We start from the raw sequence: 115,343 nt of genomic DNA, 5'->3' as shown, positions 1-115,343 counted from the left end.
TTTACCACTTGCCCGGACAGTTCGGGGAAATAAATAACGTTATACGGTTTTGTGGAAGTTGGCTTGCTGAAGTCAACAACCCCAACGCGTTGGTTACTGATGAACCAGATGTTCCCGGACTTATCTTCTGTTAAATACTGAACAGGCGCATCCCCGAAGATTGGATTAAAATATGCCGAGCGCACGAATTTATTTTTAGCACCGCTATATTCATAAACACCCTTTTCGGTACCTGCGATAATTTTATTCCTTAAAAAATATACCTGGTTATTCAGTACCGATGGCAGTCCATTTTTATCGGTGTATTGCGTATAGATCACTATTCTCTTCCTGTCGGGAGAGAGCTGAATCCTGTAAATTCCCCGGTACGGATGCGATGCCCATATGGTATTGGTGTTATCACGTGCCAGAACCGGCAGCGATTCATAAATACCAGGAATTTTTCCTGCGTCAGTAAGCTTGCCGCCCGTGTTTTGCAAAAGCTGTAAGCCTGTGTACGTACTGATAACAATATCAGGCGTGCCGGGGATCGGTTTGAAGATCCATGCACCGTGTCCCGTGGCTATTGGCTCTGCGCGATTGCCCCGAAGTATCATGGCGCCTTCCTGTTGTGCTATGGCCAGGTTGCCGTGTATGTCGCTTAAATTATAGACTAATCCTCTTGTGTTATCAACCTCTGTAAAAACGCCTTTGCCTTTGCTGATGTCTGTTTGCTGCCCGTTTAGTGGAATGCTGTATAAGCCATTTGTTGTGCCTACGAACAGCTTTTTGTCGAAAACGATGGCCGCGTTGCTTTTTACCTGGTTTTCCTTATCGATATAAATATGTTTAACGGAAGTATTGTAATTTATAAACCCCAGCCCGTTTTCGAGGCCGAGCCACAGGTTTTTGTCATGATCGGTGAGGATGGCGTGCAAGTGATTATTTTGCAGGCCCTCGTTAATGGAGAAGCGTTCAACCTGGTTCCCGTTTCCATCTATAATAAAAACGCCGTTTGCCGCAGTGCCTATTGCGTACCTGTCATCGGCGATTTTTTTTGTGCAGGTAACCAGGTCTTTGCTTAAAATATTATCGATGGATACACTCTTATGGGTGAGGGAGGATGCGGTGAGTAAAAACAAGCCTTTTTTTAGGGTGGTAAGCAGCAGCGTATCCTTTTTATAATCAGTGATGCCCGTAACCTGCAGGCCGGTGGTTGATAATGTGCCACAACAATGCTGCCATTGGTTGTTCTTAAAAAACATCAACCCGGAATCCCTGTCTTCAGCATACAGTTGTGAGCCCGCCTTCGCCAATAAACGCCAGCCGCCCGGTGCATCAAAAGTTTTTAGTTCGTTATCCTTTAATTCAAAAATACACTCGATGGTGCGGAAGAAAACTTCATTATTTACAACAGCAACATCCCAGATATCCGCAAATTGCCTGGCCTTCTGTGGAAGCAGGTTTTTTAACGAATGGAATTTTAAGATGCCGTTATTATCAGGAAAGAAGTACCCCACCTCATCCTGTCCGCCGCAATAGATCCTGCCCGCTGCGTCAATAGCAACCGACTTAATGGCCGCCTTATTTGGCATCTGGTAAATTTTCCAGTAACTGCCATCGAATGATAAGAGACCCTCGTCATTAGCAAAATAAAGCATGCCGTTTCTACCCTGGTTAATACCCCAGATTTCTGTGCCTGCATTGTAATCGGTATGGGTGTAATTTTTAATGGCAGGAATGCCGATGGTGGGCTGAGCAATAGCCGGGCAGCTTAATGCAATAAGCAGGAGCAGCAATAAAATATTTTTCCTGATCAACATCCCGGTTAATAATTAGAACCGAAAGTTAATGAAGATTTTACATTGTAGTGTTGTTCAATATTGGTAAAATATCGATTCTAGCTTTATTTGTGCCTTTTTAGGCGCATTTCGAAAATTGTTGTAGTGGTGATGTAGAGGGAGGGGAAGTCCATAGTCCATGGTCGATAGTCCATGGCTTAGGAAAAGGTTCATATTTCAATCTTGATTTTTCAATCTCAATTCTCATATCTCACGTCTCAAATCTTATTTCGCTGCCCAAAATATACTATTGCGTATCAGCGTAGTGAAGTTGATGTCATCAAACAGCTCGGGGAAGTGGCCCATGGCTATATAGATGTTTTTTGCCTTAACATGCTCGTTGGTCCATATTACGGGGTGATCGCCCATTTTAACGTCTTTTGCCGGATTGTACGTCGTCTCGTCAATACTGGCGATTACGCGTACATTTGGTCTGGGACTCTTATTATATATATACCATTCATCCTTTGTAATAAATGTTGGCGCAATCCCTTTCATTGCGGGATGTGTTCTGTCTTCAACGGTAAGCTTTGCATCAGTGCCGCCCGGAATGTGCAGCTTAAATTCAATACCGCCCATAAAACCCGAATACCATTGCCACATAGGATAGCCATCAAATACTCCCAGCAATGTGGGGTGGTGAAAACCTACCCAACCGCCCCGGCCGTTTTCAATATAATCTTCAAAGGCATCCTGGGCGTCCTTCTCCCATGGATAGGGTGGATAATCCAACTGGATAAACAATTGATATTGTTTCAAAAAATCCTTGTTGATCTGTTTAGTGTCGCTTATATAATCTATGGTGAAATTACTATCGGCAGCGAGCTTAGTTAGCCACACTTTTGCGGCCACATCAAACTTGGCATGGCCACCTCCGATTTCTGCAATAGCAATGGCTTTAAACCGGGGCCTTTGCGCTGTTTGCGCTACCAGGTTTTTACTACCTGCAATAAATAAATAGAAGGCAATTAGTACGGCAAGTTTTTTCATTTAAGGTTTACTTTATATATGACGCAGGGGCTTTGCCACCTGTGACAATTATATATTAAACTTTCGGTTTTAACAGCCTTTATCGCTAAAAGTAGAGGCAAAGTAGTGCAGGTGTTTTAATAGGTAATAGGCTGTTCAAAAACCATTCAAAAGTTGAACAAATTGAAACATAAAAACCTGCATATCAACTGAATTGTCTGCGCCCCTACATTACCACTACCAGCTCTGAAAAGCTATGTAATCACAAATATTTCATTGTAAGTTCGGTCAAACTAACATCCTATTTCTCACTTTAAAAAAAACTTTTTTATGAAAAAACTCTACACGTTAGTTGCGTTTTTGCTTGGCTGCTTTATGTATGCATCGGCACAAAATGTAACTGTAAAGGGTACTGTGACAGATGATCACAACCAGCCCCTGCCGGGGGTAAACGTTAAGGTAGCCGGAACAACCAACGGTACCTCAACCAGTGTCGACGGAGCATTCTCCATCAGCGCGCCTGCAAATTCCTCGCTTGTGTTTTCCTACATAGGCTATGTAAGCCAAACCGTAAAGGTTGGCGGAAAAACGGTAATTAACATTACCCTAAAGGACGACCAACACGTTCTGGAAACCGTAACGGTAACAGCGCTTGGTATTGAGCAAAAAACCAAGACACTTACCTACGCCACGCAAAATGTATCGGGCGATGAGTTAAACAAGGTAAAGGACGACAACTTTATCAACTCATTGGCAGGTAAGGCGGCAGGTGTGGTAGTTACCAAGGGAACCGGTGGCCCGGGCAGCCCTACAAGGGTCGAGATCCGTGGTCAAAAATCAATTGGCGGTAACAGCGCGCCGTTGTATGTAATTGACGGGATCCCTATTGGCCAAGCATCAGGCGGGTCAATGACCGGCTTTGGCGGCGGTGATAGTCCTGACCCGCTTTCTCAAATCAACCCAGATGATATAGCAAGCACCGAAATATTAAAAGGTGCGGCTGCGGCTGCACTTTACGGTAGCTCTGCGGCAAACGGTGCAATTTTAATTACTACTAAAAAAGGAAAGGCCGGCCAAACGAGGATTGATTTCAATTCTTCAACTTCATTTGAGAATCCCATCTCTTTGCCAACAACACAAACCCAATATGGGCGTACCGTGGCAACACAAAATGATATGTGGGGAGCTAAGGTGTCAAACGGCAGCGATGCCTTCATTAAGGATTTCTTCAATACGGGGAAAAGCTATATCAATGGTGTGACAGTAAGCGGCGGTAGCGATATTGCCACGTTTTACGCTTCGTATGCCAATACCAGGGCAACAGGTATTGTGCCCAACAACTCGCTAACCAAACACAATTTTACAGTAAAGGGGTTGGCTAAATTCTTTAAGGGTAAATTAACAGTCGACGGATCTGTGAATTATATCAACCAGAAGCAGGAAAACCCGCCGCGTGCCGGTTTTTATATGAGCCCGATATTCAGCTTATATTTATTCCCCACTGATGATAATTTCAACAATTACGGAAAGGTTGGTAATAAGTATGAAACGTTTAACTCGGTGCGTGGATTGTATGATCAGAACTGGCCATATGAGCGGAATGAGGCAAGTACCAACCAAAACCCTTACTGGATCCAATATAAGGACCTGGACGAAAATTTCACTGCCCGCAGTATTTCATCATTCAGAGCAAAATATGATTTTACCAGTTGGTTAAATATCCAGGTTCGTACCACCTTAGATCAGTATAACTATAAAAATACCGTTAAAAATGCCGCAGGAACCGACAATATTGACGTTGGGGATGGTGGTAATTTCACTGGCACCTACGGCGTATATACCGGCTTCGGTACGCATTTATATTCAGACGTTTTGTTGAGTGCAAGCGGCAAGGTTAGCAAAGATTTTTCCCTGTCGGGTACTTTGGGTTTGAGTGATGACCGTACCTATGATTACAGCGAAGGCTTTTCAAGCAGTAATAGCTTCGGGATGCTTTTTCCTAACTTTTTCAGTATTAACAATTTCGATTCTGCCCACCCTTTTAACTATGGTGAAAGTGAGAGTAAAGGCATCAGCCAGGCAGCATTTGGTACGGCAACTGTTGGATTTAAGGAAACCGTATACCTTGACGTTACTGCGCGTAACGAATGGGCATACACCTCTCCGCAGGCATTCTTCTATCCTTCGGTTGGTTTGTCATATATCCTAACAAACACTATCGGAACTTCGAATGTATTAACCTTCGCCAAGATCAGGGCATCATATGCAGAGGTAGGTGCGCCGCTGGGTCAAGGTATCAACAATACCGACCCACCATACAGCATTAACCATACAACAGGTTCAACAGACCCAAGAAATACCCTGCCATATTTCAGTGGCAGCACACAGGCCATCATCAAGCCGGAACGTACCAAATCAACAGAAGTTGGTGCAACGGTAACGTTGTTCAATAAATTGAATATCGACCTGACCTATTATGATGCACGCTCAAACGACCAGATCATAACCATCCAGGCCCCTACCGCTTCAGGAGCTCAAAACTTTGTGCTGAATGGTGGCGAGATCCGCAACTTCGGCTTTGAGGGAACCATCGGCTATCATGCAGATTTTGGAAACTTGAAATGGAATCCGTCAATAAATTTTTCTCATAACAAAAACCAGGTTCGCCAATTGAGCCCGCTTTATACTGCAGACAGGTATGTTGTATCTTCATCTGACAACTCACGCCTTGTTGCCTCTTTCCTTACCAAGCCTGTTAATGGCAAGTATGGTTCATTTGGCGATTTGTATGGCCGTGTGATTGAAAAGAATGCTGATGGTTCTGTGAAGGTGGATGACCAGGGCCTACCTGTTTTGTCTGACGTTGACCAAACTTACGTAGGCAATCCAAACCCTAAATTCCTTTTAGGTTTTAATAACAACTTCAATTATAAGGCATTTAATTTATCATTCCTGATCGACAGCCGTTTTGGCGGCGATGCTTACTCGCTAACCCAGGCCTGGTTTGATTATAAGGGTATGTCGCAAAGAACTGCTGATGCCAGAAATGCAGGCGGTGTTGACGTGAACGGTAAAAAGGTTGACGCACAAGCCTACTACGGCCGCATCTCTGGTGGTGGTAACTATCCTGCAGTTGAGGAATACCGCTATAGTGCAACAAACATCCGTTTAAGAGAACTTGCATTCGGTTACACGTTCCCGTTAGTTGGCGGCGTATTTAAAAACCTGAACGTTTCGGTAATTGGCCGTAACCTGTTCTTCTTCCATAAGGATGCACCATTTGATCCTGAACAGGCAATTTCAACAGGTACCAACGTACAGGGCATCGATTCATTCGGTTTACCTGCTACAAGGTCGTTTGGGTTTAGTTTAAAGACAACACTTTAATTGTTTATAATAATTAATAAAAACATGAAAAAATTTAGAAATAAAACAAGCGGAAAGCTTGCGATGGCGTTAATGATGGTGCTTACGTTTGCATCATCATGCAGGAAGGATATGGCGGGGCTCAACCAGGATCAGAAATTAATACCGCGTGCGTCACTGGCGATTGACGGTAACGAGGCAAGCGTGTTATTACCTGGTATGATAACTAATATTATATCCCCTACAGATTATTTGTACCAGCTTCAGCAAAACCTGGGACAGGACATTTATGGGGGATATTTAATGACGCCTACACCGTTTATCGGGAACGTGAATAACGTTACCTATTCATTGGTTGACGGTTGGGTTAATACCATCTGGGACATCCCGCAGGGAAACGTGCTAAATACCTGGCTGCAATGGAAGCTGTTAAAATATGATACCAAATATCCGGATCTGTACGGAATCGCGCTGATCTGTAAGGCCTGGGCCGCTTCAAGAGCTGCCGATGCCTTCGGTCCTATCCCATACAGCAAATTCGGTGAATCAACTGATGTTCCGTTTGATTCGGTTAAAGATGCCTATTATGCATTTTTTAATGACCTTGATTTGGCAATAGCTGCACTTTCAAAAGTTGAGGACGTAACCCCTGATGCCGACCAGATACGTTTTAAAAAGGTTGACAAAAGCGGTTTTGGCGGCGACTATGCCAATTGGATCAAGGCTGCAAATACCTTAAAATTACGTTTGGCAATCCGTATCAGCCTTATTGATGCTGCCAAGGCAAAAACCGAGGCTGAATCGGCTGTGTCAAATAAATATGGCTTGCTGGATGCTACTACTCCTCAATTCAGCGTAGTGCCGCCTGATGCAAATCCATTATACACTATTACAAATGCATGGGGTGATATCCGTTTAGGAGCGCCTATAAGCTCAATACTTGGTGGTTATAACGATCCGCGTTTACCTAAGTATGCTGCCCCTGCTGCAGATCCTGCTGCCGGTGGAAAGATCATCGGGATTCGCCAGGGTATTGCAATTGCCGACAAAGGTACTTATGAAGATTTCTCGTTAATGATTAACCAGGTTACTACACCAATAGTGATCATGAACAAGTCTGAAAGTTACTTTTTACGCGCCGAAGGCCTGTTAAGAGGCTGGAATATGGGTGCCGGTACTGTTCAAAGCTTTTATGAGAAGGGAATTCAGACTTCATTTGACGAAACATCAGCAGGCAGCGCATCTGCTTATATTGCCGATGCTACATCAACTCCTGCTGCATACGTTGATCCAAAGAACGCGGCTAATAACGCGCCGCCATTATCAAGCATTACCATTAAATGGAATGACGCAGATAGCCCGGATAAAAAACTGGAGCGTATCATTACTCAAAAATGGATCGCTGGTTTCCCTGAAGGCTGCGAGGCATGGGCCGAGTTTAGAAGAACAGGCTACCCTAAACTTTACCCGGTTAAGGTTAATAACAGCGGTGGTTTGATCCCTGCTGGTGGCTTCATCAGGCGTTTCACCTATACAACATCATTCACCAATGCTTCAAAGGCACAGGTTGATGCTGCCGTAGCTAAGGAGTTCGGCGGTGTTGACAGCCCATATAAAGCATTGTGGTGGCAGGTAAATTAAGGTACTTAATGTTGATTGGTTAATTTAAGTAAAGTTGGAAACCCCTCTTGCCGGAACGGTAAGGGGGTGTTTTTTTTGTGAGCTGGCAATAAATCGCGCGACATGATCGATACAAAAATGATTAACCGATATATTGAAACAATTTGAGCAATAAAGTGTTGTGCCTAACGTAGGCTATGCATTTAATCATATAACTCGTCTTCTACTTTAAATGTATACCTTTAGCTTGTTCAGATAGCTAATCTTATCCCATCTGCTCCCTTATATTTGTAAATCTTCCAATATGTCGTTACACGGTTCCACCCTTCCCGACAATGTCAATTCAGAAAAGCAATTTCCTGTGGTTGGGATCGGTGCCTCGGCAGGGGGCATAGAGGCATTTAAGCTTTTTTTGAAGTCGATACCTGAAAAAACAGGCATGGCTTATGTATTTGTTCAGCACCTGCACCCGGAATATGATAGTTACCTGCCTGAAATTTTTCAAAAATCCACCAAAATCCCGGTTAGCCTGATAGCCGATAATATACATTTAGAACCCGATCACGTATACGTTATCCCGCCCGGTAATATTCTTACCGCTACAGACGGGGTGTTAAAACTTGACCCCATAAAGAACAAAAAGGTTAAAACCATTGATGTTTTTTTTTCGTCGCTTGCCATTGTTCATCAAAGCTTTGCCGTTGGTGTGGTATTATCGGGCGCTTTAAATGATGGTACGCTTGGTTTACAGGTAATTAAATCGTACGGGGGCTTAACGTTTGCCCAAAGCGAAGATACTGCCATTTTTGATAGTATGCCTAAAAGCGCTATCAGATCGGGAGCTGTTGATTTTATTTTGCCTGCAGACCAGATCATTGAAAAGCTTATTTCTATTAATCAGCCTTTTCGTGCAGACTACACTAAATCGCAGATCAAACAAAATGAGCCTGAGCAGGATGAAGAGATCTTCAGGCAATTGCTTACCGTATTGCGCATAAGGCGTGGAGTTGATTTTACCAACTATAAGCAAAGCACTATTAAGCGGCGTATGGTTAGGCGCATGGCCCTTAATAAATTTGAGAAGCCCAAAGACTATTTAACTTTTTTGCGGGAAAATAAAAGTGAACAGGATGCCCTGTATAATGATATGCTGATATCGGTAACTGATTTTTTCAGGGATCCACAAAGCTTTGAATTGTTATGCAACTCAATATTCCCCGGGCTTTTATTGCACAAAAACCCATCTGAACCGCTCCGGATCTGGGTGGCAGGCTGTGCTACCGGCGAAGAAGCCTACTCAATGGCTATTTGCCTACAGGAGTTTTTAGGGGATAAGATGTCGACCCGGAAGATCCAGATTTTTGCTACGGACGTATCTGAAATGGCTATTTCAAAGGCAAGGACGGGTATTTACCGCCAAAATGAGTTGGATGGTCTGTCCTCGTTCCAGGTGCAGCAATTTCTTAACAAGGTGGATGGTGGCTACCAGGTAAATAAATCAATAAGGGATATGTGCGTTTTCGCACATCATAATTTATTAAAGGATCCTCCTTTTTCGAGAATAGATTTGGTGAGCTGCCGGAATGTAATGATCTACCTGGAGCCGGTACTTCAAAAAAGAGCATTAAATACCTTCCATTATGCACTGAACGAAAGAGGGTACTTAATGATGGGTAAATCAGAAACAATTGGGTCAAGCACCGATCTGTTTTTGCCCGTTGATAAAATTCAAAAGATCTACCAGTCAAAGGGGCCCCATGGAAAATTCAGGAATGTAACATCTGAACGGAGTGAGCAAACATTAAAGGATATAGACCAGGTAAACCTTGACAATGGGGGAGAAAGGGACATCAATAAAATTGCCGATGCCTTATTACTTTCAAAATATACCCCTGCGGGTGTTATGGTTAACCAGGCGTTTGATATTATCCAGTTTCGGGGTAAAACAGATGCCTGGCTCGCAGTATCGCCAGGCAAACCAAGCTTCCATGTGCTGAAAATGGCCCGTGAAGGCCTTTCGTTCGAGATCCGGAACCTGCTGCACATGGCTAAAACCAAAAAGACCGTAGTACGGAAGGAGGGAATCTCTTTTAGGGTAGATCAGGGACAACAGTATGTTAATATAGAGGTAGTTCCGCTCTCAGACAATGAGGAGGATTACTATTTGATACTTTTTCAAAACAGCATTCTTTCGGGAACCTCATTTTTAGCTGAAAACGGATCATCGTCCCCGCATCCGGAGGAAAATATTAATGCCTGGGTACAACGGATTGAGCAACTGGAAAAAGAGCTGAACCAAACCCGCGAGGATATGCGGTCGATAACTGAAATGCAGGAGGCTGCCAATGAGGAATTGCAAAGCGCCAATGAAGAACTGCTATCCGGAAGCGAGGAACTGCGCAGCCTGAACGAGGAGCTGGAAACATCAACAGAAGAACTGCAAAGTACTAACGAGGAAATAACGATTGTAAATAACGAACTGCTTGACAGGAATGATCAGTTAAACAATTCCCGGAAATACACCGAGGAGATCTTCAACACCATTCATGATCCCCTGGTTATTTTGGATAGGGACCTTACCGTACTTCGGGCAACCGACGGGTTTTATAACATGTTCAGGGTGAATGAAGAGGATACAGAAGGTAATTTTGTATATGACCTGGGCAATAAGCAATGGGACATCCCCGCACTGCGTCACCAGTTAGAAGTTATATTGCCGGAACAGGGCTTTTTTAAAGCTTTTGAAGTAGACCATGTTTTTAAAACCATCGGCCGCAGAATAATGCAGCTTACTGCCCGGCAATTTAATACGTACACCAATGAAAAATTGACCCTGCTGGCTATTCATGATATGACGGATAAGCGGAGGGTTGAAGAGGGCCTTGCCGAAGCAGAGCGCCTGCTGGCTGAAAGTAAGGAACGCCTGCATTTTGCAATTGAATCGGCAGGAATAGGTGCCTGGGATTTTAATCCCCTAACCCGGGAGCTTATCTGGGATAATAGAAACAGGGAGCTATTTGGGCTTGGCCCCAAAGATATAGTTGACTTTGCTGTTTTTTTAGAGCATATTCATCCTGAAGACCGCCCGTCTGTTGAGGATGCCATAGACAAGGCGCTAAAGGGGAAGAACAACGGCGAGTTTAATGTAGAGTACCGTACCGTAGGGAAAAATGATAGCAAACTACGCTGGATAAAATCAAAGGGTAAAGCTTATTTCGACAATGACAAAAAGGCTACCCGATTTATCGGAACCGTTTTGGATGTTTCAATTGAAAAAGAGTTAGAGCAAAGTACATTAGAACTATTAAGAAAGAAGGATGAATTCATAAGCATAGCCAGCCATGAGCTGAAAACACCAGTTACAAGCTTGAAGGCATCACTGCAATTGCTGGATAGGATGAAAAATAATCCATCGCCAATGATGCCCCGGTTTTTGGACCAGGCTAACAGGAGCATGGTGAAAATTACTCATTTAATTGATGAGCTGCTGAACGTTAACAGCATGAAGGAGGGCCAGTTAAGATTAAATAAACACTTATTTCCCATTGCGGATATGCTAAAGGACTGTTGCAGCCATGTAAGGGCCATAGGTAAATATGAGCTGATTATACAGGGTGATGAAACGCTGGAGGTAAATGCTGACGAAGACCGGGTTGAGCAGGTAGTGGTTAACCTGGTGAACAATGCTGTTAAATATGCACCGGATGAAAAAAACATCTATTTAATTATTGAGAAGAAGGGTAATGCAGTTATGGTCTCGGTTAAGGATACCGGCCCGGGCATCCCAAAGGATAAGATCCCGCACCTGTTCGATCGCTATTACCGGGCCGATTATGGTGGTGGTCAATATTCCGGTATGGGTCTTGGGCTTTATATTTGTAAAGAGATCATTAAACGACACGGCGGCTCAATTGGAGTTAACAGTGAATTAGGTGTGGGATCAACGTTTTGGTTTACGCTGCCGTTGTAATCCCCCGGCAAACAACGTTGCCGCGGGTTTAGCGAAGCGTAACCCGTGGTAATGCATTCCGGAAGCTTTCAGCTTCCATGCAAAATATCTTGAATTTAATTGAAATTTAGGTGATAAGCTGAAAGCTTATCACATGCGTTGCCACGAGTTACGTCCTTCGGACTAAACTCGCGGCAGCGATGGTTTTTATTGTTACTTATGATTTTTACTTCTCATTCGACATCGAGTAGGGCACATCAGCCTTATCAATCCCCCTTTGCTTATTTGGGGTGGCCGACATATCAAAATTTAAATTTGCACCGCTCAACAAAGCCTTATGGCTTAACCAGTTGAAGTTATAAGGCTTTCCATTAACGCTCAGGCTGTTTACATATTTATTTTCGGCGCTGTTGTTGGCTGCGTTTATGGTAATGGTTTTGCCGTTTTCCAGGTTGATGGTTAACTTTTTAAATAACGGGGCTCCCAGCACATATTGGTCGCTGGCCGGGGTTACCGGGTAAAAGCCCATCGCCGAAAATACATACCAGGCTGATGTTTGGCCGTTGTCCTCATCGCCGCAATAGCCATCAGGTGTCGCCTTGTAAAGCTTGTTCATGGTTTCGCGTGCCCAGTATTGGGTTTTCCATGGTTCGCCCGCAAAATTATACAGGTAAATCATGTGCTGAATAGGTTGGTTACCATGCGCATATTGCCCCATATTGGCGATCTGCATTTCGCGGATCTCATGGATAACAGTTCCGTAATAGCTGTCGTCGAAAGTTGGCGGCAGGGTAAATACAGAATCGAGCTTGGCTATGAATTGTTGCTTGCCGCCCATCAGGTTTATTAATCCCTGGATGTCGTGAAATACGCCCCAGGTATAATGCCAGCTGTTGCCCTCGGTAAATGCATCGCCCCATTTAAACGGGTTGAATGGCGTTTCGAACGAACCATCCTTATTTTTGCCACGCATCAGGCCGGTTTGTTTATCAAACAGGTTGTGGTAGTTCTGGCTGCGTTTTTTATAGATGTCGATTTCTGACGCCGGTTTGTTAAGGGCTTTCCCTAATTGGTATATGGCAAAATCATCGTAAGCATATTCCAGCGTGCGGGCTGCGTTTTCATTAATCTTTACATCATAAGGCACATAGCCTAATGTGTTGTAATATTCAACGCCACGGCGACCTGCTGCATTCGGCCCCTCGTTATTAGCGCCATGTTTCAAGGCCTCATAAAGCGTGTTGATATCATACCCGCGCATCCCTTTTAAATAAGCCTCGGCAACTACCGATGCTGAGTTATTCCCAATCATACAATCGGCGTAACCCGGGCTCGACCATTCCGGCAGCCAGCCGCCTTCCTTATAATCATTAATGAGGCCCTGTTGCATCTCCTTGTTGATGGACGGGTACACTAAATTCAGGAAGGGATAAAGCGCCCTGAATGTATCCCAGAAACCGGTGCCTGCAAACAGGTAACCCGGCATTGTTTTGCCATTGTATGGACTATAGTGTACGTTTTGACCGTTGGCGTCAACCTCGTACATCTTATTGGGGAAGAACAACATACGGTAAAGGCACGAGTAAAAAGTGCGGCTCTGGTCGATAGTGCCGCCCTCGATATTTATATGGTTCAGCGTTTTGTTCCAGGTTGCTTTAGCCTTTTGTTCAGTAACCGCAAAGCTGTCGTTAGCCAGTTCACGCTTTAAGTTGAGTTCAGCTTGCTCAATACTGATGAAGGATGATGCTACCCGTAAATGTACCTCCTCACCCTTTTTTGTTTTAAAGCTGATAACTGCACCTGTGTGGTCTCCGGTGTATTCCAGCTGTCCTTTATCAACCTGTTTGTCGTGCCAGGCTGCTGCGAACTCAAAGGGCTTATCTACATAAATAACAAAATAGTCTTTAAAATTATCGGTTACGGCGCCGCTGTTTTTAGTGCTGTAGCCAATTATCTTTTGTTCGCCGGGAATGATCTTCACATAGGATCCCTTGTCAAAGGCGTCTATCAAAATATGTGAGCTATCGCTTTTGGGGAACGTAAACCTAAAACTGGCCGCACGCTCGGTTGGGGTGATCTCGGTTGTAACATCATAGTCGGCCAGGTAAACGCTGTAATAGTATGGCTTCGCTATTTCGGCCTTGTGCGAGAACCAGCTGGCGCGTTTATTTTCGTCAACTACTATCTTACCTATTTCGGGGAAGATAGAAAACATACCATAATCATTCATCCACGGTGATGGCTGGTGTGTTTGTTTAAAGCCACGGATCTTGTCAGCATCGTAAGTGTACTGCCAGCCGTCGCCCATTCTGCCGGTTTGCGGCGTCCAGAAGTTCATGCCCCAGGGCAGCGCAAGTGCCGGGTAAGTGTTACCATTTGACAGCGCGGGTTTCGACATGGTTCCCATCAGCGGGTTGATCAGTTCAACGGGATCTGAGACAACAGCCGCCTTTTGGGCCAATAATGTAAAAGGTAGAAATAGGGTTGCAAGTAGGGTGACTTTTTTCATAGCGTTATGAGAAGGCCTTGATTTTATATTTAGTGAATTCAATTATTTGTAATACTGTTTAATAACTTATATAAGGCAAAAAAACTTCCGCGCACAATTGCTCGTGCACGGAAGTAACCAACCTTTCCTCAAAAAAGCTCTTTTATCACCATTTCAAATCAACCTTAATACCGTCGGGGCTATTGGCAAAACCGAGGTAAAGGGTATTTGATGATGGATCCCACGATGATTTAACATCGGTAATAACTTGTCCTTTGCTGTCAGTAACCGTTGTGCTTTTCGGCTGCGCAGGTAGCAGCACACGGGCGCTGTTTACTGTTTTAGCCGGGCTTTTAGCTACAAATGTGTAGCTGCCGGCCTGTACCTGTTCGTTATAAATTCTTGATGCAGATGTAAGCACCTGCGGCTTTGTTTTATCCGCAACACGGTTCACCACATATAACAATGATTGTTCGCCGGGGTTAATAGTTTTTTCGGCGAGCACCGGCAATTGCGGGTCGAACAGATCGATCACCGGACCCTTCACTACGTAAGGCTTGCCATCGGCATTTTCATCCATTACGGCTACTATATCGTAAGGGCCGCGCTCTAAATAAAGGCTGTTTTTAAAAGTAAGCTCGCCAGCTTTTCCATCTTTTTCATAAGCACGCTTTACGGCATCTATGTAGCCGCCGTCGTTATTGGCCTGCACTACATATTCTTTAGGATTTTGCCTTAGTACATACACCGCACCTTTACCAACTTTAAAATGCTCGTTATCTTTTGTGGGGTTGATGCCCAGCAATTTGAACAAGTGTTGTGATGGCGCGGTGAATTTATTGCCCTTGGTATCCCACCATTCCATAACAGATTGGTACGGATCATCATCCTTACCGCAATAGATCAGCACACCGCCTTTTTTAACCCAGGCAGCTAACTGGTTATGTACGTCAACCGACACAGGCTTCATGTTCGAGTAGCTCATCACTAAAACCTTGATGTGTTTTAATGATGCCGCATAACCCAAATTTTCCATGTGAACAGTTTGTACCGGCACACCGCGTTTTACCAATGGTAAGGTTTGACCATAGAAGTTAGAAAATTGCGGATCTTCAAACCCATTATGCGTAGGGAAGCGCTGGAACATTAATGAATTGCTCATCAACACACCGATGCCGTTTACACCGGATACCTTGTTATCAGATTTTGGCATGCTGTTTAGTGCATTAACCATTACCTGCATTTGGGTGGAGTAAAAATTCGGGATCAGGATCTTCTCGTTACTGTTCGGTACCGGGTAAGGGTGCGTATAGATCCTTTCGGGCCATGGCATTACCTCGTAATCCGAGATCATTGGGTACAGCAACTTAGCAGTAAATGTAGCCTGGTAATTACGTTTGTAATCGCTCCAGTCATGCACCCGGTCCTCGATCGGGTCGGTAAGGAAAAACAGCTTGCGTTTGGTTGGCGCCGTCATGGATTCGGTTGAACCGTATTCAAGGAAGGCATTTTCAAATACACGCTCCTTCTTCACCCCGTTAAAAAATGTAGGTTCGCGGGCGGTACCTGTCCATACCTGGGCTATGTAACCGTCGATACCGGGCAGCGAAGCTAAGCTTGCCTCCGGACTAACAATTTGCCATGATGAGTAGTTAACAAGCGAGTGGGTTGCGATGAAAACCTTCACAGCAACGCCTTTGCTTTTGCCATATTCTTTGGCGTATGATGACACCTGTTTGATGGCATCGTAATATAAATGGTATTTTAATTTGCTCGATAGATAGGTGTTTTCGGCAGAGGCGTCCTGTGGTTTCCAGGGGAAGCCGTAATATTTTTGCCATTCTTCTTTAAATGGCGCGCTATAACCGGCGCGGGCCCAAAACTCGGGCTCCTCTAAAAATATGGTGGTGATTCCGGCATCAATTACCCTTTTAACAACAGCCGTTTTCATATAGTCAATAAACGACTGCACGGGAACTACATAAGGCATGTTTTTGCCATGCATAATGGTATCGCCCTTAATGGTTACCTGGCCTACGCCAAGATGGTTCTTACCATCCCATTTACCGAGGAAGTAATCATAATACTGTCCCCAGGCAATGCCGGTCATAAAATTTACCTGGTAGCCATGGTCGCGCCACGATTGTACACGTTGCTCAAAGGTCATCCCGGGGCGATCATTAGTGCCGTAAACAATGGCAATGTCTGACCGTACATCAATCTCGGGCATCCAGGGGCTGCTGGTTTGGAAGGCGGTTTTTTGCGGAAGCTTTTCTGTAGACTGTGCAGACACAGCGAGCGAGCTAAGCAGTAAACTGTAAAATAGGATAGATCTTTTCATTAATTATATTTTATAAATAGGGTAGATGCAGGGCGAAAAAGAGAAGGGCCGAAGCCCTCCTCAAATTAATTTGATCATGGATATGGCACTGACACAGGCGTGCTGTAATTGTATTCATCAAGGCCGGCATTTATCCTGGCGCCAACCCTGAAGTAAACATCCTGCGCAGGTAACGCTCCACCAATAGTTTTTATGGTGATGGTTTGGCCCAAAAGGCTGGTACCGTCCGATCCATTATAAGTGGTAAGTGTTGAATACCTCGGATCGTAGTTGTTATTACCATCGTATTGGGTGTTGCTTACATACAGGTTAATGTTAGTTACATCAAGCTGGTAAGCCGGATTAGCGGTGCCACGGGTAATTTTAACCTGTGCGGTAACCGATTTATCGGCGTTAAATACCGGTTTGCCAACCCATTCTATCCTCAAAAACGGCTCAACTTTAAAGTTAACGGTTGCCGAACCCTTTAAAGTTATGGTTTGGCTTGCGTCTGATATTACCGTACCTGTATTATCTGTTTGCACGATAGGCACAAACGGCCCTTCCACCGAAATTTTGTAAGTAGCATCAAACAACTTGGTATTGTTAAAAGTGCCATCCTGTTTCGATTGGAAATAATAGGGCGTAGGGTTTGCGCTATAGCTTATTTCAAGCAGTTTAACGCGTGTGCCTCCTCCTCCAATTTCCGTTTGCACGGTTTGCCCGGTGCCTGCATCAATAGTGCTGCCGGATAGTGTGGACGACGGAGCTGCGTAGTTATCCACCTTGCTGCATGAACTGGCCGCAACCACTACCAGGCACATTGCTGTATAAAATAGCTTTTTCATTTTTTATGTATTAATAACCTGGGTTCTGAATTAAGTTAGTACTCTTTGTTATAGCTCCCTGCGGAATTTGCTCATAATACCACCTTGGGTCGTAGGTGTAAGTGTCATTCCTCTCGTCGGTGCGCGCGTCAAAGAAGTATTTGCCGGCTTGTGACGAATAGAAGGGCATTAATATTTTGTAGATGGTTCCGTTTTGCTCTTTATCAAATATTCTCCACCGCCTTAAATCCCAATAGGTTTTATTTTCAAAGGCAAGCTCCTTTCTTCTCTCCATACGTAGCGTATCGATGGTAAGGGCGCCCACACCCGACAGTTGAGTTGCTCCGGCCCTTGAACGGATCTGGTTAATAACGGTAAAGGCATCAGCCGCATTAGCGCCATTGGTACCGGCGCTGCCTAGTTCCAGGGCTGCTTCAGCGCGGTTTAATAATACTTCGGCATAACGCATCTCAATCCAGGTTTGGGCCTCATTGTTTTCCTTTACCTGCGAAGTAGCAAGGTTTGGATCAAGCCATTTCCTTACCGAGAAGCCTGAAATAGCACAGGTTTGGTCGCCGGTGAAAATTCCGCTCAACCCGGCTGGGTTCATCAATGTTCCATCAGGCAGCTTATAAGCTGTTTGTGTAGATGTTGAAGAAACCTGGAGATTAGTAAGTGGGTATTGCGACCTTGATCCCGCAGGTAATAGCGGGCTAATGCCGCCGGTTGCAGCTCCTGTGTAAATGCCCCGACGGATCTCGATATTTTGACCTTTAAATACATCACCCGGGAATATTACGGTTGCCCTTAAGCGCGGCTCGGCGTTAGCAAACAGGTCCATAGTGTTGGTATACAAGTTATAATGTCCGCTTGCGTCCAATGTTTTAAGTGTGCCATCGGCATTTTTAGGTAAGCCGCCAAACATTTCCACAAAATTAAGCGTAGGGTTAACTTCGGCTGAGTAGCCGTTTGGCCCTATCAATTGGCGTGGAACGTTATAAGCATCGTAACCATGTACTGAGTTTGGATAGCTGTATTCGCGTACAAAAATGTTCTCCTTGCTTCCGGCATCAAAAAACATATTTACAAAATTTTGGTATTGTGCAGCTTTATCAGTTGGTGACCACGCCGATAAATACAGGCTGTAAATGCCATCAAGCGTTTTAGCGGCATCATAGGCTTTTTGGAAATATGATGCTGCGGCGCTTGCGGGAATTCCGCAAAGCTGGTTTTTGTTGGCATCAAACAGCGTAATAGTATTGTATTTAGCAATTGTGCCTGCATAAAGCATAGCCCTTGATTTAAATGCAGCGGCAACGTATTTATTTGCGCGGCTACCATCGCCGTAATCGGTGTTTACCGCAGGCAGGTTAGCTATTGCAAAATCAAAATCACTTGCTACCTGGTCCCAAACCGCCTGTTCTGATGAACGTGGCACTTTAAGATCGGTAACATCAGATCCCGGGGTGTAGTTTAGCACTGTATTTACAATCGGTACACCGCCTAAACGTTTTACGAGTGCAAAGTAAGTCATGCCGCGTACAAAGTAAGCCTCGCCAAGCCATGCATTTACCTGTGCAGTGCTGAATGTACTTGCATATTTAGGCAAGGTTTGAATAAAGTAATCGCAATCATGGATTACAGTATATGAACCTGACCAAAGGTCCCAGTTCCATCCGCCAAGATTTTCCTGCATCGAGCCGGTTTGGTCGCGGCTCAATGCCTCGCCTGTTGTAGCAGGCGTAGGGCTGATGATCCAAAAGAAGTTTAACCCTCTTTGGGGTGAATACCTGAAATCTTCAATAGGCAGTTCGCTGTAGAGGCGTGCCATATAGGCCTGGATACCACCGTTTGACGAAAAAACGTCTGCATCCTGGATGATATTTTTAGGTGGGATATTAAGCTTTCTGCAAGCCGAGACTCCCGCCAGTAAGAATACCAGTAATATTAAATATTTATATTTTTTCATGATCTGTTGCTGATTAGAATTTGACATCTAAGCCAATGTTAAACAATTTGTCAAGCGGGTATAAGTAGCCATAGGTACCCGACGGGTGTTCCGGATCGACGTATTTTACATTTGTAATAGTAAACAGGTTATAGCCGTTTGCAAATATCCTTACGCCCTTAACGCCAATTACCTTTAGCGCCCTGTTTGGCAGGGTGTAGCCAATTTCAGCGCTCTTTAGCCTCAAATAAGCTGCATTAACAAAGTTGAAAGTCGAGTTGGTATTGGCCGTAGTGCCAGTGTAGGCAAATTTTCCGGGTACCCACACGGTGTTCGGATTGTAAGGATCTGCATTAGGATCAGCCGGGTGAAAGTCGTTATTAAACTGAGTTAAGGCACTGCCTCCACCCCATAACGGAATATTCAACTGCTCGATGTACGAGACGCTGTACATCCCGGTTCCCTGGAATAACAGGTTAAAATCAAGATTGGCGTACGAACCACCAATGGTTAGGCCATAAGTAATTTTAGGGATTGCAGGTCCGCCGTTGGGATTGCCGCCATAAGCAATGGGGTGTACGTCATTGCCATCAATCTGGCCGTCACCGTTCCAATCCTGGTAAATGTAATCTCCTACTACTACCGCCCTGTTAACGTAAACCGGGCTGTTTAAAATTTGCTGATAGTTTTGGTATTGTCCTGAACCGCCGTAACCCATCTGTATGCCCTGGTTCCTGTTACTGTTCAGGCCTTGCCAGTCGAGATATGAGTTGCCTTTTTTCGATTCAGCAAATGAAGTATTCATGGTATTGGTGTACAGGAATGTTCCCTTTACATTGTACCTGAACTTGCCGATGCTGCCCCTGTGGCCGATCTCAAAGTCAAATCCTTTAGTCCTGTCACCGTTAAGATTGTCCTGTGGCAACGGGGCTCCAAGTACGTCAGGTACCTGCAAAACTGCCGAGGCAAGTAATCCCTTACGATCGCGGATAAAATAATCAAATGTAATGTTGAATAAACCATGAAAGGCATCCAGGTCAACACCTGCGTCAAATGTATGCGAGGTTGACCAAGTGATCGTAGGGTTAGGAATTCCCTTGCTTTGAACAGAGTTTATATACGTGCCGCCAAATACTGCACCGCCGGGCAACTGGTTATTTGAACCGCCGGCAGGGTAGTTATATCCATTTAAAAATTGGTAATATAACGAGCCATCATCACCCAGCACGCCATAAGAGGCACGGAACTTTAAGTTTTCGATGTGTGATAAAACTGATGAGTTTTTCCAGAAGTTCTCGTCTGATACCCGCCATCCTAATGATGCTGACGGGAAAAATCCCCATCCCTGGTCAGGTGAAAATCGCGACGATTTATCATCCCTGAAACTGAATTCAGCCAGGTACTTGCCTTTGTAGTCGTAAGTTAACCGTCCTACAATCGAATTGGTTGCATATTGATATAAAGCATTGTTACCTTGATCTTGTGTAGCGTTTTGATTGGTCGAGTTACCGGCTCCTATCTGATCAACAGGGATAGCAAGCTGCCTGTAGGCTGCAAAGTTATCACCACTTTGCTCATTGCCTTCATAAAGCAATAAGGCACTTATGTTGTGGCTTCCGAAGCTATGCGCGTAGTTAATAGAGAACTGGTCAGTGTTTTTTGGATAATCATAATATTGACGTTGTACAAACGACGGCGAATTATTCACTGAAGGAATATACGCTTTGGTAGCATCGTCGTAGCTGTAAAGGTTGTACGTTTGCTGGAACAGCTTGTTATCCTGGATCTGCTCATCGTAGCTATACACACCCTTTATGGAAAGCCCGGGTACGAACGGAACCTTATATTCAAGGCTTAACGAGCCGTCAAAGAATTTATTGGTTTGCGTACTGTAACCGTTGATGTCCGAACTTCCGTAGGCAATTGGATTACCGCCGTCAACCGTACCATTAAACAGGTACATAGGGTTGTTGTTGGCATAAAACGGTTGGGTAGGTAATTCGCGCCAGGCTTCCCTGGTAGTGTACCAGAACGATTGCGCCGGCGAATTCTTTTTATCGTAAATGGCGCTCATGTTTAAATTAACCGTTAGGTTTTTGCCAACCTTACTGGTAATGTTAGAGCGTACATTATAACGTTTGTAGTTAAGGTCATTACTCTGCAGGATCCCGTCCTGGTCAGTAAAGCCGCCGCTTATAAGATATTGCGTACTTTCGTTACCACCGGTTGCGGTAAGATTATGTTGTTGCTGCATTGCTGATTTTTTGAACGTAGCATCATACCAATCGGTGCTTTGCTTGGTGCCGTTGGTGTATGCTGCAAAATCTGCCGGGGTATAAACAAGGTTTCCTCCGTTGGCCTGGTGCAAAGCCTGCTGATTAACCAGTGTCATGTAATCTGTAGCATTTACCGGTTTTGGTAATCCCGAAGGTACCTGCCAGCCGTAAGTGCCGGTATAGGTAAGCTGAAGCGTGCCGGCCTTGCCTTTTTTGGTAGTAATGAGAATTACACCGTTAGCTGCCTTAACACCGTAAACTGCGGCCGAAGCATCCTTCAAAACTGAAATACTTTCAACATCGTTAGGGTCGATCCTCGAAAAAATGTTGCTGGACCCAACGCTGTTGTCGCCGTTGCCACCGGTAACAGAAAAATCCGGCTGTTCGATACCATCAATTACAATTAAGGGATTGCCCATGCCTCTTATCGAAATGTTGTTCGAAAAATCGCCTGGCTCAGCTGTGTTTTGCACAACCTGTAAACCAGCAATCTTACCGGTAAGCATGTTTTCAACGTTCTCATTCTTTGTAGTTACAATCTCGTGGCTGGTTACTGAAGCAACGGCGCCGGTTAAGGATGCCTTCTTTTGCGTACCATAACCTACAACCACAACCTCATTAAGCGTTGAAGAAGCTGGCTCCAGCGAAACGCTGTAAGTTTTTTGATCGGTAACCGGAACGCTCTTCTCCTGGTAACCCAGGAAGGTGAAAATCAGGGTTGCACCCTTGTCAGTTGCAATGGAGAATTTTCCGTTAACATCTGTTACCGTACCGCCGGCCGCGCCCTTAACCTTTACGGTTACACCGGGAAGCGATTGTCCTTTTTCGTCGTTAACAGTACCTTGTACCGTGCTTTGCGCGAAGGTGGAGAAGGAGAGAAGTAAAAGCATGAGCAGTGTTCCGAATCTGAACAGCACTTTCATGAACTTACCCCGATGATGGACGTTATGACACCCACCATAATTGGTAAAAGTTTGTTTCATAAATAAAGTAATTGGTTAATTGGTTTATAATAATTGCAGCCCGCATCAGAATTACAGGTGGTCAGCCAGGTTGGTTAAACCTGTATGTTCTTCAATTGGCTGAACAATATTAGAGCGTGGAGTATTAAAGAAAGGGTTAAAATTGGGGTTAATACCCTATAAATTTTATTAACCGGGGCGAATTAACCCATTTGTTAATAGTTAAGGAATGGTTGATTGGGTTGATTAGGTTAGATTGGGTTGAATAAGTTAGGAAACTATGGTAGGGAATTGTTGACATGCGATGCCTGGTTTAAGAAGGAAAGTTTATTTTAATTACAGCTTCCAACTAATAAACCCAATCTAACTCAATAAACTTAATCAACTCAACCCTCACTTCGCCGGGCAAATCTTTTCAAAGGGCACTGCATAAACCTCGCCTAATGATTTTTCATATTCAGCAACGAAATCATTATAGATCTTGTGTGCGAATTCAACGCCTTTTGTGCGTCTGAGGGCTTTGAGCTTGTACTTTATTGCCTCGTCATTAAATGGATCGATGTTCAAAACCACGCGGGTTACTTCAAGGGTTTTGCGGAAGTCGCCTGCTTCGTAAATTTTTCTTACTTCGGGTAGGATCAGCGGCATCAGGGCCTCTTCATAGTTCAATTTAATGCCATCCAGCCAGGTTTCAGGAATATATTGCAGCAGGCCGCCACGGGCTATCAGGTCGAAATGGGTTAAAATAGTGTCGTCGCTTTGATTGTTTACATTGTCTGTATTTTCAATAGCGTCAGTTACGATGAAATAATCGCAAAACAGGTCGTCGCTTAGCTTAAAGCTATATGTGTCGTTTGAGAAGTTAAGCTCAATGCCATCGATATCAGCAAGGATATTGCGCAGGTGGTTAATGGTAACTCCTTTTATATTCTTTGTTTTGGCAACGTCCTTATCAGGCCACAAGGTTGTCGAGATCTTTTTTGAAACTACGCCGCCTTCGCCCTTGCTGTTTAATAATACCAGGATAAACAATTGCTTTATTTTGGGGCTGAACATATAGGTGATGTCCCTGCTTTGTTTGTCGTATACGGTAAACTCACCTAATAAATAAATGGCATTAGGGCGTTTTTCGTCTTCCTTTTTAGGTAATGCAGCGGCGGCTGCCAAATCTCTGTCAGTACCCTCAGGCTCTAAATCTGCTTTTTTTCTTTTCCGCCTTGAATAAGCAAGCGCCACTGCTATGGCAAGCGCCACTGCTATGGCAAGCGCCACTGCTATAATATATGAGTATCTCAAATGTGTAGTGGCTTCCGGTTGTTGTGATGCCAAGTAATCTTTTTCTCTTACCGGCGGCGATGCCAGCGAATAAACCCTCACTGTTGAATAGTCTGGTGTGGTAAATTCCTGTATGGCGCAGTAAAAAACATCCTGCGTATGGTTATAGAAGAGATTAATATCGGTTTCAATTCGCTCACCCTTTGCCGGGATGTTGCCGCTAACAGCTTCGTACGAGCCGTTTTGGATAGAGAATTTATAAAGCCTTAAACTGGTTTTCGGTTTATCGTGTGCATAGCAAATGGCATAAAAGCTTTTTTTGTCGGCAGATATAATGAGGTTATTGGCAGCCACAAAGTCTTCGCTGGGTGGGGTAATCTCCCAGCATTTTTTTATGGTGTGGCTTGTTAAGTTAATCCTATACAGATCATAAAAATGCTGGCCACCAACAACCTGGTTGCCCGATTGGTTGCCATATCCGCCAAAAATATAAACATCGTTATTTTCATCAGCCTGGCTAAAGCCCGAAAAAAAGCGCGGCATAATTTTATCGCCGGTAAACTGGATCTTATCCCAACTATCTGTGGCTTTATTGTACTCAAAAAAATCCTTGTAATAGGAATATGAGCCGTATCCGCCAAACAGGTAAAAATTCTCCTGCTTGTTATCATAAAATATATTGTGGTGATGCCGTTGCTCCCTGATGTTAGCTTTGCCAACCACGTCCCATTTTAAAGTTGCCAGGTCGAGCGAGGCGACGCTAGGCAAAGGTGTTGGTGACTGTTTGGTGGACTTTAAAGTTTCGTAGGCATACAGCTTATTTTCTTTGGTATTTATAATGCTTTTGCCCAAATGCAGCGGCAGGGGGCATGGGTTTTGAAAAGCCTGCGCCGCCTGGTAATTGCGCTGCACATCGTAAAATATGAGCGAGTCGCTTTTAAACATCAGGAGCCTTTGGGTAGCTTCATCGAAATTAACCCCGGCCACCTCTTTAAAGTCGCGGGTGAATCTTGGCGTCCAGAAGTACGATTCATTGATGAGCCAAACCGGGTTATCCACCGATCCCAAATCATCCCCATCACTGCTGAATACATTTTTTCCGCTCCACTCGTTAAGCGGGAAGGAGTAGTTTTTTACCCCATCGCCAATAGTCAAATTACGGATGGCCATTTTCGGAACATCAGAGTAATGTTCGTTTTTTCCGAAATATATTTTGGGTGTGATGGCGTTGTCGAATCCAAAATCGCCGGCCTTGTACCATTTGCCGTTTATTAAGATCCCAACAGTATTAGCCTTAAGATCAATGTCGATCTTTACCGGCATCCAGTTTCGTTTCTTTAATTGCTTAGGCGCTAGCGGAATAGTTATCTTATTGCTTTTGCTATCGATGTTGAAGTTCAGAAACGGGGAGCCATTGTAAATGGAGCTTAAGCTATAGGAGTTGTTTTTGCCGTCGGTAATATTAAGGATATACCCCAAATGCTCATTATCCCAAAGGGAAAGGTCAAAATTTATATAAAGATGGCTCTTAAAAGTAGGCGGATCAGTTTTAAAAACAAGGTAAGATGTACGCTTGCTGAGCAGGCTGTCGTTCGAGTTAAATTGCAACCCTTGTGCCCCGCCCTTAAGAGCGATTAACAGTATAATAAAAACAAATACAATTCTATATACGCCGAATACAGGTATTAAAATTTTACTTTTTCTTACCATTTAATGCCTTAAAATAAAAGAGGGATAGTATTTTTAATTTAAAAGCTAAATTATAATTTTTTTGGCATGTTGGATGGTAACATTTTTAGCGCAATTAATCCAAAAATTAACCCTGTTTCTGTCAGGTAATAATAGTGCGGAAGGTGAGGTTTATCCGGGGCTTTGTAATGCGCTTTGCTTTTGGTAAACTATGCAGCCAGTTGGTTTGTGTGGTGCCTTTCATCACCAGCAGACTGCCGTTTTCAAGTATAGTTGAAACGGTTTGTTTGGATGATCTGTGTTTCAAGCTGAACTTCCGTTCGGCGCCGAAACTGAGAGATGCGATGGTGGTATTTTTTCCAAGAGATGATTCGTCGTCGCTGTGCCATGCCATTCCCTCATCGCCGTTATGATATAAATTTAACAGGCAGGAATTGAAGGTCGTGTTGGTAATTTTTTCCACCAGCTGTTTCAGCGCCAATAATTCCGGTGTCCATGCTAACGCTTTTTTTGTAGTATTGGAATAGGTATATAGGTAGCCATCGTCGCCGTACCAGGCAGCCTTACGCTTGGTGATGATATGCTTGCCAAAAATAACAGCCTCATCGTTTTTCCAGGCGATGGTATCCATCAGCACATTGGCATAATTTAATGCGGCTTCCGCACTCATAACGCGACCATGATAATTTACAATACCGTCATACGGGAGCAGGTTTATAATTTCGTCGTTACTAAACAAATCCATTTTTCCATTCTTTATATGCTGCAATCATGCAATGTCCGCAGGGCCGGTAGCCTTCATCAATGGCTTCGTTTCCTGATGTGAAAAATACCCGGTTCTCTCTTTTCATCCGCCTGCCCGACTTGCAATTTAGCGTGCCATAAATTTTAAGTTTTCGATTGCCACCAAGCAGAATTTGTTTATGCCTGATTAGTTTTCGCAGTTCCGCATCAGTAATGTGACTGTGTTTGATCATTAACTCAATGCATCATGAAAAATGATGCCCAGTGTATAACGTTCACCGCTGTGTAGTGCGCTTACACCATGCTTCATATTAGCCCGGTAATAACCTTTTGTCCCTTTAACCGGCCTAAAGTTGGTGGTAAATACCAGCACATCTCCCTTTCGCGGTTTTAAAACTATTGCCTTTGACTGAGCTCTCGGGACCTGCTCCGTAAGCACAAACTCGCCGCCGGTATAATCTTCGCCCGGCTCATTTAAAAACATCACCAGTTGCATAGGGAAATAAACGTCGCCATATAAGTCCTGGTGTAAAGTGTTGAAACCACCGGGGCCATATTTCAGGATCAATGCGGTAGGCTTTTCCTGTTTGTTGGCGTGGCAAAGCTGCTGCAATTCTGCGAATGTATCGGGGAATGTCTTATCGATGTTTAACACTCGCATCCAATTATTGGCGATAGGGGCAAGGTTGGGATAAACCCGTTCCCTTACCTGTTGTACTAATGATGGTAAGGGGTAGTTGAAATATTTGTACTCCCCCAAGCCATAACGGTATCTTTCCATTACAACGGTTTTGCGGTATGCTGATGAGTTGCCATAATTTTGAATCAGTTCATTACAATCTTCCGCAGAAACCAGACCTGGAATAATTGCATAGCCCGCGGTGTTCATGGATTCGGTTACCGATTGCCAGTTTATGGAGGCTATATTTGGTGTTATATCCTGCATTGCTATTCACTTTTGTTAACGTAGAGACGCAAAATATTGAGACTCTTACTTTGCATTTCTTACCTGTAAATTTAAAATCCGGACGCGGGAGACGCAAAATATTGCGTCTCTACATAAGAATTAATTCACCGCCTCTATCTGCGCCGCTTCCCATCCTATCATAGCCGTTTTGCGATTACTGCCCCAATGGTATTGCCCAAATTGACCGCTGGATTGGATCACCCTGTGGCAGGGGATCAAAAACGCCACCGGGTTATCGCCCACAGCACTGCCTACTGCTCTTGATGCGGTTGGCTGGTTAAGCTGAGCGGCTATATTTCCATAGGTTGATAATTTTCCAACAGGGATCTTCAATAGCGTCTCCCAAACTTTAAGCTGGAAGTCTGTGCCTTTTAGGTGAAGTTTGATCTCGTCGAGCTTGCTCCAGTCGTGCTTGAAAATGTACAGCGCATTCTGCTGGATCATATCAACCACTTGTTTGTAAGCTGCATTCGGAAATGCCTTTTGGAGTTCAACTAGCCCATCTCCTTCACTGTTGGCAAATGCTATATGGCAGATGCCTTTTTCGGTTGATGCTACCATAATGTTTCCAAAGGGACTTTCGGCGTAGCTGTAATTGATCTGCAGGTTTTCGCCGCCGTTTTTGTATTCACCGGGCGTCATTCCCTCTATATTTATAAACAGATCATGCAAACGGCTGGTACCCGATAAGCCGGTATCAAAAGCAGTGTCGAACAATGTTGCCTGGCTGGCCAGCATCTTCTTGGCATGATCAAGGCTGATATATTGCAGAAATTTCTTCGGGCTTACACCTGCCCAATCCGTAAAAATGCGCTGAAAATGGAATGGGCTCAAATGCACCTTTTCGGCAATTTCTTCAAGGGTGGGCTGGTTTTTAAAGTTGTTGCGGATATAGCCTATTGCATCTTCAATACGGCTGTAATTTGTTATTTCCTGGTCCTTCATTTTTGTTTTCCTTTATTGTACATAACAAAAGTACAGCGCCCCCAAACGGAAACCGACCCGAAAGTTGCGGAGTTTCAACAGGTAAATATAAGGCAATAATCAGAAATGAATGTTGGAGTTATCACAACAAAAAAGTCCCCCAGTAATTAAACTGAGAGACTTCGTTTGAGATTATCGTGTTAGATATTTATATGATTAAAACATTGAAAACTCAACACGACGATTGATCTGACGACCTTTTTCTGTTTTGTTTGTGGCGATAGGGTTTGCTTTACCATAACCTTCAGCCTGAATTTTCGACGCATCTGCACCTTGTTGTGCAAGGTAAGTTTTAACAGCTTCAGCACGTTCCCTTGATAATTTTAAGTTAGCAGCTTCAGAACCAACATTGTCGGTATAGCCTGCTAATTTTAAATTGAAACCTTTGCTAACCAGTAACTGGGCAAGCTTATTCAGGCTTTCAAAAGAATGCTCACGGATAGTAGATTTACCAAAATCAAATTCCAGATTTTTAACGGCTTCATTAACTACCTTTTTATCTTCCTGGGTTACGTAAACCTTAACATCAGGTTTCTTTACCGGAAGCGGACATCCTGAACCATCAACCGCTGTACCGGCAGGGGTGTTAGGGCACTTGTCAAAAATATCAGGTACACCATCGCCATCAGTGTCAACTGTAAGCTTGTCAACTTTGGCATTTGTCGCGCTCAAGTCTGATTTTAAACGTTCGTTTTCAGCTCTCTGGCGATCAACCTGCAATTGCAGACGTTGCTCGTCCATTAAGTACTCTGTACGCATTGACGACACTGGATTGTGTGTAGCCAATTGCGGTTTTGAACGGCTGCCTAAGGCAAACTCTAAACCAACGTGACCGTATGAAAACCTGTCGTTAGTTGAACCTCCAACAATGCCATCAAAGTCATCAGCATTAACAAAATTTACCTGGTAGCCTAAGTCAAGGTTTACACCTTTAGCCAGGTCGATTTTAAAACCTGCGCCTACGGGTAAGTAAAAATCGTGTGTGCGTTGTTGGCGGGTAACTGTTCCGTTGTCATTAACAACAGCAGAGTAACCAATAACACCACCACCCAAGGTTAAATAAGGCTGGATGCCCGATTTGTTGTGTCTCCAGTTGATATTAGCCAGCGTGAAGTTTGCGGCTAAGTCTACAGAGTAATTAATGTCAGTGTTAAATGATGTGTAAGTTCCATTAGCTTCGTTAGCCGGAGTTACAGCGCCTGCAACATTACCCTTCATGAAATTTAACTGTAAGCCAAATGATGGCAGGATCTGGTCCTTAATAAAACCGCCGTATCCTATTTTTTCGTGCGGAGAATGGAAATCCTGGTTCTTAATACTGAAGATAGAGTAGGGGGTTAAAACACCGCCTTCAAAGCCTACCGACCATGTACGAAATGCACTTCCACTTGAAAATGGTTGAACGTAATCGGTCGACATTGTTTTTGTAGTGTCCTGGCTTTGGGCAAAAAGATTCCCGCCAATAGCAAGCCCCGTTAATAATAATGAAGCTTTTTTAAGTTGTGATCGTGTCATTTTAAATGTGTATTAAATAATTGATCTGAATGTTAAGATCAGATAGCCGGAGGCAATTGTAGTGCCACCAAATTTAAAATGTGAGGCACGGCGAGTTGCTGAAAGATGGCTAAATACACTGATGTCTAAGAGGATGTAAGTTGTAAGCCCCGCGACTAAGAGGTATTTATCGGGCAAGTTTTAATTTGAAAAGGCACGGGAAAACTGTCCTGTTTTTACGTCGATTTTGGTAAATGTGGAGGTTAATGACTAATTAACGGGATTGGTCAGTTTATAAAACTGGCGTTAATTGTTAGATATTAAACGTGGCTTTTAACAGTATGATTCGCCCCGGAATTACATAGGTGTTAGAGGAAAACGTATTGGCCGAAAGGTACAACGCATTATATTTTTTTACGTTGAAAATGTTATTTGCGCTAAGTTCTATATCTGTCTTAATTTTACTGAACCTGTACTTTACCGATGCATCTGCAAAAGTGTATTTAAGATCGTTTGCCTGGTCCTGGTGGGTGTAATAATGCTCGCCGGATAATTTAAAAAAGAGATTTTCGCGCGGGTTATAGTTCAAAGAGCCCTCCTGGTAAACGCTTTTTATTTCATGACCGGAAGCTGAAGCGGATGACTTACTGTTAAGCTGGGTACCTGTAATCTTGTAACTTATATTTAGCGCATCACTGATCTTTGTGTCAAAACCTGCGCTTTCATTTACCGAGATAGTTTTATAAGGCAGCAGGATATTATTCTGAATCTGGTTTGAACTGTTTGATTGCCATGACACGCCGCCGCTGAACGTGGTGCGCAACGCAAAGGAATATTTGCTGATGGAGCCATTCAGCATCCATGTGTTTATGGCATTTGCGTAGGGCAGTACTACACTTTGTTCGAAGTTGTTATTGACAATTTCTGAGGCAATGTTATTTGCCGAGATATGGTTATAGGAAGCCACCACACTAAAAAAGAAAAGTGTAAGCGCTTTGCGGTAGTTAAAACCGAGGGCGGCGGTTTGGCTTTTACGTTCGCTCAAATCGGCGTTATTTGCAAACAGGCTCCGGTAGTCCTTTAGAATGTAGCCATGATAAATATCCTGGATGTTGCCTATATTATTTTTTAATCCATATAACAGACTAAAGTAATTTTCAACCCCGCTTTGATATTTCACTGTTAGCTTTGGGTTAAAATACAGGCGATTAAGCTGTGTGTTTAAATCATATAAGTTATCGGTATAGTGGATCTGCTGCAGACTTAGCGGCAGCGTTAAGTTTATTTTAAGAACTTTTCCCGGCATGTCATAAGCGGCTTCGGTATACACCCTTTTACGCGACCAGCTTAAATTGTTCTGGGTGCTATCCAATGCTGTGTTAATAGAATTGTCGGTTTGTAGCGCATTTAAACCCGACTGCAGTTTTTGCTGTTGAAGTGTAAAGCCGAACTTATAGCTCTGGGTAAAATAATCAGCGGGGATTTTATAAGCCACATAATTATTGGTAAACCAGGTTGGCACATTGGCGTTTTGAATTAATTGCTGATACGGATTATTGTTATTAAAAACAGCGGGGTTCAAACCGGGACTGATTGACAGGCTTTGAGGTTCTTTAATGTGATCCAGGTAGGAATATACTTCGATGATATTATTTGTTTTAAAGGTTTGCATCAGGTTAAACTCATTCGAGAAATCGGAAATGTTATCCTTTAAAACCTGGTTTACGCCGGTGCCGTTTGTAACCAGCGCCGAGTAGTTTGTGTTGTGGCTATAATCTGCAACCAGGTTGTCGTTTAAATAATATTTATCCTTGTTAATGTTTAGCGAAAGCTGGCCGTGAAATATGTCGGGCCTGCTTTTGTTATGCTGAATTTCGCTGTATTTAACCGTATCAGTCGGCAGGTAAATGGCAGTTTGTTTTTGATAATCCTGTAGTTGCGTATCATGAAGGTAGTAGAAGTTTGTTTTTAAGAGTACATCTTTTTTTAAGTGAACGAGGTTGTTCACGTTTATAATTCCCGACTGATTAAACAAATACCTGTACCGCGGTAACTCCGGATCACCTGCTGTACCTGTTGAAAGTATGGTGGCGGGCTTATCGTTATCTAATTTCGTTAGGTAATCTGATAAATTGTGCGATACCAAATCACTCTGAACATCGAAGCCGGTGTTGTTGCCCTTCAAATAATTAATGGCCTTATAATTATCTTTAAACATCATGGCATTCAAGTCCTCGTCGTATTTGCCCGGGATGCCGCCACCTACGGTTTCCTGCCCAACCATTTGAATTTTTGCGTCCTTCTTAAAGGTGAGGTTTAGGGCAACATCGTCGCTCACTACTTTATCCTTCAGCATTTTTATAGGCTGATGATTCTCAATCACCTGTACCTGGTCTACCGCGCCATGCGGAATGTTGTTGGTGGCGATATTGTATTTGTCATCCAACAGGTTATCCCCGCCAATATAGAGGTTGGAAATCCCCTTGCCGTTGTAGGAGATCTTGCCGTCAGAAGCAACGGATATACCCGGTAGCTTTTTTATTACATCCCCAATCACCCGGTCCTGCGGATTGCTAAAATCCGATACCTTGTAGCTCAGCGTGTCGCCGTTGGTTTTCAGGAACGGCCTTTTATCCTTTACAATTACAGTTTGTAGCTGGTTAGTGGCTGCTAACAGCATAAAATTATAGGACGCGGCCAGATCGGTTATCGCCTTGCTTTGTTTCTTAAAGCCTATGCAACTCGCCTCAACCGATAACACGTTTTTTTGCGCATCACGCGGTACAGCCAGGCTATAGTCGCCTTTATCATTGCTAACGGTATAGACTAATATTACATTATTACCGCCTTTTAAATTTATGCTTACAAAGGCCAGTCCTTTACCTGTGCTGTCTTTAACCGTGCCCCTTATGTTTTGCGCGTAAGCACAAAACATAAATGAACAGCAGCAGATCATGATCCCCAAAAACTTAATGACGTGGCTCATTTCTTTTCAGGAAGTTCTATCGGGTTGTTAATTACCGGGCCAGCCCCTATTTTAATGTTGATACTCGGCTTTGGCCCCGGCCCTCCCTGTAAATTTGCTCCCGAGCCGGCCATTGCAGATTGAGCGAAGGCATTCGGATCCTTTTTCATGGCATCCTTTAAGTTTGTAAATTCCTTCTCGGTAGTTTTAATTCCACCAGATGGTAATTGTATAATGTTAGGGTCGGTATCATCGTCATCCATGCCGATCATTTTTATCATTACCCCGCCGGTTGGTTGGCTATCGTTGTTAACTGCCGCGCTTGCTTTTGGTGCTTTGGTTAAGTCTTCAATGCCATCAAACTTAAATACCACTTCCTTTTTATCGTCATAGGCTTCCAGTATTACACCAGGCAGGCCGTTTAATTTCCACGGGCCGCTGTGAAATGGCAGGTCGGGACAAAACCAGGCGGTGTAATCACGACCTTTAAAATGTGTTATTGCTTTTTGACATTGTAAGCCAGCAAAGCTGGCGGTATCGGCGCTTATTTTCCAATCAATTACCGGGTACGCTTCGTCAATCAGGTAGCTGTTGAAGAGCTTCTCTTTTCTCACCAGTCTTTTCTCATTCGGGAATTGATAATATTCGGTATTTGAACCAGAGTTCTTTCCGCGCATTATTTTGATATTGCCACCCGGGTTTGCAGCCATTTGTTCCTGCACTTGTTTCTTCATCAAAGCATCCGCCATTTTTTTATCATAGCTTTTGTATGCACTTGAATTCTTGCCCAGGAACAGGACCATGTTTTCATTATAGAATTCAGTTTTTTTGGTAGTATCCCGCAGGTGCGAAAATTTATAATGAACAACGGCTTGCGCCTGTTCGGGCGCTTGTGCCTCAACAATGCTTATCGCACATAGGAGGCAACTGAATAAGAGTAATGTTTTTTTCATCGTATTGACAGTTAAGTTTATAAATGATAGCTATTAAGATTTCGTAATAATACGATTTATTCGTAAATCTACGACAGTGTCGTAATTTATACAAGGGATTTAACATTTATTAACTTTTGGAAGGCGGGATATTCAGCTGTTGATTCATCGGGGTTACCGGGAACATTAAGCTCCGGTAACGTATTCAAAAGGGCGGTTCCGCCCTGGAGTATCTACTAGTTTAATAAGGTGATCAAATAACCTTTGAGGAAATAATACAATCATGCGCAAGGTTAGCCGGCTTCTGTTTTGGAAGGGGAATTGGGAAAGATAACTTGTTATAAATCTCACATACAATCTGTGTTTTATAAGATCATATTGATGCGTCCTTACCCTGCGGAAAAAAAATCGTATCCGCGTTCCATCTGTCCCATTGCTGCGGAACGAGCATGATAGTGATCAACAGGACAGCGCGTGGTATAACGTGCTGCAGATCCCAGATAGGCTCTACCAATCCGTGGCCGAACGAAACCACCAGCAGGTCAATAGCCACCAGGTAACAGGCCCATTTGCGGAAAAGTCCGATAACAAGTAACAGGCCACAGATCAATTCTACATAAGAAGTATAGTAGGCAGTACCCCAGATGAGCCATTTTGGGATGAACGTCTTTTCAAAATCCTTAAAAAACATGCCATACACTTTGGGTGCCGTATAGGTAAAGATCTTTCCGTAGCCCTGCATCAGCAAAATTATACCAAGCAGCGCACGTGTAAAAAGTAAGCCGGCGGCGCGGGATGTTTTGTCGTTCATGAATGATTGATAACTGGATCTTAAACTTAAAGATATACAAAAGATCTGGTTGAACTTACAGCCTGCGTGTTAACTCGTAATGGGCAGCTTTAAATGGTACGGCTAAGCATCTATTTTGGTATCCACGGCAACAGCTTGCCACTCTGCAAGGTCGTTTAATAAATTCTCAGCGTGTTGCTTAATTGCATTTACCGCATCTTCGCCGAGTTGCAACCTCAAGGGCGTTTTTTCTGCATTAAGCGCCTTATCAATTGCTGCCGCAGCCTTAAAGGGATCGCCTTCCTGGGTGCCGTTCATGCCTTTGGCAAAATTTCTTGTTTGCCCAACCGTGTCTTTATAGGCGGAGTTTTCTGGCATGTACTTCATTGCTGTCCCAGCCAATTCTGTGCGGAAACTCCCCGGTTCAACAATAAGCACTTTTATGCCCAACGGCGTCACCTCGGCGGCTAACGCCTCTGAAAGGCCTTCAAGTGCAAATTTTGATGCAGAATAAGCGCCAAATCCGGCAAAGGAAAGCTGCCCGCCCAGGCTGCTGATATTAACAATGGCCCCTGATTTTTGTGCCCGGAAAACCGGCAGCATAGTCCTGATAACTGCAGCGGCGCCAAAGAAATTTGTTTCCAGTTGTGCGCGCAAATCATCGTCGGATGTTTCCTCAACCGCGCCTACTATTCCAAACCCGGCATTGTTGATGAGTACATCAACCCGGCCAAAACGATCGGTGGCCTGTTTAACAGCATCGGCAATTTCGGCGCTATTATTTACGTCCATTTTTATTGCCTCAACCTGGCTTGGTGCCGTTGCCCTTATGCTCTCCAGCTTATCCAAACGGCGGGCAGTAATTACAACATTATATCCCTGCTGAATAGCATATTCGGCAAATGATTTCCCAAATCCACCGGACGCGCCGGTAATGAACCATACTTTTTTTGCATCATTTTTCATAGGTGTGATATTGAAAGTTTATCTTTTCAAATCTGCGAAAAATCGGCTGGAATCAAAAGCGTGGATGTTATTTTGCTCACCAGCAAAACGTCGGCATAATCAGGTACGGCGCTTATCTCATGCCATTGGGTATCGCTGCCAAACTCCTTCCAATGGGCGTCCTTGGCCGCAAGGTCGTCAAAGGTAACCATGTAGGTAAGGTTCGGGCGTTGTGGGCCTATCACCGTTTCGCCCCAAAAAACCGGGTTAAATTCAAGCCGTTTAAAAATATCTATCTCACCTTTATCATTAAACATCTCTATCTTCTTTTTGCCTGCCGCCTCACTGGCGCTCTGGTATTGGCGCAATTCAAAAATGCGTGATTTTTTTGCGGGTGCAGTAAGTGTCGGGAAGTGTGTAAATGCTTTTAAAAGCGAGCTTTCTATCCGCTCATAAGCCGGGTTTGTGGCAGGTGCATTAAGGTAAGCGGCACCTTTCCGCACAAGCACAGGGTCTTTAGCCATGCCATCCTCAACGGTACTGAAATGTGTGATGCTGTTATATTGTGTAAGTACAAAGAGCCGGGTTTGGCCGGTGGGTTTCATTTCTGTAAATACCCCCACATGTTTAACACCAAGTTTGTTTAATGCCGGGATGGCTGCGTTTTTCAAATAATCCTCAACCAAATTTTGCTGGGGTTCATCCTTTAAGCTATAAACCGTTAGCTCGTAATATTCAGTGCCTACAACGGGGCTTGTATTTTCCATAGCATTACTTACAGCGGGTAAAATGGTTGCGGCAGCGCCACTAAGTAGGGTTGATTTTACGAATGAGCGTCTTTTCATTATTGGCTAAAATAAGTAATTAATTACAATAGATTAAGGGTGATACTAAATCCATAAAGCCCCCAAAGTACATAATAATGCCACCGTCATTACCAGCAAACCCAGTTTTAAAAATGCCCATGCGCTTACGGTTATTCCCTCGCGCCGCAAGGCAACCAGCCAAAGTATGGTTGCCAGTGAACCGGTTATAGAAAGGTTGGGGCCAAGATCAACACCAATTAACACAGCGCTTTTAACCATTTCGGGCGAGTGGCCGGCCTGGATAACATTTCCGGCGATTAGCCCGGCGGGCAGGTTATTCACCAAATTACAGGCAAATGCAATACCCAGGCCGCTGCCCCAGGTGGCTCCTGCTACAGAATGGGCGGTTTGTTCTTGTAAAAATAGGGTAAGCGACTGGATCAGTCCTGTTTTATTAAGTGCTTCCACAATTACAAACAGCCCTGCTACCAGCGGCAAAACCGCCCATGAAACACCCTTGATTACTAGAAGCGGATTTTTTTTAGCCCTGATTATAACAATAGCAGATGTAATAATGCCGGTAATGGCTGTTGGCAAACCCAGTTGCAGATCAAGTGCCGAGGAAACTAATAAAATTAGGGCAGTGGCTGCAATGCCTGCCATCGCGGTTTTTCCGCCTGTGGAGAGTGTTGGAATCGGTATGTTGGTTTCCAGGTCTTGCTTTAGTTCATTTCGCTGGGTAAACCGAAGCATAATAAAGGTTGCTGCAATTGAAACCACCGAGGGTAAAAAATATAACTGTAGCCAATGTAACAATGGCGGCATGTGACTCCCGTAGATCACCAGGTTGGCAGGATTTGAAATAGGTAGAATAAACGATGCCGCATTAGCAATAAAAGCGCAGATCAATAAATAGGGGAGCGGGTTTTTAGCCTTTGCCGCCTTTGCCGCTGCAGCAACTGCTGGTGTTAACACAACCGCCGTAGCATCGTTTGATAAAAATGCGGTTACAACAATTCCAACCAGGTAGATCAGTAAAAATAGTCGGTTTGACGAACCCTTTGCCATTTTAGTGGCGTGGGCGGCAAGCCAGTCGAACAGTTTTTCCTCCCGGGCGGTTTCTGCTAAAAGCATCATCCCGGTTAAAAACAAATAAACATCTGTTCCCTTCAGGATGCCTGCTAATCCGTCAGACGGCAGGATCAATCCAAACACTAAAAGGATCACGGCACCCGCAACGGCCCAAACCGCTTCGGTTACTTTGAACGGGCGGATAATAACACCGGCTATTGCAAGAAAGGAGATGATCCAAATGGTAATATGCGTCATAGATACAGGGATTTTCAAAGATATAAATTAGGATGGTATGGTTTTAAGATCATTATGAATGGGGATCGCAGGCTAAACGGAGTGTTTTAGAAAATACCAACCACAGGAAAATAGAAACGGTGGTAAAGTGACCCAAAAATAAAAGAGCAACAAACGGGAAGTGACCAACCAGGACTCGAACCTGAACCGTTAAACGGTTTCACCAGCGAAGTAACACTTGCCTACGGCATCTTTCATTTAAAGGAGCAAAAAACAAACGGTGAGGAACAAAAACTGAACTACTGTAAATTAATTACCGGCTGGATTTGAACCAGCGTCCTTCCACCTGCGGTGGATGTTCTAACCGAAGTATCACCGTTTTACGGCATCCTTTAAGCCCCCTACCCCTGAAGGGGAACAATTTTTCTTATTTCCCCTTCAGGGGATTAAGGGGCAAAAGAAGAGCAACAGGTAGCCTGCGTTGTGGTTTTGCTTAACAGGCGAAGTAACGCAAGCCTACGGCATCTTCCTTATTTCTTAAGGGCGATAGTCAATATGTGCGAAGCAAAATGCTTAACTGCTCTGCCCGCTGAGCTACATTGGATTGCTCCAACAGCCGGAATCGAACAGGCGACCCGAAGTAGCACATATTTACGGCACCTTAAATTTTTAATTTCTTAAAAAAGGGTAAAAAGCGACAGGTGAAATGCACCTTGCGGTGCTCCTGCTCTAACCAACTGAGCTACAACGGCGTTCGCATAAGCGTGACGATGAAGGCCGGACTTGAACCGGCGACCTGGACGGTAAATGCGAAGTAACACTCATCTACGACACCTTTTTATTTTCAATTTCTTTAAAAGAAGGGCAAAAGACAATAAACCATTCAATACTGTGCTCTATCCAATTGAGCTATCCTTACGGAGACGGATTCGAACCATCAACCCCAGCGCCCAAACGAAGTAGGGCTTATTTACGGCACCTTCTTTTATATTTTATAAAGAGCAACTGGCGAACCGGGATATTTGTGAGGACTCGAACCTCATACAGTTGATACTGTACTGACCTCAGCATTTCAATTTGGTGCGAAGTAACCCGTTTCTAACGGCATCCTTATGTTTTTAATTTCTTTAAAAGTATGGGGTGTTAGCTTCCCCACACTGTGTTTATAGTTCTATCTTATTTATTTCGCTTAAAGCGGTATCACCGTTTTCTAATGCAGCTAACACATCAAAAACCTTATCGCTCCAGCCGGCTATTAAGTAAACATCATTGCGTAACAATTGCAATGGAGCCTGGCCATAGCCTTGCAAGTCGAACAGGTAGAGTTTGGCCTGCGGCGCAACTTCTGCCTTGTAATGCAACCATAAAGGCTGCATATGATCGCCGGTTGTTGACTGGCTGTTCCATAACTGGCAGTCGGTAAATATTAACACCTTATCCACCTTAACCTTTTGGTTCAGCAGGTCCTTTATCACCAGGTAACCATTGGTTGAATAACCAACTTCACCCTCACGGCGGTAAAACTCTTGCACGTTACCCAATATGTTATTACGGGGTACAGTTATTGTTTTCCAGGTATTACCAAACATACCTACTTCCACGTTTTTACAACGTGATTGCAACAGCATAGCCAGCATCAAACCAACATCATACAACAACACCTTCGATTTTGCCGAAACAGGCTTTTGCATCGAACCCGACACGTCGCAGGCCAGCAATACGCGGGTATCGTAATCAAAACCCTTGATGTTTGCGGCGCTTGCCTGTACCGCTTTTTCCAAAGCATCCAGCAATTCGCCGGTATAACCTTTGTTGCCAAACAATAAGGTGCTTAATTTGCTTACAGTACCTTTTGTTCGTGCTTGAGTATCCGCTGCTACCAATTCGCGGTAAGCCGCCAGGTAACGAAACGGAAACTGCTTAGCCTTTGCAACCTTATCCGCATCGGCAAGGGTTGCACATACCTTTTGAAAGTGTACATAGCTTACTCCGGCATCTTGTATGTTACGCAGGTTTCGCAGCAAGGCCATGTAACCCAGCTTTCCGCTATCGATGAGTTCTTCCCACTTTGCGCGGAACGCTTCGGCTTTTGCATCCTCGCTATCGTAATTGATTTGACCTAACGCCGACAACTCAGTTTCCCAGGTATATGGTGTTTGCGGGTCGCCGTTCACAATTTTGTTGAACAGTAATTGTTGCAATTCATCCTTTGCCTTAGGGTGAACCAGGAACAATGCGTCACGCAGCTTTATACTACCATCTCGGTTGTACTTGGCAAACTGGTATTCGTCAAAGCGGTTAAATGCGCTGGTTAAACCCTTTTGCATTTGCTTTGATAAACGGTTCAGCTTTTTAGTGCCGGTGCGTTTGTTCAGCAATTCGTAGCAAGCCAACAGCTCTGTTATTTCGTCGGCGCGGTTAATTACCCCATCGGTAACCCGGGCTACCAGGTTGTCGCCCGAGTGCACCTTAGCCAGTTCGGTAACCAAAACCAACGGCACCGAACGCATGTACATTTTAGTGCGGGCATAAACAGCCAGCTTACCCGTAAATACCGGATCGCATTTGGCAATTAGCGCACGTAAACGGTTTAAACGATCTTCGTCCTTTTCGTAAAACGAATCGTTGAGGCTCCAGGTAACTACGGTAGTGTAGAGTTCCATTTCGGCACTCATCACAAACGCCTTTGCGCCTTCGTAATTGGTAACCTGTGTTTTAGCCTTGCTTAGTAAATTAAATTTCATTGGGAACCTCCCTTTTTTGTTTTGTTGATACAAAGGTTGAGCGCCAGTGCGCAGTGTATTTGCGCAGTGAAAAATATTTTAATTTTTTTTGAGATATTTATAAAATCAACGTAAACCATTAGCCGCAATGACTTTCCTTCCCTACGAGAACTTTTATATCATCACCAACCTAAAACCCGAAGCCGTTCAGCAACGCCTTGAAGCAGAAATTTCTCCCGGCGATGGTAGTTTTTTCAAATTCGGGATGTCTTCTTCGTCAACAGCTACATACTTTGAAGGTTTCGCGGTAAATGGTACGTTTAAGTTTAAACGGGTTATCAGCTACCGTAACTCATTTCTTCCGCAGATAGAAGGCACAACTGAAGTATATCCTAGTGGGAGCAGGGTGCATGTAAAAATGAAGATGTACCTGTTTGTGGTTATATTCATGTGCTTATGGATTTGTCCGCTGGGTTTAGCTACGATATGGGCAGTTGTGCGGGCAATCGTAGATAAACACATTGAGCCTAATAATTTTGTGCCGTTTGCGATGATGCTGTTTGGGTATGGGATTACAATGGGCGGATTTAAATCTGAAAGCATCAAGGCTAAATCCAAACTGCTTGAGATGCTTGACGGAGAAATAGGTAGCTCGACACCCACTTGAAACGTGGTATTATCTCATGATTCACCCCAATCCAATCTTCTGCAGGATTTTTTTATACAGATCTTCCTTTAATTCCTGTCGTTCCGCATCGCTTAACATAGATACGAAGTCCGGCTCATCCTTAAGGGAATCATACCAATTATCTACCAGCTCAGTTTCCTCAGCAGTACATTGCCGCTGGGTATACTTTATAATCAATTCAAGGGCGGTAACATTTTTCATTGAACTACTGATTTTAAGCCAATCAGAATTGTGTGTCTTGCTATTGTGTCGATATGACACAAAATAAAGATAATTAATCCAGTGTAGAAAATGCGATAGACAACTACCTGCCAAACATCGACGAAATGGCATTTTTAATAGACCTGATAAAATTTGTTAGTTGCAATCGCTTAAAAATTAAATAATTATGTTTTTGAAAATATTAATTCCTAATTTTAGTCTTCAATCTATAAACGTCCACCTAAATTAAAGCAACATGCCAAAGTATGTAATTGAAAGGGAGATCCCCGGTGCGGGTAACCTTACTCCGGAACAGTTAAAGGGAATTTCACAAACCTCATGTGGTGTATTAAGCAGCATGGGCCCGCAAATTCAATGGCTGCAAAGCTATGTAACCGGGGATAAGATCTATTGTATTTACATTGCGCCGAACGAGGCAATGGTTCGCGAACATGCATCGCAGGGCGGCTTCCCGGCCAATTCGGTAAGTGAGGTGAAAACCATTATCGACCCAACGACTGCAGAGTAACCACTCAATTTATTTTTATTAATGATTACCACAATCCTCTATATTTACTGGACAGTGATTGTGTTGCCCTCTTTCAATACTAATGAACCTAAATAAAATACCCCAATGGATTGGCGGCGTGGGCTTAGCACTTTCCGGCTCACTCTTAATTTATTTTGAAAGCTATCGAAACAGCGAATTGATTTCGGGGCTAGGCTATCTCGCTATCCTGCTTGGCTGGGTGTATATCCATATGCAGGTAGTAAAAGGCACTCCCTTTGATGAGGAAACCAATGAGTTTTTAAAGGCAAACCCGGAACCCTTTAAAAAGCGGCTGGTCAGATTGTCTGGGATTACCGTGACGACAGGGGTGCTCATCGGTAACGTATACCTGGCTTATACTATGGCAAATACCAGGCGCAGCAATATATTGCAAAATGGTGTTACCAATACCGCGGTTGCCACGGTGGGCAGAATAGAGGCCAGGCGTTCAAAAAGCAGCACAAGCTACTATGCCGTTTTTATATACACGGTTAATGGCAAGGAGATCTTCCACCCGCGTTACGAACATGAGGGAGATTTTTCAACCGGGCAGCAATTCCAGATCCGTTATTCAGTTGACTATCCCGAGATGTTTAAGATAATAAAGCAGCTGCCACCCACTATAAACTAAATAGCTACATTAGCCTAAATGAAAAAACTCCTGATCCTTTTTACTATACTTCTTACTGCCAAAATCGCGGTCGCTCAAAAAAACTTTGAGGGCGAAATTGATTATAGAATGTATGGCCTTTCAGGAGGTCAAAAAGACACCACTATTGGCAATTCATATAAAATCATCTTTGGTAAACATTCCATAAACATGCAAAGTTTTACCCAAAAAGGAATCCTGTGGGAAGAGCAGATCATGCTGCTCGACTCTGCTAAACAATATGTAATAGATCATCGCGACAAAACCTATATCCTGGCCTGGAAATATAGGCCGGGTACAAAACCGCTAATCAGCCTTCCGTGGGGAATGGATAAGATTGCCGTAAATCCTGCAATTAAAAAAATAGTAGGATACGATGCATTTGACAATTTTTTAACTACCGAAGGCCATCCGGAATACGGCCACGTCGACCTTTACGAGGCAAAGCCGCTATATTTTAAATTACCGCCGCATATAGCCCTCGGATCTTTTTTCGAGAGCATGCTTTTTTATGATAATCACATCATGCTTGCTATGCGGGTGATCTCAGGGAAGGCGCCTTATGGGCAAATAAATCGCGTGGCCACAAAAGTGGAAGTAAGAAGGGTAGACGATTCAGTCTTCAAAATTCCGGCGGGCTATACTCTTAAGGAGCTAAAGCCTGCGGTCTTTAATTGAGAAGGGGGGCGGTAAATATTATGTACTTTTGTTAACTGATTGATATTTAAATATTTGCATTCAATAGTTGCGCTGGCAAGTTCTTTACAGCGCGAAAAAACGCTTTTTTTTCCTCAAAAAGCACCCGATTACCAAAGTAAAACCCCCTTTTGCTCCTGATAAAAAAAATGATTACGAGGGAAGCCGCGATTTCACCCCTGATAAAAAAATCGATTACGAAACCAAACTACAATTTCGCTCCTGATAAAAAATCGGGTTACGAGGGTAAAGTACCATTTTACCCCTGTTAAAAAATGGGATTACGATACCAAAATAACCTTTTGCCCCTGTGAAAATGCAGGAAAATTGCTGCTTAGAAACCGATTTTTTGCTGTAATTGGATGTGAAAGAACGTGGTGGAAGAAATAATTAATCCGGGATATCGCTACCTAATCAATTTGCTCAATTGGAATTGACGGCAATTAGCTTTTTGAGGTTCGAATGAATTCAAATATAAGCAATTTCCCTGGTATCTATGCTGACACTATTTTGTCATCGTAAACGAAGTGAAGGATCTTCTGCACGTGATAGCCATTGCGTAAAAGTATGCTGAAAACTTATCAGGCGAATACCTTGCTTGCGAGGAAGATCCTTCACTTCGCCCGGTATGACAAAAGGACTTTTTTAATGCTTCGAATGCGCGTAGTTTAAAATCCAGCGCCATAAAGCATATTGATTACCTCGAAGCTATACTGCTTGTTGCTGCCTGCCCCTGGTGCAGGTGGATGTATTTAAGCTTGTACTGGTTGGATAACTTATCGTAAGCCATCAGTTCGGCATCCTGCTTAAAGGTGCTTTGAATGCTGTAGCGGAAAGCTGGCTGCGACGGGAAACTGTTCCACAAGTTTTCAATGGTTAGGGCTAATACGGGTTGTTTGTTGCCGGCGCTAAAAAAGTAACGTTCAACAGGGGTGTATCCCTTACCTTGCTGTGTTAGTTTTTGTTTTTTATAGATGGTAAAACCAACAGTGTCAATTATGCCATAGGCTTCGTTATTAAAAATACGATAATCCTGGTTGTGCAGCTTGTAACCATAAATATCGCTTTTTGCCAGTTTCACTTTTTTGCCCTGGTAAAGCAGACTGATGTTTTTCCCATTTAAAAATTCATTAAGCTGCAGTTTTTCGTTATCCCCTAAAACATAGGTTAGCTTGTTTAATTTGTAATCCTGCTCGGTAAGGTAAATGCCGGTAACGCTTTTTGAGTTTTGTGCATGTACGAATGTTGCGTTTAAGCTGATGATTGCTATTGCGATAAGCGCTTTGATCAAAGTTTTCATTTTATTAAAATTATTAAGTGTTTTTGTTTTTGCCTGTTCTGTTTAATAAAAGGCCGGGCGGCAAAACCCGGCCTCTCTTATTCAACCTTAACTTACCTAAACAATGAACGGTAAGTTATTGCTGTGCTTTATTGTTGTTTTTTGTTTGATGCAGAGGTTTATGCCATTGAAATGCCAGACGGCTTGGTGGAGATGGTGTTTTATTTAAATAATTGAAAATCAATACTTTAATTTAAATAAAAAGAATGCTCGCTCTTTATTTTTACTCGTATTGATAAAGGGCTTTTATCATATTGAGGAAGCGATTTGGCTTTAATTTTCTTTCACGAAAAAGCCGCAAGCGATCTTTCAATCTGCTTGCGGCTTTTTTGTCATCCTGAACGAAGTGAAGGATCTTATTCGTGAGAAAGGTATTCGCCTGACAAGTAGCCAGCGTACCTTTCCAGCGTGAGTGTCCCGAGCTGAAGATTCTTCGCTCTCGCTCAGAATGACAAAATCGCTTTATACAGCTATATTAAAATCTTACAAGCAACGCTGCTATAAACCTTGTTTCTGATGGTACCAGGTCCGGTGTAAAATCTGCGGGCACCGGGGTGGTGTTGTAACCATCAGGGGAGGTTACGCCACCGTGGCCTGCAAAATAAGGTACGCTGGCATGGCGGTGTACCACCTCTAAACGAAAGGTCAGGTAATCGTTTGGCATGATATCGAACGTTGTAGAATAATCATAGCCATGAAACTGATCGCCGGGATTTGCGGAGAACGGATGTGAACCCACTGCGCCAGTATTAATGGCCGGGATCGGGTTGGCATCGCCTGTAGGATACAACACTAGGTAACGACCAGGGTTGTTGATCACGCCCCCGCCGATTGTCCAGCCGTAATGCCCCTTGCCAAATATTACACGGTTATATACCATACCGCTGGCGAAATACTGGGCGGGACCTTTAACCGGGTCGGCATGAAAGCCGTTTACGCCATCGCCTTTTTCAAAACCGATATCGCCGGTTAATGAAAATGCCATGCTGTTTATAAAGCTGTTTTTGTTGGTGCTTTTAAAATAACGCACCTCAATGCTGTTGTCAGAGTGGAAGCGTTTTCTGCCGGGCTTGTCCTGCGTGTCAGCACCGTAATAGGTGTTGGTGAGCGCCTGGAACCATTCAACAGGACGCCACAAGATCTGGCCACCTATGCCGGGCTGGCTGTTAAACATCCCATACGACTGCCAGCCATTTATTAACCATGGCTCGATCTTCAGTTTATCCGAAACGAAGATCTGAACCCGAATACCATTAAAAAACCACGGCGTATTATCCGAAGTGAACGATGGTTGGTAGGCCCAGTTCTCCGCATTGTAATAGGAGAACAAACCAACGTACGACATAAAGATCCCGGCATCAACGTTAATGCCATGCAGCACATTAAAGTGATAACCGGCGTTGGCCTCGCTTAGGTAACGGTAGGCGGTAGCCTGGTCAAACTGACCCCGGGTAACGCTCAAATCATTACGCGGTACTACTGTTGACCGGGTACCAAATTGGGTAAGTATAGTTGCCCTTATGTTATCGTAATGAAAATCGCCGCCAAATGCTGCAGTTGATATTTCAAATTCATGATCATGGGCCAGCGCCGTTGAGCCAACAACCGTATGGTCGATAGGATTATTGTTTGACGCTGTATAATTTACATCAAGTAAAATGCGGCCGGTAAAATATTTAGAATCCAGCAGCGGGGTATGCCTGCGGTCGTTGCCGTTTAGCCAGGTAAAATCGCCAAAAGCAAATGGTTCGCTCTTGGCAACAACGGTGTCTTTTTTAACTGTGGTATCGCTTTTTAAAAATGCGGGAGTTTTGTCCTCCGTTTTTCCTGTAGATGCAAGCACGGGTTTGTCCTGCGAAAAAGCACAGGTAAGCGACGCACCTAAAATAATTGATAAGAAAACTTTTTTCATTTTTTATATAATTTGGATGTTCATTACCCGGCCTCAAAACGGTTTATCTTTTCGGCCGGGTAATTTGTGCCGGGTATGGCAATTGATGTTCCTTGTTAAGGATATTATTTACAAGTAGTTGGAAATTAATATTATAGATTATATTTATAATGTTTGATCCGGTGTATAGTCAATATAGATTCTCATTTTGTTATGACTGTTTTCTCAAAATGATCAATTCAGCAAATGATACTCTTCTATTTTGCGGTAAAGTGTTGCCAGCCCAATTCCCAGGATGCGGGCAGCTTCAGATTTGTTGCCCTTTGCATATTTCAGGATGCGGCGGATATGGTGTTTCTCTACGCTGTCCAAATCAAGCGCAACAAGATCGTAGTAACCCCCACTTTGAAATTCGTAGGGTAATAGCTTCGGTGTAAGCAAGGGTTCGTCCATCAGGATGATCACGCGTTCAATCACGTTTTTCAGTTCCCTGATGTTACCGTTCCATTTATGCTGATTCAATAGCTTAAAAAAATTCTCGTCGATATCGGGCAATTTTTTATTCACTTTCCCGGTGTAGATCTTTATAAAATGCCGGGCCAGTATTTCTATATCGCCGGTACGTTCACGCAGCGGGGGCAGCACAATTGAAAAGCCGGATAAACGATAATACAAGTCAAGGCGAAAATGATTTTCCTCGGCCTCTTTTTGCAGATCACGGTTGGTAGCGGCAATCAGGCGCACATCCACTTTGGTCATTTTTGTTTCGCCCACCTTCATAAAAGTGCCGTTTTCCAGCACCCGCAAAAGCTTGGCCTGCAGGTCCAGGCTCATTTCGCCCAGTTCATCTAAAAAAATGGTGCCGCTGTTAGCTTCTTCAAACAGTCCTTTTTTATCTTTTACGGCGCCGGTAAATGCACCTGCCTTGTAACCAAATAATTCGCTTTCCAGCAGTTCCCTGCTGAATGCGCTACAGTTAACGGCCACAAAGGGCTTGTTTTTTCTAAGGCTCTCCTGGTGAATGGCTTCGGCAAAAACCTCCTTGCCTGTGCCGGTTTCGCCCAGCAGCAATACGGTGGCATCGGTTTTGGATACCTTTTTTGAGAGTTCAATCGCCTCAATAATTGCCGGTGACTTTCCTAAAACTACCTGGAAACCTCGCTGCGTTTCTATCTGCTGTTCCAGCTCGGTCACCCGGTATTGCAGGTTAGCCTTATCCATCGCCTTGCTTACCAGCGGGATGATCTTTTCGTTATCGTCGCCTTTGGTCAGGTAATCAAAAGCGCCGTTCTTTATCGCCATCACGCCATCGCTGATGGTGCCAAAGGCAGTAAGATTTATTACTTCGATATAAGGTTTTACCTGCTTTATCTTCTTTACCAGCTCCACGCCATTTGCATCAGGCAGCTTCACGTCGCTTAGTACAACCCTGATATCTTCATGCTCTATCAGCTTCAATCCGGCCTTCGCACTGGCGGCTTGTAATACATGGTAGCCCTCCATTTCAAGGATCCGTGCAAGCAGTGCGCTGAGCTTTACCTCATCGTCAATTATTAATATATTTAATTTCATTTTTATACTTGTTTGGATTGTTGATCAGCATAAGCGGAAGCGTATCCAGCAATTTGATATAAAGGTTGATCCCGTTCTTGATCTCCTCCAGGAAGATGTATTCATCAGCAGAGTGCGAACGCGCGGAATCACCCGGGCCAATTTTAACGGACGGAATAGTCAGCCAGGCCTGGTCGGACGTAGTGGGCGAACTATAGGTTTTACAGCCTATCGCGATCCCGGTCTTTACGATGGGATGATCCTGCGGAACCGAAGACGCTCCCAGCGAACCTGGACGTACGGTAAATTCCGAACTGACATTATTTTTTATGGTATTCAGGATATACTCCTGCGTATAGGTATCATCATTCCTGATGTCCACAGTATATTCACATTTGCCGGGAACGATGTTGTGCTGCAGGCCGGCTTTTATGGTAGTTACCGTCATTTTAACCGGCGGCAGGCCCTCAATCTGCTGCGGGAATTTGAATGACCTGAACCACTCCAGGTCCTTCATACAGTTATAAATTGCATTTTCGCCCTCTTCCCGTGCCGCATGGCCCGGGCGACCGTTACTGATGCAATCTATCACCAGGTTTCCTTTTTCAGCTATCGCCATTTGCAGCAGCGTAGGCTCACCTACAATTGCCAGCTCCAGCTGACCTAAAAGCGGGAGAACAGATTTGATGCCATTAATGCCGGAGTTTTCCTCTTCAGCAGTCGCCGCCAGGCAAAGGTTAAATCCCAGCCCCTGGTAGCTGTAAAAATGCAGAAATGTGGCAATCAACGACACCAAACAACCGCCCGCATCATTGCTTCCCAACCCGTACAACCGCCCGGCGAAGATCTCCGGGCAAAACGGATCGTTGGAATAACCCTCGTTAGGCTTAACCGTATCAATATGAGAATTGAGCAGGATGGTCGGGCGTTCCGGATCATAAAATTTATTGTAGCACCAGATATTATTCCCTTTTCTTTTTACTTTGATACCATAAGTTGCCAGGTACTCCTGGATCTGATCTGCGGCATCAGCTTCCTCCCCGCTAAATGACGGCGTGCGGATGAGCTTCTGCAACAAGGTTACAGCTTCACTAAACAAATGATTGCTTAACGGCATCCTTTCGCGCACCGGCGAAAGTTCTCTTGCCCTGAGATTTTTAATCATGGTTTTTTAGTTTAATTGAGGATCAAACAACATGGCGGTGCAAAGGCAATTAGTCCTCTTTTTGCCTTGCAGCACATCATAGTTCACACAGCTTTTACAGCTGTCCCAAAAAGCGGATTCCTGCGCTATTTCGGCATAGGTAACCGGCTCGAAACCCAGGCGGGTATTCATCTTCATGATAGCCGAACCAGACGTAATGCTGAATACTTTTGCCAGCGGGTACCGCGTGCGCGACAGTTCAAATATTTGTGTTTTAATTTGTGAGGCAACACCCTGGTTGCGGTGCTGCGGGGATACGATAAGACCACTATTTGATACAAATTTTTCGTTATCCCAGGTTTCGATGTAGGAGAACCCTACCCATTCGCCATTTTCAGTTATGGCAACAATTGCCTTTCCATTGTCTATTTTTTCTATTACCGAGGCTGCCGATCTTTTGGAGATCCCTGAGCCCCTTGCTATTGCCGAACTTTCCATTTCATGAATGATCTGGTCAGCAAAAACCACGTCCGACGCAATGGCCGGCCTTACAATAATTCGTTCATCTTCCATTTCTTTTTAGTTTATTTCAGTTAAATGCCCGAAAGTTTTTTAACTGTACAAACCCTTGTACCAAAAGAATGCCCATTGTGCCGATACTTCCGCAATTGAGTGTTTAGCGCATTTAAAGGCCGATTTTTATTTTTTATGGCGATTTTCGGGAATAAAAAAGCCTCTCAAAATGAAAGGCTCTATTTTCAAAAAAAGATTATTTCGTCGAGAGTCCTAAGTCCAGAGCCTGAAGTCGAAAGTCAAATTTTATTTTTTCGACTCAGAACTTAAGACTCCCGACTCAAGACTAATTTACATGATGATGATCTTCCCGGGCAGTGCCGGAATATTCCAGGTAACCATTTTCGTTTACCAAAATTTCGCTCAATCCGGCCGGGCTTTTGCTCTTTTTCTTTTTAGGGCCGCCTAATGGAACGATGATGATCGCTATTAGGGCACTTATTTCCAGGATAATATAAAACGCTGTCATGTCTGATTAAATTATATGTACCGGGGATTTATCAATTGCCATACCACAAAAGCTGAATTGGATGGAAATAGGGGTTTAAGCTAAAATTTAAGAGAATTTTTGAGTGGATGATTTGTATAAGATTATTGGGGGTATCATTTTGATAGGGGTAATTTATCAAAATGGAACGAGGTTGGTTACGGCGTGTATCGCGAATTCATCAGTTCCCTCAGCTCAACCGCCGGTAGCAAACCGCGCCCGGTTATAGCTTATCCCGTACCAGGCCGGCACTTTTTTGACCACTAGCATTAATCCTTTGACCACCGGGTCGTGCTTTAATTCACAATGATTTAAAATTGTAAACTTTTCATACACAGTTAATTTAGTTTATAAATTTTAAAAATACAGCTTCATGAATCAGGACCAAACCTTAAAAAATATTAACTCCGGAAACGCCGGCAGACAGTATTACCTCGACTGGTTAAGGGTAATCACCATTTGCCTTGTGTTTCTTTTTCATTGCAGCCGTTTTTTTGATTTTGACGATTGGCATGTAAAAAACGCAGTTCTTTCGTCAACAGCAAACCTGTTCACTTTTTTTATGGTACAATGGATGATGCCCTTGTTTTTCTTTATCTCGGGCGCAAGTACGTGGTTTGCGCTTCAATCAAAAACAGGCGGTAAGTTTCTTAAAGACCGGATGCAAAGAATTTTGGTTCCGTTAATTTTTGGCATTTTTATCCTTTCGCCGCACCAGGTATATTTCGAAAGGGTTTCGCACTACCAGTTTGCAGGTACGTTTTTAGGGTTCCTGCCCCATTATTTTTCAGGCTTGTATGCCTTTGGCGGAAATTTTGCGTGGATGGGTTTGCATTTATGGTATTTGCTGCTGCTCTTTGTCTTCTCTGTTATTTCACTGCCCTTGTTATTGCTTATAAAACGAATATCTGCGGGCCGCATAAAGTCAGGATCGGCTTTTATTTATCTGTTCATGTTCGTGATCCTGTTGGCATTGCCCGGCTGCTTGTTCTCGCCGGATAGTATCATTGGAGCAAGAGTTTGGGGAGGCTGGAATATAATAGAGCATTTGGTCCTTTTTATCTTAGGATACTTTGCATTTTCAATGATCGATATTCAAAACATATGGTTAAGGTACCGTTACCTTTTGTTGGTAATAACAGTTCTATCAACAGCGGTAAACATCTATCTTTTTGTAAATAATATCAAATTTGATTTCGGCACATTCCCATATTTCCTTAAAATAGCATTAAGAAGCGTGGTTTGCTTCAGCTGGATTTGCACATTGCTGGGTTTCGCCAAAAATAAGTTAAACTATACCAATAAGTTCCTCAAATATGGCAATGAGGCGGTGCTGCCGTTTTATATTATTCATCAGCCCGTTATCGTGCTTATTGGCTATTTTATTGTGCAATTACAGCTTTCAATCGGCCTTAAATATGTGATTATAGTAGTTGTATCCTTAAGCATTGCAATGTTTTGTTATGAATTTTTAATAAGAAGATCAGAAGCAATAAGGTATCTTTTCGGAATAGGCCGCTCTAAGAAAAAATAGAACAGGGAAGTTTCTGTCTCCAGGGTCTCTCGAATGCTATTAAGTTAAGGAAAGAATAGAACAACTATTAATATTGAACACCGAAGTATACTTCATTATTCGGCGTTCGATATTTTTACCAACGCAATCTCTTAACTTAATAGCATTGACCAACGTGGCAGTCAGGCTGATATTAAAGCAGATTTTTTTTCTTACCTACTTATGCAAATTAAACGACACCATCGCCCTGATGGTATACCCGTTTTGCGAGGCCACAGTGCCCACATCTCTTATCGCTTCTGAAGGGATAACGGTGCTGTGGGTAGCATAAAATACCGGGCCGCCGCAAACTGAAAAGGCGAACTTTGAATTAGCCGGCGCAAAATTTATCGATGGGCCGACCAGCAGTTTAGCGCCTCCCTCTGCCTCGTCCGATTCCCAAAAACCTTCCAGGTCCTCGCCTACAGCTTCAAAGCCGGCAAAAACAGGCCCGGCAATACGATGCTGGAAGCCAACGCTGGTAACCAGGTCAATATTGTCGCGGGTTTTGCTGAACGCTTTTTCAAAACGCATATTGCCGCCTATCCGCCATGAAGCAGCTTCGAAGGAGGCAGTAACCCGGCTGAAGATAGCGCCTGTATTTGAAAAATCGCGGTTAACACCAAAGCCTAATCCAAAGCGGGAACCGAACAATTTATTTCCGCCAACAAAATCATGGATCACCTCGGCCTGTTGTGCACTTTCCGTACCGCCTTTGTTCGAAACACCCAGGTCGGCGTTAGCAAAGAGGGTAAAGCGGTTGCCAAGGTAACCCTTAACGGCAAACTGCTGGTCAACCCCATCATAACCAAAAGGGCCGGCTGTCCGCTCGCCATAGGCGCCGGTATAATTAGCACTCCATCCTGCGCTTTCTGCGGTTAGGGTGTTAACCGAGAACAGGAACGGCTGGGGTGCACTGCCACCGCCAGAACCTAAAGGTTTAATATATTCCTGGTTTTGTGCCGTTGCAGCAAAGCCTGTCAAAAGGAGTATCAAAAAGGTAAACAGTTGTTTTTTCATATCCGGTGTTTTAATGTTTATGAAGATAAGTAATTGTTAAATTTTGTTCGAATTTAATTTGGGGTTCTGGCTGGCATTAACCTGGTAAGTTGTAATTTCATTAGTGCTGCTTATCTCAACAACCCGGTACCCTTTATAGTCGGTGCCCCAGTTCCCACCAAAATGCGAGTCGAAAAAATGAGGGAACTTATTGGTGTACTTAACTCCGTCCAAAGTATGGTCGTGCCCGTGAAATGCAGCTTTAATATTGGGGTAGGCGTGCAGCAGCTCAACCGTTTCGGGGCAGTTTAAAAATATATCCTTGTCCTCCGGCACCCATTGGTGCGGCGGAATATGTAATATGGCAAACACAATGCTTTTACTTTTAAACTTTTCGAACGATGCCCTTAAAAAAGTATTGTCGGGGCAAACATAACCGCCTTTCGTATCAGCGGTATTAGCAAATACAAAACCGATATCGCCAAATTCAAGTGTGTATTTGTCTTCATAGCCAAAAACATTCTTCCATATTTTGGCATCCGCAAAATCATGGTTGCCGGGAATGGTGTGATAAGGAACTGGCAGCTTATCTAAATAAGTTTCCTTAACCTTGCTCAGCAGATCAGGGCGGTTATGCACCAAATCGCCATTAATGATCACAAAATTCAGGTGATTTTGCTGATGCTCCTTAGTCAGCCAATCGATCAAATTTTTGTAAAACGTATCTGAATCGGTATCCGGCTGTGCATAATGACCATCGGAGGCAATGGCGAACCGCATTTTAAGATCACCCGTATTTTTTTCAGGAGCCACATGCCTTTCGCCAGCAAATGCATTAACGGCGGGCAATAAGCTTATCCCGGCCAAACCGGTTAATCCCGACTTTATAAATCTTCGTCTGTTACTCATCTTACAATAAATTAGTCGTCATCATCCTTCTTTTTCTTTTCAAGGATCACGAAGGCACTCCGTTTCGGCGCAGGCATTACGGCATTTTCTCCCTTAACCGATTTCCAGATCACCTCATTCATGTCCTTATCAGGCACGGCATCTTCCTTAGCCAGGTTAAACGATTCCGATCGTTTGCTGCTTTCATTTACAGCAATATTGCGCTGTTCTATATCTATCTGCGCAGGAACAACCTTGAAAGGCGTATTATCCGTTTTATTGGTAAAGCACTCATACATCGGCAGAGCGGCAGCGTCATACTGGCTCATCGGCGGCAGCCCTAAAATCAGCTCCATGGTGCGCAACATGCCCGATGTTGAGTACATGCTATGAATAACCGCGTTCCGTTTTACAAACGGCCCGGCAATAAAAGCAGGGGAACGGTGCGCATCAACATGATCGGGGCCGCTTTGTGCATCATCTTCCAGCACAAAAACCACCGACTCCTTCCAGATCGGGCTTTCAGCCAAATGCGCCAGGATCCGGCCCACAGCAAGGTCATTGTCAGCAACTGCGGCAATCGGTGAATATTTACCTTTTTTCTGCCCGCTGGTATGGTCATCGCTGATGCGCAGGGTATTGAATTGCGGAACTGCGTTGATGGTTAACAGCGAATCGAAGTCATGCTGCCAGGCATCTGCTCGTACCTGGTCCTTAATATCCAGGTTAAATCCCGGCGAATGCGGGCCCATGTGTCCTTGTAATGATTTAATGCTGGCTTTATTATAGGAGCCAAACTCACCATAGCTCCGGTAAGTTACACCGGCACGTTTGCAATAATCCCAGATATAGCCATCATCGGGCCCTGACGCAGCGCCTGCGTATGCCGGTCCGCGGTTGCCGTAGTTAGTAGGCCATGTTTTCTCTATCACATCAGTAGCATAGGCACCCATGCTCCAGTTGTGGCCGTCTTCGCTCACCTCGGCATCTACATAAAAATTATCAAGCAACACAAATTGGTTAGCAATTGCATGCTGGTTCGGGGTAATGTTTTTTCCGAAAATACAAAGGGAGCTATCCCCGTTTCCCTGGGGCATATCGCCTAAAACCTGGTCGTAAGTACGGTTTTCCTTGATGATGTAAAACACATATTTTATCGGCGATTTTTCGCCGGCCTTGCGCGGGATGGGATTGCCGGCCTCGCCGTCGGCCAGCGCCGTACGCTTATCATTAAATGGCGTATTGGCATAAACCTGTTTGGTATAGGCTTTCAATTGTTCAGGTTTGGGATCATCAATAAATGACAATGCACCTTTAAATAAACCGCCGATATATTGGATCATGCTGTTGGCCGTAAGCCCCACGTGTTCCCCGATGTTGTTATCCTTTAAAAAAGGCTGAGGTCCTAATGGGTTAGCCATACTTGTTAGGCCTTTGCCGTTGGCAACAATTATTTTACTGCCCAGGGTTTTCACATTTGTTGGATACCAGCCTACAGGTATGAAGCCCATGCTCTGGCTGATCCCGGGTTTTGAAACATCAAAAACGGCCAGGCAATTGTTATCGGCATTGGCGATGTATAAAGTTTTTTCATCTGCCGAAAGTGCCAGTCCGTTGGTGGTTGACCCGGCTAAGCGGGTAGGATAAAGTACTGTTGAAATAGTTTCAATTACCTTGTTTGATTTTGTATTGATTACCGAAACCGTATTATCATTGGCATTAGCTACAAATAGCTGTGTCCCTTTTTTGTTTAAAAGCAGTTCATTGGGATGACTGCCGGTATTTATGATGGTTCCAATATTATTATCAACGGTATTATAGGCCGCAACCTTTGCTATTCCCCACAATGAAATATACAGCGTTTTTTCATCGGGCATCAGGCTGCAGCTATAGGCCATGCCGGGCAGTTGCACTTTTTTTATGATGGAATGTGTGGCAGGCTCGATAACATAAAGCGAGCTGTCATCCTTGGTTACCACGTACAGGCGGGTGTTGCTTTTGTTGGTAACCATGCCGGTAGGACACACCTTGTTTTTTGGCCACGGATTACTTAATTTAATGGTATCGGCATTACCAAACTTATTGTCCTGCAAATGGAAATCAAGTACCCAGTTGTCGTACCCACCCGACACATATAAATGCTTTTCATCGCGGCTAAAAGCAAGGCCATACCATGATTTTCCTAACGGTTTTTCATCAAGCAACTGCTCATTTCGCGGATCGATCAATTGAACCGACTGTTTGCTTTGCCCGTTATTGGTTACTGCCAGCAACCTGCCTGTTGAGCTTAGTTGCAGGTTTAACGGCAGATCACCCAGGGGAAGCTGTCGGCCGGCCGGGCTTAGTTTCCAGCCATTGGGCAATAATACCTGTCCGGTCTGCTGAATTTTACCCGGCAGTTGTGCCTGTGCATTCATGCAAAGCAAAAACAAAAGCGCTGTACCCAGCACTTTTGTTTTATGAGCAATTTTATTAATTGATGTCATAAATAGAGATTTATAAAATTAAACTAAATGTAACCGCGGTATATTAAGTAAATACAACCTTTTTGCTAATTTATGTTATTAAAAAGCGTATCCCGGGTTCTGTGTTAAATCAGGATTTATCCCCCGCTCCGACTGCGGGATGGGGAAAAGCAGCCTGTACGATTCAATATCAAAAGCATTGGCGGGCAGGTTACTGTATATGGTTTTTGCCTTGGCGCCATATGCTGTCATAACCGGGATGGCGTTTCCTGTGCGTACCAAATCATTCCACCTGTGGTTTTCAAATGCCAGCTCCACCCTTCTTTCATGCAGGATAATTGCCCGTAATGATGTTTGGTTAGTTTCGGTAGTCGGAGCCAATCCGGCACGTGCACGCACTAAATTTAAATTTGCTAAAGCCGGGCCGGTTTTTCCCTGCTCGTTCTGTGCCTCAGCAAGCAATAAAAGTGCATCGGCGTAACGATAGATCGGCCAGTTATCGTTGGTGTTGTTTGGCGCTACATGCGGTAAGTGTAAATATTTTTTTGGATATGGGACCCCAACCTTACCTGGCGCGGGACTATAGCCTACAATGCTTTTGTTGGCCGAAATAACCAGCAGGTCGCTTGAGTTATAAGCTCCTTCAGCAACGGCGATTGATGCGTCAAGGCGCTTGTCGCCCGGCTCATATGAGTCGATCAGATCCTGCGTTGGTGTATTCCAGCCGCCGGTTGCCGATGTATTGGTAACCGTACCTGTTATCAAAACTGTTGTAGACGTGCGCGGCAAAAACTGGTAGATAAAATTACTTGGCTGGCTGCCCGCAGCTGTACCTTCCAGGTACTGGATCTCAAACAGCGATTCGATGCTGTTTTTATTTGTTGTTGAAAAGGCATCGGCATAATTGGCATTAAGGCCATAGCCCATTGCCGGCAAGGTGGTTAACAGCGCTTCGGCCTCGGGATATTTCTTTTGCGTCATATACACCTCGGCCAGCAGCATGGTTGCCGAACCTTTTGTTGCCTGCCCGCTTTGCGGGAATTTTGCAGGGGGCAACAATTCCTTCACCGCGTCCTTCGCGTCGGCAATGATCTGCGCATAAACCTGGTCCACCGTTGAGCGCGGTAAAAATGCATCGTCAGATTTTGTTACCTCTTTTAAATACAAAGGCACCTCGCCAAAAAGCCTCACCAATTTGAAGTAATTCCAGGCGCGTAAAAATTTAGCCTGTCCGTCAATATCGGCTCTTGCCGCATCGCTCATGGTAGCGCCGGGGCCACGCCCGATCACGATGTTTGACCTGGAGATGCCGTTATAGCAGTGAAAATAAACAGCATTTACATAGGCGTCCGTAGCATCGTCAACCCAGTCTGAAATATTTTCGCGCTGCACATAGGCAGTACCCCTGTTGGCCGGGTAAGGCTGGTAATGGGTGTTGTCCGACCGCATTTCGGATGTAAAATAATCATTGACGGCAAGGTCGCGCAGTGGCACGTAGGCAGCAACAACGGCCTGGCGCATTTGCGTTTCGTTCTGGTAAAATGTTTCGGGCGATAGTGAATCCTGCGGATGCAGGTCGATAAAGCTTTTTTTACAGGATATGACTGTAGAAAGAAGTATGATGGTAGTTAAGAAATATATCTTTTTCATGTTATATTATATTTTGGATAACCTATTTAAGCGTTGTGGAAATACCTATCGAGAATGTTCTTGGCACCGGGTATCCCTCTTCATCCACCCCAAGCCCTGAAGTTGCATCCAGGCCAGACAGGCCCACTTCGGGGTTCATGCCCGAGTAGCCGGTAATGATAAAGGCCTGCTGAACCGAAGTATACAATCTCAGGTTTTTAAATGTCGATCTGTCCTTCATTTTAAATGTATATCCAAGTGTGATGTTCTTTACGGTGAGGTACGATCCGTTTTCAAGCCATTGGGTATTCACCTCGCGGCCTAATGCGGTGGTACCTGTTTTGGTGCGCGGGTACATTCCTGAACCCGGGTCTTCCGGCGATCTCCAATGATCAAGTGCGGCGGCAAGCGGAACCCTTGAACCATCCATGTTGGTTTGATAGGCCCATTTAGCAGCATTCAAGATCTGCCCGCCAACCTGGCCTGACATTGAAATGCTCAGGTCGAAGTTTTTGTAAGTGAAACTATTGGTAAAGCCGTAGGTAAAATCAGGAGTTGGGTCGCCAATGAATGTGCGGTCGTTCACATCATCAATTACGCCATCGGGTACACCGTTAGGACCGGAAATATCCTTTACCTTAATGGTACCAACGTCAGATGCTGCACCGTATTTGGCTGAGCTAGCCAGGTCGGCAGCATCCTTATACAATCCCTCGTAAATAAATCCATAAAATGCGCCCAGCGGGTGACCCACCTGGTTGCGGTAATAATCAGAAGTAACGGTATTATTCCTGCGCAAATATCCCGGCGAAACCAGGTTTTTGATGATATTCCTGTCAATAGAGATATTCAGGTTTGAGCTCCATTTTAACGGGCCTGTCAGGTTGATGGTGTTTAAGGTAAACTCATGTCCCCAGAAGGCAAAATTACCTACGTTATAATTGATGGTTGTAAAGCCTGACGCCCTTGGGATCGGCCTTGCCTGGATCAAACCATCAGATACTTTGTTGTAATAATCATAAGTAAAACTTACGCGGTTGTTGAACATCGACAGATCAAGACCCACATCAAATTGCTTATTGCGTTCCCATGCAAGCTCGGAGTTTCCTAAGGTGCTGATGGTTTCACCCGGTACCACGGTACCGTTCAGGATATAGTTAAAGCTGCCCAAAACAGGAATAGCCGTAAAATTACCAATGTTGTTATTGCCGGTGATACCATAGCTGGCGCGGACCTTTAAAAGACCGAGATTTTTAAACCGCTCCATAAAGCTCTCGTCGCTAACAATCCAGCCTGCGGATACCGAAGGGAAAAATCCATATTTGCGATCCTCGCCAAACCTCGACGAACCGTCGCTGCGCACAGCGCCCTGCAATAAATATTTGCCTTTATAATTGTAGTTTAAACGGGCTATGGTTGAAAGCAGCGAATATTGGGTGGTTGAGCTTGAACCTGCGCTTATTGAAGTTGCAGCGCTGAGATAAGGAATATCATCGCTTGGAAACCCGGTGCCCGATACCGAGTTGCTTACTGAATTGTAACGCTGTGCAGAGTAACCTACCAGAGCCTCAAAGTTGTGATCATTGGCGATAGTCTTGTTGTATTGAAGATTTGCCTCTGCCGTCCATGAATAATTATCAACTGAGCTTGCCAAACCTGTAGCCGGGGCGTTGGTAGTAACCGATGGGGAAAATTGGTTCCGGGTTTCGGCGCCTTTATCAACCCCCAAATTGGTTTTCAATACGAGGCCGGTGAAAAACTCATAATTTAAATAGCCATTGGCCAGGATGCGGGTGGTAATGTAATCATCCTTGGTTTTTTGAAGGATAGCCAGCGGGTTAAGGTATGAAACCATGCCCGGAGAAGCAACCGACGGCGTATAGCTGCCGTCGGGCTGTAACGGACTGATCAATGGGCTTGCCTCAAAGATCCTTTCAAAGATCCCGCCAACACCATCGGTGCTTAACCTGTTGTTATGATCCAAACGATAACTCGGCGCCAGGTTAAACCCAATCTTTAGCTTATTGTTGGCTAAGGAAAGGTCCTCATTCATCCGCAGGGTAAAAAGTTTTGTACCGGTATTGATAACCACCCCGTCCTGCGCCTGGTAACCGGCCACTACGGTCGACGATGATTTTTCCCTTGCAGTTTGAATAGTTAGATCATAGCTCTGGATAGGGGCCGATCGCGTTAGCAAATGAAACCAATCGGTGCCCACGCCGTTGGCTTCGGGGTTCACATAAGGCGCGTCGAGCGGGGTTTTTAATGGGTCGAGCCCCTCGTACTTAACCTTATCTTCCCAGCGCTCCTTCATGAACTCGGCAAACTGGGTGGCGTTCATCATTTTAGGCACCTTATTTTCCGGGATCTTCTGCATCCCGAAGTTGCTGTTGAACGTAATATTCGATTCGCCCTTTTTAGCATGTTTGGTGGTAATCAGGATGACCCCGTTTGCCGCACGCGAACCATAAAGTGAACTGGCAGAGGCATCCTTTAATATGGTAAATGATTCAATTTCATCAGGGTTGATGTTGTTGATGCTGCCGGTGATAGGCAATCCATCAATAACAAATAAGGGCTGATAATCTGCCGCCAGCGATGCAGCGCCACGAATACGGAATGCCATACCACGGCCTGGCTGCCCGCTGGTTTCTGAAATTTGAACGCCGGCTGCCTTTCCCTGCAATTGCTGGGCAAACTGCCCAACAGGCATGTCTTGCAGCGGTGCGGCATTAATTTGGGTAATGGAACCGGTTACCTCGGCGGCGCGTTGCTTACCATAACTTACGGTAACTTCCTTTAACATGCTGCCGCCCTTTATGGTGATGTTGAGCACCACCTCCTTACTCGCCGAAACCACAACATCCTTAGTCTCCACGTTTTTCGATCCCACAAAATAGGCATCGATGGTGTATGTGCCTTCGGGGATGGTGAGGCTATAGTTTCCATTCGCATCGGTGGCTGTGCCGTAGCTTGTGCCCACTACCCGAATGGATGCGCCGGGCAATGGCTCGCCGCTTTCATCAACTACCTTTCCGGTAATTTTACCCGACAGCTGTTTAAATAATAAAATATTGCCGGCTTCTTCCTTAAAGGCTATGCCTGTGCCCCTGAACAAATGGAACAATACTTCCTGCAAGCTTTTGCCGGTGAAACCCGTCGGGTTTATCGTTTTGTTTCGCAGCCCCAAATAATCCGCGTCATAAGCAAATGCCAGGTTGGTTTTTTGCTCAATCTGTTTAACCGCGTCGTACAGGTTTTCACGGTCGAATTTTATGTCGACCCGCTTATCCAGGTTTTGGGCGTCCACAATGGATGCCTGCCCGGTAAGCAGCCCGAGCGTTAATAAAATACTAAAGGATAATAAAGTAATGCGCATAAATTGCTTCCATAACTGTGTATAGAATTTCATATTTTTGTTTGCTTTGTGATGGTGAATAAATTACTGAGCGTTGCAGGTGCGGATGGCCGTCCTCATCCTGCAAAAAATAATGCGGCTCTGTTTTTACAGGGCCGTTTTTTATTTAATAGAGGGTTACTTCATTCCCCTCCTTTCTGAAATGCGTATTGTGCAGCTGGCCAATCACCTTCAAAACCTCCCTGGCAGGCACGTTGTGTTGTACCTGCAAAGTGAAGCGGTAGGCGCTGATCCTGCTGCTGGCCGCTTTAAGCGATAATCCATAGATATTTTTGATGCAAAGGGCCAGCTCTTCAAAATTGGCCTCCTTTAAATAAGTCGAGCCCTCCTTCCAGCTTTGCGCCTGGTTGGTGTTTACATTTACCTGCTGCCCCTTGCCGGTAATTGTGTTATAATATTCCTGCTCACCGGGCAACAGCATAGCCAGGGTTTGCTTACCCTTTGTTACACCAACCTTACCGGTGGCAACGGTTACCTTAATGCTTTTTAGTTTTTTATAGGATTGGATATTGAACGATGTGCCCAGTACCTGTACATTTATTCCGCCTGTATGCACAATAAAGGGCTGCGGGTTTCTCTTCACATTAAAAAATGCCTCACCCTCCTGCAGGTCTATCTCCCGCAAATCGCCCTTAAACAAAACTGGCACACGGATGCGGGTGGCGGAGTTAACCCAAATAATGGAGCTGTCAGAAAGCGTAAGTTGCTTTATTTCGTTTGTGCCGGTTTGCACGGTATAATAGTCTGCCTTTTCGTTTTTCCCCGCCCGCAAGTACCAGATGATCGCTGCAATACCGGCTATAAACACCAGCGTGGCTGCCATACGAAATATTGGCAGCATAATAATGGTGGATTTTGACGTCGCCGATTTTACTTTGTTATGGATGGCAAGCCTGATGCGTTCTTCCTCCGCTTCACTGAGGGGCTGTTCCTCCTGTTCATACGACTTATACCAGGCCTCTATGATGGCGTTTTCAGTTTCGTTCGACTCCCCCTTTAAGTAGCGTGTTAACCTTTTTCTGAATTTATAAATATCCATTGTTTGTGTTCTCAGCATTATGTCGCTGATTGCAGCCTTTGGTACTTATAATTTATATGATGTTTATGTTAATTATTTGTGAAGCAGTAAAAACAGGAGCGCCGTATAGGTTAAATGCTTTTCGGGATATTTTTCGGCGATGATGATGCGGAGGCGGCGGGATACCTCGGCGATGTAGTTTTTTACAGTTTGATCGGCCAGTCCCAGTTGCCCGGCAATAGCCTTTACCGAATGGTTTTCACTCCGTAGGAGGTATACCTGCTTCAGCATTTCGGGCATGCAGTTCACCGCATCCTCCAGGGTTTTTTCCAGGGCGAAGTAATCGGTAAGGGAGTCGATGGAGTCTTCGAGAAGTTCTATCCGCTCCAGTGCATTTTGCAGCTGCAGGTCGTTTGCCTTTTTTGAACGGAAGTGGCTGATCACCCCAAAGCGGACCGCACTTTGCAGGTAATTTTCAACCGAGGTATGCACTTCCAGTTGCTTACGGCGCTGCCAGATCTTTATGAAAATTTCCTGCACCACATCCTGCGCTATCACATCATCATCCAGCCGGGCATGGGCAGTTTGGTAAAGCTTTTTCCAGTAGCGTTCAAACAATACATCAAAGGCCTCGTGACTGTCGCCCTTAATTTGCACCAACAACGCACTATCTGTTAAACTTTCCATGGCTAATTGCCGGCAAAGTTATGCGCCCAATGTTAAGTTAATTTTAAATTGTATGGTTTACAGTTAAGGGGAGGTGGGGGCAGAATGAGCAGGCTGTAAAATATTCGAACCAACTTTCGTAAAAAAATACTGTCGTAAACATTTACCCGGATGCTTTGATGGCCAAATCTGTCAGTTCATCGGGGAATTTGGCCTTTACACCGATACTTCTATCTGTTGGTACATTCAGGCTGATAAATTTGTCCTTAAATCAGGTAATAAGCAGGCACAAACTATAAATAAAACTGACAGGTCATGAAAAATAAAATAGTAGAAATTATAAAAATTGCGTTTATCTGCCTAATTATAATGTGCATCATGCTGTTTTATGCCACCACCTAAGTCAGGAATACCTGTACCTGTCAACGTACCATAAGGACGCTTTTGGTAGCGGAAGTGGCGATTTTACCCGTGACAAGGTAAGCCTAATGATCATAAATGAAAGAATCCCGGAACATACTTTTTTAGACGAAAAAGTTGTAAATTGAACCATGATTAAAATCGTTTTCCCGATTTTATTGCTGGGTATCGTCCTGGTGTTCGCCGGTGCTGCAGTACGCCAGCCAGGTCACCCTGAATCCGCTCATGATGTAAGTATATGCGGTGACTTGCCTTCGGACCTGGCGGCGGGTAAAGACGGGAAATTCATCCCTGTTATAGCCGGTACAGGACATCATCATTATGCTGTCCGCACCATATCAGACAGTGCACAAATTTATTTCGACCAGGGACTTTCCTTCTATTACGGGTATCATTTTACAGAGGCACTTGCATCGTTTAAAGAGGCTGCCCGGTTTGATCCCGGCTGCACAATGGCATGGTGGGGGCAAACGCTAGCCCTGGGCCCTTATTTTAATAGTTATACCTATAAGATGCCCCGTGCTGTGCCCATCGCGCTGCTGGCTTTACAGCGATCGAATACCGGGGTAAACGCCAGGGAGGACGACCTGGCCCACGCTATGTTGCAACGCTACTCCTCCGATTCCACCAATGCCGACCGCGTTCAGCTGGATGAGCGCTATGCAGCGGCCATGAAGAGCCTTACCGCCAAATATCCTTCCGATAATGACATTAAAGTATTATACATCGACGCAGTTATGCTCTGCCACAAATGGGATTTCTGGAATACAGATGGTAGCGCTAAACCCTGGACGCCTGAGTTGGTCAGTTTATGTGAAGGCATTCTTAAGGCTGAGCCCAGTCAGCCCGCCGCGTTGCACTATTATATTCACCTTACAGAGGCCTCACGCCATCCCGAGACCGCCCTGCCTTATGCTGATGCGCTAAAGGACCTGATGCCCGGTGTAGCTCACATGGTGCACATGTCAACCCATTCCTATCAGCGCAACGGACTTTTCGCCAAGGGCGTGCTGGTTAACGAGCACGCCAATACGATCTTCAGCAAAATGGATACGGCTGCTCCATATCTTCACCTCAATAAAAATAACCCGATCCACTTCTTTGCCGTGCAGTCCTACTGTGCAATGAATGCCGGCATGTATGCCAAAGGCATGCCGCTTTACCTGCGCGCCAGGGATCGGATGGCAGCGCTCAAACCGGCCTATAAAAACGACCCCTACGCCCAGTTTGTATACACCCTACCCGAAATTGCGCTGGTACGCCTGGGTAAATGGCAGGTGCTATTGAAAATACCCCGCCCGGATGTGCAATGGAAATACGCCCTGATCATTGACGATTTTGCCAAAGGTATGGCGCACGTTCGCGCACATGACCTCGCAGCGGCCCGGCTTTGCCTCAATAGCCTGGAAGCTAACCTTAAGGACAGCCTGCTGGCTATCCGCCGGATGCCTTATAATAAACCGAAACAGAGCGCCGAGGTTGCAGCGGGCATACTTAACGGGGAGCTATTGTTTGCTGAAGGAAAAACTGTGGCAGCTATCGATGCATATAAAAATGCAATCAACGCTGAGGAACAATTGATCTACCGTGAGCCGCAGGAATGGTTCCTTCCCGCACGGCAGTACCTGGGTAACTGCTTGTTAAAAATGAACCAGGCTACAGCGGCGGAAAAAGTTTATAGGGATGATTTAGTGGCCAACCCTGGAAATGGCTGGTCCCTGCTGGGCTTATATAACAGCCTTAAAGCCAGTCATCAACTGGCAGCAGCTGCAAAGTATAAGACACTTTACCAGCAGGCGTTTGCAGACGCAGATGTCAGACCTGTCGAATCGGTATTTTAATATCCGGCTAAAGCTACACCCAGGTAACCGGCATTCTAATGGTCATCCCTTTCCCTCCACATACTTCTTAAACCCATCCAGCACCGCCTGGCAAAATTCCTGCTGCATAGCATGGGGATGGTCGTCATTGGGTTCAAAGGTTTCCACCAACTTTACTGGTGTACCCGCTATAAAGGTGATGGCGCTGTGGCGGCCGTCGTTAAGGGTGTAGGAGATGAATTGGTTGGTGATCACCTCGTCGTAGGTACCGGTAAAATCGAAGTTGAGGCTGCCGTCCTTCAGGGCCATGGCGAACAGGAATTTGCCAAAGGGACGCAGGTCGTTTTCTACGCGGGGCGTATGCCAGGTGTCATCTGGATTATTCCATTGCATAATATCCTCGGGCGTGGTCCACAGCGCCCAAACTTTTTCAATGGGTGCGTTTATTTCAACTTGTGCGGTGAGGGTAGTTTTTTCGGCGTTACTCATAATGATTATTTTGTTATACAAACATAAGGCCTTGCAGCAAAAATGGCGCAGGGTGGTAGTGACAATGTGAGGGGGAGATTGTGCCAGGGGGAAAGTAGGAATAACGAACACTCAATAACGAATGTTGAATAATGAAGTGAGCTTCACGTTGGGCGACAATAACTAAATCTTTTCACTACATTTAAACACCAAAACAAACCAACTTATCCATGGACCAAAATCAATTGACCGAACCTGAAAATATTACCGGATTCAAAAAATTTAAACGCAGAAGAAGCCTGTTGCCGTGGTGGGTAATCGGTTTTACATGGATCTTCCTGGTATTTGGTGCATTAATGCCGGTAGCCGTGGTTTTCGGTTTATTAAGGCGCACGTTCGCTGTTTCGTTGCTGGGTTTATCAACCGACGACCCATTTTCCCTTATCGGGATATTTGTGATGCTGCTTTTTGCTTTTAAAGGTATCACCGCGTTTGGTCTCTGGACGGAAAAAAACTGGGCTATCGATTTTGCAAAAATCGACGCCATAACCAGCACTGTTATCTGTTGCGGTGTTATTGTCTATTCCCTTATCGGCCCTCATTCCATCAGCATCAGGCTGGAGCTGATCGCAACTATCCCCTACTACATAAAAATGAACAATATAGAATACGACTGGAAGAATTTTGACGAGCAGGAATCTGTTCCATTTCCGGTTGAGCAGGGGTAAGCCGGTTCTTTGTCATATTGAGCTGAGGCGAAAAACTATCTCTTTAGCGCAGCGAAAGATCTTCAGCAAGCGACATTTAGGGTGGATTGCTGTGCCAACGACTTATCAAGTGGAAACACATGGTCCATGTAGAAGATACTTTGCTCTCGCTCAGGACAAATTTGATGACCATGAAAGTCTTACCGCAACTGCTCCTTTTGTTTCAATTTCACCCCATTCTGCATCCACCATCTTTCCTTACTATACTATATCCTCCACCGCATGCCATCGGAAGAAAACGCGTTCAGACTTCACTCGTTTTCTACCTATAGTTATGACAAGCTTCTCTTATAAGAATAGCACCCTTAAATCATAGCGCCCCCTATCATTTTTGATAATAAACCCTATCAAAATGATAGACCTGTTTTCTTAAAATTATATTATTTCAGCAATTGATGTTAGTTTAATTAATTAATATACAGGTATTTATAATAATTAAAAAATCACTGGCCTGCCCTTTGCCAACCACTGTGAAAATAAAAGACAATGAACAATAACCAAGCTATTTCCGCCCCTTTCGCTTTGCAAACAGATTCTTTTGCAAGTTGTGGCATAAGCTATTGGTTATCAAATTGCTATTTGCTTATGGTGTTATGTTTTTTAGTGATCAGGGTCATTTTAACCCGCTAATAACAGGGGTACCTTTATACTGCATCATCGTCAACTCTAAATTAATTAAATAAAATATGAACACAATCATTCTCTTCATAGCCCTGCTAATTGGCTGCTGGCTCATTTTTAAATCCATTGACTATTTCGAAAAAATCTAAAAATCATGTTAGCCCTATTCATCGTAGCAATTGCAGTTTTCATATACATGATATATGTGCTGCTTAAACCCGAAAAATTTTAATTGTAAATCGCAATGAACACTGAACTATTTGGAATTATTGCCTCGTTTGCCATCACCATGCTGATCGCAATCCCGCTTGGCAAGTACCTGGCTAAAATGTATGCCGGGGAAAAAATATGGACGGATTTTTTGAAGCCCATCGAAAACGGAATTTTTAAATTATCCGGCATCAACCCAAATGAGCCCATGAACTGGAAACAGTTTTTAAAGGCAATGATGACCATCAATATTTTATGGCTCGTATACGGCTTTTTTGTATTGATGCACCAGGATAAGCTACCGCTGAATCCTGATGGCAACACAGGCCAATCTGCCGACCTTGCCTTCAATACCATTATTAGCTTTGTGGCCAACTGTAACCTGCAACATTATTCAGGCGAGAGCGGCGCCACTTATTTCACCCAGCACTACATCTTTATGTTCCTGCACTTCACTAGTGCCGCAACCGGGATGGCTTGCGCGGTTGCCATATTTAAGGCGTTCAGGGATAAAACAGCTACCGACCTTGGTAACTTTTGGAACTTCTTTTTAAAATCCATCACCCGTTTACTGTTGCCATTGTCGATAGTAATTGCGTTGATCTTAACCTTTAATGGTACGCCAAGCAGCTACGCAGGCAAGGATAAATTTATTTCGCTGCAGGGCGATACCGTAAACGTGTCGCGCGGCCCTGCTGCACAAATGATAGCTATTAAGCACTTAGGTACAAACGGCGGCGGCTGGTTTGGCGCAAACTCTGCCCACCCGCTTGAAAATCCGAATTACCTTACCAACATGACTGAAATTATTGCCCAGTTCATCGTACCGGTAGCAATGATCCTGGCATTTGGTTTCTTTATCCGCCGTAAAAAATTAGCCTGGATGATGTTTGGGGTGATGATGTTTGGGGTGATGATGTTCATGATACCAACCGTAACCGGCGAACTGAATGGTAACCCGCTGATCGCAAAAATGGGAATCAGTCAATCAACCGGAGCTATGGAAGGCAAGGAAGTGCGCTTTGGGCCAACAGCCACGGCTTATTGGAGCGTGTTGACCACAGTAACCTCAACAGGTTCGGTTAACGGCATGCACGACAGTACAATGGCCCTTACCGGTTTATGGCAATTGTTGGCCATGATGGTGAACGGCTTCTTCGGCGGCTGCGGAGTAGGGCTTATGAACTACTTTATATATGTAATTATCGCAGTGTTTATATCCGGCTTGATGGTTGGTCGAACCCCTGAGTTCCTCGGCCATAAAGTAGAGGCACGGGAGGTCAAGATTGCTGCGCTGATAACGCTGCTAAGTCCGTTCCTTATTATGGCGGGAACAGCGCTTGCCAGCTATATGGTAACTGCTCATGCCAATATTGATTGGGCTGTAAAACCATCCACATGGCTCAATAACCCTAAATACCATGGCTTTTCGGAGATGTTGTATGAGTATACTTCATCAAACGCCAATAACGGTTCAGGTTTCGAGGGTTTGGGCGATGGTAACATCTTCTGGAACGTAACAACCGGGATAGTGATCCTTTTAGGACGCTTCCTGCCGATTATCGGCCCGGTGGCTATAGCAGGCTTGCTTGCACAGAAAAAATTCATCCCGGAATCAGCCGGTACTTTAAAAATCGATACGCTCACTTTTGGAATAATGACTTTTGCTGTCATCGTAGTACTGAACGCCTTGTCGTACTTCCCGGCGCTTGCGCTTGGCCCATTGGCAGAACATTTTTCCATGCTTAAGTAATAGATAAATCAGAAAATGAAAAATCAATCAAATAAATTATTTGAATCAGCCCAGGTTCAAACTGCCTTAAAGGAGTCCTTCATTAAACTGGATCCCAGGGTGATGATTCACAACCCGGTTATGTTTACCGTGGAGGTAGGTACATTGGTAATGGCGGTAGTGAGCGTTTACAGCTTTTCGCACCATGACCAGGGATCATTTGGGTATAACGTTTCCATATTTATTATCCTGCTTTTAACCGTGCTTTTCGCCAACTTTGCTGAGGCAATTGCCGAAGCACGCGGAAAGGCACAAGCAGATAGCTTACGCAAAACCCGCCAGGAAACACCTGCAAAGGTTGTTATGCCTGATGGAACCATCGTAAACAAATCATCAAGCGATTTACGCAAGGGGGATGTGTTTATCTGCGAAACAGGCGACACTATCCCTACAGATGGCGAGATCATTGAGGGGATTGCCACGATAGACGAATCAGCCATTACAGGCGAATCGGCACCGGTTATCCGCGAATCGGGCGGTGATAAATCATCAGTAACAGGTGGTACCAAGGTATTGTCTGACGAAATAAAGGTAATGGTATCAACCCAGCCGGGCGAAAGCTTTTTGGATAAGATGATTGCTTTGGTAGAGGGTGCATCGCGCCAGAAAACACCAAACGAAATTGCCTTAACAATTTTGCTTGCCAGCTTTACACTGATATTTATCATCGTTTGTGTTACGCTGCAGCCTTTCGCAAATTATGCAAATACCCCTATCACTATAGCAGCCCTGATCTCATTGTTTGTATGTCTGATCCCGACAACTATCGGCGGCCTTTTATCAGCCATCGGTATTGCCGGGATGGACAGGGCTTTACGTGCCAACGTGATCACCAAATCGGGTAAAGCGGTTGAGACAGCGGGAGATATTGACGTGTTGTTGCTGGATAAAACCGGTACCATCACCATCGGTAACCGTAAAGCGACTCACTTTTGGCCCGCCAGCGGCGTAGCGCCTGATGATTTGATCACCGCCTGTGTACTTGGCTCATTGGCCGACGAAACACCGGAAGGTAAATCAATAGTTGAGCTGGCTGCCGGTCACTTTAAATTACCTGTTGCTCCTGCAAATTCAGAATTTGTGAAGTTTACAGCAGAAACGAGGTCGAGCGGGATCAATACACCTGATGGCTTGCGCATCCGTAAGGGAGCGTCAGATTCGATAAGAAATATCGCCCTAAAGGCCGGTAATCCTTACCCTGGAGAAGTTGACGAAAGGGTAAAGATCATTGCATCAAATGGCGGTACACCGCTGGTAGTTTCGCAAAACGAGAAGATCCTTGGTGTTGTAGAGTTGCAGGATATCATTAAAACCGGCATCGCCGAACGTTTTGACCGCCTGCGCAAAATGGGTGTAAAAACTGTAATGGTTACCGGTGATAACCCCTTAACCGCCAAATTTATTGCGGAAAAGGCTGGTGTTGACGACTATATAGCGGAAGCTAAGCCCGAGGACAAAATGAACTACATTAAGCTGGAGCAAAACGCCGGCAAGCTGGTAGCCATGATGGGCGACGGTACAAATGACGCCCCTGCGCTTGCACAGGCCGACGTAGGTGTTGCCATGAACAGTGGTACCCAGGCAGCTAAGGAAGCCGGTAATATGGTGGATTTGGATAACGACCCAACCAAGCTGATCGAGATCGTTGAGATCGGCAAGCAGTTGTTGATCACCCGCGGAACGCTTACCACATTCTCCATAGCGAACGACGTGGCCAAGTATTTCGCCATTGTACCAGCCTTGTTTATGGCCTCTATACCAGCATTGCAAAGCATCAATATAATGGGATTGCACAGTCCGGAATCGGCTATTTTATCGGCTGTTATATTTAACGCCATCATTATCCCGATGCTGATCCCGCTGGCTTTAAGAGGGGTTGAATACAAACCAATAGGCGCAAGCGCATTACTGCGCCGTAACCTGATGATCTATGGTGTTGGCGGTGTTATCGCACCGTTTATCGGCATCAAATTAATTGATTTGATTGTTGCACATATAATCTAATAATTAGAGAAATGAAAAAGTATCTTATTCCATCCATAAGGATCACCATAGTACTTACCATAGTATTATGTGTTATCTACCCGGTATCCATCATGCTTGCCGGTAAGCTTTCAAAAGGTGCCGGTAACGGCGAAACAATAGTAGTAAACGGCAAGGTTGTTGGCTACGCCAATGTTGGCCAAAGCTTTACCAAGCCCCAGTATTTTTGGGGAAGGCCATCGGCAGTGGCTTATAATGCCGCCGGTTCGGGAGGTTCTAACAAAGGCCCGAGCAATCCTGATTATTTGAAGGATGTGTCCAACAGGATTGACACCCTTTTGAAATATCATCCATACCTTAAACGCAGCGAGATTCCTGCCGATTTGGTAACTGCTTCAGGCAGTGGTCTTGATCCTGATATTTCTGTACAAGCTGCACAGATCCAGGTGAAACGTGTTGCCCAATTCCGTAAATTGGACGAGCAAAAAGTGGCAGCACTGGTGAGCAGCCAAATTGAACAGCCATTATTGGGTATATTTGGTCCCGCAAGGATCAATGTGCTTAAGTTGAATGTGGCGCTGGATGGGCTGAAATAAATGCTTAACGCCTCACCCCCAACCCCTCTCCAATAGAGAGGGGCTTAAAAAGAGCGAAGCTAAAGTCCTCTCCTTTGGAGAGGATTTAGGTGAGGCGAACGAGAAAGCCACCCTAAATTAAAAGTGTTAGTTTTAATAAGACCATGTCAGAAGAAAACAATCCCGATCCGGTAAAAACTTTCATCGAACTTGTGAAACATTCAAGGCGGGGAAAGTTTAAAATTTATATCGGCATGAGCGCTGGTGTAGGTAAAACTTACCGGATGCTGCAAGAGGCACATGCCCTGCAGCGAAACGGGATCGACATTCAGATTGGTTATATTGAAACCCATAACCGGGCCGAAACGCATGCGTTATTAGCCGGCCTGCCTGTAATACCGCGACGGAAGATCTTTTACAAAGGCAAGGAACTGGAGGAAATGGACCTGGCTGGTATTTTAAACCGGCATCCGGAGGTGGTTATTGTTGATGAGCTTGCCCATACCAATGTAGAAGGCAGCAAGAACGGAAAGCGCTGGCAGGATGTGCTTGACATATTGGATGCGGGCATCAGCGTGATTTCGGCGGTAAATATTCAGCACCTGGAAAGCATGAACCAGGAGATCGAGTCGATAACCGGGATCCCGATCACCGAACGTATTCCGGATAAGGTGCTGGAGCAAACAGATGAAATTGTTAATATAGATCTTACTGCCGATGAGTTGATCGACAGGTTAAAGGAGGGCAAGATCTACGACAAGAGTAAGATAAATATTGCGCTGCAAAACTTCTTTCAGCCGGATAAGATCCTGCAATTGCGGGAGCTGGCATTAAAAGAAGTGGCGCACCATGTGGAGCGAAAGATAGATATAGAGATTCCGAAGCAGATTAAGCTGCGGCCCGAAAAGTTTTTGGCCTGTATTTCATCCAATGCCGAAATTGCAAAGGTAGTGATCCGTAAAACGGCACGACTGGCCAGCTATTACCGCTCACCGTGGATAGTGCTGTATGTACAAAGCAGCAAGGAGAGCGGCGACCGGATAAAATTGGATAAGCAGCGCCACCTGATAAATAACTTTAAATTAGCTACCGAGCTTGGCGGCGAGGTAATGAAAATAAAAAGCGACAACATAACCAAAACAATGATGCAGGTAGCCGAGGAACGCGAGGTTACCACCATTTGCATTGGCAAGCCGCATCTAAGCCTGTTCCAGGTGATCCTGCGGACAGCAGTTTTTAATGAACTTTTAAATAAAATAGCAGCGACAGAAATTGATTTGGTCATTTTGTCCTGATGTGAATACTAACCAGTTATAGCCATGAAAATTAAAAATAAACTCCGTCTTGGGTTCGGCTTCCTTTTCGTTATCGTACTTTTTTTTGGTGTGGTAGCTATATTTTATATCCATGAAATATCCGACAGCGCAAAGGTGATCCTTAAGAATAATTATGAGTCGTTAAGTTTTGCGCGGGAAATGCGTACCGTACTTGATGAAAATAAGCTGCCTTTAAACCAAAAGGCCATTACCGATTTTAACCACCACCTGGTGCTGCAGGAAAATAATATCACTGAAAAGGGGGAGAAGGAAGCTACTGTAGGCTTGAGAAAATATTTTGATGTGCTACAGGCGCCGGATAGCAGTCCGCTACAACGGGATAGCGCCCAATATCATGCACGGGCGCAGCTCAGGAAAATAGAACTGTTAAATATGCAGGCGATTGTTCGTAAGAATGACCGGGCGCAAGCATCGGTAAACAAAGCAACCATTTTGTTGGGCCTGGTGGGCACCTTCACGTTCCTGGTACTGTTTAGCTTTAGTGTTAATTTCCCGGGCTTTATTGCTGATCCATTGAGGAAACTTGTCGACGGGATCCGCGAAATAGGCCAGAAAAATTATAACCAGCACCTTAACTTCAGTGCTAATGACGAGTTTGCAGATGTAGCCACAGCATTTAACGAAATGAGCGACCGGCTGCAGGAATGGGAAAACAGCAACCTTGCCACGGTGCTTTCTGAAAAACAACGGATTGAAACCATCATCGAACAAATGCAGGATGCCATTATCGGTTTAAATGAGAAGAACGAGATCTTGTTTATTAATACCGTTGCCGAAAATATTTTAAATTTAAAGGAGAAAAAGATAGTTGGGCAGCCTGCAGAGAAATTTACGGCCACCAATGACCTGTTCAAATCCATTATAGAAAACAGTGCACTACGATCATTTAAAATTGCGCTTAACGGCAAGGAATCTTATTTCCAGCTGGAGAACCGCGAGATCGTAATTCCAAACCTCGATCCAAATCCAAACGATGTGGTAAGCATTGGCAGTAAGTCGGTAGGGCAGGTGTATGTGCTGCGGAACGTTACGGAGTTTAAAGAGCGTGATGAAGCCAAAACAAACTTTATCGCCACCATCTCGCATGAACTCAAAACACCTATCTCGTCCATAAAAATGAGCCTGAAATTGCTGAACGATGAGCGGATAGGCCCGGTTAATCCGCAACAAACCGAATTGCTGGGGCATATCAAGGACGATAGCGACCGCCTGCTGAAAATCACCAGCGAACTACTTGATCTTTCGCAAGTGGAAACCGGCAACATCCAGCTGAACTTTGTAGTATCTGATCCCCGTGAGATTGTAAACTATGCGCTAAATTCTGTTAAATTCCCGGCTGAGCAAAAAGGGATCAGTTTACAGGTAATGGCGCCGGCAAGTATTTCGAGGGTACATGCAGACTTGGAGAAAACTGCCTGGGTGCTGGTTAATTTCCTGTCGAACGCTTTGCGTTACAGTGGCGGAAAATCAAAAGTTATTATCGAGCTGAAGGAAGAAGGCGATAAGGTGATCTTTGCTGTAAAAGATTTTGGCAAGGGGATAGATGAACAATACCAGCAAAGGCTTTTTGAGCGCTATTTCCAGGTGCCTACTGACGGGCAAAATAAGTCAGGCTCGGGCTTGGGCCTTGCCATCTCAAAGGATTTTATAGAGGCTCAGCAAGGTGAAATTTGGGTGGAAAGCGCCATAGGCGAGGGAAGTACCTTTTACTTTTCGCTGCCGGCACACCAGGAGATGAAGGGGAAGGGGTAGGTGTCTTTTTCTGAACCTTGATTGACTTGATTTCAGGATGAAAGGATAATTGCGATGACGGGTGCTAGTAAGATTTAAAACTCTTGCCCTTCCCCCAAAAAAATGTACCTTCATCGTATTCAAACCTGCTATGTTAACCGAAATAAGCCCCAAAAAAGACGCACTTTACGGTAGAATAATTTTACAAATCATACTATTTGTCGCCCTGCTGTATTTTATTTATGGCGTAATTTTTCCAAAGGGAAAGCACCATCTGCATGACCAGGCTGCTAAAGACTGGCTTTTAGTGCTCGTTGCACTCGTGTTCAATATTGGATTCCTAATCAAACTTTATTCAATGCCTTTTTGGGTGATAATTGACGATGAATCAAAAACGCTGACATTTAAATATTTAAAGCTGCCACCAAAAAATATTAGCATATACGACATTACCGGTTACGCTACAACAACTATGAAAGATCGGTCACAAAGTTATTTTGGGATCTATATTTATCTCGACGAAGGAAACAGGATTTTATTAAGCGATAAGACTTTTTATGATTATTCACCGGTAGAAAGGTTCCTTGAGCAATTAAAAGTCAAAAACCTGGGCGAGGAGTAAGGTTGATTTACCCTGTATTTAACCCCTCTTCACTGTCATATTGATTTGCTTTCCACCCAGCAAGTAAATTAACCTGCATGTAACAAATTTAGTACAAACGCTCCTTTGCTAACTTTTCAGTTAAATTTAAAAAGCGCTTTGCAACAGTTTGTGTATGCACCAGTTGATCTAACCAATCATTATACCTTAACACCTGATAAATGAATTTTCCGACTGCCAGTTATTTGCCATTAAGGGCATATACCCTAATTATAGCTGCACTTGTAATTGGGCTATTTTCGTCGTGCGGAGATTCTTCTCATCAGCAGATGATAAAAATACTGACGGAACTGCGGGTGAGAAACAATAGCAGGTTAAATTTTAATGATCCTGCGCCGCAGCTGGTTAAAATTGACTCTGAGATACGTGCCAGCGCAAACCAGGGCGACATTAATTTTTATAACTATGTAAAGGCATCTCTGCTGGTTAAGTTAGGGCGGGAACAAGAGGCGGTTACGATATATGAAAATCTGCTTGACAGGTTGGATCCGGCAATAAGCGCGCAAATGCTTCCGGAGGCAGCCATTGCCTGTGTCCGGCTGGGTGAGCGAAACAATTGCATGTTAAACCATACTGGCTCGTCGTGCGTTTTTCCGATTCAGGAACGTGGTGTTCACACCATTCAAACCGGCTCGCAAAAGGCTATTAAGCTATACGAACAAATACTAAAGGACAGTGTAAACGATTTGGAATCCCGATGGCTCTTGAATATTGCTTTTATGACACTGGGCGGCTACCCTAAAAACGTGCCTGCCAAGCTGTTGATCCCTAACCTGGATGTGGATACCGGTTACAAGGTAAACCCTTTCACAGATGCAGCCTCCGCGCTTAAATTAACCGTTGACAACAAGGCGGGCGGGGTTATTGTTGATGATTTTAATGGGGATGGTTATATGGATATCATGACATCGGGCATGGGTTTGGACGATGAGATGCATTATTTCCAAAACAACCAGGATGGCACATTTTCCGATCGCACCGCGCAAAGCGGACTGAAGGGAATAACAGGCGGCTTAAATATCCAGCAAACGGATTACAACAACGATGGGAGGCCGGATGTTTTTGTATTAAGGGGCGCCTGGCTCGAGAAGGGCTTCGGAAACCAGCCCAGTTCACTATTGCGCAATAACGGCGATGGAACATTTACAGATGTAACTACAAATGTCGGCCTGCTTTACTGCCATTCCACACAAACAGCGGTATGGGCCGATTTTAATGGTGATGGATGGCTTGACGTATTTATAGGATATGAATCAAAAAGTCCGGATGATATTGAAAAATGCGCGTTGTACATCAATGATCATGGCAAGGGATTCACCAATGTGGCACAGCAGGCACATTGCGATATGGACGGCTTTATAAAAGGAGTGACGTCGGCAGATTATAACAATGACGGCAAGCCCGACCTTTTTATTTCCGGGATTGACGGCAAAAAATTCCTGCTCAAAAACATTACCAAGCCCGGTAAGGCTATCGATTTTGAAAATGTTACCGATAAGGCTGGATTTGCCGGTGATAACCGCCCAACCTTTGCCACCTGGTTTTTTGACTACAATAACGACGGGTGGCCCGATATCATAGCCGATAATTTTGATTTTAAAAGCTACAGCACCACTTTGGGCTATTTTGCGGCAGCGGAGGCATTGGGCAAACCGGTAAAAGGGGCAGGGAACATATTTTTATACCGCAACAACAAGGACGGCACCTTTACAAATGTAACTGAAGAGGTAGGGCTTAATAAGGTGGTTTTTGCCATGGGCGCCAACTTTGGCGACATCGATAACGATGGCTACCCCGACATGTATTTCGGTACCGGCAATCCCGATTTCAGGTCGCTGGTGCCAAACAAGCTGTTTAAGAATATGGGAGGTAAAAGATTTGCGGATGTTACCAAATCTGCCCGTGTTGGTAATTTGCAAAAGGGGCATGGCGTTGCCTTTGCCGATTTTAGGAACATAGGCAGGCAGGATATTTATATCGATATGGGAGGGACCTACAGCGGCGATGCCTATGCCAATTCGTTATACTTAAATCCCGGGCAGGGAACTAATAACTGGATCAGTCTGAAGCTGGAAGGAGTTACCGCAAACAAAGCCGCAATAGGCAGCCACATTAAAGTGACATTTACCGAAAATGGGATTAAGCGAAGTGTATATCATGACGTAAATTCGGGCGGAAGCTTTGGTTCGTCACCATTGCAGCAGGAAATAGGCATAGGCCAAGCGAAAATCATTGATGAGATAGCAATACAATGGGCAGGGAGCCAGAAGACACAGTTCTTTAGAAACATCACCCCAAATCAATTTCTACATATTGCCGAGGGAGATAACGTGGCACATCCAATCCATTTAAAACAGCTTAATTTCCGCGGCGTTTCCAATACAATTTGTTATCCGTTAGTGGCGCAAGTAAAAAATAAATAATCTTCCGGGTTAGACATGGAATGATCGCTCTTTAAACTAAATCAAACAGTTTCATTGTCCATCCGCGCAATTATTTTACATTTGCAATCCTAAAAATACGGAGAGGTGTCTGAGTGGTCGAAAGAGCACGCCTGGAAAGTGTGTATACTTCAAAAGGGTATCGAGGGTTCGAATCCCTCCCTCTCCGCCAGGTTCAATATAAAAAACAAAAGCCTGCAAATCAAATAATTGCAGGCTTTTGTTTTTAGGTTAAACGACTATATTATTCACCAATTCGCTACAAAAAAGGGCGTAATTCGGTGAGTAATTTTAGGAATTCTCTTACTCACCAATATCTACACATCTATTTGATATTCAACATGTTCAAGTGTTGAACATCTTGTAAAGTTCTAATTGCAAGCTTACTTTTGTTTCACTTTTTAACGCTTAAAAACGTATGAAAACTACATTTAGCTTGCTCTTTTATCTAAAGAGACCAAAAAATTACGAAAATGGGCCAATGCCTATCTATTTGCGTATTACTGTAAATGGTAAACGCGCCGAAACTACCTCAGGGAGGGAATGCCTGCCTGCTCACTGGAACAATACTACCGGAAGGTTCCGGGGGACAAAAGAAGAAGTCAGGTCATTGAATGCTTACCTGGATAACCTGCAAACGCAGGTTTATGACGCGCATAAAATACTAACCGAATCGGGTGCTACGATAACGGCAGAATTAATCAAAAATAAGCTGCTGGGCAAAAGTGAAAAAGCAAAAATGCTGATCGCTGTTTTTAAAGACCATAATAAAAAGGTGGCAGCTTTAGTGGGTAACGAATACGCGGCAGGTACGGTTACGCGTTATGAAACCTCTTTGCGCCACACCCAAAGCTTTATGGAGTGGAAATACCAGGTAGCTGATATTGATGTTAAAGCTGTCGACCATGATTTTATCAGTAATTATGAATTTTACCTGCGTTCCGAAAAAAAATGCGCCAACAACTCAGCGGTTAAATACATTAAGAACTTCAAAAAGATCATCCGTATCTGCCTGGCCAGCGGATGGTTAGAGAAAGATCCTTTTGTAAATTATAAAGCCAAAGTAAAACAGGTAGACAGGATATTTCTTAATGCCGATCAGATTAGACAAATATCAGAGAAAGCTTTCTATACCGACCGGCTAAACCAAGTCAGGGATATTTTTCTTTTCTGTTGTTTTACAGGCCTGGCTTATGCAGATGTACAAAAACTAAAGCAATCGGAGATCATAAAAGGGGCTGACGGAGAGATGTGGATCGTCACTAAACGTTTAAAAACGAATACGCCGACGAAAGTGCCGTTGTTACCCGCGGCGCTTACGATACTGGAGAAATATAGTAACGATCCTTTTTGCATAATAAAAGGAAAAGCGTTGCCTGTATCAACCAATCAAAAGATGAACGCTTACCTGAAGGAAATTGCAGGCGTTTGCGGCATCAACAAAGATCTCACATTTCACATCGCCAGGCATACCTTCGCAACCACGGTTACCTTATCTAATGGGGTACCGATTGAGACCGTCTCAAAAATGCTTGGGCATACCAATATTAAAACCACCCAGCACTACGCTAAAATATTGGACTTGAAAGTCAGCAGGGATATGGCGCTGCTAAAAGAGAAATATAAAGCAGGTGCTTTTTAAAGAAGACAATGAAAATTCCAGCAACTAAAAAAATCAATTCACTTAAATAATTATATTTGTATGAGAACAATTAATAACAATCCAACAACCACCGCTGTGATTGAGCCCATAAGAAAATCTGTTTTTGAAATGTCAGCAGAAGAACTCTCTGAAAGACTTAGACCGACAGCAGAAATGCTAACGCAAGAGGCGTGGGACAACAATTCCTATATTGTTTATTTTGATGAAAAGTTATGTCCTGCCGATGATATTATGGTTCATGAATACCGGGACCATAAAGAGCTGGTAAGGGTATTAGGCGTTGACAATATCCAGGTTATTAAAGTTCTGTAGATATGAAAACCCAACCCAGCTCATTTTTGTAGCGGGGCCAAATGGAGCAGGTAAATCGACTTTCTCAAAGGATTTATCTCCTGCTGGTGCATTTATCTTTGATCCGGATAAAGAACAGGCCGCTATAGCTTTAAAATACCCCAATTATCCTCCTGAAAGTATTGGACATGCATTTCAACAGTATTTTCAGGATTGCATAGAATTAGTAATTAAGAAAAAAATGGATTTTGTCATTGAAACAAATTTCAGGGATCATTTATTGATGGATATTGCTGAACGGTTCAAATCCTATGGCTACGAAACAAATATGATATATCTTGTTTTACAAAGTATTCCCGAGTCGATGGCACGTGTTGCAGCCCGTGTAAAAGCAGGGGGCCATTATATCGATGATGCCAGCATTCTGTATAATTACAATGAAGGGCTTAAAAATCTGGAATATTTTGCCGGCCGCTTTGACAATCTGGAGATTATTGATGCCACAGGTGACTATCATAAATTAAGGTCTGTAATGAGCATTCAAAAACAGCAACTAATTTATTTGAGCGATAAGCTGCCTAAAAACGCAGCGCTGATCATTAACCAAATTGCAGGTCGCTACGGTAACATTTCAGAGAAGCGAGACAATGACGAAGAGCGAGGCCGGGATTATACTATAGGCAGGTAGTGAAAACCATCAGGAAAAGCCGTTTCCACATTGCGCAATGCTGCATTCAGGAAACAGCTTTTCCTTACCCGCAGGCTAACGTTCGCTAAGCTCACGACAGCCTTTTGCCACCCCACCATCGTTCCATTCCTTTTTTCACCCTTTCGCGAATTTAGGCCAAACCGGGATGAAAATTCAAGGGCATGTAAATGGGCGAAAGTGTTTTTTTTTCAGCGGCCGCCCACCCTTGAGTTTTCACCCGGTTTAACTCAGTTTGTTGCTCAAGATGAAAAAATGGAATGCATTGTTCAATCATATTGCAACTTTATTTTACAGGTAATCGAGCCCAGTCATTGACCTGGCTAAACAGTTTAACCGGATCCATTCCGGGAAAGTTTATGCTGGCATATTCCCTAAACGCTGCTTGTGTTTCCGGCTGTTCCCATTCCATCGCCGTTAATAACAGCATCGGCCATTGTTTGATTTCTTTCATAAAACCGTAAACAGATAAATATGGCGGCGCGTAGTAGAATGAGTTTTCAATCAGCTTATCATAAACGGTTTTATTAAACGAGCTTTTCATATCCCGGATAGCGTCGTAGGCAATGACATTTTTACTGCCATACAACATAATATCTCCTATGGCAGTCATACCCTCATCCCAGAAGAAGGTATGCAGGTAATTAATAAACCCACTTTCCATTTCGTCACAAAGATCTTTACTGTAATGCGCATACTCATTTTTAAATAGTTCCAGTGAGAAATCATCGGGGTGCTTGTCAGTAATGAATTTGATAACTTCAGTTTCCTTTTTGATAACATCCTGCAGATCCGGTCCTTTTCGGATCCTGGTCCCTGGTATGGTAAGTAAATACCGCTCTTGGGAAAGTAACTCAAAATAATAACTCTTAAAAAAAATGGTCCTGCGCTCATAAGTTACCTGCACATACAGCGGATGTGTGGTTACGCCATGAAAGTAGACCTGCTTTAGCCGGTCATTGAAATAGGTTTTAAAAGAGATTTTCAATTTTTTTACTTTTTCTTTAAAATTATTTTCAGTGCTTTTTAGCGGTTTTTGATAGGTTATTAAAATTTATTTATTCCTAACCTATCGCGAATAACACCGATTCGTATTAAATCGAACGAACATAATCGCACTGCAAATATATCATTAGTTTTGATGTATTTTAAATTATCAAAACAAGTTTTTACATTTGCTTTGGTTGCAAAACCGGCTGATCTTCTATAATCCCTCTTTCGGGGAGCTTACCTATGCCTGTTCAGGGCGTGGAGTAATGTCAAATTATCATCTATTCATGTACTAAACAACTATTTTATGAATGTGGACCTGTTATCAAAGGAAGATTTAAAAATCTTCAAAACCGAATTATTGAACGAAATCAAGGAAATGATCAAGCCTGGCACCGGGCAATCCAAACAATGGCTCAAGAGTGCTGAGGTCCGGAAGATGCTGAGCATCTCTCCCGGTACCTTGCAGAATCTGCGGATCAATGGCACATTGCGCTATACGAAGATCGGCGGGATGATGTATTACAAGCTGGAGGATATTACTAAAATACTGGAAGGGAACCAGCGCTAATGCCAACCAAAATAAACCTCGCCTTTGCAGATTACAGCAGGCTGATCAAACGTATGGGAAAGGACCATCGCCTTTCAAGTACGCATATCAGCTTATGCGCTGCCTTGTTTGCTGGCTGGCAAAAAAGCGGCTATGCCAATCCTTTTGGCATTACCCGCAAACAACTGATGGTGTATTCCAAGATTGCTTCGGTAGCAACCTATCACAAGTGCATTCGTGAATTGGATGAACATGGGTACATCCGCTACCAACCGAGTTTCAGTCCCAAACAGGAGAGCCTGGTTTACTGGCCGGAAGGAGTTCAAGATGAAACTGAGGCACGATGAACGGTATGCATAACAAGTTCAAAGTTCGCAGTGCGCATGTTCATTGCGAACAAATGCTCTGCGAACGCATCAGACGAGACTATCGCTATAACTATTTATCAGCCTATCGCTATATCAGCAGGGCAATAATCAACAAACTTTAAGCATTTTTTATGACCGCATCGAACAAGTTCTGGGATCTTAATCGTCCTTTTCTTCATGGAAGAAAAGGAGCAAGCGGAAGTTGGGCAGAGCCCTACTTTGCTTGCCCTACGCTTCGCTACGGGGGTTTTGCGTATCCTCCGGGGATACTTAGTGCGGTTTTTAACTGCGTAATAAAGGAAATTAGAATACTTGGCAGTATTCTCTATAATTGGAAAATGCTATAAAGCTTTGGTTAAATTAGAGGATTAGAATAATGGAAGATATTAATTTAAGGTCAGTGAGATTCCCCATTGTGGTTGACGAGAAGTTTGAAAAGATCGCCCTTAAACTGGGCCGGACGAAGCGCCAGGTCTTTATTCAAATGGTCGACTACTTCTATAAAAGCAAGAAAGACCCGATGGATCTGAATGACGAACTATTGAAAAATAGCCTGCTGAAAAATCACCAGCAGTACATCGGTTTTATCAAAACACAGGAAAATATGCTGCTCGTACCGATGAAGACATTGATGGACAAAATCGGCGAATCGCAGCTGCAGATTATTGACCGCTTTAATACGGAGGTGTTAACGCATAATGTGGATATACTGAATAACCAGCATGCCCTCGCGGCTATGTTTGGTGAAATCGGGCGGTTAATGGAAGCAATATTACAAAATCAGAAAAGCAAGGAAACGCTCAAGGCTCAGTTTATCTCCATACTGGATGCATATATAAAATCGAGGGAAGCTTTTACCATGATGACACCAGGAAGGGAAAAAGAAGAGTTAGTAAATTCAGTTAAAGAACAAATCAGATTGTTATAACTCGGGCGGCAAATATGTTTATCAATATCAGCGACAGTAAAGAAGCAGCCAATAAAGGAAGTAGCGGCGGGCTGGTTCATACCTGGAAAAAGAGAACAGGTTCGATAAGAAAAACGAACCCGAACACTGGTTCAATGGCAGGCAGGTAAATATTGATCCTTATTACGTCATGCAGACCATCGATCATAACATCGCCAAATTAGGCAAGGCAGATTCCAAATTCTTCCTGGTCAATATCAGCCCCAGCCAAAAAGAGCTCGCTTTTTTAAGGGAACAGTATGGAAATGACGGTGTAAAAGACCAACTAAAAGGGTTCGCTGTTCGGGTAATGGATGCTTACGCGCAGAACTTTAAACGCGAAGGCGTAAACAGCCACGAAGAGCTGGTATGGTTTGCCAAGTTGGAGAATTACCGGTATTATACTTACAACGATTCTGAAGTCAAACAAGGCATCAAAAAGCGTGGCGACCGCAAAGATGGCGAGCAGCTGCATGTACAGGTTATTGTCAGCCGGAAGGACCGCACTAATAGCATTAAGCTCAGCCCGATGAATACCTCGCGCGGTAAAAATGAGGAACATTCCAAAAAGATGGGACAGTTTGACAGGATGGCTTTTAAGCAAAGTGGGGAAAGTCTTTTTGATGAGTTATTCGACTTTGATAGGCAGCTAAAGGAAACCATGGCGTATGCTAATTCCCAAAAAAACGGCAGCATGTTTGAACGGCTGGAAATGGGTAGGCTGGAAATGGAGGGTACTCTTCCATTGGATGGGGTAAAGGAAGAAATCGTAAATTACAAAGCAATAAATATCAAAAAGCTGGATGATAATTTAAGCGAACCAATTCATTTTAAGATAACCGATGATGTGGACGATGAGGCTGTACATGGCAGGAATCGCCACCGGCATAGGCCCAGGGGGCGGTAGTCCTAATATTGCAATAATTTGCATTTCAACTTGGCTATAAACCATTTTTCTTTTTTTATTGGCTTTATTTCAACAATTTAATAACGTCACTACCCAAAAGAATAAGATTAGCGCTACAAAAGAGAAATATTATTATTTATCAGCTTCGATTTGCCATTTTACAAACTTCTGGTTTTGGCGCGTCGGTATTGGAAAAATGGAAAACTTTTTGCAATGTTTCATTTCAGGCAAGGCGATATAATTGTTAGACACATGTGTCAAGCTTGTCTTAACATAAGTTAAGTCTATTTCTTACCGTAGATCAAATGGATTCGTTGTGGAATACAACAACTTTGTATTGTTCATTTAAACAAGGACATTAAAAATATGAAAGCAATATCAAAGATCGCAGCCATGCTATTGTTCATGGTGAGCACAACTATTGTAACTCTCAAAGCACAATCAAAACAAGAGATCGCCAAAATGCAGCAACAGCTAAAACAACTGACATAGACAGTTGATCGAACTCCTATCATGTACGGCTAAACTTGTACGCGATGAGCTCCGCGGGATTGTCATCTTCATCAAATATCACTCAACTCAATCCGGCTAAGTTCAGCCTGTTCCTTTTTTTTGAATTTCAAAGCCAGCTTATCAATGATCAGGTATATTGCCGGAACAACAAATAGTGTCAGGATCATGGAACTGGTCAATCCACCGATGATCACCCAGGCCATACCATTCTTGATCTCCGAACCAGCCCCACTGGCAATTGCAATAGGCAGCATCCCCAGAATCATGGCCAGCGTGGTCATCAGGATCGGCCGTAAACGTTCTTTACCTGCCTCGATCAATGCTTCCTTCACGCTGCGCCCTTCAGCTTTAAGCTGGTTGGTAAAATCAACGATCAGGATGGCATTTTTAGACACCAGGCCCAATAACATGATCACTCCGATGATCGAAAAGATGTTCAGCGTTTCCATGGCAAGCGCCAGGGCCAGCAAAGCGCCGATCAAAGCCACCGGTATAGAGAATAATACCACAAAGGGATAGACCAGGCTTTCATAAAGCGCCACCATAATAAGATAAACCAGGAGTATGGCAATAATCAGGGCAAGCCCCAGGCTGCCAAAGGCATCAGCCTGGTTCTTTACATCACCAAGGTACTCCACAGATATCCCTTCCGGAAGCTTGATTTTTGCCGCTTTTATTTTGATCTCGTTAGCGACCGTTCCGGTTGGCCTTCCTGCAACATTGGCGTTGACCGTAATAGAACCCATCCGGTCGCTTCGCTGTAAAACACTTTCACCCAACCCATCCCTTACTTCAGCAAACTGGCTCAATATGAAAGCCTGCCCGTCATTATTAACGAACGAGAGGTTTCGCACGTCGTTAATATTGGACCGGTCGTAACGATCCAAACTGATCAGGATATCATACTCATTGCCCGATTGCTTGAACTTGCTCTTACTGTTGCCACTGAAGGCGTTCTGCAAAGCGCCGCCAACCTGGCTGGCGTTGATCCCCAGCAAGGTCATTTTATCACGGTTGAGCTTCACCTCCACCTGCGGCTTCCGGTCTTTGACCGAAAGCTGTACGAATTTGGTTCCGGGTATGGCAGCCACCATGCTCCGGTATTGTTCGGCAACACTCCGCACGGCATCCCTGTCCACTCCTTTGATCGCGATCTGTATAGGGGCAGAACTGGCATTACCGGTGATGGAGGTTGATGAGGCGGTCACTTTAACACCGGCAATAGCAGCGCTCAGTTTTTGCTGTATGATAATGCCGAACTCGTCGGCAGTCATACTCCGTTCTTTGCGGTCTTTCAGGCTCACCGTGAGTTCAGCCCTGTTCGCATTATTACCGGTTCCGACTACACCGCCGCTCACAAACCCGATACTGGAAAATACCTTGTCAACCTCAGGCTGTGCCATGATTATCTTTTCTACCTGCTGTGTTGCCATGTTGGTTTGATAGATGGACGCTGCCGGTTCGAGTTCAAGGTTGACCAGTAATTCGCCCTGGTCACTCGAAGGGATAAACGATGCGCCGATAAAACCTTTGCCGACCAGCATAACTGAGCCAATAATGAGCACAATTACCCCGGAGAGTAACCAGCGTTTTTTGTTCAGCACCAACTCCAGCATCTTGCCGTAACTTTCTTTGAGAACATCAATAAAGTGTTCGAAGCCGAGGTTTATGCTGCCCCATAAGGTATCTTTCGTCAGGTGCTCCAGCCTGCCAAAGCGGCTGGCCAGCAACGGCGTTACTGTGAACGAGACGAACAGGCTCATGAGCGTAGAAAATACCACCACCATGGAGAACTCCCGCAATATTGAACCGATTATTCCGCCCGAAAATGCCAGCGGCAGGAACACTACAACATCTACCAACGTGATTGCAATTGCCGTAAAACCGATCTCGCTACGTCCATCCAATGCGGCCTTCCGGCGCTCAGATCCCACCTCCAGGTGCCGGTAAATATTCTCCAGCACCACGATAGAATCGTCGACCAGGATGCCGACTACCAGCGACATGGCCATCAGGGTCATCAGGTTAAGCGAGAAACCCAGGAAATACATCGCAATGAACGTTGGGATGATGGATGAAGGCAGCGCGATCATGACAAACATGGAACTGCGAAAACTGTGCAGAAAGGCTAACATCACGATGCCAACAATAACAACGGCCAGGCCAAGGTCTTCCATTACCGCGTTCGCCGAACGAAGGGTATAGGTGGACTGATCGCTCGATACTATAAAGCGAATGCCCTGAGCTTTATACTGGCCTTCTAGCCGGCTGAACATCTCTTTTACGCCCTTGCTGACATTCACCGCATTGGCGTCTGTCTGTTTGATCACCTGTATACCAACAGATGGCAAACCATTAATATGATTAATCGCTGTCACTTTCGCCGTCGCGTCAATCACCTCGGCAATATCCTTCAGATAGATGCCGCCGCCGCCCGGTTGTTGTTTCACAATGAGGTTACTGATCTGGCCGACAGAGGTGACATTGGCATCAAACTGAATAGATACCTGCTGGTTTTGGGTTTCAATCCTGCCAGCGGGGAACGATTTGTTAGCATTATTGATCGCATCGCTTACCTGGGTAATGCCCAGCCCGTAAGCCCTTAACTTTCCCTGATCAATGTTGACCTGTATCTCCCGCTCATCACCGCCAATAATGTTAATCTGCCCGACACCGCTCACATTCTGCAGCATGGGGCGAAACTCCTGATCTACCAGGTCATATAACGCTTTGGGTGCAAGCGTTGAAGTAACACCTGCACGAATAACGGGCGTTTCCTCCAAGTTGATCTTATTGACTATCGGGCGGTCGATATCATCCGGCAGGTCATTTTGTGCCTGGTCGGCTTTACGCTGAATGTCGCGTTCAGCCTGGTCAACGTCTGTTCCGCCTTTTAGCTGGACAGCGATTTGTGACACCCCTTCCTGTGAGGTTGAGCTGATCTTATCCAGGCCTTCTACCGAAGCGAAAGCGTCTTCCAGTTTTTTGGTCACGGAAGTTTCGACTTCAGCAGCTGAGGCGCCCGGGTACACTGTACTTACAGAGACGGTGGCTACCTCGATATTGGGCAGAAGTTTATAGTTGAGTTTGGAATAGCTTAAAGCCCCGAACAGGAAGAGTACGGTGAATATAACGATAATAAATAAGGGCCGTTTAACGGCAATCTCTGCTATTGACATGTACCGGTGTTTTTGTTTTTAAAATGGATCGTACGATCTTTATTTTTAAATAGGTTTGTAAGACAAGCAGCAGCAGCACAATGACGCGAGTAATAATAGTCAACCAGGGTAACCTGTATTGCCGCTCATTTGCCACTATGCCGGTAGTTATTTGGAAATACTTACCGGCGTACCGTCCTTCAAATTGATCTGACCTGATGTTACCACCTGATCGCCGGCTTTCAGGCCACTGGTGACAGCGACCATACCAGCCGTTTCGGCCCCTGTTTGAATACTTTTCTGCATGGCAAGGCCATTTTCAACCACATACACCGTGGCATTCTTAATACTTTCAGTCAGTGCCTCACGCGGGATGACCAGCACCCGCTGAGAGGTCTTTTTTGAGAAATCCGCATATACAAAAGTGCCCGAACGCAGTATGGCATTTTGTTTGTTATCGATCTGTATTTCTGCCAGGTAATTATGTGTCTGATCTGCCTGCGGACTGATAAAGGTTACCGTACCGGCAAACATTTTACCTGGATAAACGTCTGTGGTTATTTTAACTTTCTGCCCCTGCACAATCTGGTAAACCTCAGCTTCCGTCAGGTTCACCTGTACTTTAGCTTTTGAAAGGTTGACGATGGTGGCTATCTCTGTACCGGCATTTACAAAAACACCTTCTTCAACGGGTCTGGCAGATATAATGCCGCTGGTCGGCGCCTTGATGGAAGCGTCAGCCAGATTTTTGCGTGCCTGGCCGGCCTGGTTCACAGCATTTAAATAATCCTGCCGAATGTTGTTTACCTGCTCCTGTGTAGCTGCCTTTCCCTGCAACAGCTCTGTATAAGTGTTCAGGTCGTTGCGCAACTTGGCTACGCTTGTTTCCGCTTTTTGTAACTCGAGCTGCTGGCTGCGGGTATCGGTCAGGGCCAGAATCTGCCCTTCGTTCACATAATCGCCCAATTTAAATCGCATCAGTATTAAAGTACCGCTTGTTTTAGCAAGGGCTTTGGCTTCTTTGAAGGGTGTAAGATTACCGGTTTTGACGATGCTAATCTCCAATAGATGCTCTTTGACGGGAGCTGCTTTAACCGGGATGCGGACTGACTTAACAGGTGCCGGTTTGTTCTTTTCGTCCAGTTTCTTCTTATTGGATGTAAGCCGGAATACGATCAGCGCCGCGATCGCTAAAAGGGCTATAAGTACAATATACTTAGTTTTCATGTGTTGATGATAAGCCAGTGTAAAAGGTTTTTAAAGTGCCGCCCGCTTTTTCAAGATCGATACGGGTCTGGAAGAAGCTGTAAAGTGAGTTGAGGTAATTATTTTGTGCTTCTTTTAATGAGTTTTGAGCATTCAGCCAGTCGGTAAGGTCGGTAGTGCCTTTTTGTAACTGCAGGTCGGTGGTGCGGAATACCGATTGCGCCAGATCAATATTGCGGCGATTGTTCTCTACGTTGCTTTGTTCTTTAAGTACCTTGGTTCGTGCGTTCTCGTAGTCCAGCTGGTATTTGTCTTCATCCAGTTTCAGGTTCTCCTGCGCGTTAAGGCGCTTGTATTTAGCCTGGCTATATTGTGCATTACGTTTAAAGAAATCAAACAGCGGGATGCTGAGTTTAAAGCCTACCGCCGAATACGGTGACATGCCGGAAAAAGCAGGCCCGAGCTGGTCGCCGAAACCGACGAGACCATATTGTGCATAAGCGATCAGTTTGGGCAGGGCACCCGCTTTAATCCGGCTTTCGTCAATCTCCAATAGTTTGGAATTCACCTGCGAAATGCGGTAGTCGGTACGATTACCTGCCGCGAACGTACTGTTATTGACAAGTGCCGGGGCAACAGGCTGGAACACATTGCTGGCAGCTGTACTATCAATAGCCAGCGCATCATTGATGGGATAACCCATCTCATACTTGAGCTGATTCCCGGCGAGGGTAAGGTTGCTTTCGGCCACCTGTATCTGCGATTGGGCGTTATTATAGTCAACGGTCACTTTATCCGCATCTTTTTGCAAAGCTGTACCCTTTTTTACCCGGAGGGAGATAATTTCCATTTGCCCCCTGTAGGTTTCCTGATTGCTTTTTAACAGGTTGAGCTGTTCCCGGTAAACGAATATTTGCGAATAAGCCGTACTGATATTATAAATGATAGTTTCATCGTTCTGTCGTTGGTTCAGTTCCGCTTGCTGTACATTGTACTTATTCGCTTTTAAACTGATAAGCAATGACTGATCATAAATGGTTTGATCAATGCGTGCCACATGGTTGGTATTAAATTTCTTGGTAAAGGCAACGCGGAGGTCGTTTGGCCCGAAAATCCCGGCAGGAATGACCGTTACCTGAACCTTCAGGTTATCGTCCAGCGTACTGTTAACCCCTATGCTAGGCAGATAGGCGGCCAGGGCCTCTCTGGCTTTGGCATCCGCGATTTTCTTTTCATTGGCGTATACGGCATTGCTCCGGTTATTTTTCAAACCATAATCAATGCAGGTTTTAAGCGACCAGGAAGACTGGGCAGTTAACCCGAAAGGGAGAAATGCCAGTAATAGGAATACGATGTTTTTGCTCATAGTACAACGGTTTGATGGCAGCCGCTGGCGTTTTATGGTTAGTGATTATCGTCTTTTCTTCGCAAAGGGGTTGAATGAAAGACCAACGTTGAAATATGCTGAAGGGTCAGTTTTTGCCTGAAAAATCGGATCATTATAAGATTTGTTGCGGTCGAATATCCTGGGCGACAGACTGGTCTTCAATCCGCCTTTCATGGTCAGGATAAAATAATCCCAAAGCCGGTATTCATAGATCAGCCCATTATTCAAATCCACCTGATTAAATTCAAATGTCCTTCCCGTATTGTCCTGGTTATACAGGTAGAAACTGGTACGATCAAGTTCAGTCCCTACGGTGATCCTGCCATTTTGGAATACCCGTTTCCGGAGAAATATATTCCTGGGCAGGGCAATATCCGCGACTAATCCATCGTCGAAGTGATGCTCGTAAGTGAATACAGGAAGTACCGGTAGTTGGGCGCTTGGGTCAATGTTGACAACAACCCCGATACCTATTTTTGTCTGCGCATCGGCCTTTAATAGCATAGTTGCAGCAAAGAGGCCCCGAACCCGTTCGAACTTTTTTTCACTTCCGTCAATACTTACACTACTGGAATATATGGTTGTTTTATTAAACAGTTTTGATATATAAGCCAGGTTTAAGGACGAACTATGATATTGAAAATCCTCTTTCACTGAACTGGTAAGTCCTGAAACAGGTTCATTCAGCGCGGCGGTAAGCGAAGTTAAACGATAGGTAAAGGTAGTTCCCAGTATCCAGTTTTTGGATTTGATGAAATTGATGTTGGCACTTGCCCTGGCCTGCGTCCAGTTGGTTACCCTGCCTGCGGGTAATGCTTGGCCACGTAGGGTCGAAGTGAAATTATAGGGTCCGGAGCTCGAAAATTCAAAATTGAAGGTCCTGGTTTCAGGAAATTTGTCGGCAGCATAAGCCACCACTTTTCGGGCTATACTGTCCTGGTTTTGCGCGAAGCCTGTTTTCGACAGGATCAATGCCGCGCCAATGAGCAGGAATTTGGTCGTTGTTTTCATGATTACTTGATTATTTGGATGTCTGATTGAAAAAAATCGAATAGGAATATTTTGTCGAAAGTCGAGGACAGGTTGTGCTGAATGATCAATTCATTAAAAAAAGGGTCGTGTTGCTTTACACCTCTTGCTACCAGGACCAGCCACAATGCTGTAATATCGGAGAACTCAGCACCTTCAGGTTCGTACATAACTTCGGTTTCCTGTCCGGAATACAGATACGACGGCAACTGGAGATCGCAAAAGGCAATACCGATTCTGCACCCAGCATCTTCTATGACATATACCGGGTGGCGCTGCCTGTCAGCAATCTGCATCGACGGCCGGTAACATTGGACAAAGTGGTACAAGTAGGCCAGTTCCGTGAATTTACTGCAATCGTTTTCATCGGATAGGCTGGGATGTGACGCCAGTTTTGCTGCTAATTCCTGAACTATTTCCTGATCCATTTCGTTTTCGTTTTGCCAAAGAAAAGCACTAAAACAACGTCAGATTTTGTTTATATACTAAACCTGCTGCTTTTTATACCAAACCCCGGTTTGTCCGGTCTTTTTCGTAGAAGAAATAATGCGTTTGAATAAATATGAAGTTTATCGATACAGGTATCCCATGCCTATTAATGGCAGAAGGGGCCGGATAGGTGGTCTGATATTACGCTACACAGGAAAAGGAATGAACGGAATAATTGAACAATAACTCAAACAGGAGGTTCCAAGGAAAATGGAAAAGGGCTCAATAGATATTGGTGAAGTCTGACTGGCTGGATGGGCCGGACGTTTTATCGAAAGGCACCACTATATTTATCAACTATACCAAATAAATTTCAAATTCAATCTAAAGGAAACACATCGATATCCACTTAAAAACATAATATTCAATTGTTTAATCGCATTTGCATTTCCAGCAATCGACATATCTTTGCCCAATTAATAGTCGAATTTAGGTTGGTTGATATATTTTCATTGCCAGTTCAACGCATCTGGATATGCAGATAGAATTTTAAATTAAGAAAATGCGGTTAAACTGTTTACTCAAAACAATAGGTGTTGTCGCTTATGTGTTTTTGGTATCATATTACGCATTTATTTATGGTTATACAGCTTTTCGTAGTATTCTTTCGCCAGCCGGCCGGCTTCAAATCCGGGAACGACATCAGTAGCTGCTTGTTTCATGATGGCTAACCATATTCCTGGTTTCTGATAGTACATTGGTAATACCGCATTCTCCAGGACTTCCATCAGATTCTTATTTTCCAGGCTGTCCTTTTCTACTCCGGAGAAACCCACCTGTGCCTTGGCGATAAGGAAACCATTCTCTTTATCCCTGGCAAACTCAGGCACCCAGCCATCAGGCAGGGACAAGTTGATACTGCCGTTCATCGCAGCGGTCATTCCGCTGGTGCCCGAGGCCTCGTGGTACATCCGCGGATTATTCAGCCAAACGTCAGATCCTTTTTTTAACAGGGCCGACAAAGCCAGCTCATAGCCGGTTAGTACAGCACAGTTTTTAAAAGGCTTCGCCCGGCTCGTGATCTGGTTAAACAGGCCGATGCCTTCGCTGTCTTCAGGGTAAGGCTTCCCGGCCCAGATCACCTGTACCGGAAAGTTCTTATTGTTGAGTAGATTGATAAACCTGCCCCAGTCCTGCATGATCAGGTCGGCACGTTTATAACCGGCAAAGCGCCGGGCCCATACAATGGTCAGCACGTTTTCATCAAACAACTTCCCGCACTGATCTGCCACCACCTTAAACAGCTCATGCTTCATCTCTTTTTTCCGGATGATAATGCCTTGGTCGTCATTTGAAAGAATTGCCTGGTCAATGACCGGATCGGCCCAGTAAGCCTTGTTCTGCGCATTGGTTACCGATGTAATCTCACAAACCCCCGGATTATTAGCCCACATTTGCCTGGCTACCTCGCCGTGCAGTTTGGATACGCCATTGGCTTTCCGGGAAAATTTGAGTGCCGCAAGGGTATAATTAAAATAATCCCCGTCCAGGCCCAGCAAATACTTGACCTCGTGTTCCTTGAGATGGTAAAAGAAGGACATCTCTTTAAGCAAACCGTAGCTGTGCGCTTCATTGCCGGCCATCTCTGGTGTATGAGTTGTAAAGACCACTCTTTTTCTTACCTCGTCCAGACTTTTGTACTTGGCGTGCAGGAAAAAGTTAAGGGAGACCGAGTGCCCCTCGTTCATATGGTAAACATCTGGCTCGATGCCTAAAATATCCAGCAGCATCGCGCCGCCGATACCCAAAACGATCGTCTGCGCGATCCGGGTAGTTTCATTTGGGTCGTACAGGCTGTGGGTGATGGATTTGGAGACTTCATCGTTTTCCGGAATATCGGTACTGAGCAAAAAAAGCGGCGCGGTACCAAACGTTTCCGGCCCGAGCAGCCATGCCTTAACATGCACAGGGGCATCATGAACAGGTACTGCAAAAACGATCCCTATATCCTGCAAAAAGGCATAGTCCTTTTCTATAAAATCGGGCTTCATCAAGGCATTCCCGTCACGGACCTGGTCATAATAGCCGTATTTCCAGAGCATGCCGATCCCCATCAGGTTTTGCTTCAATTCATAAGCGCTGCGTAAATGTGAACCCGACAGGAAGCCCAGGCCGCCACTGTAGATTTTCAATGCCTGGTCGACCGCAAATTCCATGGAGAAATAGGCCACCGTAGTTTTATATTGGGGATCCGGGGTATAGCCGAATATTTCATCTTTTGTAATCATGGTTTAAATGTGTATCCGGTAAGGTGTCCATTTGAAATTTTTATTGAGCTTTAGTTCAGCCTCAAGCCGTCGAAGGTTGTTGTCTACCAGGTTAAACCACAGGTCCTCGTAATGATCGATGCGGTATTGTAATAATCGGGGCAGAGCCGGCTCTCCTTCTTTGATCAGTTGTCCGATATATTCCTGTGCACCTTTTTTAGCTTTTTCCAGCGCGTGAACTAAACTGGTATTACCATAAAATATTTCGCTGTCCTGAACTAAGCTTAACTGGGTGTTGGGCACGAACCGCTGAACAACAGGTTTAAAATCATTCGTTGAAATTTCTGTTACGGTAGTATCAGGCTTCAAGACCTGGTAGTATTTAAAATATGGCTGTCTTTTCATCTTATTGACCGTTGGGCTGATTATTCCATTTCCAGTTAAGTATCTGCGGCATATCCTTGCTGTTGGTATTAATATAATGCGTGTGTTGGATCAGCTTATCCTGTAGTAATTGTCTGAGATAATCCCCCTTCGGGTTATTATGGTCAATGCCCATAAACTCCATTGCATAACAAATAAACTCCCGGAAACGGCGTAATTTTCGCCCATTCATTATATCCCGGGCTACTAAAACCAGTCATAACTCTGAAACATCCAGCGTATCAGGTTTGGTCGCATCACCGGCAACAGGATTTTCCTGATGCATTGTCAGCTTGAACGGCAACTGAAGATCACAAAAAGCGATACATGTTTTGGTTTCCTCGTCTTCCATAATATACACCGGATGACGCTGCCAACCGGCAATATGCATAGACGGCCTGTAACATCGAACGAAGTGACATCAATAGGCCAATTCCGTGAATTTACTGCAATCGTTTTCACGGGAAAGGCTGGGATGTAACCCCAGTTTTGCTGCCCATTCCTGAACTATTTCCTGATCCATTTCATTTTCGTTTGGCCAAAGAAAAGCACTAAAACAACGTCAGATTTTGTTTATATACTAAACCGCCTGGTTTTTATACCAAACACCGATTTGCCCGGCCTTTTTTGTATAAGAAATAATGGCATTGGTATAAATTCCGGCACTGCCTTCATAGAATATCCTATTTTTGTTATTCCCCTAAAACCATTTCAAGTGGACCAGCATACTGATACTTTAAAGAACGAAAGAGCAATCAACCTGTTGATTGGCACGCGTTATCGCCTGCTACGGCACATCATATTTTTATTGGGGCTTTTTTTGTTCATGTATAGCTCCAATTGGTTTGAGCAATATGACAATGCTTATAAATATTATCGTTTTTGCGTCGTGTACTTTGGGTTTATCGCTATGATTTACCTGAATATGTATGTCTTGGTACCAAGATTTTTTTTTAAAGCCAGGTATTTTATTTATATGCTGCTGCTGGTATTAATGGTGCTCAGCACATTGGTGTTGGTATCGCACCTGTTGAATAGTTATATTGACGCGAACGAAATGGGCAGACAACGACCCAATCCAAATGAAATAGGGCCATATGCGGGCACGGGCGTATCCATCGCCATTATCCTGGTAACCACCATGATGAAACTTTTCGGCCAGTGGATCAAAGACAAGGAACGGATTACCGAATTGAATAATTTGACCCTGAGAATGGAGCTAAATGAATTACGAAACCAGATCAACCCTCACTTCCTGTTCAACATGCTGAATAACGTGAAGGCCTTAATCCGTATTGATCCGGAAAGAGCTTCGGTCGTTATTATGAAGCTTTCGGAGTTTTTGAGGTACCAGTTATATGAGAACGGTGAAGCGAAAACATCTTTGCAATCAGAACTGGATTTTCTTTCCAACCTGGCAGAATTAGAAAAGATCCGGCGTGATAAACTTTCGATAACACTGGAGACAGCAATTGCACCGGAACGCCTGAAACAAATCTTTTTACCGCCGAACCTATTTACTACGTTCCTGGAAAACGCTATCAAATACAGCGTTGACACGACCGACGAACCGGAATATATCCGTGTGTATATCTCGGTTAATTCGGGTGGACTTTATTTCAACTGCGTCAATTCCAAAGGCCCGGATATTTGGTCTGCTGATCGTAAACATAGTGGCCTGGGTCTGGCCAATATCAAACGCAGGCTGACGTTACTATACAAAGACGACTTTGTTCTGAAGATTTCACCAAAAGCTGACGAGTATTCTGTGACATTAACTATACCCTTATGAATTGTATCATTGTTGACGACGAACCCCTGGCCCGAAATGAAATGGAATCCCTGATCAGAGAGGTCTCCTCCCTTGAAATACTGATGAAATTTTCCAATGCATTTGCAGCCAAGGAATACCTGGCGAAAAACGAAGTCGATTTGCTGTTCCTGGATATCGAAATGCCAGGGTTGAACGGTGTCGATTTTGCGGCCAGTATCCCGGGAAAATGCCTGACCATCTTTACGACGGCCTATCCCCAGTATGCCCTGAGAAGTTATGAACTGGACGCCATAGATTATTTGCTGAAACCCATTGACAAAGTTCGCCTGGAGAAGGCTATTCGCAAAGCGGAGATGTATAATAAGCTCCTGTCCGACGATACCGCAAAAAACACGATAGAGCTCAATACAAACGACTTTTTCTTTATCAAATCAGACCGAAGGACCCACAAACTTTACTTTGCGGATATCCTCTACATAGAAGGGCTAAAAGACTATGTGATCATCTATACGCAAAATCAAAAACTGATGACTGCCATGAACCTGAAAACCATCCACCAAAAAATACCGCAAAGTTTGTTTTTCAGAGTAAGCAAATCGTTTTTGGTAAATATGGAGCGGGTTACCTCATTTGATAATCACACAGTATATCTCGGCGAAACAGACATCCCACTGGGAGACATTTATCGGAACGATTTCGTTAAAAGTTATGCCGAAGGACATGGTGATAATCAATAAACTAATTTTTACCGCACTATAATTGTTTTGACTTGGCTGGTATGTGCGCTAAGATACCCTAAGGTAGCAGGTGAAATATTGGTTGGCGGGTTAGATGGTGCAACAGATCCGCTCGGCCCGTTACTGCCCTGCTGCATTAAAGTCGACCAATACGTATAAACAAGCTTATCTATGCACTGCATCTCCACTGTTACGGTATCACCGGAATAAATTTTGATGGCATCCTGGTCCAGTAGGGTATGGATATATCTGCCGTCTGTAAATTCGTCATTAAAGGCAAATACGCTTGTCACCTCAACGCTATTAACATACATTACAAAACGGTATTGGTTAACTACACCCCCTGGGTCCTGGTAGTGTACCGTAATCTCCTTTTCATGATTACTGTTATTAACCGGTTTGTTTTTGGCAGTAATGGAATCTAAAGAAACCAGGGCTGGCATGGTCGAACTTGCTGTATACTTTTGGCCGTTTATTATGGCTGCCATAGTGTAAGTGCTGCCTGCAACGCCGTTCATTGAACTGCTGGTGTAAGTTCCAGATGGCCCCTCATTATATGGATAGGTATGACCGGCATCATCAACTACAGATACGGATGCCCCCGTTACAGCGGGGTAGGTATTAGTATTGGTAAATGGTACGTTCCGGCTGATTTTAATGTATTGTGGCCCGTTCACGTCAGTCAGATTTCCTTCAATCACCAGCTTGCCGGTATCGTTTCCTAACTTCAGGTCGACCACTTTAGTGCAGGAAACCGTTAAAATCGATAGAACAGATACAATGTAAATTTTATATAGTTTCATAGTAATGCGCTTAAAATTTAAAGTTCCAGGTAACTGAAGGGATTGGGGTAGCAAAAATGCTGGTTTCCACAGCCTCGGTTGTATTCGGTACGGTTTTGCTGTCGCGAAAAGTGATGAGATAAGGGTCTCTATGCCCATAAATATTATAGATCCCAAAGATCCAGCTGGAATGATATTTTTTATGTTCCTTCCCTTCCAGGGTTGCCCCTATATCCAACCTGTTTGAGGAAGGCAGGCGGTAGCCGTTGCGTTGGGAATAAGAAAAAGTAGTCAGGCCTCCTACCTCATATTTGCCGGTTGGATATGAAACCGCATTGCCTGTGCCATATATAAAGGCGCCTGAAAATGACCAGCGTTTATTTAATTGATAGATGCCCACAACTGACAGATCATGCGTCCGGTCCTGCCGGGCCGGGTAATAATTGCCATTATTAATGGCGTCAAACTTAAGCTCTGTTCTTGATAATGTGTAGCCTATCCACCCGTTAAACCTGCCGTATTTTTTCTTTAAAAATAACTCCAGACCGTAGGCCCTGCCCGCGCCGTAAGTCAATTGCGATTCTACGTCCTGGTTGGCTATTAACTGGGCACCATCCTTATAATCAATCTGGTTCTGCAGCTTTTTGTAATACACCTCGGCGGAGAACTCATAGGTATTATCTTTAAAATTCCTGAACCATCCTGTCGAAACCTGATCGGCAATTTCAGGCTTAATATTGTTGCTGCTCATCACATAAAGGTCCGTCGGGCTGCTGCTGGTTGAATTGGTCAGTAAGTGGATATTCTGGGTGTTACGATTATAAGAAGCCTTGATTGAGTTCTCATCATTTAATTGGTAGCTTGCAGAAAAGCGGGGCTCAAGATTTATATAATTCTTCACGAACTGGCCAGATCCATAGGCAGTAGAGCTTAAGGTATTGCCTGCGGAGTTGTAGGTGCTAAAAGTGCCCGGCCCTACTAAAAACATACCGCTTAAACGCAGCCCGTAAAGTATGGTTAATTTATCATTAGCTTTCCATTCATCACTTACATAAGCTGTATTTTCAAAACCGTAACGTTGTTCAACGCTTTTGTTGTTATAACTGGATGTTGCGGTGGTGGTAATATTTCCTGGAGCTATCGTATGGTGCAGTACATTTAACCCGAATTTCAGCGTATGATCGTTACCAATGGAATATTGCAGGTCTTCTTTCAGGTTAAGATCGGTTATTTGCGAAGTAGCTTTAAAATCATTTTTATTTTGTGAGCCCTGGATGGTGTAGTTGTAATTGCTGTAAATAAGGGATGTATTGGAGAATAGCCTGTTATTAAATATATGATTAAACCTGATCGTACCGGTAGAATTCCCCCAGTTGGTCCCGAATATGCTTTTTAAAGCCAAAACGTCTTTTCCAAAGTACCCGGAGAGATAAAGGGCGTTTTTATCATCAAAGTGGTAATTAACCTTCGCATTGACATCATAAAAATAAAGGGTACTGCCTTTAATGGTCGAATCTGAAGAAGCCTTTAAAAACAAGTCGAGATAAGTACGCCGGGCGCTGACCATAAACGATCCTTTGTCTTTTACTAACGGGCCCTCCACTTTTATTCTCGAAGCAATAAGGCCAAGACCACCCTGTACGGTGAAATCCTTATTATTGCCGTCATTCATTATGATATCCAGTACCGATGATAACCTTCCTCCATATTCGGCAGGCATTCCGCCCTTATAGATACTTACATTCTTAATCGCATCGGAATTAAAAGTCGAAAAGAAGCCAAAAAAGTGCGAAGCATTATATACGGGCGCTTCATCCAGTAAAATCAGGTTCTGGTCCGATGCGCCGCCTCGCACATAAAAACCAGTATTCCCTTCGCCCGCTGATTTTATGCCAGGTAGCAAGGAAATCGTCTTTAAAATATCTCTTTCCCCAAGCAGTACGGGCACCTGATTGATTTGCGCCATATTTAGCTTTTCAACGCCAAGAAGCGGCGAGGCGATTTGGTCATTATTGGGCTTGTCAGACCTGATAACGACTTCCTGCAATTCGCTGTTTTTGTTCAGCGCGATATTTATAGTTTGACTATGTTGCAGTGAAATTTGTTTAGTGATCGTCTGGTAGCCTATGTGAGTAAACAGGAGTGTATAATCACCCGGAGGGGCCTGTATAGAATAAAAACCATAGCTATTGGCGGTTGTGCCGTTTTGCGGCAATTCTTTTATTTTGACGGTTGCACCGGTGAGTGTTTCTCCGGTTGCGGCATCTTTTATTGTACCACTGATAACGCACGGCTTCTGAGCTGAAGCAATAGCCGGTATTAAAAGTGACAAAAGGGAAATAAGCGTGAAAGCTCTTATCATGATTTGAATTTCACGCTAAAGTATCCGGAATGCTGCTGTCTTTTTTTGATATTATATCAAACGGTCTGTAAATTATACGAAACGGACTTTTGGGCAGAGAAAGATCCGGGATGTCAAATGCGTTCGAATTGAACTGGTCTGCATTACTGAGCGTTAAGGGAATGTCCCGAAGTAACGGGTTCTCACGGATATCCCGGTTTGGGATATATTAGCTAAATTAAAATAACCCGTCAAGGCAATTTGCAGCCTCCGTGTATTACTAAAGCTGCCGTTATTCCAATTTTATCATATTTAATTGCCTATTTCCCATCTATAAATCGGGATCAATCATTTTTGCATTAAACTCAGGATTTAATTTTTCATTTAGAGCTGTGGGCTCTACCGTAACAATAACTTCTACAGTCGGTCTTACGATCATTGCTAATAAGTGTCCGCTTTTTACCGCGAGCGCATAATTTGTATCTTTTCAATGATTTGTAAAGATACATGTATCAAAATAATAGTTAGTAAATCGGTGCATATTGTCCCGATAACTATATTAAATATTGTAAGTCAATAGGGTATTGATCGGGTTCGAATCTCCTACGACGATGAACATTTTAATCTTTTCTAAAAAATTAAGAATTCTTTAACTTGTCATCATGTACTCCGTTAAATCATTAATTGATTAAGATTTAAGATGAGTTATCTTGTGAAAATTGTTTACCTTGTTTATCTTTACACAATAAGATTTGCAATTAATCTGCATTAAAAAAGTGGTGAGTATTTCGGTGAGTAAGAAATCAAATCCATTCTAATATATTGAATACCAAGTTGATGAAAAAGGAAAACGAATCCCTCCCTCTCCGCCAAGTTCAATATGAAAAACAGATAGATGCCTGCAAATCAAATGATTGCAGGCTTTTGTTTTTTAGGTCAAATGGCGTTTCCGATTTTCATATTGCAGTTGCCACAAACCGTCAAAAAACTACCGTTACCTATGGCGATTGCCTCAAAAACTGCGGTCGAATCAGCATATACCCGATTAACCATCCTTCGTGTGAACACCATCTATGTCATGATTGATTTGTTGTTATGAACAAGGCGCTTCCATCTCACCCGAAGCGCCTTAGCTAATCAACTAAATCACAGAATTCCTTTCTGTGGTATCTTATGCGCCTCCTTTTACCAAATTGACTTTAAGGGCAATAGCTTTAAGTTTTTTATAATTACTCCTTTACTTTTTTTAAGATGTAACTGATTAAATGGCTGTGTCGGAAAAAAAACACTTGTCATTACTGTTAATCCGTCATCAGCAAATAATTCAATTGATGACACATCAACTACTATTTTGATATTAGCTTCCAATGAATTGTTACTTAACCGGGGCGAAAATGCGGTCTTTGAAAATGCCGGGTTGAAATCAATTTTGCCCGACTTTGCCCTGTGTATAAAGTACTGATTCTTAGCATTGTCATATCCAATTATCAACGCCTCTCCAACGTCATTTGAAAGTGTTATAGAATAATCATTGAGCTTGTTAATGTTAAATTTTAATACGAATTGACTGGACAGTCCTTTAATTCCCTTTCCTGTCAGGAGATTCCTATTTAAGTTAACAGGCGCTCGTTCAATGCCGGTTAACTCTTTTAGAGGATTAGATGTTAACAATATCCGACCACCCACCTTTTTTAGCCCAAGCTCTTTTGGAATGGTCATTGCGTTTCGCCATTTTTTGGTTGGCACCTGGTTGGCATATTCCCAATTACTCATCCAGCCTAAAAATATTCTCCGGGCTCCCGTATTTGACCAGGTGACACCGGCATATTCATCGGGTCCGTAATCTAACCACTTGATCGTTGAATCAATTTGGGTAAATTTGTTTCCGTCAAAATGGCCTATGAAATATTGTGTTGCCGATCCGCCATTGGGACCACCAGGATTTACGTTAACAATTAATGTCCAATAGGTTTTGCCATTCAATTTCATAGGAAAAAGGTCCGGGCATTCCCATACGCCACCATGAGCTCCTAATTTCTCCCCAAATTCACTTTCCTTTTTCCAACTTTTGAGGTCAGGCGAAGAATAAAATGTAATACGGTCTTTTGTGGCCAAAGTCATCACCCATTTCTTTTCCATGGCATACCATATTACCTTAGGATCCCGGAAATCCCTGATTCCGGGATTTCTCAGCACTGGATTTTTGCTATATTTTGTCCACGAAAATCCATTATCCAGGCTATAGGCGAGGCTTTGGTTCTGAAAATCATTCTTACCTTCTTTTTCGCCGACGGGGTCATGGTTCGTAAAAATAGCGACCAATGGCATTTTTTCTTTATTGCCGAAACCCGAAGTGTTGTTAGAATCTGCAACAGCGCTTCCTGAAAATATATAGCCTAAACTGTCAGGATAGAGCGCAATGGGCAACTCCTTCCAATGCATTAGATCCTGGCTTACCGCATGTCCCCAATGCATGGGCCCCCAGGTTGTTCCATCAGGATAATACTGAAAAAAAAGATGGTAGGTTCCTTTATAAAAGACCATGCCATTCGGATCATTTATCCAATGTCGCTGGGGTGAAAAATGTATTTGTGGACGGTATTGTTCATGGTAAATTTTAGCCGTATCCTGTGCTTTTAAAAAGCAGGGAATGCAAAGTAAAATTCCCAGCAGGCAACCCATTATCTCTTTTTTCATATTATACAAACTACTGATGCAATTACTTTAAGGTATATTTAGTTAGATTTCTAAACGTGGCTGTCCCATTCACGCAGTAAATTCCCCATGGTGCGCCCTGCATAGCGTATATGCGGGTTGTTAAAGCCGTTTTTCCGTTAATATACATAGTTGCGATCGAATTTTCGATGACGATCTCCAGAGCATAATTAGTCCCCGCCGCCAGTGTAAAAGGTATTGATGCTTCTGTGACCGTTGAGCCGGATGCTATACGGTCACTTTCTGCATTACCATTTTGGAAACCCAAATGATAGGTTTGGGAAGCTACCGAACCGGCCCCAAGTAATATCCCGAAACTTTGTGGTACCTGTGAGAAATTCACAGTGGTTTTTATAATAAAAGGCCCGTTTACGTTCCCAAAAAGGGCATAACTGGTATCAGCGGCAGCGTTTAACTGGTAGTCCAGCCCTGAAGTTACTTCATCACTGCTTTTCGCGGTCGCTGTAACCGTATTTTCTTTGTAAAACACCTTATCAATTGCTGCAGGAACATTGACAGCCAGAGTTCCGTCGGCGTTCTGAGTCAACAAATGCGTACTCATATTTCCTGCGAAATCTTTGCTGCCAGCGTCACTAAATCCACTTTTTGTTGGCACCCAGCCAAAAAGGTAACGATTTTTCCCGTCAAATGTGGTTTTCGCCGCATAAAAATAACGGCTGTCCAAGAGGTCGTTTGCCGGAGTAGTCCATGGGCCCGACGGTGAATTAGCATACCTGTAATGTGTGGCATTCTGAATGTTGGTATCAGAAAAAACCAAATACCAGTAATTACCCCACTTAAATACATCCGGACACTCCAGCATATCGTAGGTGCCTGGTGAGTAAAAGTCGCCCTGGAATGCCCAATTGGGGTTTGAAAGGTCTTTGGTTGTATAATAAACCAAAGTGCCGGTATTTTTACGGGCACCTATAACCATCCAATATTCGTTAGTTACGTCGTTAAAGAAAATATTAGGATCTCTGAAGTTATTAAAATCGTAACCTTCTGGCGGAGTAATAAGGAACCCTGTTTTCTTCGTCCATTTGTTCAGGTCGGAGCTCGTAGCATACAATATCCCTTCCTGCGGGTGACTTGTGCCGAGGAATAAATAATTATGTCCCGTATAATAGCCATAATAAGTATTGCCGGCCTTGATAACGGAGCCTGTACCAAGCGTGTAATCCTGCTGGCCAGCTGTGCCTAACCCGATCATCTGGCCCTGGTAAGTGTAGTTCAGGAGATCTGGAGTTGTAAATTTATACCATGGGTGATACTGGGGCGCGTTGTCCCGCCAATCCATCAGGAAAAATAAATGGAAGGTATTGTTCTCATAAAATGGCATAACATCGCCGACATATCCTTTTACAGGAGCAGGATAGACCGAAAAGAACGGCATCGAAGGATTTACCGGTTCTAATTTGGTGCTATCCTTTTTACAGGATATCATCAGGATATCCAACAAAAAAAGAAAGAATAATCTCTTCATCATTATTGGTTTTAATGGGCCTTAGCATTTGTTGAAGCTAAGGCCCATATTTAAATTATTGGGTTAATATGCTTAGAGCGTTTTTAGTCATTTTCTGAATATTCGGCAAAAATACGTTTGGAATACTTGGCGTTCCGGAGCCTGGATCAGGCTCATTATACCAATCGTAAGCACCCAGGGCAATTACGATTGTTTTCCCGCTTTTATTGACCGATGGCCATTCTGCGATGTTTACCGTATTATCGGTATTGGAACCATCAGTCGACGCAAGGGCAATACCTCCGGTAGCAGCCTGCCAGCCGGCAGTATTGGTATAGCCACCCCAGTCGCTTACCTTCCATTGAGCAGTATGGTTTTCCCGCTCCGTGCCTTTACCTAATAAAAAGGCAGTTGATGAACCACTTAAAGTCAGACCCTGGAATAGCGGATTTGCTTCATTTCCGGTAAAAGAAGTTCCCCAGTTGTTATTTGCGTCGATGCCTGGATTACTGTCGCCGAAAACGTTATTCGGACCTTTTCCATTAGGAACAATTCCCAAAGAAGGCAAGTATTCGGCACTATACCCGGTCAAGAAGAAATTGCCCCCGGCAGCATAATAAGCTTTAAGCGCAGTAAGAACATTTCCCCAGTTGGAAATATCAGGTAACGTCTGGCTGCTATCAAAATGCCACCAGATAACTTTATATTTAGCAAGTGATACTGAACCATTATTAACATTGTCAAATGCTACATATTCAGCATTCGGGTAATTGGCAAATAACCAATCTGCGGCAGCTTTTTCATCCGGGTTTGTTATCCCGGCGCGAGTGGCAGCGGTACCTAAGTACGCGATATAGGGTATAGCTGTTTGCACAGTTGCGTTAACGGTGTAGGTCACCGATGCGATGCTCGATGTAACCGTATATTTCACAGGCTTAGTGAAATCCTGGGGTGTCCCAATGGCAGGGCTGATAGTCAGGCCTGTTGACAAAGATATCGATGGGGCTACATTACTTATATTAGTGCCCGGTGGCAATACTACTGAAATAATGTGGGTAATATCATTAACAACCCCTGTTACTGTATCAATTTTAAAGCTTGTAAAGCCTGGCTGTACTGAGGCTTTAACGGTATAATTGTTATAAAGATTGCCGCTCACAACCTGGTAGGTAACCGGTAGGGTCATGTCGACTATGGAGCCGGATGCGGGTGTGATTGTAGCACCCGCACCTATTTTTATACTGGGTGTAATTTTTGAAAGGTCTGAACCAAATGGTAGCACGATGTCGATTTCGTGCGTAGTTGAATTGATTGTCCCGGTAACACCGTTTGCGGTAAAGGTTTTTAATTCGACATCGGTATTCAGCTTAATATCCGATGTGGTTTTTTTGCAAGCCGGCAATACCATGCATGCAGTTAATAGGAACAGCCACATGCTGTTTCTGAGTATTGTTATATATTTCATATCGTTTAAATTTAGTTTGTTACCACCCTGTGTTTTGTTTGTATAATCCTTTACTGAAGTTTATCTGATTTAAAGGAATCGGCAAATATTCATCCCGGTTCTTTTTGAAAACCGCATCCTGTAACTGGCCAACCCTTGACTTCTCTGCGTTGAAGTAAGCATTAAGATAATCTGCCGCGATACCCCATCGTACGAGATCAAAAAAGCGGTAACCTTCCATTGCAAATTCCATACGGCGCTCAAAACGCAGCGCCTGGCGGGCATAGTCGTTCGTCCATGTACAATTAATTCCCGGCTGATAGGTGCTAATCTTGTAATTTGAGGTAGCGCCTCCATTTGCCTGCTTCAATAAAGAGGTGCTGTTGGCGGCGCGTTGACGAACCTGGTTTATGTAAGGCAAAGCCTGGATTTCCTGGCCCGATTCTATTTGTGCTTCGGCTTTCATCAGCAGCACATCGGCATAACGGATGATAGCCCAGTTCTTAGAGCTCGACATAAAAGGCGGGTATTTTTTAAATGCCGGATCATCATAGGCAACAGTTTCCTTCATGCTCAGCAGCGGCCCGTAAACCTGTGGAGCGCGTGACCATGACGCCTGATAAATGAAATCGGTTTTATATTTATATGGATGGCCAGGAATAGCCGCGGTGTGATCCATCCTTGGATCAAAGGTGCTGGCAAAATAGTCGCCGCTCGCTTCCACATCATTGTTATTAAATGTATTAAATAAGGGTAGGCCGTTGTTATCAGTTTGAAAAGCGTTAATCAAGTTATGGCTCGGTACATGAAACCCGCAGCAGCCGTATTGTGAGACCATAGGATAGTCAAGAGAGTGCCCGTTGTCAACACGACCTTCAGGTGTCCCATCGTTTTGTGAATATTGAATTGCAAACACCGATTCTTTGCTGTTGTCGAAACTGGACAGAAAATTGTCTGCGAAATCGGGAAGCAAACCATACTGACCAGAGTTAATCACGTCATCACATAAGGAACTAACCTGTGCCAGCTTAGCTTTATCAATGGCGGTAACGTTGTTATTATCGTCCTGGGTATATGCCTGGTAAAGCAGCGTCTTTGCCAGATAGGCTTCCGCGGCGTATTTATTAGCCCGGCCAATATCGCTTTGTTTTGCCGGCAGGTTTGCCGCGGCAAAGCTGAAGTCATTTGTAATTTTTGACCATAACTGATCACTTGTATAACTGCGGTTCGAAACAGTATCATAACCTGCTTTAGGTATATTTTCGTCTATATAGGGGACTCTTTTATAAAGAATCTTAAGCAGAAAATAAAAATGCCCTCTTAAAAAACGCATTTCTGCCTGACGGGTTAATTTGTCAGGAAATGCCGCAGTTGAAAGGTTATTGATCCTTCCTAAAGCATCATTTACACGGTTGATGCCAACGTACAAACGGTACCAGGTGACATCGGTGGTTCCCAGATCGACACGGTTTAGAGAAAAAGTTTCATAAGCATGGAAATCCGCGACGTCACCAGTTCCGTCACCGCCCTTGTAAGCATCGCCGCTCCTAATACTTCCGTAGGCCCACATATCGCTGTAAGGCGCGGCCCAATAGTCGTTACCAAGTGCTGAATAGGCCGCGATTGCCATTTTTTCCACATTCGCAGGCGTATTCAATTCTTCACTGGATATCAACGCCTGCGGTGTTTCATCCAGATATTTCTTGCATGATACACCCAGCGTGCAAATCAATACAGCTGCAATTAATATTTTCGTTTTCATTTGATTTTTCATTTAGATTTAAAAAGTCGCGTTGATTCCAATGGAGGTTACGATAGGAATCGGGAAATTATTAGTTGAATTTTCCGGATCCGTGGCTGTATAAGAACTGCTTTTTATTGTAAGCAGGTTATTCGCCTGGATAAATACCCTGGCATCATGAATTTTTAACGTTTTAAACGCTTTTTTGAGGTTATAGCCTAACTGTACATTTCTTAGCTTGAGGTAAGAGCCATTTTCTACAAAATAGCTGGAACCTCTGCCTTCATTGTTCCTGTCAACTAATGTAAGCGCCGGTATCGTTGAGTTAGGGTTTTGTGGGGTCCATGCTCGTAATACCCTGCTACCCCAGTTGGCTCCTGGCTGCAACGATGTAAAATCTGTGAGTTGTTTATAAGTGTTGTAAACATCATTACCCTGAACGCCCTGAAGAAAGAACGTAAAATCAAAATCTTTGTATCGTAGCGTAGTATTTAAGCCGTAGCTGAAATCAGGGTCAAAACTTCCTATATAATCACGATCCTTATCGTTGATTATCCCGTCATTATTGAGGTCTTTGTACCGAATGCGGCCAAGGGCTTTACCCGGTTGCACCGCTGAGTTGTCAACCTCGGCCTGTGTGGTAAATAATCCATCTGCCACATAACCGAAAATAGAATTTACGGACCGTCCTAATATAGTCTTGTCTGTTCCGTTGCCCGGATAGGAGGTAAGCACCTCTGCCGGAAGCTTGGTCACTTTATTGCGGTACGCAGAAATATTAGCAGATAAACTTATACTGAAATCGCTACCCAAGTTCGCGTCATAATTTATCAGCGCTTCAAAACCCGTATTTTTGACAGAGGCACCGTTAGCTGTCTCATTGCCTCCTTCGCCAATTACAGCAAGATAGGCGGGTGTGATAAGGATGTCAGTAGTATTTTTAATAAAATAGTCAAAAGAGCCTGTGATCTTATTGTTGAAAAGGCCGTAATCTAACCCAAAATTATTTTGGGTCGCCGTTTCCCATTTAAGATTAGCGTTACCTTGCTGCGTTTGTACATATCCGGATGGAAGCTGCCCTGTCCCTGACCCTGTAATGTCATATGCGGTACCCCCATCAAACAGACCGGTGATGTTAGTACCATAAACCGGGGAATAAAGGGTATTTGTCGCATAATTTGGAGCGGACTGATTACCAGTTTGGCCCCAGCTGTAGCGCAATTTCAGGTCGGATATAAAAGGTGCCTTACTCTTAAAAAAAGATTCTTCACTTACGCGCCATCCCAGTGAGGCGGCGGGAAAATAGGCATACCTGTTGTTACTGCCGAATTGGGAAGAACCATCACGGCGCAATGTAACGGATGCCAGGTAACGATTGTTATACACATAGTTAGCCTTGCCAAAAAAAGACATCAGTGCATTGCCAGCGCCGCCGCCTCCATTCAAAACGTTTGTGGTGCCTGAATTTAAATAGGCATAATCATAGTTCTCAATTGCATAGCCCTGGCGGCTTCCGAAAAAGTTCTGATTAATCACTTTAATTTGCTCATGGCCAAGTAAAAAATTCAGCTTGCTCTTTTTAAAATCCAGGTTATAGGTCAGCGTATTTTGCCAGGTCAGACTTCCGTCAATTGACGTGCTGGTATTCACCAGGTTAGAAGGGTCATTTAAAAAGCCTGAAACATATGACTTACGAATGGTTCTGGCGTAATTTAACGCATAATCGATTCCGAAATTTGACCGGAAATGAAGATTTGGCAATATTGACAAATCCGCAAAAGCATTGCCGAATACTTTGGCAAAATTATTCTTATTCTGTTTGTTATCTTCAATCAGCCTTAGGGGATTTTGCCTGTCGGCCATCCCGTTTGAAGGGCCACCCCATCCTCCGTTTATGTCATATACAGGGGTCGCGGGTTCGTCTATCAGGGCAAGGCTGGTAATGTCTCCTGTCGGCAGTAAAACATCGCGCATATAAGTGGCATCGAAATTTTCACCGACCTTTAAGCGATTATTAAAAAAATTGTAATCGGAATTAAATCTGGCGGTTATTTTCTGATCCCGGGATTCTTTAATAATACCCTGGTTGTCATAATACCCAAGCGAAAACAAAGAGTTGCCTTTTTCATTACTATTAGAAACCGTTAAATTGTAGGATTGCAATACCGAAGTGCGCGATATCTCATCAAACCACCGGGTATCCGCAGGTCTTAAAGTATGACCCGCATCAAGGAATTCCGGCAGCAGCACTTTATTTAAAACAGGGTTATTGTAATCGCCATTCCAGTTATATTGATACGTACCATTGTTGTTAGGATTTGATACGTCATTTACAGCGGCTCTCCAATAGGCCTCGCCCCGTTGCTGGGTGTTCAACACGTCCAGTTTACTTCCATAAAATTCAAGCGAAGTTGTTGCCGCAAAGTTGATACGGTTCGCACCCCCCTTTCCTTTTTTTGTGGTTACGATAATGACGCCGTTGGCGGCCCTTGATCCATATATGGATGCAGAAGAGGCATCTTTCAGTACCTGGATAGATTCGATGTCGTCTGCGTTAAGCTCCTGCAACCCGCGGGTTGTAGGAATACCGTCAATTACATACAAAGGATCGGTATTGTTCAAGGTTCCGATTCCACGGATCCTTACAGAAACGTTACCGGCGGGAGAACCGTCAGTAGCAATACTTACCCCCGGTACCCGGCCTTGCAGCGCTTTTATGGCATTACCTGCGGGTATATCCTGTATGTCTTTAACATTTACAACACCTACAGCGCCCGTTAGGTCTTTTTTTCGCTCAGCGGTATATCCGGTAATTACAACCTCGTTTAATTCGCTACTGTTTTCTTTGAAGGTGATTTCAAGGTTAGTGCTTTCAGCGGTTACTTTAACTGTGACCGGCTTAACACCCACATAGGAAAACCGTATGGCTTGCCCAACGGAGGCCTGAATAGAAAATTTGCCTCTGCTATCTGTTAAAGTTGCTTTTTGGGTTTCTAACACTATGACAGACACCCCAGATAATGGCTGGCCATCTTTGTCAGCCACCGTTCCAGTTATTTGCCGGGTCTGTGCAAATGCAGCTACCGCCAACATCACCAGCATGGAACAAAATAGTAATAGTTTTCTCATTTAATTAAATTTGGTTTATATATAATTGGTTTAAAACATTTGGTTTCTGAAAGCTTTATATTCTTCTAAGTCATATTCAGGGCAACCTCCTTTCTTTGTTGCAATAAAGCCACCCATTGCTATTGCACTTTTTAAAATTATTTCTGGAGATTCATTTAAATAATGTCCAGCTAAAAAGGCTGCTAAAAAGGAGTCTCCACTGCCAATGGTATCTTTTACTTTCACCTCGCTTCCCCACGAATGATAGGCGTTATCGGTTTTATAATAAGATGCACCGGACTCTCCTTTAGTTAGGATCACCTCCTTGATATTAAAGCGTTCCATAATAAACCTAACTTGACTTGCTTCGTTCCCAAAAGAACCACGGAAAAGGAGTTGCGCCATTTCTAATTCTGCCTGATTAAATTTTACAATGTCAGCTTTATCTAGTAATGCTTTGAGCAAATCCTGCCCAATAAATGGCGGTCTAAGGTTGATATCGAATACTTTTATAGCATCGGTTTTCAGTAACTCGAACAAGCTTTCCCTCGTTGTTTCGTTTCTTGAAGCAAGACTGCCGTAAACAATGTAGGAGGCAGCATTTATTCTATCTTTCAGGCCACTGTTTTTTTCAATATAATCCCATGCAACCGGGAACAAAATGTCGTAAGAAACTTCATTACCGTTATTCATTTTGGCAATTACTTCACCAGTACGATAGTCGGTATCGGATTGGAGAAATTGTCTGTCAATACCCCAATGGTCTAAAAGAGCTATTAATTCGTTCCCCTGAACATCCTTGCCAACTTTACTCAAGATACTGGTCGGCATACCCAGTTTATTCATATGGTATGCTACATTTAATGGTGCCCCTCCCGGCTGAGGCCCATCTGGCAGCATGTCCCACAAAATTTCACCAAAGCAAATCGCAGGTATAGTAGATTTTTCTTTCATATATTAAATTCTAATGCATTACTACGCTGGTTTCAATCTGCTCCAGTGACTTTCCTTTCGTTTCGGGCATCCATCGCCAAACGAATATGAGTTGAAGTACCATCATCGCGCTGAAAAAGGAGAAAGTAACGGTACCTCCCAGTTTTTCGGCAAACCACGGGAAACTGAACGCTATAATTGCAGCCATTATCCAATGAGTTGAACTACCCAATGTTTGTCCTTTTGCGCGTACCTGGTTAGGGAAAATCTCTGAAATAAACACCCAGATTACGGCCCCCTGGGAAAAGGCAAAAAAAGCTATGAATATCATCATGTAAATGGGTATTGCAAAGCCTTCAAAATGACCAGAATAAAAAGTGACGGCAACCATTGACAGGGAGGCAATCAAGCCGACAGATCCTATCAGCATCAAAAGGCGTCTGCCTACTTTATCAATAATATTAATAGCCAGCAACGTGAATATGAAATTCACCATCCCTATTCCGACCGTCGAAAGCAAAGACGAACTGGCACCCAGCCCGGCCATTTCAAATATCCTTGGCGCATAATAAATGATGGCGTTGATACCGGAAACCTGATTAAAAAATGCAATTGCGATCGCCAGTACAACAGGTAACTTGTAGTGGCCTGAAAAAAGGCCTTCACTATTCATCCCGGGAGTACTTTCCAGCCTGGAATTCTTTATAGAAACTAATTCCTGATCACAATTTAAAGGATTTATGATCCTAAGAATTTCCAAAGCGCGTCGTGTCTCGCCCTTTTTCAGAATTAACCAACGCGGGCTTTCCGGTATAAACTTGATCAATATCAAAAATATCAAAGCCGGAATTGCCTGGACACCCAGCATAAGCCTCCACGAAGTATCGCCTAACTGGCTAATCAGGTAATTTGAAAGGTAAGAAATCAGAATTCCAAGCACCACGTTGAATTGGAACAACCCAACTAATCTGCCCCTTTTATCGGCGGGTGAAACTTCGGATATATAAATAGGTGCAGTTACCGATGAAGCGCCCACGCCTAAACCACCGAGAAAACGGAAAACCATAAAAATATACCAATTATCAGCCAGGGCCGTGCCCAATGAAGCTAATAGATAAGCCATTGCTACAAAATACAAGGTGTTTTTTCTCCCGAAACGATCTGATGGTTTGGAGCCCAATAATGATCCGATAACGGTACCTATTAAGGCGATAGAAATCGTCAATCCGTGCGCAAAAACCGAAAGATGCCAGAATTGTTGGATTGATTTTTCCGCGCCCGATATTACGGCAGTATCGAAGCCAAATAGAAAGCCACCGAGGGCTACGACCATGGACCATGCCATGACAGAATTTTTACTCATAAAAAAAGAATAGTATTATAAATGGTTTGTTGGTTGCAATGTAGAGGGGTAATAAAAATTATGTGATTAATTTTGTCTCAAAATTCTCTAAAATTGTAACATTATTTAAATGGCTGATATGTAGTGCTTTATATCAAATTAGATATCTCTTTTTTTGAGAATCTATAATCTGGTTACATCAAATCTCTAATTATGTTACATTATTGTTATTTACCAGGAACACCCTGCTAAAGGGATATTTGAATAATTGGTTACTTTATGCATAACTTTAGTCCTCGTTCCAATAAAGCCAATTTTTACAGTTAAAAACCTTGTTATTTTTCTACATGAACATTCGAAGCAAAGTTTCGGCTATATGTTATTATCAGTACATATTGATTTTCCTTGTGATGTCACTTTTCATCAGTGGATGTCATAAAGTCAAAAACAAGGTTAGTTATACTATAGGTTTTTCGCAATGCACTGGGTCTGACCTATGGAGAAGGACTATGCTGGATGAGATGAAAACAGAGTTGTCACTTCATCCCGGTGCAGAATTTATCTATTCAGATGCACAAGGTAGCAGTAAGCGGCAAGTTGCCCAGGTCGCAAAAATGTTAGATCAGGGAATTGACTTATTGATTATCTCTCCAAACGAAGCACAGCCGCTAACACCTATCGTTGAAAGCGCATATGAAAAAGGAATTCCTGTAATTGTAATTGATAGGAAGACAGCGTCCTCCTTATACACCGCCTATGTAGGTGCCGATAATTATGAAATTGGCAAAATGGCGGGCCAGTATATAGGCTCAATGGCCAAAGGGCCTATAAATGTAATAGAAGTAATGGGCCTTCCGGGCTCTTCTCCGGCAATCGAAAGGGACCGGGGATTTGTAGATGGTATCAAAAGGTTCTCCAATGTGCATTTAATTAATAAGGTTTATGGAGACTGGCTGAAAAATAACGCTCAAACAGAATTATTTAAAATAAAGGATCAATTATCTGCTGTTAATGCCGTATTTGCCCATAATGATGTAATGGCGGCCGGCACGCGTCGTGTTTTAGACAGTTTTAATTTACCCAAAAAAGTAAAGGTTATTGGTGTAGATGCTTTACCCGGAAATGATGGTGGTATAAAAATGGTCGATAATAAAGAAATTGATGCCACGCTGCTTTACCCAACTGGCGGAAAAGAAGCGATCATTACTGCTTTCCAGATATTGAACAAGGAACAATTTTTCCGGGATAATATTCTGCAGTCAGTTGTCATTGATTCAGCAAATGTACGGCTGATGGAATTACAGTGGAGGAAGATCAATAGCCAGCAAAACGATATCGTAAGACAACAAAAATTGTTAAAGGAACAAGACGAGATATATAAAGATCAGCAATCAGTTCTTAATATAATCGTTATTTCTTTAGTATTAGCCATCGTATTCGGGGGACTGGCTTTTTACTGGTTAATGGAGAACCGCAAAATAAACAGAAGTCTCGAAGCAAAAAATGATGAGATTTTACACCAACGTAACCGGTTGATCGAAATGTCGTCCATGGCTGAAGCCGCGACTGAGGCCCGGCTGAACTTCTTTACAAACGTTTCACACGAATTCAGAACGCCGCTAACGCTGATGCTCGCCCCCATACAGGATTTTCTTTCAAATGAAAATCATTCAGAAATAGCAACAAGAAATTTTAAAATGATCCAGCAAAATGCGCTTCGGCTATTAAAGCTGGTTAATCAATTAATCGATTATCGTAAAATAGAATATGAAAAACAATCCTTGAATGCTTCTGCCAATAATATAGTAGAATTTCTAAAGGAAATTATTGACAGCTTCCGGCTGATTGCAAAAAATAACCATATCAGTCTGGAATTTTTCACCCCAAAAAAGGAAATTATTGTTTGGTTTGATACCAATATGTTAGATAAAGTGTTCTTTAACTTAATATCAAATGCGTTTAAATTCACTTCAGAGAGCGGGCAGGTTAAAGTGACCCTTCGGGCAGATAATGATGACTTCGTGGAAATCGAAATAAAAGATAACGGTGTTGGTATAAATCCTGAAGATGTTTCAAAGATATTTAACCAGTTTTACCAGGCAGAGAATGCGCCAATAACCGGATCAGGTATCGGTCTTTCGCTTAGTAAGGAAATTGTAGAAATCCATCAGGGTACTATTGAAGTAAAAAGTAAAAAATGGGCTGGCACTACATTTATTGTTTCCCTGCCGTTGGGCGATAAGCACTTGAAAATAAATGAGAAGTCTGGCAACCACGAGGAATGGCTTGATTTAAATTCAAGGTCCCAAATTTACCTGGCAGATTTAGAAAAAGTTGTTGAACAGCCCCAAAAAGATCTGTTAAGTAAACCAAAAGAATTGACCATTTTAATTGTAGAGGATAATACCGATCTGCTTCACTATCTCGTGGAAAAATTCAGCGTACATTACGAGGTCGATTCCGAAGAAAATGGCAATAACGCACTTTTAAAAGCTATTGAACTGGTTCCTGATCTCATCATATCAGACGTTTTGTTGCCAGGACAATCCGGTAAACAACTGACAGAGAAACTTAAATCGGATGTAAGGACTTCCCATATCCCAATAATTTTGTTGACTGCCCAGGGTAGCCTGGAGAACCAAATTTCGGGTATTGAATCAAAAGCCGACCTATATATCACGAAGCCTTTTAATTTTGATTATTTATTAGCCAGCGTCCATAATTTAATCAA

86 protein-coding genes and 1 tRNA gene (2 of these 87 cut by a window edge) are annotated in these 115,343 nt (G+C 43.9%); 33 read left to right on the top strand and 54 right to left on the bottom strand.

The annotated features are described in order from the left end of the window. Positions 1–1,802: the 5' portion of a triple tyrosine motif-containing protein gene (locus KXD93_RS14810; protein ID WP_258137939.1), read on the bottom strand. 1,120 nt of this gene lie to the left of the window's left edge; only the first 1,802 of its 2,922 coding nucleotides appear in the window; the start codon lies at positions 1,800–1,802; its stop codon lies off the left edge, out of view. A gap of 243 nt (positions 1,803–2,045) precedes the next feature. Beyond that, on the bottom strand, positions 2,046–2,810 hold the full coding sequence (locus KXD93_RS14805) for a ThuA domain-containing protein (RefSeq protein WP_258137937.1): 765 nt from the start codon (positions 2,808–2,810) through the stop codon (positions 2,046–2,048). 309 nt (positions 2,811–3,119) lie between these two features. On the opposite strand from KXD93_RS14805, the gene KXD93_RS14800 reads away from it, so the two are divergent. The 3 genes from KXD93_RS14800 to KXD93_RS14790 all read left to right on the top strand — a co-directional run bounded on the left by KXD93_RS14800 (position 3,120) and on the right by KXD93_RS14790 (position 11,745). Then, a complete protein-coding gene (locus tag KXD93_RS14800) occupies positions 3,120–6,176 on the top strand; it encodes a SusC/RagA family TonB-linked outer membrane protein (RefSeq protein ID WP_258137936.1) in 3,057 nt (1,018 codons plus the stop codon). A 24-nt stretch (positions 6,177–6,200) separates the two neighbouring features. Then, entirely contained in the window at positions 6,201–7,796 is a 1,596-nt protein-coding gene (locus KXD93_RS14795) for a SusD/RagB family nutrient-binding outer membrane lipoprotein (RefSeq protein ID WP_258137935.1), read from the top strand. A 283-nt stretch (positions 7,797–8,079) separates the two neighbouring features. Continuing rightward, positions 8,080–11,745, top strand: a complete 3,666-nt coding sequence (locus tag KXD93_RS14790; protein ID WP_258137934.1) for a CheR family methyltransferase — start codon at positions 8,080–8,082, stop codon at positions 11,743–11,745. A gap of 205 nt (positions 11,746–11,950) precedes the next feature. On the opposite strand, the gene KXD93_RS14785 is transcribed toward KXD93_RS14790, so the two are convergent. From KXD93_RS14785 to KXD93_RS14700, 18 genes are all read right to left on the bottom strand, one after another. After that, positions 11,951–14,233 (bottom strand): GH92 family glycosyl hydrolase, encoded by a 2,283-nt coding sequence (locus KXD93_RS14785; protein WP_258137932.1) that lies wholly within the window; start codon positions 14,231–14,233, stop codon positions 11,951–11,953. A gap of 145 nt (positions 14,234–14,378) precedes the next feature. Beyond that, positions 14,379–16,553, bottom strand: coding sequence for a hypothetical protein (locus tag KXD93_RS14780; RefSeq protein ID WP_258137931.1), 2,175 nt, complete (start codon positions 16,551–16,553; stop codon positions 14,379–14,381). A 74-nt stretch (positions 16,554–16,627) separates the two neighbouring features. After that, entirely contained in the window at positions 16,628–17,380 is a 753-nt protein-coding gene (locus tag KXD93_RS14775) for a DUF3823 domain-containing protein (protein WP_258137930.1), read from the bottom strand. A 10-nt stretch (positions 17,381–17,390) separates the two neighbouring features. Then, complete coding sequence (locus KXD93_RS14770; protein WP_258137928.1) at positions 17,391–19,328, bottom strand: RagB/SusD family nutrient uptake outer membrane protein; 1,938 nt, start codon at positions 19,326–19,328, stop codon at positions 17,391–17,393. A gap of 13 nt (positions 19,329–19,341) precedes the next feature. Beyond that, positions 19,342–22,566, bottom strand: a complete 3,225-nt coding sequence (locus tag KXD93_RS14765; protein ID WP_258137927.1) for a SusC/RagA family TonB-linked outer membrane protein — start codon at positions 22,564–22,566, stop codon at positions 19,342–19,344. Positions 22,567–22,938: 372 nt separating this feature from the next. Continuing rightward, positions 22,939–25,530, bottom strand: coding sequence for a Kelch repeat-containing protein (locus KXD93_RS14760; protein ID WP_258137926.1), 2,592 nt, complete (start codon positions 25,528–25,530; stop codon positions 22,939–22,941). Positions 25,531–25,651: 121 nt separating this feature from the next. Continuing rightward, the gene (locus tag KXD93_RS14755) at positions 25,652–26,254 is read right to left on the bottom strand and encodes an alpha-ketoglutarate-dependent dioxygenase AlkB family protein (RefSeq protein WP_258137925.1); all 603 of its coding nucleotides are present in this window, start codon (positions 26,252–26,254) and stop codon (positions 25,652–25,654) included. After that, complete coding sequence (locus tag KXD93_RS14750; RefSeq protein WP_258137923.1) at positions 26,241–26,486, bottom strand: Ada metal-binding domain-containing protein; 246 nt, start codon at positions 26,484–26,486, stop codon at positions 26,241–26,243. The genes KXD93_RS14755 and KXD93_RS14750 overlap by 14 nt, the downstream gene beginning before the upstream one ends. Beyond that, on the bottom strand, positions 26,486–27,199 hold the full coding sequence (locus KXD93_RS14745; protein WP_258137922.1) for a 2OG-Fe(II) oxygenase: 714 nt from the start codon (positions 27,197–27,199) through the stop codon (positions 26,486–26,488). Before KXD93_RS14745 ends, KXD93_RS14750 begins: the two co-directional genes overlap by 1 nt. A 120-nt stretch (positions 27,200–27,319) precedes the next feature. Then, complete coding sequence (locus KXD93_RS14740) at positions 27,320–28,165, bottom strand: methylated-DNA--[protein]-cysteine S-methyltransferase (protein WP_258137921.1); 846 nt, start codon at positions 28,163–28,165, stop codon at positions 27,320–27,322. 195 nt (positions 28,166–28,360) lie between these two features. Next, positions 28,361–29,719 (bottom strand): OmpA family protein, encoded by a 1,359-nt coding sequence (locus tag KXD93_RS14735; protein ID WP_258137920.1) that lies wholly within the window; start codon positions 29,717–29,719, stop codon positions 28,361–28,363. A 292-nt stretch (positions 29,720–30,011) separates the two neighbouring features. Then, positions 30,012–32,684, bottom strand: a complete 2,673-nt coding sequence (locus KXD93_RS14730; RefSeq protein ID WP_258137919.1) for a hypothetical protein — start codon at positions 32,682–32,684, stop codon at positions 30,012–30,014. Then, complete coding sequence (locus KXD93_RS14725) at positions 32,681–33,616, bottom strand: GLPGLI family protein (RefSeq protein WP_258137917.1); 936 nt, start codon at positions 33,614–33,616, stop codon at positions 32,681–32,683. Before KXD93_RS14725 ends, KXD93_RS14730 begins: the two co-directional genes overlap by 4 nt. 352 nt (positions 33,617–33,968) lie before the next feature. Continuing rightward, positions 33,969–34,406, bottom strand: coding sequence for a DoxX family protein (locus KXD93_RS14720; RefSeq protein WP_258137916.1), 438 nt, complete (start codon positions 34,404–34,406; stop codon positions 33,969–33,971). A 102-nt stretch (positions 34,407–34,508) separates the two neighbouring features. Further along, positions 34,509–35,351 carry an oxidoreductase gene (locus KXD93_RS14715; RefSeq protein WP_258137915.1) on the bottom strand — a complete coding sequence of 281 codons (843 nt, stop codon included), beginning with the start codon at positions 35,349–35,351 and terminating at the stop codon, positions 34,509–34,511. 26 nt (positions 35,352–35,377) lie between these two features. Beyond that, positions 35,378–36,175: an NIPSNAP family protein gene (locus KXD93_RS14710; protein WP_258137913.1), complete on the bottom strand. Its 798-nt coding sequence runs from the start codon at positions 36,173–36,175 to the stop codon at positions 35,378–35,380. Positions 36,176–36,220: 45 nt separating this feature from the next. Then, the gene (locus KXD93_RS14705; RefSeq protein ID WP_258137912.1) at positions 36,221–37,483 is read right to left on the bottom strand and encodes an arsenic transporter; all 1,263 of its coding nucleotides are present in this window, start codon (positions 37,481–37,483) and stop codon (positions 36,221–36,223) included. Positions 37,484–38,607: 1,124 nt separating this feature from the next. After that, complete coding sequence (locus tag KXD93_RS14700) at positions 38,608–40,188, bottom strand: TROVE domain-containing protein (RefSeq protein WP_258137911.1); 1,581 nt, start codon at positions 40,186–40,188, stop codon at positions 38,608–38,610. Between the two features lie 127 nt (positions 40,189–40,315). On the opposite strand from KXD93_RS14700, the gene KXD93_RS14695 reads away from it, so the two are divergent. Then, positions 40,316–40,834, top strand: coding sequence for a hypothetical protein (locus KXD93_RS14695; RefSeq protein WP_258137910.1), 519 nt, complete (start codon positions 40,316–40,318; stop codon positions 40,832–40,834). 21 nt (positions 40,835–40,855) lie between these two features. Here the strand turns inward: KXD93_RS14695 and KXD93_RS14690 are convergent, their stop codons facing one another. After that, a complete protein-coding gene (locus KXD93_RS14690; protein WP_258137909.1) occupies positions 40,856–41,056 on the bottom strand; it encodes a hypothetical protein in 201 nt (66 codons plus the stop codon). A gap of 256 nt (positions 41,057–41,312) precedes the next feature. On the opposite strand from KXD93_RS14690, the gene KXD93_RS14685 reads away from it, so the two are divergent. From KXD93_RS14685 to KXD93_RS14675, 3 genes are all read left to right on the top strand, one after another. Then, positions 41,313–41,585: a DUF4242 domain-containing protein gene (locus KXD93_RS14685; protein WP_258137908.1), complete on the top strand. Its 273-nt coding sequence runs from the start codon at positions 41,313–41,315 to the stop codon at positions 41,583–41,585. An 82-nt stretch (positions 41,586–41,667) separates the two neighbouring features. Beyond that, complete coding sequence (locus KXD93_RS14680) at positions 41,668–42,237, top strand: hypothetical protein (RefSeq protein ID WP_258137907.1); 570 nt, start codon at positions 41,668–41,670, stop codon at positions 42,235–42,237. 18 nt (positions 42,238–42,255) lie between these two features. Further along, entirely contained in the window at positions 42,256–42,933 is a 678-nt protein-coding gene (locus KXD93_RS14675; RefSeq protein ID WP_258137906.1) for a hypothetical protein, read from the top strand. Positions 42,934–43,648: 715 nt separating this feature from the next. On the opposite strand, the gene KXD93_RS14670 is transcribed toward KXD93_RS14675, so the two are convergent. From KXD93_RS14670 to KXD93_RS14645, 6 genes are all read right to left on the bottom strand, one after another. Continuing rightward, positions 43,649–44,251 carry a hypothetical protein gene (locus KXD93_RS14670; RefSeq protein WP_258137905.1) on the bottom strand — a complete coding sequence of 201 codons (603 nt, stop codon included), beginning with the start codon at positions 44,249–44,251 and terminating at the stop codon, positions 43,649–43,651. Between the two features lie 514 nt (positions 44,252–44,765). Beyond that, on the bottom strand, positions 44,766–46,202 hold the full coding sequence (locus tag KXD93_RS14665) for an outer membrane beta-barrel protein (RefSeq protein ID WP_258137904.1): 1,437 nt from the start codon (positions 46,200–46,202) through the stop codon (positions 44,766–44,768). A 213-nt stretch (positions 46,203–46,415) separates the two neighbouring features. Continuing rightward, entirely contained in the window at positions 46,416–47,753 is a 1,338-nt protein-coding gene (locus KXD93_RS14660; RefSeq protein ID WP_258137903.1) for a sigma-54-dependent transcriptional regulator, read from the bottom strand. Next, on the bottom strand, positions 47,728–48,849 hold the full coding sequence (locus KXD93_RS14655) for a M20 family metallo-hydrolase (protein WP_258138087.1): 1,122 nt from the start codon (positions 48,847–48,849) through the stop codon (positions 47,728–47,730). Before KXD93_RS14655 ends, KXD93_RS14660 begins: the two co-directional genes overlap by 26 nt. 54 nt (positions 48,850–48,903) lie before the next feature. Beyond that, a complete protein-coding gene (locus KXD93_RS14650; protein ID WP_258137901.1) occupies positions 48,904–49,449 on the bottom strand; it encodes a GNAT family N-acetyltransferase in 546 nt (181 codons plus the stop codon). Positions 49,450–49,735: 286 nt separating this feature from the next. Further along, on the bottom strand, positions 49,736–49,918 hold the full coding sequence (locus KXD93_RS14645) for a hypothetical protein (protein ID WP_258137900.1): 183 nt from the start codon (positions 49,916–49,918) through the stop codon (positions 49,736–49,738). 391 nt (positions 49,919–50,309) lie between these two features. Here KXD93_RS14645 and KXD93_RS14640 point away from each other — a divergent pair, with 391 nt between their 5' ends. Continuing rightward, complete coding sequence (locus tag KXD93_RS14640; RefSeq protein ID WP_258137899.1) at positions 50,310–51,470, top strand: acyltransferase family protein; 1,161 nt, start codon at positions 50,310–50,312, stop codon at positions 51,468–51,470. Between the two features lie 195 nt (positions 51,471–51,665). On the opposite strand, the gene KXD93_RS14635 is transcribed toward KXD93_RS14640, so the two are convergent. The 7 genes from KXD93_RS14635 to KXD93_RS14605 form a co-directional block, all read right to left on the bottom strand. Then, positions 51,666–52,508, bottom strand: a complete 843-nt coding sequence (locus tag KXD93_RS14635; RefSeq protein WP_258137898.1) for a hypothetical protein — start codon at positions 52,506–52,508, stop codon at positions 51,666–51,668. Between the two features lie 36 nt (positions 52,509–52,544). Then, positions 52,545–53,396, bottom strand: coding sequence for a metallophosphoesterase family protein (locus KXD93_RS14630; RefSeq protein ID WP_258137897.1), 852 nt, complete (start codon positions 53,394–53,396; stop codon positions 52,545–52,547). Positions 53,397–53,407: 11 nt separating this feature from the next. Next, complete coding sequence (locus KXD93_RS14625; protein WP_258137895.1) at positions 53,408–55,861, bottom strand: bifunctional YncE family protein/alkaline phosphatase family protein; 2,454 nt, start codon at positions 55,859–55,861, stop codon at positions 53,408–53,410. A gap of 78 nt (positions 55,862–55,939) precedes the next feature. Beyond that, the gene (locus KXD93_RS14620; protein ID WP_258137894.1) at positions 55,940–57,490 is read right to left on the bottom strand and encodes a RagB/SusD family nutrient uptake outer membrane protein; all 1,551 of its coding nucleotides are present in this window, start codon (positions 57,488–57,490) and stop codon (positions 55,940–55,942) included. Positions 57,491–57,512: 22 nt separating this feature from the next. Next, complete coding sequence (locus KXD93_RS14615) at positions 57,513–60,881, bottom strand: SusC/RagA family TonB-linked outer membrane protein (protein ID WP_258137893.1); 3,369 nt, start codon at positions 60,879–60,881, stop codon at positions 57,513–57,515. Between the two features lie 112 nt (positions 60,882–60,993). Next, positions 60,994–61,944 carry a FecR family protein gene (locus KXD93_RS14610; protein ID WP_258137892.1) on the bottom strand — a complete coding sequence of 317 codons (951 nt, stop codon included), beginning with the start codon at positions 61,942–61,944 and terminating at the stop codon, positions 60,994–60,996. 54 nt (positions 61,945–61,998) lie between these two features. Continuing rightward, positions 61,999–62,592 carry an RNA polymerase sigma factor gene (locus tag KXD93_RS14605; protein ID WP_258137890.1) on the bottom strand — a complete coding sequence of 198 codons (594 nt, stop codon included), beginning with the start codon at positions 62,590–62,592 and terminating at the stop codon, positions 61,999–62,001. A 350-nt stretch (positions 62,593–62,942) separates the two neighbouring features. Between KXD93_RS14605 and KXD93_RS14600 the strand changes: the two genes are divergently transcribed. Together KXD93_RS14600 and KXD93_RS14595 are read left to right on the top strand one after the other, a co-directional pair. Next, positions 62,943–63,119 carry a hypothetical protein gene (locus KXD93_RS14600; RefSeq protein WP_258137889.1) on the top strand — a complete coding sequence of 59 codons (177 nt, stop codon included), beginning with the start codon at positions 62,943–62,945 and terminating at the stop codon, positions 63,117–63,119. A 3-nt stretch (positions 63,120–63,122) separates the two neighbouring features. Further along, complete coding sequence (locus KXD93_RS14595; RefSeq protein ID WP_258137888.1) at positions 63,123–64,832, top strand: tetratricopeptide repeat protein; 1,710 nt, start codon at positions 63,123–63,125, stop codon at positions 64,830–64,832. A gap of 42 nt (positions 64,833–64,874) precedes the next feature. On the opposite strand, the gene KXD93_RS14590 is transcribed toward KXD93_RS14595, so the two are convergent. Further along, positions 64,875–65,300, bottom strand: a complete 426-nt coding sequence (locus tag KXD93_RS14590) for an SRPBCC domain-containing protein (RefSeq protein ID WP_258137886.1) — start codon at positions 65,298–65,300, stop codon at positions 64,875–64,877. A gap of 209 nt (positions 65,301–65,509) precedes the next feature. Here KXD93_RS14590 and KXD93_RS14585 point away from each other — a divergent pair, with 209 nt between their 5' ends. The 13 genes from KXD93_RS14585 to KXD93_RS14530 all read left to right on the top strand — a co-directional run bounded on the left by KXD93_RS14585 (position 65,510) and on the right by KXD93_RS14530 (position 80,039). Beyond that, complete coding sequence (locus tag KXD93_RS14585) at positions 65,510–66,007, top strand: hypothetical protein (protein ID WP_258137885.1); 498 nt, start codon at positions 65,510–65,512, stop codon at positions 66,005–66,007. An 814-nt stretch (positions 66,008–66,821) separates the two neighbouring features. Continuing rightward, a complete protein-coding gene (locus KXD93_RS30625) occupies positions 66,822–66,899 on the top strand; it encodes a potassium-transporting ATPase subunit F (protein WP_073406113.1) in 78 nt (25 codons plus the stop codon). Between the two features lie 12 nt (positions 66,900–66,911). Continuing rightward, positions 66,912–68,630: a potassium-transporting ATPase subunit KdpA gene (gene kdpA, locus KXD93_RS14580; RefSeq protein ID WP_258137884.1), complete on the top strand. Its 1,719-nt coding sequence runs from the start codon at positions 66,912–66,914 to the stop codon at positions 68,628–68,630. Between the two features lie 15 nt (positions 68,631–68,645). After that, complete coding sequence (gene kdpB, locus KXD93_RS14575; protein WP_258137883.1) at positions 68,646–70,673, top strand: potassium-transporting ATPase subunit KdpB; 2,028 nt, start codon at positions 68,646–68,648, stop codon at positions 70,671–70,673. Between the two features lie 11 nt (positions 70,674–70,684). Then, complete coding sequence (locus KXD93_RS14570) at positions 70,685–71,248, top strand: K(+)-transporting ATPase subunit C (protein ID WP_258137882.1); 564 nt, start codon at positions 70,685–70,687, stop codon at positions 71,246–71,248. A 143-nt stretch (positions 71,249–71,391) separates the two neighbouring features. After that, the gene (locus KXD93_RS14565) at positions 71,392–72,522 is read left to right on the top strand and encodes a sensor protein KdpD (protein ID WP_258137881.1); all 1,131 of its coding nucleotides are present in this window, start codon (positions 71,392–71,394) and stop codon (positions 72,520–72,522) included. Positions 72,523–72,546: 24 nt separating this feature from the next. Further along, positions 72,547–74,316 (top strand): HAMP domain-containing sensor histidine kinase, encoded by a 1,770-nt coding sequence (locus KXD93_RS14560; RefSeq protein WP_258137880.1) that lies wholly within the window; start codon positions 72,547–72,549, stop codon positions 74,314–74,316. Between the two features lie 130 nt (positions 74,317–74,446). Further along, a complete protein-coding gene (locus KXD93_RS14555) occupies positions 74,447–74,917 on the top strand; it encodes a hypothetical protein (protein ID WP_258137879.1) in 471 nt (156 codons plus the stop codon). Between the two features lie 200 nt (positions 74,918–75,117). Then, positions 75,118–77,379, top strand: coding sequence for a CRTAC1 family protein (locus tag KXD93_RS14550; RefSeq protein WP_258137878.1), 2,262 nt, complete (start codon positions 75,118–75,120; stop codon positions 77,377–77,379). 99 nt (positions 77,380–77,478) lie between these two features. Continuing rightward, positions 77,479–77,569: transfer RNA gene (locus tag KXD93_RS14545), tRNA-Ser, on the top strand. Positions 77,570–77,815: 246 nt separating this feature from the next. Beyond that, entirely contained in the window at positions 77,816–79,039 is a 1,224-nt protein-coding gene (locus tag KXD93_RS14540) for a site-specific integrase (protein WP_258137877.1), read from the top strand. 60 nt (positions 79,040–79,099) lie between these two features. Beyond that, positions 79,100–79,372: a hypothetical protein gene (locus tag KXD93_RS14535; protein WP_138806940.1), complete on the top strand. Its 273-nt coding sequence runs from the start codon at positions 79,100–79,102 to the stop codon at positions 79,370–79,372. Further along, positions 79,341–80,039 (top strand): zeta toxin family protein, encoded by a 699-nt coding sequence (locus KXD93_RS14530; RefSeq protein ID WP_258137876.1) that lies wholly within the window; start codon positions 79,341–79,343, stop codon positions 80,037–80,039. The genes KXD93_RS14535 and KXD93_RS14530 overlap by 32 nt, the downstream gene beginning before the upstream one ends. A gap of 304 nt (positions 80,040–80,343) precedes the next feature. Here the strand turns inward: KXD93_RS14530 and KXD93_RS14525 are convergent, their stop codons facing one another. After that, on the bottom strand, positions 80,344–81,045 hold the full coding sequence (locus KXD93_RS14525) for a hypothetical protein (protein WP_258137875.1): 702 nt from the start codon (positions 81,043–81,045) through the stop codon (positions 80,344–80,346). 309 nt (positions 81,046–81,354) lie between these two features. On the opposite strand from KXD93_RS14525, the gene KXD93_RS14520 reads away from it, so the two are divergent. From KXD93_RS14520 to KXD93_RS14495, 6 genes are all read left to right on the top strand, one after another. Continuing rightward, positions 81,355–81,618 (top strand): helix-turn-helix domain-containing protein, encoded by a 264-nt coding sequence (locus tag KXD93_RS14520; RefSeq protein ID WP_138806944.1) that lies wholly within the window; start codon positions 81,355–81,357, stop codon positions 81,616–81,618. Next, positions 81,618–81,944, top strand: a complete 327-nt coding sequence (locus KXD93_RS14515) for a hypothetical protein (RefSeq protein ID WP_258137874.1) — start codon at positions 81,618–81,620, stop codon at positions 81,942–81,944. The genes KXD93_RS14520 and KXD93_RS14515 overlap by 1 nt, the downstream gene beginning before the upstream one ends. 397 nt (positions 81,945–82,341) lie before the next feature. Further along, the gene (locus KXD93_RS14510) at positions 82,342–82,893 is read left to right on the top strand and encodes a BfmA/BtgA family mobilization protein (RefSeq protein WP_258137873.1); all 552 of its coding nucleotides are present in this window, start codon (positions 82,342–82,344) and stop codon (positions 82,891–82,893) included. 14 nt (positions 82,894–82,907) lie between these two features. Next, on the top strand, positions 82,908–83,042 hold the full coding sequence (locus KXD93_RS14505) for a hypothetical protein (protein WP_258137872.1): 135 nt from the start codon (positions 82,908–82,910) through the stop codon (positions 83,040–83,042). Then, on the top strand, positions 82,976–83,818 hold the full coding sequence (locus KXD93_RS14500) for a DUF5712 family protein (protein WP_258138086.1): 843 nt from the start codon (positions 82,976–82,978) through the stop codon (positions 83,816–83,818). Before KXD93_RS14505 ends, KXD93_RS14500 begins: the two co-directional genes overlap by 67 nt. 366 nt (positions 83,819–84,184) lie before the next feature. Next, on the top strand, positions 84,185–84,310 hold the full coding sequence (locus tag KXD93_RS14495; protein WP_258137870.1) for a hypothetical protein: 126 nt from the start codon (positions 84,185–84,187) through the stop codon (positions 84,308–84,310). 71 nt (positions 84,311–84,381) lie between these two features. On the opposite strand, the gene KXD93_RS14490 is transcribed toward KXD93_RS14495, so the two are convergent. The 9 genes from KXD93_RS14490 to KXD93_RS14450 all read right to left on the bottom strand — a co-directional run bounded on the left by KXD93_RS14490 (position 84,382) and on the right by KXD93_RS14450 (position 94,582). Continuing rightward, positions 84,382–87,510 carry an efflux RND transporter permease subunit gene (locus KXD93_RS14490; protein WP_258137869.1) on the bottom strand — a complete coding sequence of 1,043 codons (3,129 nt, stop codon included), beginning with the start codon at positions 87,508–87,510 and terminating at the stop codon, positions 84,382–84,384. Between the two features lie 147 nt (positions 87,511–87,657). Further along, positions 87,658–88,716, bottom strand: a complete 1,059-nt coding sequence (locus KXD93_RS14485; RefSeq protein WP_258137868.1) for an efflux RND transporter periplasmic adaptor subunit — start codon at positions 88,714–88,716, stop codon at positions 87,658–87,660. Continuing rightward, on the bottom strand, positions 88,706–90,061 hold the full coding sequence (locus KXD93_RS14480) for a TolC family protein (protein WP_258137867.1): 1,356 nt from the start codon (positions 90,059–90,061) through the stop codon (positions 88,706–88,708). Before KXD93_RS14480 ends, KXD93_RS14485 begins: the two co-directional genes overlap by 11 nt. 45 nt (positions 90,062–90,106) lie before the next feature. Next, the gene (locus tag KXD93_RS14475; RefSeq protein ID WP_258137866.1) at positions 90,107–91,093 is read right to left on the bottom strand and encodes a DUF6268 family outer membrane beta-barrel protein; all 987 of its coding nucleotides are present in this window, start codon (positions 91,091–91,093) and stop codon (positions 90,107–90,109) included. A gap of 2 nt (positions 91,094–91,095) precedes the next feature. After that, a complete protein-coding gene (locus KXD93_RS14470; RefSeq protein WP_258137865.1) occupies positions 91,096–91,539 on the bottom strand; it encodes a hypothetical protein in 444 nt (147 codons plus the stop codon). A 633-nt stretch (positions 91,540–92,172) separates the two neighbouring features. Further along, positions 92,173–93,828, bottom strand: coding sequence for an alpha-glucan family phosphorylase (glgP, locus tag KXD93_RS14465; protein ID WP_258137864.1), 1,656 nt, complete (start codon positions 93,826–93,828; stop codon positions 92,173–92,175). Positions 93,829–93,831: 3 nt separating this feature from the next. Further along, a complete protein-coding gene (locus KXD93_RS14460) occupies positions 93,832–94,212 on the bottom strand; it encodes a hypothetical protein (RefSeq protein WP_258137863.1) in 381 nt (126 codons plus the stop codon). 1 nt (position 94,213) lies between these two features. Beyond that, positions 94,214–94,423: a hypothetical protein gene (locus tag KXD93_RS14455; RefSeq protein WP_258137862.1), complete on the bottom strand. Its 210-nt coding sequence runs from the start codon at positions 94,421–94,423 to the stop codon at positions 94,214–94,216. Between the two features lie 24 nt (positions 94,424–94,447). Beyond that, entirely contained in the window at positions 94,448–94,582 is a 135-nt protein-coding gene (locus KXD93_RS14450) for a hypothetical protein (protein ID WP_258137861.1), read from the bottom strand. 363 nt (positions 94,583–94,945) lie between these two features. On the opposite strand from KXD93_RS14450, the gene KXD93_RS14445 reads away from it, so the two are divergent. Together KXD93_RS14445 and KXD93_RS14440 are read left to right on the top strand one after the other, a co-directional pair. Then, positions 94,946–96,022 (top strand): sensor histidine kinase, encoded by a 1,077-nt coding sequence (locus tag KXD93_RS14445; RefSeq protein WP_258137860.1) that lies wholly within the window; start codon positions 94,946–94,948, stop codon positions 96,020–96,022. Continuing rightward, complete coding sequence (locus KXD93_RS14440) at positions 96,019–96,741, top strand: LytR/AlgR family response regulator transcription factor (protein ID WP_258137859.1); 723 nt, start codon at positions 96,019–96,021, stop codon at positions 96,739–96,741. The genes KXD93_RS14445 and KXD93_RS14440 overlap by 4 nt, the downstream gene beginning before the upstream one ends. 8 nt (positions 96,742–96,749) lie before the next feature. Here KXD93_RS14440 and KXD93_RS14435 read toward each other — a convergent pair whose 3' ends face one another. Together KXD93_RS14435 and KXD93_RS14430 are read right to left on the bottom strand one after the other, a co-directional pair. Continuing rightward, entirely contained in the window at positions 96,750–97,544 is a 795-nt protein-coding gene (locus KXD93_RS14435) for a DUF4249 domain-containing protein (protein ID WP_258137858.1), read from the bottom strand. Between the two features lie 10 nt (positions 97,545–97,554). Then, positions 97,555–99,885, bottom strand: a complete 2,331-nt coding sequence (locus KXD93_RS14430) for a TonB-dependent receptor (RefSeq protein WP_258137857.1) — start codon at positions 99,883–99,885, stop codon at positions 97,555–97,557. 874 nt (positions 99,886–100,759) lie between these two features. On the opposite strand from KXD93_RS14430, the gene KXD93_RS14425 reads away from it, so the two are divergent. Beyond that, positions 100,760–100,963 carry a hypothetical protein gene (locus KXD93_RS14425; protein ID WP_258137856.1) on the top strand — a complete coding sequence of 68 codons (204 nt, stop codon included), beginning with the start codon at positions 100,760–100,762 and terminating at the stop codon, positions 100,961–100,963. Positions 100,964–101,049: 86 nt separating this feature from the next. On the opposite strand, the gene KXD93_RS14420 is transcribed toward KXD93_RS14425, so the two are convergent. The 7 genes from KXD93_RS14420 to KXD93_RS14390 are packed head-to-tail and all read right to left on the bottom strand — an operon-like array spanning position 101,050 to position 112,633. After that, a complete protein-coding gene (locus KXD93_RS14420; RefSeq protein WP_258137855.1) occupies positions 101,050–102,561 on the bottom strand; it encodes a glycoside hydrolase family 32 protein in 1,512 nt (503 codons plus the stop codon). Positions 102,562–102,583: 22 nt separating this feature from the next. Beyond that, complete coding sequence (locus KXD93_RS14415) at positions 102,584–104,068, bottom strand: glycoside hydrolase family 32 protein (RefSeq protein ID WP_258137854.1); 1,485 nt, start codon at positions 104,066–104,068, stop codon at positions 102,584–102,586. A 52-nt stretch (positions 104,069–104,120) separates the two neighbouring features. Beyond that, on the bottom strand, positions 104,121–105,509 hold the full coding sequence (locus tag KXD93_RS14410; RefSeq protein ID WP_258137853.1) for a DUF4960 domain-containing protein: 1,389 nt from the start codon (positions 105,507–105,509) through the stop codon (positions 104,121–104,123). Between the two features lie 19 nt (positions 105,510–105,528). Beyond that, positions 105,529–107,250 (bottom strand): RagB/SusD family nutrient uptake outer membrane protein, encoded by a 1,722-nt coding sequence (locus KXD93_RS14405; RefSeq protein ID WP_258137852.1) that lies wholly within the window; start codon positions 107,248–107,250, stop codon positions 105,529–105,531. Between the two features lie 18 nt (positions 107,251–107,268). Continuing rightward, the gene (locus KXD93_RS14400) at positions 107,269–110,358 is read right to left on the bottom strand and encodes a SusC/RagA family TonB-linked outer membrane protein (protein WP_258137851.1); all 3,090 of its coding nucleotides are present in this window, start codon (positions 110,356–110,358) and stop codon (positions 107,269–107,271) included. Between the two features lie 30 nt (positions 110,359–110,388). After that, positions 110,389–111,291: a carbohydrate kinase family protein gene (locus KXD93_RS14395; RefSeq protein WP_258137850.1), complete on the bottom strand. Its 903-nt coding sequence runs from the start codon at positions 111,289–111,291 to the stop codon at positions 110,389–110,391. Between the two features lie 10 nt (positions 111,292–111,301). Beyond that, a complete protein-coding gene (locus tag KXD93_RS14390; protein ID WP_258137849.1) occupies positions 111,302–112,633 on the bottom strand; it encodes a sugar porter family MFS transporter in 1,332 nt (443 codons plus the stop codon). A gap of 326 nt (positions 112,634–112,959) precedes the next feature. On the opposite strand from KXD93_RS14390, the gene KXD93_RS14385 reads away from it, so the two are divergent. Next, positions 112,960–115,343, top strand: the 5' portion of a protein-coding gene (locus KXD93_RS14385) for a substrate-binding domain-containing protein (protein WP_258137848.1). Its footprint extends 409 nt past the window's final position; the window shows 2,384 of its 2,793 coding nt (coding positions 1–2,384); its start codon is at positions 112,960–112,962; the stop codon falls past the right edge of the window.

It is taken from the genome of Mucilaginibacter phenanthrenivorans (assembly GCF_024721155.1).
GTDB classification, from domain to species: Bacteria; Bacteroidota; Bacteroidia; order Sphingobacteriales; family Sphingobacteriaceae; genus Mucilaginibacter; species Mucilaginibacter phenanthrenivorans.
Note: the sequence above shows the minus strand (reverse complement) of the source record. Positions and strands in the feature narration are given on the sequence as shown.

Bases quoted from the DNA above. Each gene is read 5' to 3' on its own strand.
- KXD93_RS14805 (WP_258137937.1), bottom strand. From the start codon at position 2,810: ATGAAAAAACTTGCCGTACTAATTGCCTTCTATTTATTTATTGCAGGT.
- KXD93_RS14800 (WP_258137936.1), top strand. From the start codon at position 3,120: ATGAAAAAACTCTACACGTTAGTTGCGTTTTTGCTTGGCTGCTTTATG.
- KXD93_RS14795 (WP_258137935.1), top strand. From the start codon at position 6,201: ATGAAAAAATTTAGAAATAAAACAAGCGGAAAGCTTGCGATGGCGTTA.
- KXD93_RS14790 (WP_258137934.1), top strand. From the start codon at position 8,080: ATGTCGTTACACGGTTCCACCCTTCCCGACAATGTCAATTCAGAAAAG.
- KXD93_RS14785 (WP_258137932.1), bottom strand. From the start codon at position 14,233: ATGAAAAAAGTCACCCTACTTGCAACCCTATTTCTACCTTTTACATTA.
- KXD93_RS14780 (WP_258137931.1), bottom strand. From the start codon at position 16,553: ATGAAAAGATCTATCCTATTTTACAGTTTACTGCTTAGCTCGCTCGCT.
- KXD93_RS14775 (WP_258137930.1), bottom strand. From the start codon at position 17,380: ATGAAAAAGCTATTTTATACAGCAATGTGCCTGGTAGTGGTTGCGGCC.
- KXD93_RS14770 (WP_258137928.1), bottom strand. From the start codon at position 19,328: ATGAAAAAATATAAATATTTAATATTACTGGTATTCTTACTGGCGGGA.
- KXD93_RS14765 (WP_258137927.1), bottom strand. From the start codon at position 22,566: ATGAAACAAACTTTTACCAATTATGGTGGGTGTCATAACGTCCATCAT.
- KXD93_RS14760 (WP_258137926.1), bottom strand. From the start codon at position 25,530: ATGGTAAGAAAAAGTAAAATTTTAATACCTGTATTCGGCGTATATAGA.
- KXD93_RS14755 (WP_258137925.1), bottom strand. From the start codon at position 26,254: ATGGATTTGTTTAGTAACGACGAAATTATAAACCTGCTCCCGTATGAC.
- KXD93_RS14750 (WP_258137923.1), bottom strand. From the start codon at position 26,486: ATGATCAAACACAGTCACATTACTGATGCGGAACTGCGAAAACTAATC.
- KXD93_RS14745 (WP_258137922.1), bottom strand. From the start codon at position 27,199: ATGCAGGATATAACACCAAATATAGCCTCCATAAACTGGCAATCGGTA.
- KXD93_RS14740 (WP_258137921.1), bottom strand. From the start codon at position 28,165: ATGAAGGACCAGGAAATAACAAATTACAGCCGTATTGAAGATGCAATA.
- KXD93_RS14735 (WP_258137920.1), bottom strand. From the start codon at position 29,719: ATGACACGATCACAACTTAAAAAAGCTTCATTATTATTAACGGGGCTT.
- KXD93_RS14730 (WP_258137919.1), bottom strand. From the start codon at position 32,684: ATGAGCCACGTCATTAAGTTTTTGGGGATCATGATCTGCTGCTGTTCA.
- KXD93_RS14725 (WP_258137917.1), bottom strand. From the start codon at position 33,616: ATGAAAAAAACATTACTCTTATTCAGTTGCCTCCTATGTGCGATAAGC.
- KXD93_RS14720 (WP_258137916.1), bottom strand. From the start codon at position 34,406: ATGAACGACAAAACATCCCGCGCCGCCGGCTTACTTTTTACACGTGCG.
- KXD93_RS14715 (WP_258137915.1), bottom strand. From the start codon at position 35,351: ATGAAAAATGATGCAAAAAAAGTATGGTTCATTACCGGCGCGTCCGGT.
- KXD93_RS14710 (WP_258137913.1), bottom strand. From the start codon at position 36,175: ATGAAAAGACGCTCATTCGTAAAATCAACCCTACTTAGTGGCGCTGCC.
- KXD93_RS14700 (WP_258137911.1), bottom strand. From the start codon at position 40,188: ATGAAATTTAATTTACTAAGCAAGGCTAAAACACAGGTTACCAATTAC.
- KXD93_RS14695 (WP_258137910.1), top strand. From the start codon at position 40,316: ATGACTTTCCTTCCCTACGAGAACTTTTATATCATCACCAACCTAAAA.
- KXD93_RS14690 (WP_258137909.1), bottom strand. From the start codon at position 41,056: ATGAAAAATGTTACCGCCCTTGAATTGATTATAAAGTATACCCAGCGG.
- KXD93_RS14685 (WP_258137908.1), top strand. From the start codon at position 41,313: ATGCCAAAGTATGTAATTGAAAGGGAGATCCCCGGTGCGGGTAACCTT.
- KXD93_RS14680 (WP_258137907.1), top strand. From the start codon at position 41,668: ATGAACCTAAATAAAATACCCCAATGGATTGGCGGCGTGGGCTTAGCA.
- KXD93_RS14675 (WP_258137906.1), top strand. From the start codon at position 42,256: ATGAAAAAACTCCTGATCCTTTTTACTATACTTCTTACTGCCAAAATC.
- KXD93_RS14670 (WP_258137905.1), bottom strand. From the start codon at position 44,251: ATGAAAACTTTGATCAAAGCGCTTATCGCAATAGCAATCATCAGCTTA.
- KXD93_RS14665 (WP_258137904.1), bottom strand. From the start codon at position 46,202: ATGAAAAAAGTTTTCTTATCAATTATTTTAGGTGCGTCGCTTACCTGT.
- KXD93_RS14660 (WP_258137903.1), bottom strand. From the start codon at position 47,753: ATGAAATTAAATATATTAATAATTGACGATGAGGTAAAGCTCAGCGCA.
- KXD93_RS14655 (WP_258138087.1), bottom strand. From the start codon at position 48,849: ATGCCGTTAAGCAATCATTTGTTTAGTGAAGCTGTAACCTTGTTGCAG.
- KXD93_RS14650 (WP_258137901.1), bottom strand. From the start codon at position 49,449: ATGGAAGATGAACGAATTATTGTAAGGCCGGCCATTGCGTCGGACGTG.
- KXD93_RS14645 (WP_258137900.1), bottom strand. From the start codon at position 49,918: ATGACAGCGTTTTATATTATCCTGGAAATAAGTGCCCTAATAGCGATC.
- KXD93_RS14640 (WP_258137899.1), top strand. From the start codon at position 50,310: ATGAATCAGGACCAAACCTTAAAAAATATTAACTCCGGAAACGCCGGC.
- KXD93_RS14635 (WP_258137898.1), bottom strand. From the start codon at position 52,508: ATGAAAAAACAACTGTTTACCTTTTTGATACTCCTTTTGACAGGCTTT.
- KXD93_RS14630 (WP_258137897.1), bottom strand. From the start codon at position 53,396: ATGAGTAACAGACGAAGATTTATAAAGTCGGGATTAACCGGTTTGGCC.
- KXD93_RS14625 (WP_258137895.1), bottom strand. From the start codon at position 55,861: ATGACATCAATTAATAAAATTGCTCATAAAACAAAAGTGCTGGGTACA.
- KXD93_RS14620 (WP_258137894.1), bottom strand. From the start codon at position 57,490: ATGAAAAAGATATATTTCTTAACTACCATCATACTTCTTTCTACAGTC.
- KXD93_RS14615 (WP_258137893.1), bottom strand. From the start codon at position 60,881: ATGAAATTCTATACACAGTTATGGAAGCAATTTATGCGCATTACTTTA.
- KXD93_RS14610 (WP_258137892.1), bottom strand. From the start codon at position 61,944: ATGCTGAGAACACAAACAATGGATATTTATAAATTCAGAAAAAGGTTA.
- KXD93_RS14605 (WP_258137890.1), bottom strand. From the start codon at position 62,592: ATGGAAAGTTTAACAGATAGTGCGTTGTTGGTGCAAATTAAGGGCGAC.
- KXD93_RS14595 (WP_258137888.1), top strand. From the start codon at position 63,123: ATGATTAAAATCGTTTTCCCGATTTTATTGCTGGGTATCGTCCTGGTG.
- KXD93_RS14590 (WP_258137886.1), bottom strand. From the start codon at position 65,300: ATGAGTAACGCCGAAAAAACTACCCTCACCGCACAAGTTGAAATAAAC.
- KXD93_RS14585 (WP_258137885.1), top strand. From the start codon at position 65,510: ATGGACCAAAATCAATTGACCGAACCTGAAAATATTACCGGATTCAAA.
- KXD93_RS30625 (WP_073406113.1), top strand. From the start codon at position 66,822: ATGTTAGCCCTATTCATCGTAGCAATTGCAGTTTTCATATACATGATA.
- kdpA (WP_258137884.1), top strand. From the start codon at position 66,912: ATGAACACTGAACTATTTGGAATTATTGCCTCGTTTGCCATCACCATG.
- kdpB (WP_258137883.1), top strand. From the start codon at position 68,646: ATGAAAAATCAATCAAATAAATTATTTGAATCAGCCCAGGTTCAAACT.
- KXD93_RS14570 (WP_258137882.1), top strand. From the start codon at position 70,685: ATGAAAAAGTATCTTATTCCATCCATAAGGATCACCATAGTACTTACC.
- KXD93_RS14565 (WP_258137881.1), top strand. From the start codon at position 71,392: ATGTCAGAAGAAAACAATCCCGATCCGGTAAAAACTTTCATCGAACTT.
- KXD93_RS14560 (WP_258137880.1), top strand. From the start codon at position 72,547: ATGAAAATTAAAAATAAACTCCGTCTTGGGTTCGGCTTCCTTTTCGTT.
- KXD93_RS14555 (WP_258137879.1), top strand. From the start codon at position 74,447: ATGTTAACCGAAATAAGCCCCAAAAAAGACGCACTTTACGGTAGAATA.
- KXD93_RS14550 (WP_258137878.1), top strand. From the start codon at position 75,118: ATGAATTTTCCGACTGCCAGTTATTTGCCATTAAGGGCATATACCCTA.
- KXD93_RS14540 (WP_258137877.1), top strand. From the start codon at position 77,816: ATGAAAACTACATTTAGCTTGCTCTTTTATCTAAAGAGACCAAAAAAT.
- KXD93_RS14535 (WP_138806940.1), top strand. From the start codon at position 79,100: ATGAGAACAATTAATAACAATCCAACAACCACCGCTGTGATTGAGCCC.
- KXD93_RS14520 (WP_138806944.1), top strand. From the start codon at position 81,355: ATGAATGTGGACCTGTTATCAAAGGAAGATTTAAAAATCTTCAAAACC.
- KXD93_RS14515 (WP_258137874.1), top strand. From the start codon at position 81,618: ATGCCAACCAAAATAAACCTCGCCTTTGCAGATTACAGCAGGCTGATC.
- KXD93_RS14510 (WP_258137873.1), top strand. From the start codon at position 82,342: ATGGAAGATATTAATTTAAGGTCAGTGAGATTCCCCATTGTGGTTGAC.
- KXD93_RS14505 (WP_258137872.1), top strand. From the start codon at position 82,908: ATGTTTATCAATATCAGCGACAGTAAAGAAGCAGCCAATAAAGGAAGT.
- KXD93_RS14495 (WP_258137870.1), top strand. From the start codon at position 84,185: ATGAAAGCAATATCAAAGATCGCAGCCATGCTATTGTTCATGGTGAGC.
- KXD93_RS14490 (WP_258137869.1), bottom strand. From the start codon at position 87,510: ATGTCAATAGCAGAGATTGCCGTTAAACGGCCCTTATTTATTATCGTT.
- KXD93_RS14485 (WP_258137868.1), bottom strand. From the start codon at position 88,716: ATGAAAACTAAGTATATTGTACTTATAGCCCTTTTAGCGATCGCGGCG.
- KXD93_RS14480 (WP_258137867.1), bottom strand. From the start codon at position 90,061: ATGAGCAAAAACATCGTATTCCTATTACTGGCATTTCTCCCTTTCGGG.
- KXD93_RS14475 (WP_258137866.1), bottom strand. From the start codon at position 91,093: ATGAAAACAACGACCAAATTCCTGCTCATTGGCGCGGCATTGATCCTG.
- KXD93_RS14470 (WP_258137865.1), bottom strand. From the start codon at position 91,539: ATGGATCAGGAAATAGTTCAGGAATTAGCAGCAAAACTGGCGTCACAT.
- glgP (WP_258137864.1), bottom strand. From the start codon at position 93,828: ATGATTACAAAAGATGAAATATTCGGCTATACCCCGGATCCCCAATAT.
- KXD93_RS14460 (WP_258137863.1), bottom strand. From the start codon at position 94,212: ATGAAAAGACAGCCATATTTTAAATACTACCAGGTCTTGAAGCCTGAT.
- KXD93_RS14455 (WP_258137862.1), bottom strand. From the start codon at position 94,423: ATGAATGGGCGAAAATTACGCCGTTTCCGGGAGTTTATTTGTTATGCA.
- KXD93_RS14450 (WP_258137861.1), bottom strand. From the start codon at position 94,582: ATGGAAGACGAGGAAACCAAAACATGTATCGCTTTTTGTGATCTTCAG.
- KXD93_RS14440 (WP_258137859.1), top strand. From the start codon at position 96,019: ATGAATTGTATCATTGTTGACGACGAACCCCTGGCCCGAAATGAAATG.
- KXD93_RS14435 (WP_258137858.1), bottom strand. From the start codon at position 97,544: ATGAAACTATATAAAATTTACATTGTATCTGTTCTATCGATTTTAACG.
- KXD93_RS14430 (WP_258137857.1), bottom strand. From the start codon at position 99,885: ATGATAAGAGCTTTCACGCTTATTTCCCTTTTGTCACTTTTAATACCG.
- KXD93_RS14425 (WP_258137856.1), top strand. From the start codon at position 100,760: ATGCCTGCAAATCAAATGATTGCAGGCTTTTGTTTTTTAGGTCAAATG.
- KXD93_RS14420 (WP_258137855.1), bottom strand. From the start codon at position 102,561: ATGAAAAAAGAGATAATGGGTTGCCTGCTGGGAATTTTACTTTGCATT.
- KXD93_RS14415 (WP_258137854.1), bottom strand. From the start codon at position 104,068: ATGATGAAGAGATTATTCTTTCTTTTTTTGTTGGATATCCTGATGATA.
- KXD93_RS14410 (WP_258137853.1), bottom strand. From the start codon at position 105,509: ATGAAATATATAACAATACTCAGAAACAGCATGTGGCTGTTCCTATTA.
- KXD93_RS14405 (WP_258137852.1), bottom strand. From the start codon at position 107,250: ATGAAAACGAAAATATTAATTGCAGCTGTATTGATTTGCACGCTGGGT.
- KXD93_RS14400 (WP_258137851.1), bottom strand. From the start codon at position 110,358: ATGAGAAAACTATTACTATTTTGTTCCATGCTGGTGATGTTGGCGGTA.
- KXD93_RS14395 (WP_258137850.1), bottom strand. From the start codon at position 111,291: ATGAAAGAAAAATCTACTATACCTGCGATTTGCTTTGGTGAAATTTTG.
- KXD93_RS14390 (WP_258137849.1), bottom strand. From the start codon at position 112,633: ATGAGTAAAAATTCTGTCATGGCATGGTCCATGGTCGTAGCCCTCGGT.